Below are 106,993 nucleotides of genomic sequence, written 5' to 3'. Positions count from 1 at the left end.
GGGTTCGCTTCGGGGCGGGAACTGTTGTTGTTCTTTGTCGATTTCGGTGTGTGGGGGCTGGTTGGTGCGCTGGTCAGTGCAGCCTTGTTCACCTTCCTCGGCATGGCCCTGGCGGGGCTGGGCAATCGCCAGCAGGCCACTTCGCACAAGGATGTGATCCAGGCCATCTGCGGCCGTCACCTGGGCCTGTTCGTCGACTGGCTGATCACCTTTTTCATGTTTGCCGTCACCGTGGTCATGCTGGCCGGTGGTGGTGCCTTGCTGGAGCAGCAGTTCGGCATCCCGGCGCTGGCCGGCAGCGTGCTGGTGACGCTGGTGGTGGTGGGCATCGTGTGCCTGGACGTGCGCAAGGTGATCCTCGCCATTGGTGCCATCACGCCGTTGCTGATCCTGGTGGCCTCGGCGATTGCGTTGTACGCCGTGTTCAGCCGGGAGCAGAGCTTCGCCCAGCTCGACCAGCTGGCCAGCCAGCAACAGGCGGGCACCCGTCACTGGCTGCTGGGGGCGTTCCTGTACGTGTCGTACAACATCGTTGCCGGCGCGCCGATCCTGGCCATCCTGGGCGGCTCGGCCAAGGGCGAGAGAACCGCGGTATGGGGTGGGCTGCTTGGTGGTGCAGCACTGGGCGGGCTGATGCTGGTGATGAGTGCCGGGCTGTTGTCGCGCCTGGACAGCGTGGCTGACCTGCCGATGCCGATGCTGTCGATCGCCAACGAAGTATCGCCACTGCTGGGGCTGGTGATGTGCCTGATCATCTTCGGCATGATCGTCAACACCGCGGTGGGTACGTTGTTCTCCTTCCTCTCGCGGCTGATGCCGGCGGGTACGGCGAAGTTTCGCTGGGGCTCGGTGGTGACCGGGGTGGTGGCGTTCGGCTGCAGCCTGGTGGGGTTCATCAGACTGGTGGGTGAGGTGTACCCGCTGTTCGGCTACCTGGGCTTCGTGCTGATGGCGGCGGTGCTGCTGGCCTGGGTCCGGCGGAGCAAAGTGGTTAAAGCGGCGGTGGCGTAGGGGGCTGCTGCGCAGCCCGATCGCGACACAAGGCCGCTCCCACAAGGACCGCATGGCACCTGTGGGAGCGGCCTTGCGTCGCGATTGGGGCGCAGAGCGCCCCCTGGGCCATCAGATCCTGAAGCTGCCTACCAGCTGCTTCAGGCGCCCGGCCTGCTGGGCCAGTTGGTCGCAATGGCGCAGGGTCTCGTTGAGGTTCTCCACCCCTTGCTGGTTCAGGGCGTTGATCTGGGTGATGTCCAGGTTGAGGCTCTCGACCACGGCGGTCTGCTCTTCGGTAGCGGTAGCCACCGATTGGTTCATGCCATCGATCTCGCCAATGCGCTGGGTCACGCTGGCCAGGCGCTCGCCGGCCTGGTTGGCCACCTGCACGGTCTGCTCGCTGGAAACCTGGCTGGTGTTCATGGTGTGCACCGCTTCGCGCGAGCCTACCTGCAGGCTGGTGATCATGCGGTGGATTTCTTCCGCCGATTCCTGGGTGCGGTGCGCCAGGTTGCGTACCTCGTCGGCCACCACGGCAAAGCCACGGCCGGCCTCACCGGCACGGGCCGCTTCGATGGCGGCGTTCAGCGCCAGCAGGTTGGTCTGCTGCGAGATGCCCTTGATCACGTCGAGGATCTTGCCGATTTCGTCAGTGCTGGCGTTGAGCGTTTCGATTTGCGCGCAGGACTCGCTGATGCGCTGCGACAGGGCGGTCATGGCGCTGATCGCTTCTTCGACCACTTCACGGCCACCGTGGGCCTGTTCGCTGGCACCGCTGGCATGCTGCGAGGCATCGGCGGCGTTGCGGGCGATTTCCTGGGTGGCGGCACCCAGTTCGTTGATCGCTGCGGCCACGCTGTTGGTGCGCATGCTTTGCTCTTCGGAACCGGTGATCGACGCATTGGAGGCATTGACCACCTTTTCCGACAGGTCGTGCACCAGGCGGGTTGCCGAGGACACTTCGCTGATCGAGGCATGGATGCGCTCGACGAAGCGGTTGAACGAGGTGGCCAGTTCGCCGAACTCGTCCTTGTTCTGCACGGTCAGGCGGCGGGTGAGGTCACCTTCGCCCTCGGCGATGTCGCGCATGGCGCGGCCCATGGTGGTCAGCGGGCTCATCAGCACCGGGATCAGCAGGCCGAGCAGGCCGGCGATGGCAGCCACGGCGATCAGCATGGCGATGATCGCCGAGGTGCGGAACTGGCTGAGCGCGGCGTAGGCCTTGTCCTTGTCGATCGACAGGCCGATGTACCACTGTGCCGAAGGCAGGCCGGCCACCGGGGCGAAGGAGATGATGCGGTCCTGGCCATTGAGGGTGACATCCTGCATGCCGGCGGCGACTTGCAGATTGCTGCCGGGGTAGATGTCCTTGAGGTTCTTCATCACCTGGTCTTTGTCGGGGCTGACGATCACCTGGCCATTGCTGTCGGCCAGGAAGGCGTGGCCGATGCCGCCGAAATCGACCGAATTGATGATCTCGACCAGGGTGTCGAGGGTGACGTCACCGCCGACCACGCCGATCAGCTCGCCATTGCCCTTGCTTTTCACCGGCGTGGCGATGGTGACCATCAGGCCGCCGACAGCACCCTGGTACGGGGCAGTCAGCACGGTCTGCCCGGCGCTGGCCGCGGCGCCGTACCAAGGGCGCTGACGTGGGTCGTAACCGGCCGGCATCTGTGTATCGGGGCGCTGGGTGAACACACCGTTGGCCTGGCCCAGGTAGGTGAACAGGAAATTGCGCGTGTAGGACGGCTGCTCGATCAGCCCGGCCAGGGTATCGCCGGCACCTTGCTGGGCGATGTCCTGGGCCAGGTTTTCCAGGACCAGGATGCGCCCGCTCATCCAGTTCTGCACACTGCTGGCGGTCAGTGCGCCGGACTGCTGCACCGAAGCTTCGATGTTCTGGCGGATGGTGTTGCGTTGCAGGTAGTCGTTGTAGAGCGTGAACAGGGCAAATGCCAGGACCACGACGCCGCAGGCGCTGAGCAGGATCTTGTGGCGAAATTTCAGGTTCATGTTTCGAGACCTTGAGCCAATGAGGGGAGGGCGCAGCGCGCTCATGACGCATTGCGCAACCTATCGTTCGGGATATCGGCTCAAGGGGTAAAAGATTGAAGTGCTTACAGAAATTTCTTACGGTCATTTCGACGGACGGCATTCACTGGCTACACAACTGCTCGATCAACAGGCGTGCAGCCTGCTGCAACGGTTGTTGCTTGCGCCAGAAGATGTGTACCGGCAACTGCAGCTCGTTGCGGGTGTTGCGAAAATCCAGGCGCACCAGGCGCCCGCTGGCCAGCAGTGGCGCGACCCGCGACAGCGGCAGGTCGCCCCAGCCCAGGCCGGCCTCCACCATCTGCAGGGCGAGGTCGAAGCTGTCGGTTGACCAGTGCGTGGCGCCTATCAACGGGCGTGGGTCGGCCAGTGGCAGGTCACGGCTGCGCACCAGGATCTGGCGCACCCGGGTCAGGTCTTCGAGGTAGTGGATACGCCCCTCGCGCAGGGCCGGGTGGGCGGGCGACAGGGTGGCCACCAGCGACTCCATGCCGATGTGCTGGAAGCCGCGCCGGGCATCGACCTGCAGCCCGGCAAAGGCTACGCAGAGGTCGGCGCGGCCGCTGTCCAGCAGGTGCACGGCCTCTTCCTGCGGGGCGCTGAGCAGGGCGATGTCCAGCAGCGGGTGCCGCTCACCCAGGCGAGCGATGGCCGCCAGCAGCGGGCGGTGGTCGATGTCCGGCACCACCGCCAGGGTCAGGCTGCTCTCCAGCCCCTGAGACAGCTCCAGGGCATGCACCTGCAGCAGCCCCAGCTGCTCGGCGATCAGCCGGGCATGGGGTTCCAGCGCCATGGCCTGGGCAGTCGGGCGGACTTCCCGCGGGCCGCGCTCGAACAGGGTGTAGCCCAGTTCGGCCTCGAGGTTGCCGATGGCCATGCTCACGGCCGAAGGCACCCGCTGCAGGGCGCGCGCGGCGGCGGAAAACGAACCGCGGTCGAGCACGGCGAGAAACAGCTGGATATTGTCGCTGGAAAAGTTCATGGCAGCCTCCTGTCAGTAGATCTGACAGCTGCTGACTTTTGCTGTCAAGCATGATGAAGCATGATCGCGCCCCATCGCTTTTGTCATTGGAGGTAATCCCGGGTGCAGGGACTCAAACGCAAACTGGTCTACGTGACTTTCTATGAACTGATCGGGCTGTGCATGTCGACCCTCGGGCTGGCCTACCTGTCGGACACCCAGGCATCGCATACCGGGCCTCTGGCGGTGATGATCACCACCATCGCCATGCTCTGGAACCTGATCTACAACACCCTGTTCGAGTGGTGGGAGAGTCGCCAGGCCAAGCGCGGGCGCAGTGTGGCTCGGCGGGTGGCGCATGCCATCGGCTTCCAGCTGACTCTGGTGGTGTACCTGATCCCGTTGATTGCCTGGTGGCTGGACATGACATTGCTGGAGGCACTGCTGGTGGACATGGCGTTCATCGTGCTGGTGCCGTGCTACACCTTTGTCTACAACTGGGCGTTCGACCGGATCTTTGGCTTGCCCAGTTCTGCGTTGGCTACGGCCTGACACGTTACCTGTGGCGGCCTCTTCGCGGGTAAACCCGCTCCCACAGGGATATCACAGGCCTTGAAGGCAGTGGGCGACCCTGTGGGAGCGGGTTTACCCGCGAAGAGGCCGGAACAGTCAACCACTAAGGCGGCAAGCGAATGATCAAAGGCTCCTGCTGCTGCTTCACCTGCTGCTCAATCGGTTGTTCCGCCGGCCGCGGCGCACTGGCCAGCAAGCTGTCCTCGACCTGCCCCGACAGGTAGTACACCCCCGACATGGCCCCGCTCTGGCGGTTCTCCATCAGCTCCTGCCATTCCTGGTTCAGCGCCACGTTGAGGATCACCCGCAACTGCTCGACCATCTGCGGGTGTTCGCGGTCATGGGTCATCATCCCGTAACCGGCCGCCGCAATCGAAATCATCGCCCCCGCCACCTTGCCCACCGCCGACGCCACGGCACTGGCGATGCCGCGCGGGGCCAGGGTGGCGCCGAGCTTTTCGCTGGCCTGGTTGGCCACCGAGTTCAGCCCGACATCGGTCTTGCCGGGGCCTTTGCCGGCCTGCTGGTGCAGGTGCTGGCGCATGGCTTGCCAGGCCGGTTGCTGGGCCAGCGACTTGGCCCGCAGCAGTTGGTACAGGCTGGCATTGCGCGCATCCGGCGGCCCCAGGGCGATGGCAGGAATGCGGTTGAGGCGCTGGCTGAACTGCTCGGGGGGCGCGTTGTAGCGGCTGATGATGGCCGGCAGCTGCTGGCCGAGCAGTTGCAGGTACAGCTCGCTGGCACGGTCGCGGATGCCTTCGGGGTTGATCTGCTCGGCCACCGGTTCGATCACCCGCTTGTGGTACTGCTCCTGCAGGTACAGCGCCAGGCGCTTTTCCGCCGGCTCCCGGCCTTCACCACTGTCGATCTTGTACCAGGCCACCTTGAGGGTCAGCCACTGCTGGGTCCAGTAGCCGGTGAACCACGGGACAAAGTCGCTTTCGGTGCGCTGCTGCACCTGTTCCTTCCACACTCGCATGGAGCGCCGGGCATAGTCGTTGGCCGAGCTGGCGGCGCCGACCGAGGCTTCGATCAGTTCCTGGTCGATGCGTTGCCAGGCGGCGGGGGTGAGCACCACCGGTGGTGGCGGGACAGGTGGCGGCTTGCCTGCGCAGCCGGCCAGGGCCAGCAGCAGGCACAGCAGCAGGAGGACTCGAGTGCTCACGCAACCGCCTCCCTGATAGAGGCTGGGGTGGTTCTCGGAGTATAGGGTGGGGAGTGAAGGGCTGCCGTGCAGCCCATCGGCCATCGCCCGGCCAACGCGATCCATGTAGGAGCGGCCTTGTGTCGCGAAAGGGCCGCAAAGCGGCCCCGGCAATTTCTGCTGCACAGCTGAAATCCTGGGGCCGCTTCGCGCCCCATCGCGACACAAGGCCGCTCCTACAAGGGGGCGTCAGCTTGAATCGGTCATTCCAGGTCGAGCTTTTCTTCCAGGCGGTCGAGATGCTTGTGCATCAGCCCCAGCGCCGCCTCGGCATCGCCGTGCTCCACGGCATCGATGATCGCCGCATGTTCCTGCCACGCGCAGTGGTCGCAGCATGGCGACTCGTAGCGGGCGATGATCAGCGAGGTCATCGGCACCAGGCCGTTGAGGAACCGTGCCAGTGGCGCATTGGCGGCCACCTGCGCCAGTTTCAGGTGAAACTCGCCGCCCAGGCGGATCGCCGCACAACGCTCGCCGTTCTCATGGTGCTGGCGCTCGCGCTCCACCAGTTGTCGCAGCTGGCGAATCTGTACCGGCCGGGCGCGTTGCGCGGCCAGGGTGATCAGCGTGGTTTCGGCCAGGCGCCGGGCGCTGAGCACCTGGCGGGCCTGCTCCGGGTCGGGCGCGGCCAGATGCGCAGTGTGGCTGGGGCGCTGCACCACCACCTGCTGGTCGGACAGGCGCCCGAGCACGCGGCGGATCACTGTACGGCTGACGCCAAAGGCATGGCCCAGCGCCTGTTCGGGCAACAGGCTGCCAGGTGGCAGGCGCTGTTCGAGAATGGCATCGAACAGCCGCGGGTAGATCTGCTCGGCCGACAGGCGGGTTTCGCCGGCCGCGAGCAGGGCCGGCAAGTGAGGGGCGGCGTTCATGGTCGCTCTCCTGGGGTCATGGATGCGGGTGTTCGTCCGGGATGTTCAACGGGATGCCCATGCGCAACCCTTCGGCCAGGATGTGCTGGCGCATCTGGGCACTGGCCTGGGCGCTGCTGCGCTCACGTATGGCGCGCACCACCGCTTCGTTTTCCTTCAGCCGCGCGGCCAGGTGCTCTGGCGAATTGCGCAGCATGTCGGCGCTCTGCTTGAGGGCATTGCCGGTCTGTTGCACCACGCTCTGGAAGATCGGGTTGGTGGTCAGGGCGAACAGCGCTTCATGGAAGGCGATGTAGGCCCTGACGCCGGCTTCGCTGTCATCGGCCTCCAGCGCTTCACGCATGTCCATCAGGGTCAGGCGCAGCTGGCCGATGTCCTGGCTGTTGGCCGACTGCGCCACCAGGCCGACGATGAAGGGCTCAAGGGTGTAGCGCAGCTCCAGCACGTCGGCCAGGCTGGCTGCGGCGCTGGTGTCCACGCCCGGTTCCTGGGCGGTGGCATCGGCATCCAGTACCAGCACGCCCTTGCCCGGCAGCGAACGCACCAGGCCCAGGGTTTCCAGCACGGTCACCGCTTCGCGCAGGCTGGGGCGGCTGATACCCAGTTGTTCGGCCAGCTCGCGCTGGCCTGGCAGCATGTCGCCGGTACGCCATTGGCCTCGGGCGAGGGCCTGGCGCAGTTTTTCCACCACTGAGTTGACGACGGTAGATGAGCTGATCACGGTTCGCTCCTGGAAGGGCCGGCATCAGTGCCGGCCACGTTCGCTCAGAATTCCTGTTGATGGGGGTTGGGCTGCTTGCGTGGCGTGGGGGCGAAGCCGGGTTTGCCGTCAAGCACGTTGTGCGCGCGTTCCAGGTCGATGTCCTTCTCCCAGCGGGCGATGGCCACGGTGGCCACGCAGTTGCCGATCAGGTTGGTCAGCGCCCGGCCGATGCCCATGAACCAGTCCACCGCCAGTACCAGTACCAGGCCGACCACCGGGATCGCCGGCACGGCGGTCAGGGTAGCGGCAAGGATCACCAGCGCCGAGCCTGGGATGCCGTGAGCGCCCTTGGAAGTCACCAGCGACACCAGCAGGATGGTCAGCAGGTCGGTCATTGCCAGTGGCGTGCCGGTGGCGTTGGCAATGAACACGATGGCCAGGGTCAGGTAGATGGAGAAACCATCGAGGTTGAACGAATAGCCGGTGGGGATCACCAGGCCGACGGTGGAGCTGCCGATGCCCAGGTGCTCGAGCTTGCGCATGATCTGTGGCAGTACGGCATCGGACGAGGCGGTGCCCAGCACGATGGTGAGCTCTTCACGCAGGTACTTGATCAGTGGCAGCAGCTTCAGGCCCGACAGGCGCATGACCGTGCCCAGCACGATCAGTACGAAGCCGGCACAGGTCAGGTAGAACAGCGCCACCAGCCCGCCCAGGTGTTGCAGCGATTCCAGGCCGTACTTGCTGGTGGTGAAGGCGATGGCGCCGAACACGCCGATCGGTGCCAGGCGCACGATCATGCCCATGATGCGGAAGATCACGTGGCTCAGTTCGTTGATCAGCCGCGAGATGCCGGCTGCCGAGTCACCCACCAGGTTCAGCGCGCTGCCGAACAGTACCGAGAACAGCAGCACCTGGAGGATGTTGTTGTCGGCGAAGGCGCCGATCACCGAGGTGGGGATCAGGTCCATGAAGAATGCCGTGGCACCGTGGATGTGCTGGCCGCGCTCGGCCAGGCTGCTGGCGTCGGCGCTGGACAGTTGGTCCAGGTGGATGTTGGCGCCGCTGCCGATGCCGCTGGTGAAGGCGAACACCAGGCCGATCACCAGCGCCAGGGTAGTCAGCACTTCGAAGTAGATCACCGACTTCAGGCCGATGCGCCCGACCTTTTTCAGGTCTCCGGCGCCCGAGATACCGCTGACCACCACACAGAACACGATCAGGCCGATGAGCATCTTGATCAGCTTGATGAAGCCGTCGCCAAGGGGTTTGAGTTGCAGGGAAAGGTCGGGGAAGCTGAGACCGCAGGCGATGCCGAGGGCAAGGCCGAGCACGACTTGAAGGAAGATCGAACGCGAGCACCATTTGAGCATGGGAGGGATCTCTGATCGGTGTCCTTGCTTCGGTAGCCGCACGGGGCGAAAGAGCGCAGGACTTAATTATTGTGGTCTTACCGGTTTGTTCAGCGCGAAGCCATGAAAGCGCGAAAAATCCGACTTTGCAAGGTTTTTTGGCCTTACCGGTCTGACCAGTTGTGGGGCAATCCAGCCTGCCTCGCTCTAATTCGGTGCGTCTGGTTGATCGGGCCGCAGTGCGGCCGTTCGCAGGTGAATCGCAGCGGCGAACCGCGTGCGCACATGAATCAGATCAGGCTTTGGCCAGTGCCTCGGGTACCGTTGCAATCAGCTTGCCAAGCGCCATGCCGACCTCAGTATTTTCGATAACGCCATGATTCATAAGGGTTATTTGCATTATGCGGGTGACCTCGTAGAGTTCGCGCCCGGCGCAATGGCGCGACTCTTGATAGCGCGTCAGCGAGCCATTGGCTTGACCTCGGCCAGTACCGGGTGCGCGACCAGCTTGTCGATGTGCAGGGTGTCGTCGTTCATCCAGCTTTCGCTGAGCAACCGGTAGTGTTCCATGTCGCGGCAGCGCAGGCGCAGGCTGTAGTCGAAGTGGCCGCTGATCAGCTGGCACTCGTGCACTTCCGGGCAGTTGCGCAGGGTGGCTTCGAAGGCCTTCTGCGCGGCCCGCCCGCTTTGGTTGGACAGGGCGACCAGCACCAGCAGCGACACCCCGGGCGCCACCTTCTGCAGGTCGATGATTGCCCCGTAGCCGCGGATCACGCCACGGCGCTCCAGCTTGCGTACACGCTCCAGGCAGGGGCGGGGGGTGAGGTGGACGAGGCTGGAGAGTTTTTCGAAGGTGATGCGGCCGTCATGGCGCAGGATGTCGATGATCGCTTCGTCGATGCGGTCGAGGGGGTGGGCGTTGGCGTCCTTGGTGTCCATGCGCTTGGGCTTCGTTCGGAAGAGGGCATGGGACAGGTTAGGCGGTAAAGGGGGCCGCTGCGCGGCCCATCGCGACACAAGGCCGCTCCTACAAGGGATACGCGGTCCTTGTGTAGGAGCGGCCTTGTGTCGCGATGGGCTGCGCAGCAGCCCCAGGATCCATCAGGCGCAGACAGAACCAGCCTTGGGCACCGCCCGCAACTCCACCACCCGCGGCTGCAACAACCCATACAAATCCTTCGGATCCTCCAGCACCGGCACCAGCCCGATGTCCGTGCCGATACCCAGTGCCTGCGCCGTATCCAGCACATAGCGCAAGGCCGAGTAATCCTCCAGGGCAAACCCCACCGAGTCGAACAGCGTCACCTGTTCGGCGCGCTCACGCCCCTTGGCTTCCCCGGCAACCACGCGCCAGAACTCGGTCACTGGCGAGTCCGCCGGCATCTGCTGGATCTCGCCTTCCACCCGGCTCTGCGGCTCGTACTCGACGATCACCCGGGCCCGCTCGACAATCGCCCGGTGCAGCTCGGTCTTGCCTGGGCAGTCACCGCCCACGGCGTTCAGGTGCATGCCCGGCTCGATCATCTCCGGGGTGAGGATGGTGGCGCAGGCCTTGTCGGCGGTCACCGTGGTGACGATATCGGCCCCGCGTACCGCTTCGGCCACGGAGCTGGCGATGCTCAGCTTGAGGCCGGGTCGGTTGGCCAGGTTGGCGACCAATTTGGCCGAGGCGGCCGGGTCGATGTCGTACAGGCGGATTTCATCGATGCCCAGCAGGGCATTGAAGGCGATGGCCTGGAACTCGCTTTGCGAGCCATTGCCGATCAACGCCATGCTGCGGCTGTCTTCGCGCGCCAGGTAGCGGGCGGCCAGGGCCGAGGTGGCCGCAGTGCGGATGGCGGTGGTCAGGGTCATTTCGCTGAGCAGCAACGGTGCACCAGTATCGACGCTCGCCAGGGCGCCGAAGGCCATCACCGTGGGCAGGCCATGGCGAGTGTTCTTCGGATGGCCGTTGACGTACTTGAAGGCGTAGCGGCTGGCGTCCGAGATTGGCATCAGCTCGATCACGCCGTCCGCTGAATGGTTGGCCACCCGGGCGCATTTTTCGAAGGCGGGCCAGCGCAGGTAGTCCTGACGGATGTACTCGGCCATTTCCAGCAGGCACGTGGGCAGGCCTTTGCGGTTGACCAGGCGGGCCAGGTCTTGCACATCGATATAGCGGGTCATGAGGGGTCTCCCTGCGGTCGACGCTTCCAGAGTGGGCTCTGGTTTCATTGTGCGGCGGGTGGGGAGGTAAAGCTGGCTGTAATGGGCTGTGGCGGCAGCGGCTTTGGCTGATTTCGCTGCGCTGGCAGCCGAATCGGCTGTGGCTGCCTGGCCCGGCCCTATCGCCGGCAAGCCGGCTCCCACAGGGATATCACAGGCCTTGAGAGCGGCGCTGTACCTGTGGGAGATTGCCCAGTCCTTTGGGCTGCGCTGTCGCACAGGGAACAATGTTCGAGAGCGTGCCACATTCCCTTGTGGGAGCTGGCTTGCCGGCGATGAGGCCAGCACAGGCAAAGGCAATCATCGCTCACGCAACCGTTTGTACAGCGTGGTGCGGCTGATCCCAAGCCCGCGCGCCACCGCCGACAGGTTGCCGTTGGCTTGCTCCACCAGCGCGTGCAGGTCCGCTTCCTCAGTGGCAAGCAGCACGGGGGCCTGCAACTCGGCCAGAAATCCTGCAGGCAGGTGCTCGACGCCAACCGGCCCATTACCCGCCAAGGCCAGCGCCACCTGCAGCACACTCACCAGTTCACGCATATTCCCCGGCCAGGGGTGCCGATCGAGCAGTTCGATAATGGCCGCAGGCAGCCGCGCAGGCTGCCCGGGGTCGCGGTAGCGCGCATGCACCTGCTCGATCAGTTGCCGGCGGTCACTGCGCTCGCGCAGCGGCGGCAACACCACCGCCAGCCCGGCGATGCGGTAATACAAGTCCTGGCGAAAGCGCCCGGCGCGCACTTCTTCGGCCAGGTCGCGGTTGCTCGCCGACACCACGCGGATATCCACCGCCACCGGTTCGCCGCTGCCCAATGGCTGGATGCTGCGCGTCTGCAGCACGCGCAGCAGGCGGGCCTGGGTGGGCAACGGCATGTCGCCGATTTCGTCGAGGAACAAGATGCCGTGGTGGGCCTTGCGGATCAGCCCCGGGTTGCCCTTCTGGTGGGCGCCGGTGAACGCGCCCTTGTCGTAGCCGAACAGTTCCGACTCCACCAGCTCGGCCGGGATCGCCGCGCAGTTGACCGCGATCAGCGGCTGGCTGGCGCGGCTGCTGGCCCGGTGCAGGGTATCGACGAATACCTCCTTGCCTACGCCGGTCTCCCCCTGCACCAGCACCGGGATGTCCTTTTCCAGCAGCAGACCGGCCTGCGCCAGGGCCTTCTCCAGGCGTGGCTCGGCGCTGCTGGCGGCGGGGCGGCCGGGGGCCTCGCGCGGCGGCTGCCACTGGCAATGAAAGCGGTTGCGCCCGGTGGCTTGCAGGGCGAAGGGCTGTTGCCGGGGATGGCTGAGCAGCTGTTGCAGGGGCAACTGGAACAGTTGCGCGATGTTCTGCTGCAGCGGGTTGCCCCCGAGCAGGGTGTCGGCTCGGTGATTGGCGGCCAGCACCTGCCCGTGCTCATCGAACACCAGCAGGCCGGCCCAGGGGCTGTCGAGGTTGTCGGAGGCGCTGTTGAAGATCAGTTGCGCGTGCTGGTCGGCGTGCTTGGCGAGGATCAGGCGGTTCTCCAGGCTCTGGCCCATCATGCGCACCAGGCCCAGGGTCTGGCTGGCGGGCAGGTAGCCGTCGCTGGCCACATCGAGCACCCCGACCAGCTGCCGCTCGGCGTCGAACAGCGGCGTGGCGGCGCTGGACATGTAGCGGTTCTGGCGCAGGAAATGTTCGTCCTGGCCAACGTGAATCGCCTCGGCGCAGACCAGTGCGGTGCCCAGCGCATTGGTGCCGACACCGCGCTCGTGCCAGTGGGCACCGGCGCTGAAGCCATGCTGCTGGCGCGGCTCGATGAACCGCCGCGAGCCCCAGCTGTCGAGCAGGCAGCCACTGGCATCGGCCAGCATCACCAGGTAGCTGGCATTGCCCAGCAGGTGCGCATATTGCGGCAGCACCGCTTCGCGGGTCAGGTGCAGCAGGGCCTGGCGCTGCTCCAGCAGGGCGCTCAGCTCGGCGCGGGTCAGGCAGTCGAAGTCCGGGGCGTGCTGGGGTTGCAGGCCGTGGTCGCGGCAGCGGGCCCAGGAGGCCTGGATCAGTTGGGCATGGGGCGAAGCGGATGCGGCCATGGGCCTGTCCTGTGTGATTGTTGTCATGGGGCCGACCGCTGTTCAGTGTCGTGCACGGTTGTTCAATGTCAAACCGGCAAGTGTTCAGTTGTTCAGTGCTTGTGTTCACTTGTGAACCTGCGATTGGCCGGTGTTGCCAGCAAGGCCCCGGGCCAGACGGTTGCGGTGCAACTGGCACGAAACTGGCTGTACCCGGCAGACAAAAACCACAAGAAGGCCACGCCATGTCCCTGGTGCTGGAACAGGTCAGCCGCAGCGTCGACAACCAGGCCTGGATCGTCGATGCCTCACTGCGTTTCGAACCCGGCTCGTTCAACGTGCTGCTGGGCCGCACCCTGGCCGGCAAGACCAGCCTGATGCGCCTGATGGCCGGGCTCGATCGCCCGGACCGGGGGCGGGTGCTGATGGATGGCCAGGACGTGACTGGCGTGCCGGTGCGCCAGCGCAATGTGTCGATGGTGTATCAGCAGTTCATCAATTACCCGACCCTCAGCGTGTACGAGAACATTGCGTCACCGCTGCGCCAGGCACGCATGGACGAGCCCCAGATTCGCCGACGGGTGCAGGAAACCGCCGAAATGCTGCGCATCGAAGCCTACCTGCAGCGCCTGCCGCTGGAGCTGTCCGGTGGCCAGCAGCAACGCACGGCAATGGCCCGGGCGCTGGTCAAGGATGCCTCGCTGATTTTGTTCGACGAGCCACTGGTCAACCTCGACTACAAGCTGCGCGAGGGCCTGCGCCAGGAACTGCGCGAACTGTTCGCGGCACGCCACTGCATTGCCGTGTATGCCACCACCGAGCCCAACGAGGCGCTGGCTCTGGGCGGCACCACCACCCTGGTGCATGAGGGCCGTATCGTCCAGAGCGGGCCTACCGCCGAGGTCTACCAGCGCCCGGGCAGCGTGCTGGCTGCCGAACTGTTTTCCGAGCCGCCGATCAACCTGGTGCCTGGCCGTATCAGCGGCAACGACGTGAGCCTGGCCCAGGCCGTGCACTTTGCCCGCAATGCCGACCTGCAGCCGCTTGCCGAGGGTGACTACCGCTTTGGCGTGCGGCCCAGCCACATCAGCCTGGTGCCGGCCCACGACGACGACCTGGAATTGTCGGTGCTGGTGGAACTGGCCGAGATCAGTGGTTCAGAGACCTTCCTGCATGTACGCAACGAACACTGGCGCATGATCCTGCACCTGCCAGGGGTGCACGAATACCAGGTGGACACGCCGATCTGCGTGTTCATCCCCACCCACAAGCTGTTCGTGTTCGACAGCGCCGGGGCGCTGGTGCAGGCCCCGGGGCTGCGCCAGGCAAGGAGAGGGTGATGGCCGAGATCCGCCTGCGCCAACTGGCGCACAGCTACAGCCGCCAGCCCGCCAGCGAGGCAGACTATGCCCTGCACGCGCTGGAGCATGTGTGGGAGCAGGGCGGTGCCTACGCCTTGCTCGGGCCGTCGGGCTGCGGCAAGTCGACCTTGCTCAACATCATTTCCGGGCTGCTGACACCGTCCCACGGCGAGGTGCTGTTCGACGGCAAGCCGGTCAACCAGCTGTCACCACAGGCGCGCAACATCGCCCAGGTGTTCCAGTTCCCGGTGGTGTACGACACCATGACGGTGTTCGACAACCTGGCGTTTCCCTTGCGCAACCAGGGGCTGGACGAAGCCCGGGTGCAGGCCCGGGTGGAGGAAATTGCCGAGGTGCTCGACCTCTCGGCCGTACTGCGCAAGAAGGCGCGCAACCTCAGTGCCGACGAAAAGCAGAAGGTCTCCATGGGCCGTGGCCTGGTGCGCGATGACGTGTCGGCGATCCTGTTCGACGAGCCGCTGACGGTGATCGACCCGCACCTGAAGTGGAAGCTGCGGCGCAAGCTCAAGCAGATCCACGAGCAGTTCAACATCACCATGATCTACGTCACCCACGACCAGTTGGAAGCCTCGACGTTCGCCGACAAGATCGCGGTGATGCACGGCGGGCGCATCGTTCAGTTCGGCACCCCGCGCGAACTGTTCGAGCGGCCGCGGCATACCTTCGTCGGTTACTTCATCGGCAGCCCGGGGATGAACCTGATCGAGGTACGCGCCGAAGCGGACGGGGTGGCGTTCGGCGATATTCACCTGGTGCTGCCCGGGCAACTGCGGGAGCACCTGCGAGAGCGCCTGGCGGCCGCGGGCGGTGGACGCCTGCAGGTAGGCATCCGCCCGGAATTCGTGCAGCTGTGGGACAGCCCGTTCGATGACGCCTACCCGGCACGGGTGCTGGACGTCGAGGACCTGGGCACCTACCGCATCGTCACCCTCGAACTGGGCGGTGTCGCGCTCAAGGCGCGCCTGGGCGAGGACCGCCCACTGCCGGTGGCCCAGGCCTGGGTCAGCCTGCCGGCGCAGTGGCTGATGCTGTACGTCGACGATGTGCTGCTGGAGGCCGGGCCATGAACAAGGTGCCGAACAACAAGGCCTGGTGGCTGGTGCTGCCGGTGTTCCTGCTGGTGGCGTTCAGTGCGGTGGTGCCGATGATGACGGTGGTCAACTACTCGGTGCAGGACATCTTCGACCAGTCCAACCGCTACTTCGTCGGCGCCGACTGGTATCGCCAAGTGCTGCGCGACCCGGCGCTGCACGATGCGCTGCTGCGCCAGTTCATCTATTCCGCCTGCGTGCTGCTGATCGAGATCCCGCTGGGCATCGCCATTGCCCTGACCATGCCGACCAAGGGGCGCATGGCCTCGGTGTGCCTGATCGTCATGGCCATTCCGTTGCTGATCCCGTGGAACGTGGTCGGCACCATCTGGCAGATTTTCGGCCGTGCCGACATCGGCCTGCTCGGCGCCACACTGGCCAAGCTCGGGGTCAGCTACAACTACGCCGGCGACCCGTTCGACGCTTGGCTGACCGTGCTGGTGATGGACGTGTGGCACTGGACATCGCTGGTGGCGTTGCTCTGTTATTCGGGGCTGCGCGCCATCCCCGACGTGTACTACCAGGCTGCGCGCATCGACCGCGCCTCGGGCTGGGCGGTGTTCCGCCATATCCAGTTGCCCAAGCTGAAGAACGTGCTGCTGATCGCGGTGATGCTGCGCTTCATGGACAGCTTCATGATCTATACCGAGCCCTTCGTGCTGACCGGTGGCGGGCCCGGCAACGCCACCACCTTCCTCAGCCAGACCCTCACGCGCATGGCCGTGGGGCAGTTCGACCTGGGCCCGGCGGCGGCATTCTCGCTGGTGTACTTCCTGATCATCCTGCTGGTTTCGTGGCTGTTCTACACAGCCATGACCCATGCCGACAAGGACTAGGCCATGAGCACGCGCAAATCGCTGGCCCTGCTGCTGTACTTCTTCTTCCTGCTGGTGCCGATCTACTGGCTGCTGAACATGTCGTTCAAGAGCAACACCGAGATCCTCGGCGGCCTGACCCTGTGGCCACAGGCGTTCACCCTCGACAACTACCGGGTGATCTTCACCGATGCCAGCTGGTACAGCAGCTACATCAATTCGCTGTACTACGTGTGCCTGAACACGCTGATTTCGCTGCTGGTGGCGCTGCCAGCGGCATATGCCTTCTCGCGTTACCGCTTTCTCGGTGACCGGCACCTGTTCTTCTGGCTGCTGACCAACCGCATGGCGCCACCGGCGGTGTTCCTGCTGCCGTTCTTCCAGCTGTATTCGTCGATCGGCCTGTTCGATACCCATATCGCCGTGGCCCTGGCCCACTGCCTGTTCAACGTGCCGCTGGCAGTGTGGATCCTCGAAGGGTTCATGTCTGGTGTGCCGAAGGAAATCGACGAAACAGCCTACATCGACGGCTACAGCTTCCCGCGCTTCTTCGTGAAGATCTTCATCCCGCTGATTGGCTCCGGCATCGGCGTGACGGCGTTTTTCTGTTTCATGTTCTCCTGGGTCGAGCTGCTGCTGGCGCGCACCCTGACCTCGGTGAATGCCAAACCGATCGCCGCGGTGATGACCCGTACCGTGTCGGCCTCGGGCATCGATTGGGGCGTGTTGGCGGCGGCGGGGGTACTGACCATCTTGCCGGGCATGCTGGTGATCTGGTTCGTGCGCAACCATGTGGCCAAGGGCTTCGCCCTGGGCCGGGTGTGAGGAGGGCAAGGCATGGAGTGGATGGCCTGGACCTTGCCGACGGCGCTGTTCTTCGCCGCCGTTGGCGTGCTGCTGCTGGGCATGACCCTGCTCGAACTGCGCCGCCCCTGCGTGGAGCGACGCGGCTTCCTGCCGCTGGTCACCAGCCGTGGCGACCGCTTGTTCATCGGCCTGCTGGCCAGCGCCTACCTGCATTTGCTGGTGGTTGGCGTCAGCGAGTGGCCATTGTGGGTGGCCTCGCTGCTGTCGCTGGCGTGGCTGGTGGTGGTGCTGCGCTGGGGCTGAGCGAGCGGCCCTGTGGGATAACTGAAACGGGAGATCACAATGTTCGACAACAAGTACAACAGGCGACATTTGACCCTGGCCGCGTTGCTGGTACTGGCCAGCGTGCAGGGCACAGCCTGGGCCGACCAGTACGAGGATGCGGCAAGGAAGTGGCTCGGCAGTGAGTTCAAGCCTTCGACCCTTACCCCTGAACAGCAGCTGGCCGAGTTGAAGTGGTTCATCAAGGCAGCCGAGCCGTTCCGCGGCATGAAGATCAACGTGGTGTCGGAAACCATCACCACCCATGAATACGAGTCCAAGGTGCTGGCCAAGGCCTTCAGCGAGATCACCGGTATACAGCTGACCCACGACCTGTTGCAGGAAGGCGACGTGGTGGAAAAGCTGCAGACACAGATGCAGTCGGACAAGAACATCTATGACGGCTGGGTCAACGACTCCGACCTGATCGGTACGCACTTTCGCTACGGCAAGGTGGAATCGATCACCGACCTGATGGCCAACGAAGGCAAGGACTACACTTCGCCGACCCTGGACCTGAAGGACTTCATCGGCATTTCCTTCACCACCGCGCCGGATGGCAAGGTCTACCAACTGCCCGACCAGCAGTTCGCCAACCTCTACTGGTTCCGTGCCGACTGGTTCGAGCGGCCCGAGCTGAAGGCCAGGTTCAAGGAAAAGTACGGCTACGAGCTGGGCGTACCGGTGAACTGGTCGGCCTACGAGGACATTGCCAGGTTCTTCACCGAAGACGTCAAGGAAATCGACGGCAAACGCGTTTATGGCCACATGGACTACGGCAAGAAAGACCCGTCGCTGGGCTGGCGCTTCACCGATGCCTGGTTCTCCATGGCGGGTGGCGGCGACAAAGGCCTGCCCAATGGTTTGCCGGTGGACGAATGGGGCATTCGCGTGGAGGACTGCCACCCGGTGGGGTCCAGCGTGACCCGTGGCGGCGACACCAACGGCCCGGCCGCCGTGTATGCCACGCAGAAGTACGTGGACTGGATGCGTGCCTATGCGCCCAAGGAAGCCCAGGGCATGACCTTCTCCGAAGCCGGCCCGGTGCCGGCCCAGGGCAATATCGCCCAGCAGATCTTCTGGTACACCGCGTTTACCGCCGACATGACCAAGCCCGGTTTGCCGGTGGTGAACGCCGACGGCACGCCGAAGTGGCGCATGGCGCCCTCGCCGAAGGGGCCGTACTGGGAGGAGGGGATGAAGCTGGGCTACCAGGACACCGGTTCGTGGACCTTCTTCAAGTCCACCCCCGAGAAGCAACGCCTGGCTGCGTGGCTGTACGCCCAGTTCGTCACCTCCAAGACCGTGTCGCTGAAAAAGACCATTGTCGGCCTCACTCCGATTCGCGAGTCGGACATCAATTCCCAGGCCATGACCGAACTGGCGCCCAAGCTGGGCGGGCTGGTGGAGTTCTACCGCAGCCCGGCGCGGGTACAGTGGACACCGACCGGCACCAACGTGCCGGATTACCCGCGGTTGGCGCAGTTGTGGTGGAGCCACATCGCCGAAGTGGCCAGTGGCGAGAAGACCCCGCAGGAAGCGCTGGACGGCCTGGCGCGCGACCAGGACCGGATGATGGAGCGCTTGCAGCGGTCCAACGCCCAGGCCACCTGCGCACCGAAGCTGAACCCGGAGAAGGACGCCCAGTACTGGTTCGACCAGCCCGGGGCGCCGAAACCGAAACTGGCCAACGAAAAGCCCAAGGGCGAGACGGTCAGCTACAACGAACTGCTGAAGTCGTGGGAGGCGGCCAGGAAGTGACCGGCTGAATACCGCGCTGGCTTCTTCGCGGGCTTGCCCGCTCCCACAAGTACCCCGCGCAGTACCTGTGGGAGCGGGCAAGCCCGCGAAGAGGCCGGTAAAGCCAGTGCATATTTTACGGGCAAAAAAAACGGCACCTGCCAGAGGTGCCGTTTTCATATCACGCGGTATTACTTGTGCAGCTCTTCCGCCGCATACAGCGTGTTCTCCAGCAGGCATGCGCGGGTCATCGGCCCGACGCCGCCCGGCACCGGCGTGATCCAGCCGGCGCGCGGCAGGGCGGTCTCGTAGACCACGTCGCCGACCAGCTTGCCGTCTTCCTGGCGGTTGATGCCCACGTCAATGACGATGGCACCTTCCTTGATCCACTCACCCTTGACCAGCCCCGGCTTGCCTGCGGCCACTACCACCAGGTCGGCGCGGCCGACATGGCCGGGGAGGTCCTTGGTGAAGCGGTGGCAGACGGTCACGGTGCAGCCGGCCAGCAGCAGCTCCATGGCCATCGGGCGGCCAACGATGTTGGAGGCGCCGACGATGACCGCGTTCATGCCGTACAGGTCCTGGCCGGTGCTTTCCAGCAGGGTCATGATGCCCTTCGGCGTGCACGGGCGCAGCAGCGGGATGCGCTGGGCCAGGCGGCCGATGTTGTACGGGTGGAAGCCGTCCACGTCCTTGTCCGGGCGGATGCGCTCGAGCAGCAGCGAGGCGTCCAGGTGCGCCGGCAGTGGCAACTGCAGCAGGATACCGTCGACGGCCGGGTCGTCATTGAGGCGGTCGATCAGCTTGGTCAGGGCCTGCTGCGTGGTTTCGCTGGGCAGGTCGAACGCCTGCGAAATGAAGCCGACCTCTTCGCAGTCCTTGCGCTTGTGCGAGACATAGACTTGGGAGGCGGGGTCGGTGCCGACCAGGATCACCGCCAGGCCCGGCGTACGCAGGCCTTGCTGGCGACGCTCCACGACACGTTGAGCGATCTGCTGGCGCAGGCTGGCGGCGATCGCCTTGCCATCGATTAGGTGTGCAGTCATAGACGCGTGATTAACCATCGAGAAGGAAACAATTAAAGAGGGCGCATTCTCGCACGACATGGGCCAAGGGCAAAGGCGGGTGGTCGGGCAAATCCCCTAAGCCCTTAAATAATTTAAATTTTTTTGAGAAAGGTGTTGACGACTATCAGGCCCGCCTATAAGATTCGCCGCACTTGTCGGGCACAGCCTAGCACTGGTTGGCTAAGTCGGGCAGAATGAGTGGTTTAGCAGTTACCTGTTAAGGTCTCGTTCGGTTAGGCTTCAAGCTTAAGCGCCCGTAGCTCAGCTGGATAGAGCATCCGCCTTCTAAGCGGATGGTCGCAGGTTCGAGTCCTGCCGGGTGCGCCATTAGGCAGCTTTGGCAAGCAAGTAGGCTGTAATGCAATATGGTGGGCGTAGCTCAGTTGGTAGAGCGCTGGATTGTGATTCCAGTTGTCGTGGGTTCGATTCCCATCGTCCACCCCATATTCTTCAAAGGCGCCTCGATAGCATCTGGCGCCTTTGTTTTAAGCGTTACGCGGACGTGGTGAAATTGGTAGACACACTGGATTTAGGTTCCAGCGGCGCAAGCTGTAAGAGTTCGAGTCTCTTCGTCCGCACCATGCTTCTGTAAGGCTGTACCGCAACATCGCAAGACTGCAATATGGTGGGCGTAGCTCAGTTGGTAGAGCGCTGGATTGTGATTCCAGTTGTCGTGGGTTCGATTCCCATCGTCCACCCCATATTCTTCGAAGGCGCCTTGATCGTGAGATCGGGCGCCTTTTTGTTTTGCGCCCTGATCTGGTGGCGCTGCGCTCAGGCGAGGGCAGGGCTGTTTTCCGGTACCAGGCGCACCTCTACGCGATGCCCGAGGGCTCGCGCTGCGCTGGCCAGGGTTGCCAGTGTCATGCCTGGGTCGTTCTGGTCGAGCGCCCGGTCAACCGCAGTGCGGCTGGTGTGCATGCGCTCGGCCAATGCCTTCTTGCTGATCTTCTGCGCTTTCATGGCCTCAGCGATCTGCCAGGCGATCAAGCGCTTCAGGGCAGCTGCGGATACCTCCTCTGCAAGGCCCTCGCCTGCCAGGAAGTCGTCGAAGTCGGAGCCGATATGTGTGGTCATTGCTTGTGCCTCTTTATGGCGGCTTGGCGCTGCCTGGCGGCGGCCAGGTCTGGCGCTGGTGTTTTCTGGCTCTTCTTGATGAAGCCGTGAAGCAGGACCATGGTGTTTCCATCCACGGTAAAAAGAACCCGGGCGATCGTGTTCTCAAGGTTGACCCTGGCCTCCCATAGGCCTTTCCCGAGCTTCCTGACAATGGGCATGCCTAGCGGCCATCCGATTTGTATTGTCTTGATCTCGGTTCCAATCAGGTGTTTGTGGGTGCGGGGGAGTGAGGTCAACCATTCGCGTACAGGCTCATTGCCGGCTTCGGTGCGAAAGAAGCGGACTTCTAGTGTTGTTGCGTTCCTGTCCATGGAAGTGTACCAAAAAAGGTACTCCATTCAAGCGCAGGGCAATCGCTTGTGCGATAGCGTTTTTCCCGCAGCGCTGTAGGAGTGTTCGCCGGGTTGCAAATCAATCGAGCCCGGCCCTTGCAATCCTCTAGTGACATCCCAATAAAAGCTGTTAGATTTCAGCCGGTTGAAACACCGGCCCATTTGGCCGGCAGAGGAACAGCCCGATGATCGCAAAAGAAGCCCGTCAGGCCCTGGCGCTACAGCGCTTTGCCGAGGCCAATCCGCAGCTGCTCGAAGAGATCCGTGAGCTGGATGCGCGCGAGCAGGCCCAGCAGATCGAGTGGGCGTTCGAGGATGCGGCCGAGGAGCAGGGTATCCAGCCTTGGGAGCTGGCCCTGCAACTGATCGCCGAAACCCCCGAGCAGCTGCAGGCCATGCGCCTGGAGACGCACCGCGAGGTAGCTGAGGCGCTGGGGATGGAGTGGGAGGAGTACTGCCAGTTCAACGAAATCGACCCTGAATAAAGGCAGCGAATTCGTTCCTGGTAGTTGTTTGACAAGGTATTTCGGCTGCAGGTCGCCCCGGGCGTCGTGCGGCCCCCATTGAAACAGGCCCGGCGTTATGTCGTGCGGGCCTTGAAAGTTAATCGACCGGCGTGGTTTCCCGTCGTCCCGAGTGGGGTGACTTCTGCTGCGCGACTCACTAGAATGCTTGCCCTTGATTCTGGAGTCGGGCTAACGCCGGCTAACGTCTGTGCAACGAGGAATATCCATGCAAGTTTCTGTTGAAAACACTTCCGCTCTCGAGCGCCGCATGACCATCGCCGTTCCGGCCGAGCGCGTCGAGAACGAAGTCAACAAGCGTCTGCAACAGACTGCCAAGCGCGCCAAGGTTGCCGGCTTCCGCCCAGGCAAAGTGCCGATGAGCGTGATCCGTCAGCGTTTCGAAGCCGATGCCCGTCAAGAGGCTTTCGGTGACCTGGTCCAGGCTTCCTTCTACGAAGCCATCGTCGAGCAGAAGCTGAACCCGGCTGGCGCCCCTGCGGTAGAGCCGAAGTCCTTCGAAAAGGGCAAGGACCTGGAATTCGTCGCCATCTTCGAAGTGTTCCCGGAGTTCACCGTTGGCGGCCTCGAGTCGATCAACGTTGAGCGCCTGAGCGCCGAAGTGGCTGACGCCGACCTGGACAACATGCTGGAAGTGCTGCGCAAGCAGAACACCCGCTTCGAGGCCGTCGAGCGCGCCGCGCAGAACGACGACCAGGTCAACATCGACTTCGTCGGCAAGGTCGACGGTGAAGTGTTCGCCGGTGGTTCGGCCAAGGGCACCCAGCTGGTACTGGGCTCCGGCCGCATGATCCCAGGCTTCGAAGATGGCCTGGTTGGCGCCAAGGCTGGCGAAGAGCGCGTTGTCAACGTGACCTTCCCTGAGGACTACCAGAACCTGGACCTGGCTGGCAAAGCCGCCGAGTTCACCATCACCGTCAACAGCGTTGCCGCTCCTGTGCTGCCAGAGCTGAACGAAGAGTTCTTCGCCCAGTTCGGCATCAAGGAATCGACCCTGGAAGGCTTCCGCACCGAAGTTCGCAAGAACATGGAGCGTGAACTGCGCCAGGCCATCAAGGCCAAGGTGAAGAACCAGGTCATGGACGGTCTGCTGGCTGCCAACCCGATCGAAGTGCCGAAGGCCCTGCTGGAAAACGAAGTCAACCGTCTGCGCGTGCAGGCTGTTCAGCAGTTCGGTGGCAACATCAAGCCTGAGCAACTGCCGGCCGAGCTGTTCGAAGAACAAGCCAAGCGCCGTGTGGTCCTGGGCCTGATCGTGGCCGAAGTGGTCAAGCAGTTCGAGCTGAAGCCGGACGAAGGCAAGGTTCGCGAAATGATCGAAGAAATGGCTTCGGCTTACCAAGAGCCTGAGCAGGTCATCGCCTGGTACTACAAGAACGACCAGCAACTGAACGAAGTCCGTTCGGTTGTGCTGGAAGAACAAGTTGTAGATACTGTTCTGCAGAAAGCGACTGTGACCGACAAGTCGGTCTCGTACGAAGATGCCGTTAAACCAGCACAGGCTCCAGCCGCCGCTGAGTAACAGGCTTCTCTCGTAGGAAACCCCCACAAGCCAGCCTTCGAGCTGGCTTGTGCGTATTCAAGCCATGACTATTTGGGAGTGAGCGCAGGACATGTCCCGCAATTCTTATATTCAGCAGAGCTCTGACATCCAGGCCGCAGGCGGCCTGGTCCCGATGGTTATCGAGCAGTCCGCCCGTGGCGAACGCGCTTACGACATCTACTCGCGCCTGTTGAAGGAGCGTGTGATCTTCCTGGTTGGCCCGGTAGAGGACTACATGGCCAACCTCGTCGTCGCGCAACTGCTGTTCCTTGAAGCGGAAAACCCGGACAAGGATATCCATCTGTACATCAACTCGCCGGGCGGTTCCGTCACCGCCGGCATGTCGATCTACGACACCATGCAGTTCATCAAGCCGGACGTCTCGACCATCTGCATCGGCCAGGCCTGCAGCATGGGCGCCTTCCTGCTGGCTGCAGGTGCCAAGGGCAAGCGTCACTGCCTGCCGAACTCGCGCGTGATGATCCACCAGCCGCTGGGCGGCTTCCAGGGTCAGGCCACCGATATCGAGATCCACGCCCAGGAAATCCTCAATATCAAGGCCCGCCTGAACGAGCTGCTGGCCTACCACACCGGCCAGGATCTCGAGACCATCAAGCGCGACACCGAACGTGACAACTTCATGAGCGCCTCGCGCGCGGCCGAGTACGGCCTGATCGACTCGGTCTACGACAAGCGGCAACTGGCCTCCTGAACCGGGGTGCCAGAGCAGGTGGGCGCCGAAAGCGCCTACCTGCGGACTTGAAAAAGCCCGCAATTGCCTTCATCTTGTGTTGCAAGCCTACCGGATTGGATCGATCGAATGACTGACACCCGTAACGGCGAGGACAGCGGCAAATTGCTTTATTGCTCCTTCTGCGGCAAAAGCCAGCACGAAGTGCGCAAACTGATTGCCGGGCCCTCGGTATTTATCTGCGACGAGTGCGTCGACCTGTGCAACGACATCATCCGTGAGGAGGTGCAGGAAGCCCAGGCCGAGAGCAGCGCGCACAAATTGCCTTCGCCGAAAGAAATCAGCGGTATCCTGGACCAGTACGTCATTGGTCAGGAACGCGCGAAGAAGGTGCTTGCCGTAGCGGTGTACAACCACTACAAGCGCCTGAACCAGCGTGACAAGAAGGGTGACGAAGTCGAACTCGGCAAGAGCAACATCCTGCTCATCGGGCCAACCGGCTCGGGCAAGACCCTGCTCGCCGAAACCCTTGCACGCCTGTTGAACGTACCGTTCACCATTGCTGACGCCACCACCCTGACCGAAGCCGGTTACGTGGGTGAGGACGTCGAGAACATCATCCAGAAGCTGTTGCAGAAGTGCGACTACGACGTGGAAAAGGCCCAGATGGGCATTGTCTACATCGACGAGATCGACAAGATTTCGCGCAAGTCGGACAACCCGTCCATCACCCGTGACGTCTCGGGCGAGGGCGTGCAACAGGCACTGCTTAAGCTGATCGAAGGCACCGTGGCCTCGGTTCCGCCGCAAGGCGGCCGCAAGCACCCGCAACAGGAATTCCTGCAGGTCGATACCCGCAACATCCTGTTCATCTGCGGTGGCGCCTTCTCGGGCCTGGAAAAGGTCATCCAGAACCGCTCCACCAAGGGTGGCATCGGTTTTGGCGCCGAAGTACGCAGCAAGGAAGAGGGCAAGAAGGTTGGCGAGTCCCTGCGTGAGGTCGAGCCGGACGATCTGGTCAAGTTTGGCCTGATCCCGGAATTCGTCGGTCGCTTGCCGGTACTGGCAACCCTCGACGAGCTGGACGAGGCTGCGCTGATGCAGATCCTCACCGAGCCGAAGAACGCCCTGACCAAGCAGTATGCCAAGCTGTTCGAGATGGAAAGCGTCGACCTCGAGTTCCGCAGCGATGCGCTCAAGGCCGTGGCGCGCAAGGCCCTGGAGCGCAAGACCGGCGCCCGTGGCCTGCGTTCGATCCTCGAAGGCGTGCTGCTCGACACCATGTACGAGATTCCTTCGAAGAAGGATGTCAGCAAGGTGGTGATCGACGAGAGCGTCATCGATGGCACCTCGCAGCCGCTGATGATCTACGAGAACAGCGAGCCGCAAGCCAAGGCCGCACCGGACGCCTGATCCAGGCAATGGCCGGTTGACGGTTGCAAGCAAGAAGGGGCCTACGGGCCCCTTTCTGCTTTTCCTGCGCTAGCGCTTGTAATTTCCCAAGCGTGCCCCCACATTAGGTCCAAGCATCATTTCCACCGGTTTCCGGCCATAAGGCCGCTGTAGAGGCGAAATCATGAAGACCACCCTCGACTTGCCTCTTTTGCCATTGCGCGATGTCGTTGTTTACCCGCACATGGTCATCCCGCTGTTCGTGGGGCGCGAAAAGTCCATCGAAGCCCTTGAGGCGGCGATGACGGGCGAAAAGCAGATCCTCCTGCTGGCCCAGAAAAACCCGGCCGACGATGATCCGGGCGAAGACGCCCTGTACCGCGTCGGTACCGTTGCCACCGTGCTGCAATTGCTGAAACTGCCCGATGGCACCGTCAAGGTGCTGGTCGAGGGCGAGCAGCGCGGCGCCGTGGAGCGTTTCAGCGAAGTAGAAGGGCACATCCGTGCCGAAGTTTCCCTGATCGACGAAGTCGACGCCGCCGAGCGCGAGTCGGAAGTGTTCGTGCGCACGCTGCTGTCGCAGTTCGAGCAGTACGTGCAGCTGGGCAAGAAAGTCCCTGCCGAAGTGCTGTCGTCGCTGAACAGCATCGAAGAGCCAGGGCGCCTGGTCGATACCATGGCCGCACACATGGCCTTGAAGATCGAGCAGAAACAGGAAATTCTCGAAATCGTCGACCTGCCGACCCGTGTCGAGCACGTACTGGCGCTGCTGGATGCCGAAATCGACCTGCTGCAGGTCGAAAAGCGCATTCGCGGTCGGGTCAAGAAGCAGATGGAGCGCAGCCAGCGCGAGTACTACCTGAATGAGCAGATGAAGGCCATTCAGAAAGAGCTCGGCGATGGCGACGAAGGCCACAACGAAGTCGAAGAGCTGAAAAAGCGCATCGAAGCCGCTGGCCTGCCCAAGGACGCACTGGCCAAGGCCCAGGCCGAGCTGAACAAGCTCAAGCAGATGTCGCCGATGTCGGCCGAGGCCACCGTGGTCCGGTCCTACCTCGACTGGCTGGTGCAGGTGCCGTGGAAGGCCCAGAGCAAGGTGCGCCTGGACCTGGCCAAGGCCGAGGAAATCCTCGATGCGGACCACTACGGCCTGGAAGAGGTCAAGGAACGCATCCTCGAGTACCTTGCCGTGCAAAAGCGCGTCAAGAAGATCCGCGGGCCGGTACTGTGCCTGGTCGGCCCACCCGGCGTCGGCAAGACCTCGCTGGCCGAGTCGATCGCCGCTGCCACCAACCGCAAGTTCGTGCGCATGGCCCTGGGTGGTGTGCGTGACGAGGCCGAGATCCGTGGTCACCGCCGTACCTACATCGGTTCCATGCCTGGCCGCCTGATCCAGAAGATGACCAAGGTGGGGGTGCGTAACCCGCTGTTCCTGCTGGACGAAATCGACAAGATGGGCAGCGACATGCGTGGCGATCCGGCCTCGGCACTGCTCGAAGTGCTCGACCCGGAGCAGAACCACAACTTCAACGACCACTACCTGGAGGTCGACTACGACCTCTCGGACGTGATGTTCCTGTGCACCTCGAACTCGATGAACATCCCGCCGGCGCTGCTCGACCGGATGGAAGTCATCCGCCTGCCGGGCTACACCGAGGACGAGAAGATCAACATCGCGGTCAAGTACCTGGTGCCCAAGCAGGTCAAGGCCAACGGCTTGAAGAAGGACGAGCTGGAAGTCGACGTCTCGGCGATCCGCGACATCATCCGCTTCTACACCCGCGAAGCCGGTGTGCGTGGCCTGGAGCGGCAAATCGCCAAGGTCTGCCGCAAGGTGGTCAAGGAACATACCGGGCAGAAGCAGGTCAAGGTCAAGGTGGCCAGCGAGCAGCTGGAACACCTGCTGGGTGTGCGCAAGTTCCGCTACGGCCTGGCCGAGCAGCAGGACCAGATCGGCCAGGTTACCGGCCTGGCCTGGACCCAGGTGGGCGGCGAACTGCTGACCATCGAAGCCGTGGTCATCCCCGGCAAGGGCCAGCTGATCAAGACCGGCTCGCTGGGCGACGTCATGGTCGAGTCGATCACCGCCGCGCAGACCGTGGTGCGCAGCCGTGCCCGCAGCCTGGGTATCGCCGCCGACTTCCACGAGAAGCACGACGTCCATATCCACATGCCGGAAGGCGCCACGCCGAAGGACGGCCCGAGTGCCGGTATCGGCATGTGCACCGCGCTGGTGTCGGCGCTGACGCAGATTCCGGTACGTGCCGATGTGGCCATGACCGGCGAAATCACCCTGCGTGGCCAGGTGCTGGCCATTGGCGGGTTGAAGGAAAAACTGCTGGCGGCACACCGTGGCGGGATCAAGACGGTGATCATTCCCGAGGAGAATGTTCGCGATCTGAAGGAGATTCCGGAAAATATCAAACAGGATCTGCAGATCAAACCGGTCAAATGGATTGACGAAGTCCTGCAAATTGCGCTGCAATACGCCCCGGAGCCCTTGCCAGATGTGGCTCCGGAGATTGTCGCGAAAGATGAAAAGCGCGACGGCGATGCTAAGGAAAGAATTAGCACGCACTAGTAGTTTTTGGCTGGGGGGCTTTCCTTGACAGTTTTTTCGGGGCCTTGCTATAAAGCGGCACGCTATTGTCATCAGGCCACCCAGCGCACGTTTCATAAGCTTTTCATTACATACTTAGAAACAAACTCAATAGAGAAATAAGGGGACTTAGAGTGAACAAGTCGGAACTGATTGACGCTATCGCCGCATCTGCTGACATCCCGAAAGCTGTAGCCGGCCGTGCGCTGGACGCAGTCATCGAATCCGTCACCGGCGCCCTGAAGCAAGGTGACGATGTGGTACTGGTTGGTTTCGGTACCTTCTCGGTCAAGGAGCGTGCAGAGCGCACCGGCCGCAACCCGCAAACCGGTAACGCGATCAAGATCGCTGCCGCCAAGGTTCCAGGCTTCAAGGCTGGCAAAGGCCTGAAAGACGCCGTCAACTAAGTCGTCTCTTTCAGCCGGACCCGGCCTGGCCAGGTCCGAGCACGGTGATGGCGGGGCGCAAACGTTCCCGCCTGACACGTTTGCTAAGAAAAGGCGCATCCTCGGATGCGCCTTTCTTTTATCAGGTTTCTACCCACGCTCCGCGGTTGTCGACGCAGTGGTACAGCCGTTTCTGGGGGACGCATGCTGCAAAATATCAGGGACAATTCACAAGGTTGGATTGCCAAGACCATCATCGGCCTTATCGTCGTGTTGATGGCGTTGACCGGCTTCGAAGCCATTTTCCAGGCCGCCACACATAGCCAGGACGCCGCCAAGGTGAACGGCCAGACCATCAGCCAGAACGAGCTGAGCCAGGCGGCCGACATGCAGCGCCGTCAGCTGATGCAACAGTTGGGCAAGGATTTCGACCCGGCGCTGCTGGACGACAAATTGCTGCGCGAAGAGGCACTGAAAGGCCTGATCAGCCGCAAGCTGCTGCTGCAAGGCGCCGAAGATGCCAAATTCGCCTTCTCCGAGGCCGCGCTGGATCAAGTGATCCTGCAGACACCGGAATTCCAGGTGGACGGCAAGTTCAGTGCCGACCGTTTTGACCAGGTCATTCGCCAGATGGGCTATGGCCGCATGCAGTTCCGCGACATGCTCGCCGAGGAAATGCTTATCGGCCAGCTGCGCACCGGCCTGGCCGGCAGCAGCTTCGTCACCGACCAGCAGGTCGATGCCTTTGCCCGCCTCGAAAAGCAGACCCGTGACTTCGCTTCCCTGACCTTCAAGGCCGACCCGGCCGCGGTCAAGGTCAGCGATGAAGAGATCAAGGCGCACTACGACCAGCACGCCAAGGAGTTCATGTCGCCAGACCAGGTGGTGATCGACTACATCGAGCTGAAGAAGTCGGTGTTCTTCGATCAGGTCAAGGTGACCGACGAAGAGCTCAAGGCCCAGTACGAGAAGGAAATCGCCAACCTCGCCGAGCAGCGCCATGCCGCGCACATCCTCATCGAGGTCAACGACAAGGTCACCGACGCCCAGGCCAAGGCCCGCGCCGACGAGATCGAGCAGCGTCTGGCCAAGGGTGAAGACTTTGCCGCGCTGGCCAAGGAGTTCTCCCAGGACCCGGGTTCGGCCAACAGTGGCGGTGACCTTGGCTTCGCCGGCCCGGGCGTTTACGACCCGGCGTTCGAAGATGCACTGTACAAGTTGCAGGATGGCCAGGTCTCGGCGCCGGTGCGCACAGAGTTCGGCTACCACCTGATCAAGCTGCTGGGCGTACAGGCACCGGAAGTGCCGAGCTTCGCCAGCCTGAAGGACAAGCTGACCCGTGACCTGAAGATCCCGCTGGTCGAGCAGCGTTACGTAGATGCCAGCAAGCAGCTGCAGGATGCCGCCTATGAGGCTTCCGACCTGGCCCAGCCGGCCCAGGACCTGAACCTGAAGGTGCAAACCTCCGCAGCCTTCGGCCGCGAGGGTGGTGAAGGCATCACTGCCAACCGTTCGGTCGTGCAGGCCGCATTCTCCGAAGAAGTGTTAGAGGAGGGTGCCAACAGCACCGCCATCGAGCTCGACCCGGAAACCACCGTGGTACTGCGCGTCAAGGAGCACCGCAAGCCTGAGCAGCTGCCGCTGGAAGCCGTGGCCAAGAACATCAGCGAGCACCTGGCCAAGGAGAAGGCGACTGCCGAGCTCAAGGCCAAGGCGGACAAGCTGATTGCCGGCCTGCGTGACGGTTCCATCGCAGCGGGCAGTGTGCACGAAGGGCAGGGCTGGAAGGCCTATGAAGCAGTTACCCGCGGCGAGGACGGTATCGACCCGGCCGAGCTGCAGGCGCTGTTCCGCCTGGGCAAGCCACAAGCCAAGGACAAGCCGGTTTATGGCAGCGTCGTGCTGCGTGACGGTAGCCTGGTGGTACTGCAGCTCAAGGGTGTCAACGAAGGCGCTACTGCCACCGACGAAGAGAAGCAGCAGATCCGCCGCTACCTCGCGTCGCGTGCTGGCCAGCAAGACTTCGCGGCGTACCGCAAGCAGCTGGAAGCCAAGGCAGACATCACCCGTTACTAAGGTGATGGATGCATGAACGAACAGGCCGCCCAGTGCGGCCTGTTTCGTTTCTGCTGCCTGTTCCGGCCTCATCGCCGGCAAGCCAGCTCCCACAGGTATCACACTTGCCTCAAGCATTGCGGGGTATCTGTGGGAGCTGGCTTGCCGGCGATGAGGCCATTACAGGCAGTACAAGGCCTAGCGTTTCACCCCTTCATGGTTATCCAGCGTATCCCGCGCAATCTCCCGCCCCAGGGCAATCAGCTCCGGCGCCTTGTAGAACTCGAAAAACCGGCACACCCATTTGGGCACGTTGATCAGTACATCCGGTGGATAGCCGGCGATCTACAGGTATCACACTTGCCTCAAGCATTGCGGGGTATCTGTGGGAGCTGGCTTGCCGGCGATGAGGCCATTACAGGCAGTACAAGGCCTAGCGTTTCACCCCTTCATGGTTATCCAGCGTATCCCGCGCAATCTCCCGCCCCAGGGCAATCAGCTCCGGCGCCTTGTAGAACTCGAAAAACCGGCACACCCATTTGGGCACGTTGATCAGTACATCCGGTGGATAGCCGGCGATCTACAGGTATCACACTTGCCTCAAGCATTGCGGGGTATCTGTGGGAGCTGGCTTGCCGGCGATGAGGCCATTACAGGCAGTACAAGGTCTAGCGTTTCACCCCTTCATGGTTATCCAGCGTATCCCGCGCAATCTCCCGCCCCAGGGCAATCAGCTCCGGCGCCTTGTAGAACTCGAAAAACCGGCACACCCGTTTGGGCACGTTGATCAGTACATCCGGTGGATAGCCGGCGATCTTGTACTGCGCCAACGACGTCTGCATGACCTCGAAGCTCTGGTTGATCAAGTCCAGCAGCGAAGCGGGCCCCACGTTGTCGATGATGAACGAGCCGGTCGCCGACTTCGGTGCGCCTTCGCGCTCCGGCGCCGCCGCCGGTTGCTGGCCTTCCGGGTTGGCGGCATCGGCCAGCCATGGATTTGGCGGCGCAAGCCCTTCGGCGACGATTTCCTGCTCGATGCGGATCAGCTCCTCCGCCGGCTTGCGCCGGAACGGCAGGCGCGAGCCCAGCGAACTGAGCAGGGCATCGAAACGCATCTTGAACGCTGCCGGGCGTTCGATCACCGGTAACTGGTACTGCTTCTGGTTGGTGGCGTTGAGGTTGACCGCGATGATCAGGTCGCAGTGGCTGGACACCACCGGCACGATCGGCAGCGGGTTGAGGATGCCACCGTCGACCAGCATGCGGTTGCCTTGCATCACCGGGGTGAACAGGCTGGGGATTGCCGCCGAGGCGCGCATGGCCTGGTGCAGGCAGCCCTCCTGGAACCAGATTTCCTGCTGGTTGGTGAGGTCGGCTGCAACTGCCGTGTAGGGGATGCGCAATTGCTCGATGTTGATCTCGCCGACGATCTTGCGGATTTGCCCGAACACCTTGTCGCCGCGAATTGCGCCGAGGCGAAAGCTGACATCGACCAGGCGCAACACATCCAGGTAGTCGAGGCTCTCGATCCAGTTGCGGTAGTCTTCCAGCTTGCCGGCGGCATAGATGCCGCCGATCACCGCGCCCATGGAGCAGCCGGCGATGCAGGCAATGTCGTAGCCACGGCGCTCGATTTCCTCGATCACCCCGATATGTGCATACCCCCGGGCTCCGCCGGATCCCAGTACCAGTGCCACGCGTTTGCTCATGAACATTCCCCGGCCAGTGCAACCATGGTCCTACAATGCACCCATCGCCACCTGTGCTTCAATGTGCATCGCGCTGAGCTACTGTAATAAAACTGGCTGGGCCAAGCTGGCTGGGCAGGGCACTTTTCAGCTGCCGAGGCGTCAAAAAGCCAACGTTTTTTCTTTTGAGGTATTACCGATGAAAGCCTGGATCTGCCTTCCCTTGATCGCCTTGGCCCTTGCTGGCTGCGCGGGCAAGACGGCCTACCGCGAGAGTTGCGCGACCCAACTGGATGCCGCCTGGAAGGAACTGGACCTGGCCAAGGCCGAAGGCTTTGCCGGTGCCGTGAGCTACTCCAAGGCCTTGTCGCTGTTGACCGGGGCCAAGACCCAGCAGCAGTTCGAAGGTTATGAAAGCTGTACCAGAAAAGCCGAAAAGGCCCGTTTCTACATTCGTGAGTCTCGCGCCGGGCGCTGACCAAGGAGCGTCTTTCGATGTCTGCCATGCTCGATCATGTGGTTGCCCAGATAGTGGCCTTGCAGGTGCGCCTGCTGGCCTGCCGCGAGCGCCTGGCTGCCGATACCGACAGTGAGGCCTTGCATGACCTGCGCACCACCCTGCGGCGCCTGCGCAGCCTGCTGCGGCCGCTGCGTGGGCTGCCGGGGGTGGAGCAACTGGAGGACGCCGCCAAGTCGTTGGGTACACTGACCACGCCGTTGCGTGACCGTGAGGTGCTGGCGGCCGAACTGATCGGGCGTGGTTTTGCCGAGGCCGGGCAGCGGCGCCTGGAAGGGCGTGGCAGGACCTTCGCCAGTGTTGCCGTCAGCCCGCAGCTGACCCGGGTGCTGGCGATTGTCGACGCGTTTCCGCTGTTCCTGCGTGCAGCCGGCCGAGAGGGCTTGGTCAAGGCGCTGGAAAAGAGTGTCGACAAACGCCTGGTCAAACAGTGGCGCAAGTTGCACAAAGCGCTGCAGGGCCCGGCCCATGATCGCCACCGCCTGCGTTTGCTGATCAAGCGTGCGCGCTACGGTGACGAGGCATACCCACAGCTCGACCATGCGGGCAAGCAGTTGCGGCGCTTGCTGAAGCAGGCCCAGGGCGACCTGGGTGACTGGCATGATCGCCTGCAATGGCTGCTGCAGGCGCGCGACCATGCCGACCTGGCACCGTGCAAGGCCGCCTGGGAGCAGGAATTGCACGAGGCCGAGCGGCATTCGGATGTGACGCTGGATGCACTGCAGCAGGCGCTGGCGCGGCGAAAGCCCGAAAAATGACCGATATGCGGGCTGATCGACAAGGGTTTGCTGGCTAGGATGGGCAGACCTATTTCGCTGCAGGCAGGAGCCGGCCAATGAATTTCAACCAACTGCTCGACGCCGTGCGGGCCAACCCCGAAGCGGTGAGCGTCCCGCCAAGCTGGGCCCAGGGTCGCGCCGCCTTTGGCGGGCTGATGGCGGCCATGGTGTATGAAGCCATGCGCCAGAAAATCTCCGACGACCGCCCCGTGCGTTCGCTGGCCATCAGCTTTGTGGCGCCGGCCGCGGCGGATGTGCCAATCCGCTTCGATGTTGAGGTGCTGCGTGAAGGCAAGGCAGTCAGCACCTTGCTGGGCCGTGCCGTTCAAGACGGCCAGGTGGTGACCCTGGTGCAGGGCAATTTCGGTGCGGGGCGGCCATCGGTGGTCGATGTGCCGGCGTTGCCGGCCACGGAAATGAAAGCGCTCGAAGACGCAGCCCCCGAGCTGCCCCATATCAAAGGCGTTACCCCGGAGTTCATGCAGCATGTGGCCTTGCGCTGGGCGGTGGGTGGGTTGCCGTTCAGTGGCAATCAGTCGCGCCAGATGGGCGGCTGGGTACGTTTGCGCGGGGTGGCCGAAGAACCGGTCAACGAGGCGCACCTGCTGGCGTTGGTCGATGCCTGGCCACCGAGCCTGATGCCGTTTCTCAAGCAGCCGGCCGCCGGCAGTACGTTGACCTGGACCATCGAATTCATGCAGCCCACGGCGCAGCTGTCGACCCTGGACTGGTGCCGTTATTGCGTGGAAACCGAGCATGCGCGGGATGGTTACGGGCACGCTGCCGCTGCGTTGAGGACGGCGCAGGGCGAGTTGCTGGCCTTGAGTCGGCAGACGGTTACCGTGTTTGCCTGACCGAACCCGGGAGCGCGTTGCGCTCCAATCGCGACACAAGGCCGCTCCCACAGGATCGCGTAAATTTCAGGACATGCGCGGTTCTTGTGGGAGCGGCCTTGCGTCGCGATTGGGCTGCAGAGCAGCCCCAATGGCATCAGCGCCGATGCTTGTGTCGTTCCCGCCAAGCCTTCCACCAGGCCCCGCTCAGCAAGAAGCGCGGAAAGGTGATGAATTGCTCGGTCAGCAGGCGTTGCACGGCATCCTTGCGGTTGGCGAAGGGCTCGGGTTGCTCGGCTTCCAGGCGATGGCCCTGGCGCTGCAGGCCCAGGCCGGCGATCAAGGCAATGATGCCAACGGCAATCTGGCCCAGATCCAGGCCGAACAGGCCGGACAGAATCAGCAACGCGCCAAGGATGAACAGCGGCACGGCGATCAGGTGCAGCATCAGGTTGGTCGGGTGGCGGTGGTTGTGGTGGTAGCCGCGCCATTGCCAGGCGGGCAGGTTGGGCAGGCGTTTGCTCATGGGCATTTCCTCTCGGTCATGCCCAAAGCTTAGTGCGCCCCCCAGGCGGGGGCCAATCGAGGCTGGCTATGGTGACTATAGCTTGAGCTGGCCAATGGCCTTGTTCAGTTCACCGGCCAGGGTCGCCAGTTCGCTGCTGGTGGTCGCCGAGCCCACGGTCTGTTGCACGGTCTGTTCGGTGACATCGCGAATACTCACCACGGCGCGGTTCATTTCCTCGGCCACCTGGCTTTGCTGCTCGGCTGCCACGGCAATCTGGGTGTTGCTTTCGCGCATCTGCGCCACGGCACCGGTAATCTCGGCCAGTGCTTCGCCGGCCTCCTGGGCCTGCCTGACGCAGTCGTCGGCCTTGTACGAGCTTTCCTGCATGAAATCCACTGCATCGCGGGTGCCCGACTGCAGGGCCGAGACCATGGTGGTGATCTCGTCGGTGGAGTTTTGCACGCGCTTGGCAAGGTTGCGCACTTCATCGGCCACCACGGCAAACCCGCGGCCCAGGTCGCCGGCGCGCGCTGCTTCGATGGCGGCATTGAGCGCCAGCAGGTTGGTCTGCTCGGCGATGCTGTGGATCACACTGACCACGCCATTGATCTTCTGGCTGTCTTCGGCCAGCTGGCGAATCATCTCGGCAGTTTGCTGAACGCCGCTGGACAGCCCGGAAATCGAGTCCTGCACCCGGCTGACCACCTCCTGGCCGCTACCGGCCAGGGTGTCGGCGGTTTGTGACAGGTCACGGGTGGCGCCGGCGTGCTGGGCGATGTGGTGCACCGTCGCCGACATTTCGTTGATGGCGGTAGCGGCCTGGTCGGTCTCACTCTGTTGGCCGAGCATGCCGTGGCGCACGTCGCTCATGCTCGCAGCCAGGCGCGCGGCACCGGAGTCCAGTTGCGCTGCGGTGTGGGCGACGGTACTGACCACGCGGTGGTAGGTCGCCTGCATGGCATTGAAGGCCCCGGCCATCTGGCCGACCTCGTCGCCACAGGCCAGCGGTACGCGGGCCGACAGGTCGCCGGTTTTTTCCACGTGCAGCATCACATCCTTGAGCGTGTTGAGCTGGCTGAGCAGGAAGCGGATCAGCAGCTGCGAGGCGCCGAGCATGGCCAGCATCAGGATCAGCACGCATACCGCGTAGTTGCTGAAGCGGTCGAAGAACACCTGGCGCAGGCTTGGCGACTGGGCCAGCACGGCCATTTGCTGATCGCCGTTGCGCAGCACCTGCGCGCCTTGTAGCGGGTTGTTGCCCAAGAGCCGGGCGGCGGGCAGTTCGACCCAGCCTTGGGCATTGCGCAAGGCCTCGAGGGGTTCATCCGCGAAGGTGGGCGTTTGCCCGGCTGACCAGCTGATGACGTTGGCCGGCCGGGGTAGCGGCTGGCCGGCCGGCCAGGCAGCCAGCAATTGGGCCTGCGCGGCCGCCTGGGCCTGCGCGGCCTCGGCGCGGGCGCGTTGCTCCAGGTGCACGGCATAGAGCACCAGCAGCAAGGTCGTGACAAAGGCCACCGCGTTGACGGCCCAGAACTTGTACTTCAGGGAAACATTGCTAAGCCAGGCACCCATGGGCAGGTCTTCTCTGAGTTGAGCGTGAACAATATTGGCAAGGTGCCATCATTGTGCCTGCGCAAGCCAGGGCCTTTCTTGATGTGCGTCAAGAAAGTTCTGCCGCAAGTTCTGACGCGCTTTTGTAGGAGCGGCCTTGTGTCGCGATAGGGGTGCGAAGCGCCCCCAGGTTTTCAGCTTCGCCGCATAGATTGCCGGGGCCGCGTTGCGGCCCTTTCGCGACACAAGGCCGCTCCTACAGGAGAACGCGACGGGTTCAGGGGAGTCGGAAAAACGCCTGCGCCGTTGCCGTGGTATGCGCCGCCGTCTGTTCGGTCGACTCGCCCCGGTGCAAGGCCACTTCACGCAACACCTCTGGCAGGAACGCTGGTTCGTTGCGCCCGTTCTTCGGCTTGGGCCGCAGGCTGCGCGGCAGCAGGTAAGGCGCATCGCTCTCCAGCATCAGCCGCCCCTCGGCAATGTTGCCTACCAGCGGGTGCAGGTGGGTGCCACGGCGTTCGTCGCAGATCCAGCCGGTAATGCCGATGTGCAGGTCCATGTCCAGGTAGGCGAACAGCGCGTCGCGCTCGCCGGTAAAGCAGTGCACCACTGCGCCGGTCAGGTGGTCGCGGTAATCCTTGAGGATCGCCAGCAGGCGTTCGCTGGCGTCGCGTTCGTGCAGGAACACCGGCAGACGCAGCTCGGCAGCCAGTGCCAACTGTGCCTCCAGGGCTTTTTCCTGCAGCGGGCGAGGGGAGAAGTCGCGGTTGAAGTCCAGGCCGCATTCGCCCACGGCGCGCACGCGTGTTTCATTCAGCAACTGGCGCAACTGGCGCTCGCTGCCGGCATCCCAGGTTTTGGCATCATGAGGGTGTACCCCTGCCGTGGCGAACAGGTGCGCGCCGCTCGCATCCAGTTGCTGGCACAGCTCCAGCGCCTGTTCGCTGACCGCCAGGCTGGTGCCCGTCAGCACCATCTGCGTGACCCCGGCCTCAAGGGCGCGCTCGACGATTGCCGCCTGCTGGTCGTGGAAACTGCTGTTGGTCAGGTTGACGCCGATATCGATCAGTTGCATGGTGCTATCTCGTGCCGCGGGGCGGCCAGCATAGCAAAAACCGTGTTTTTCTGAAAAAACCAAGAACTTCATGCTGTTGCCGTGGTCTTTTACCGTCATTTCTCTCTTGGCGGTGCAACCCCATGGATGCCGCCCACCGACCACGGACACGTTTTCGCATGCAGCGATGCTGGCTCATTTTCCTGCTGACGCTTGGGCTGACCTTGACCGGGCCTGCCCACGCGCGCGTGCCGGGACCGCAGCAGAACATCGCGCCGGCCAAGGTCCGTGACCTGCAACAAATTCGCACCAGCCAGGTGCTGCGGGTGCTGGTCAACCAGAGCCGCAACAGCTCCGGTGAGGTCAAGGGCGAGCCGGTCGGCATCGAATACTATCGCCTGCGTGCCCTGGAACATTACCTCAATGGCCGCGCCGCCGACGGCCAGGAGATCCAGCTCAAGCTGATCCCGCGGGCCAAGGAGCAGTTGCTCGGCGCCCTGGCCCGGGGCGAGGGTGACCTGGCCGCGCCGGGTGAACTGCTCGACCCCGCCGTGGTGCGTGGGGTCAGCAGCAGCGCGCCGGTGCTCGACCAGGTGCCGCTGCTGCTGGTGGGGCGCAAGGGCGAACGCAGCTTCAGCCATGTCGAGCAGTTGTCCGGGCGTACCGTGGCCCTGACCAGCGCCAGCGCCGCTGGCTCGTTGATCCAGCAGGTAAACCAGCAGCTGGCGCTGCGCAAGCGCGCGCCGATCAAGGTGGAGTGGGTCGACTCGACCTTGGCGGTGGAGGATGTGCTGGAAATGGTCCAGGCCGGCATCTATCACCTGACCGTGGTCGAGCAGCCGATCGCCCGGCGCTGGGCCCGGGTGATGCCGCGCCTGCGCCTGGACAGCCGCGTAAAGCTGGGGGCGCCGCAAGCCATGCGTTGGTATGTGAGGCCCGATGCGCCGCAGTTGCAGGCCACGGTCGATCGCTTTCTGCAGGGCTACCGCGCACCGGACAACCAGGACGCCGCGTTCGAGCGCATCTACCGCCGCCAGTACCGGGTGCACGACCCCTTGGCCAGCAAGAATCGCCAGCGCCTGACCGCGCTGCGGGCGGTGCTGCAGAAACACGGTGAGGCGCAGCAGATCGACTGGCTCAACCTGGCCGCGCTGGCCTTCAAGGAGTCGACGCTCAACCCGGCAGCGCGCGGTGCCGGAGGGGCCCATGGCCTGATGCAGATCACCCCTTCGGCGGCGCAGCGCGTGGGGGTGAGCAACACCGCCACGGTGGATGGCAATGTCCAGGCCAGCGCCCGTTACCTGGCGCTGATCCGGCGCAAGTTCTTTGCCAGCGCCAAGATCAACGAGCGCGAGCGCATGGCCTTCGTGCTGGCGGCCTACAACCTGGGCCCCGAGCGCGTCCAGGCCATGCGCGCCGAAGCGCGGCGGCGCGGGCTGAATGGCGACCAGTGGTTTTTCCAGACCGAACGTATCGCCATGGAGCAGGTGGGCATGGGGCCAGTCAACTTCGTCAATAGCGTCAACAAGTACTTTGTAGCGTTCAACCGGGAGCGTGCCGCGCTGGAGCGTGTGGCTAAACGCTGACAAATCTATTTTGTCGATTGTTATGTTGGGTTTTTTGCGATTTTCATATCTATCGAATCGATTATGATGGCGCTCATCCCAACACAACTTCCCCGCTTCAAGGAGTCTTCGACATGAACAACGCTACCCTCAACGCTCTGTTCTCCACCCGCGCCGGCGCTGGCCTGAGCGTTATCCGTATCCTGGTCGGCATCATCTTCATTGCGCATGGCGCGCAAAAACTGTTCGGCATGTTCGGTGGCTATGGCCTGGAAGGCACCGGCCAATGGATGGAGAGCATCGGCCTGGCTCCGGGTTACCTGATGGCCCTGTTGTCTGGTAGTGCCGAGTTCTTCGGCGGCCTGGCCCTGGTGATCGGCCTGCTGGCCCGCCCGGCGGCCCTGGTGCTGGCGGTGACCCTGGTGGTGGCGATCCTCTCGGTGCACATCGGCAACGGCCTGTTCATGTCCAACAACGGCTATGAGTTCGGCCTGGCCCTGCTGGCTGGCACCGTCGCGGTACTGATCGAAGGCGCTGGCCGCTTCTCGCTGGACCGCCTGATCGCCCGCTGATCCACCGCAAATGCCAAGATACAAGCCTCAGGCCGATCACTTTCGGCTTGAGGCTTGTATCTTGCCGCTTGTAGCTCTAGCATACCGTCTGCGCCGATTTAAACAGCTACTTGCGGGGCGCAGGAAAGCCCCTCTCCGGGTCATCCGAAATACCGCTAAAGCGCTGGTTCGGTGACGCCTCCCACCGCTGCCCAGCGGGATTCGCGAGGCGGAGAGAAGCTCCATGAGTTGCCCACGTACCAGTGTCTGTTTGAGCCCCTTGCCTGCCAGCCAGGCGTCCCGCACACCGCGCATCCTGCTCGGCGGCCAGCATCAACCCACTCTTTTACGTCACCTTGAAGGCCTGTCCCGGCGCAAGGGCCAGGCGCGTGCATTTCTGATCCAGTTCGCCGATACCGGCTGCCACCTCGCACAGTATGGCAATGACCGTTTCGACCTGGCCGTGATCCAGGCCCCGGCGCCGGACGAGGCCGCCGAAATCATCGGCCACCTCACCCGTATCGCGCGCCAAGGCCTGATTACCCGCCGCTGAGGAGCGCGCTGTTGAGTACCAACATCATCACCACGGAAGGCCATGAGGCGCTGAAGAAAGAACTGGACCACCTGTGGCGGGTATACCGCCCGGAGATTACCCAGAAGGTTACCTGGGCGGCATCGCTGGGCGACCGCAGCGAGAATGCCGACTACCAGTACAACAAGAAGCTGCTGCGCGAGATCGACCGCCGGGTACGTTACCTGCGCAAGCGTCTTGAAGATGTGAAGGTGGTGGCCTACTCGCCGCAGCAGGAGGGCAAGGTGTTTTTCGGTGCCTGGGTGGAGATCGAGAACGACGAGGGCGAGACCATGAAGTTTCGCATTGTCGGGTATGACGAGATCTATGGGCGCAATGACTACATCTCGATCGACTCGCCCATGGCTCGTGCCTTGCTGAAGAAGGAGGAGGGTGATGAGGTGGTGGTGCACACACCTACCGGTGAAGCGACCTGGTATGTGAACAGCATCAGCTACGGGCAGTGATCTGATGTTGCCTGTTATGGCCCTATCGCCGGCAAGCCAGCTCCCACAGGGATAGCGCATGCCTCGAGGCCGATTCGGTCGAGGTGGGAGCTGGCTTGCCGGCGATAGGGCCCTGACAGGTAAGTCTCACCCTTCCCGCAAGACCGCCAACGGGCTGGCATTCAACGCCCGTCGCGTCCCCAGCACCCCCGCACCACCTACCAGCAGCGCCCCTGCCAGCGGCAACAGCAGCAACCACACATGCGGGCTCCATTGCAGGTCGAAGGCATAGCGGTACAGCACCAGGGTAATCAGCTCGCACCCGACCGCCGCCAGCAAGCCGCTGGCTGCACCCAGCAAGCCGAACTCGATCCGCCGCGCCTTGACCAGTAAGGGCCGCGCCGCGCCCAGCGCGCGCAGCAAGGCGCCCTGGCGGATGCGCTCGTCCAGCGTCGCCTGCAAGCCAGCGAACAGCACCGCCAACCCGGCTGCCAGCACGAACAGCAACACATACTCCACCGCCAGGGTCACCTGGGCGAGGATGCTGCGCAGCTGATCGAGCAAGGCGTCCACCTGCAGGATGGTCACCGCCGGAAATGCCCGTGACAGCGCCACCACATCCAGGTCATGGCCCGGTGCCAGATAGAAGCTGGTCAGGTAGGTGGTCGGCAACCCCTGCAACGTGCCGGGCTGGAAGATCATGTAGAAGTTCGGCTGGAAGCTGTCCCAGTGCACGCTGCGCAGGCTGCTGACCCGGGCCTGGCGCTGCTGGCCGCCGATGTCGAAGGTCAGCAGGTCGCCCAGTTGCAGCTTCAGGCTGCTGGCCAGTTCCGCCTCCACCGACACACCGGGGATTTCATCTTCGGCGGGCAACGCCTGCCACCAGTTGCCGCCCGTCAATGTATTGCCTTCGGGCAGTTCGGCTGCCCAGGTCAGGCTGAGGTCGCGCTGCACGGCGCGCTCGCCTGCCGAGTCCTTGCTGACCACCTGCTGCACCGGTTGCTCGTTGATGCGCACCAGGCGGCCGGGTGTCACCGGGTATAGCGGTGCCGAGGTGGCATTGACCTGCTGCAGGTGTTGGGCGAAGGGCTCACGGTCATCCGGCAGGATGTTCAGGGCGAAATGGTTGGGTGCATCCTTGGGCAGCTGCGCTTGCCAGGTGTCGAGCAGTTCCGCGCGCAGCAGCGCGACCAGGGCCATGGCCAGCAGGATCAGGCCGAAGGCCAGGGCCTGGCCGGCAGCGGCCATGGGGTGGCGCAGCAGTTGGCCCAGCCCCAGGCGCCAGGTCAGCGGGGCCCCGGCCAGCAATTGGCGCAGGCTGCGCAAACCGAGCAGCAGCAGGCCACCGAGCAGCAGCGCGGCGAGCAGGCCGCCCCCGAGCAGGGCGAAGGTGAGCAGCAGGTCGAGGCTCAGGCGCCACATGATCAGGCCCAGGGCGAACAGGGCCGCGCCGTACACCAGCCAGCTGCTGGGCGGTATCGGCAGCAGGTCGCGGCGTAGCACGCGCAGCGGCGGCACCTGGCCCAGCGCGGCAATTGGCGGCAGGGCGAAGCCGGCCAGGGCCACCAGCCCGGTGGCGATGCCAGCCAGGGCCGGGACGATGCCGCCTGCAGGCACCACGCTTGGCAGCAGGCCATGCAGCAGGCGGAACAGGCCCAGCTGGGCCAGCCAGCCGAGCAGGGCGCCGGCCAGCGCGGCGACCAGGCCGAGCATGGCCAATTGCAGGCAGTACAGGCCCAGTGCCTGGCGGCGCGAAAGGCCCAGGCAGCGCAGCAGGGCGCTGGCGTCCAGGCGGCGTGCGGCATAGCGGCTGGCCGACAGGGCAACGGCGACGCCTGCCAGCAGCACCGCCACCAGGCTGGCCATGTTCAGGTAGCGCTCGGCCTTGCCCAGGGCGCCGCCGACCTGCTGGTTGCCATCGCGGGTGTCGCGCAGGCGCTGGTTGGCGGCCAGGTCCTTTTTCAGTGCCCCGCGGTACTGGGCCAACGCTTCGGCATCGCCGCGCCACAGGTCGCGGTAGGTGACCCGGCTGCCCGGTTGGATCACGCCGGTCGCCTGCAGGTCGGCCAGGTTCATCATTACCCGTGGGGTAAGGCTGTAGAAGTTGTTGGCGCGGTCCGGTTCGTAGGTCAGTACGCGGCTCATGCGCAGCGTCTTCATGCCCACGTCGATGCTGTCGCCAACCTTCAGCCCCAGTGCCGCCAACAGGCGTGGCTCGACCCATGCTTCGCCAGGTGCCGGGCCGCCGCCCGGAGTTTCTGCGGCATAGGGCTCCGCGGCACTGCGCACTTGCCCGCGCAACGGGTAGGCACCATCAGTAGCCTTGACGCTGGACAGCTGGATACCGTTGTCGCCGCCGACCACGCTGGTGAACTCGACCACCTGGGCGTGGCGCAAGCCAAGCGCCTTGCCGGCGTCTATCTGCTGGTCGCGGGCCGGGGCACTGCCCTGCAGCACCAGGTCGGCACCGAGGAACTCGCTGGCGCGCAGTTGCATGGCGCCGTTGAGGCGGGCACCGAAATAGCCGATGGCAGTGCTGGCCGCGACCGCTACCAGCAGGGCGAAGAACAGCACGCGCACTTCGCTGGCGCGAATGTCGCGCAGCAACTGGCGCAGGGCCAGGCCGCACAGGCGGGACAGCGGCATGTGGTTCATCAGGCCTCCACCGGGGCCACCAGGCGGCCCGCATCCAGGCGGATCTGGCGGCGGCAGCGCCGGGCCAGGCGTTCGTCATGGGTAACCAGCACCAGGGTGGTGCCGCGTTCCTTGTTCAGTTCGAACAGCAGGTCGCTGATGCGCTCGCCGGTGTGGCTGTCGAGGTTGCCGGTCGGTTCGTCGGCGAACAGCACTGCCGGTTGCGCGGCGAAGGCACGGGCAATGGCCACCCGTTGCTGTTCGCCGCCCGAAAGCTGGCGCGGGGTGTGGCTCAGGCGCTTGCCCAGGCCGACCCGTTCGAGCAGGGTGCGCGCGTGTTCGCGGGCATCGCGGCGGCCGTCCAGCTCCAGCGGCAGCATGACGTTTTCCAGGGCGTTGAGGCTGTCGAGCAGCTGGAACGACTGGAACACGAAGCCCACATGTTCGGCGCGCACCCGCGCGCGCTGGTCTTCATCCAGCGGCCCCAGGTCGTGGCCAGCGAGGATGACCTTGCCGGCGCTGGGCTGGTCGAGGCCGGCGAGCAGGCCGAGCAGGGTCGACTTGCCCGAGCCCGAGGCGCCGACGATGGCCAGGCTGTCGGCCTGGGCCAGGTCGAGGGACAGCGCGTGCAGGATGGTCAGGTCACCTTCCGCGCTGGGGACCACTTTGCTAAGGTTCTGCGCAACGAGAATGCTGGGGCCCATGGAGAATCCGATGCGAGTGTGGTGGTTGAGTGCCGGTCTGGCCCTGTATTGCCTGGCCCAGAGCGCGGCGGCGGGAACACTGCTGGTTGTCGGCGATAGTATCAGCGCCGGTTTTGGCCTGGATACCCGCCAGGGCTGGGTCTCCCTGTTGCAGACCCGCCTGCGGGACGAAGGTTTCGACGACAAAGTGGTCAATGCATCGATCAGCGGCGACACCAGTGCAGGTGGCCAGGCGCGGCTGCCGGCGCTGCTTGCAGCGCACAAGCCGAGCCTGGTGGTGCTGGAGCTGGGTGGCAACGATGGCTTGCGCGGGCAGTCGCCAGCGCAATTGCAACAAAATCTTGCCTCGATGATTGAAAGTTCGCGCAAGGCCGGTGCCAAGGTGGTGCTGCTTGGCATGCGCCTGCCACCCAATTATGGCGTGCGCTACACCACCGCCTTCGCCCAGGCGTATGAACAGCTGGCGGCAGAAAAACAGGTGCCGCTGGTGCCGTTTTTCCTCGAGGGGGTAGGGGGCGTGCCTGAGTTGATGCAGGCGGATGGCATTCACCCGGCCCAGGCTGCCCAGCAGCGCCTGCTGGAAAATGCCTGGCCGGCGATAAAACCCTTGCTGTGACGCTTTAAACGGCGCCGGCTTTCGGCTAATGTTGCGCCCCCCGTTTCGAGTGCCACCGATGCCGCGCCCTGCCTGGTCCCTGTATGCCTACCAACTGATCGAGCCTGATGAGCAGCTCGACCTGTTCGCCTGCCAGGAAATCCGCGTCCACCTCGTGGCCCGCCAGCTCGAGCTGGGCGTACCGGCCGACCGCACTCTGTGCGGTGGCCTGCTGCCGGCGCAACCGCGCTGGTCGGGAGTGGCGCGCTCGATCTACCGCGACGGCCGCCTGTGCGACCTGTGCCGCGCCATCCTCGATGCCCAGCGGCGCGGCATGCGCCCGGTGTGGCCGGAGCTGCAGGGCGCCTGAACACCGCACCTTTCATCATCTGGAACGCTTGCATGGCGCCAATGCCTCCCGCTTGCATCGGTGCAGGTGTACAATCGATTCTCTTGACCCACCTTTCGAAGGATTTACCGGATGTTGCCGCGCTTTCCTGCCGTCACCCGTAGCCTGTCCCTGGCCGCCCTGCTGGTAGCAGGCCCCGCTGCTGCGCTGGAGCTGCCACTGCCACCACCCGGTGAAGACATCATCGGCCAGGTGCATGTGATCAAGGCAAAGTACGAGGACACGTTCGCCGATATCGGCACTGCCAACGACCTCGGCTACCTGGAAATGATCGCCGCCAACCCGGGCGTGGACCCATGGCTGCCAGGTGCCGGCACCGAGATCATCCTGCCGACCCGCTACATCCTGCCGCCGGGCCCGCGTGAGGGCATCGTCATCAACCTGGCCGAGTACCGCCTGTACTACTTCCCGAAAGGGCAGAGCGTGGTGCATACCTTCCCGCTGGGCATTGGCCGTGAAGGCTGGGGCTCGCCGATCGCCAATACCAAGATCACCGCCAAGACGCCGAACCCGACCTGGACTCCGCCAGCGTCGATCCGTGCCGAACACGCGGCTGACGGCGACATCCTGCCGAGCGTGGTGCCGGCTGGCCCGGACAACCCGCTGGGGCCGTTCAAGTTCACCCTCGGCGTGCCGGGCTACCTGATCCATGGTTCGAACAAGAAGTTCGGCATTGGCATGCGTACCAGCCACGGTTGCTTCCGCATGCTCAACAACAACGTGCTGGAACTGTCGAAGATGGTGCCGGTGGGTACGCCGGTGCGCATCATCAACGAGCCCTACAAGTTTGGTATCAGTGGCGGCAAGGTCTATCTGGAGGCGCACACGCCGCTGGACGACCAGGGTAATCCGTCGGTGGTCGATAAACACACTGCTGTTATCAACGCCTTGCTCAAGCGTGAAGACCTGGCCAATAACCTGCGCATGAACTGGGACATGGTGCGTGACGTGGTGGCCGCGGAAGATGGCATGCCGGTGGAAATTGCCGTGCCGACCGAAAACCAGGGTGGCGCACCGATGGTTTCGAGCATTCCGCCCGAACTGCAGTAAGGTAATTGCGACACACCCGGGCCTGCCTTAGTGCAGGCCTTTTCGTTTCTGCGTGGCGCGTTTGCCTTGTGCGCAGGCAATAAAAAAGCCGACCCACAAGTGGGTCGGCTCCATAACAATCCGTGAGGATTATTACTTGCGGCTGGCTTTGTCCAGCATACGCAGAGCGCGCTCGTTGGCTTCGTCAGCGGTCTGCTGAGCCTTCTGAGCGGCTGCCAGTGCGTCGTCAGCCTTACGGTAGGCTTCGTCTGCACGAGCTTGAGCGCGAGCTGCTGCGTCTTCAGTCGCAGTCAGACGAGCTTCGGTTTCTTTGGATACGCTGCTGCAACCGGTAGCCAGAACTGCGGCCAGAGCCAGAGCAGAGAATTTCAGAACGTTGTTCATCGTGTTCCCCTTCAAGGACTTTCTATTAAATAGCCATCTCTCGGAAAAGAGAAACTGGCCGGCGTACATAGTACCCATTACTTGTAGTAAGTAAACTGACTAAGCGCAAGAACTGCAAAAAAAATGTTGCTTGACGCCTTTCCGACAAGATTTGCGACACGCCTGTGAAAAAAACGTACAGGGTTCGCAAGCGACTGTAGTACAGGAACTTTTTTGTTGAACTAAGGGTGACTTTAACTGTCCTTCGGCGTCTTAAGCCCTAGTACATCCGGTGGCTGCCTGGCGCGTTGCCAAGAATGGCATCTGGCTGCATTTTCGCCATTTTTAACCGCCACCACCTTGAGCAATCCCGCCTGCGGCGCCTACTATCTTGTGAGTGCCAGAGGATCCGAACGATTGCAATCGTCCAGTGGTCGAAGGGGGCAACAGGTGGCGTAGAGGATTCTGTGCCGGATAAACCACCATCGGTTAAGGTATGGGTCTGCCGAGAAGACCTGCGAGGAGTAGTGATGAGCGAAGCGCTGACCATCCACCATGACCAGGCCGGTCATCAGTTCGAGACCAACGTGGACGGTCATCGTGCCTATCTGACGTACATGGACCTGGGCAAGCAGACGCTGGACATCTATCGCACCTTCGTACCCAACGCCCTGCGTGGCCGCGGGATTGCTGCCGCCCTGACCGAACGGGCCCTGGAGTACGCTGAACAGATGGGCTACACGGTGATTCCGTCCTGCTCGTACGTGGAGCGCTACATGGAGCGCCAGCAGCGGCATTCGAGCAAGGTCTGATTCTGTAAAAAAAGCGGGGCCGCTTCGCAGCCCATCGCGACACAAGGCCGCTCCTACAGGAAATCGCATAACCCTGTAGGAGCGGCCTTGTGTCGCGATGGGGCGCGAAGCGGCCCCGCTCTTTATCGCATCAGCCGCGCTTGCGCTGCGGCAGCACATCCTTCAGCTTGGTACGCATGCTGCGCAGGGTCTTCTCGGTAGCCGACCAGTCGATGCAGGCATCGGTGATCGACACGCCGTATTGCAGCTCGTCCAGGTTCTTCGGAATCGACTGGCAGCCCCAGTTCAGGTGGCTCTCGACCATCAGGCCGATGATCGACTGGTTGCCTTCGAGGATCTGGTTGGCGACGTTCTCCATCACCAGCGGTTGCAGGGCCGGGTCCTTGTTGGAGTTGGCGTGGCTGCAATCGACCATGATGTTGGCCTTGATCTTGGCCTTGGCCAGGTCCTGCTCGCAGAGGGCGACGCTGACCGAGTCGTAGTTCGGCTTGCCGTTGCCGCCGCGCAGTACCACGTGGCCGTACGGGTTGCCCTTGGTGGTGACGATCGACACGCCGCCTTCCTGGTTGATGCCGAGGAAGCGGTGCGGCTTGGACACCGACTGCAGGGCGTTGATGGCAACGGTCAGGCCGCCGTCGGTGCCGTTCTTGAAGCCGACTGCCGAGGACAGGCCCGAAGCCATCTCGCGGTGGGTCTGCGATTCGGTGGTGCGGGCGCCGATGGCCGACCAGCTGATCAGGTCCTGCAGGTACTGCGGGGAAATCGGGTCGAGCGCTTCGGTGGCGGTCGGCAGGCCCATTTCGGCCAGGTCCAGCAGCAGCTTGCGGCCGATGTGCAGGCCATCCTGGATCTTGAACGAGTCATCCAGGTACGGGTCGTTGATCAGGCCTTTCCAGCCGACGGTGGTGCGCGGTTTTTCGAAGTACACGCGCATGACCAGGTACAGCGTGTCGGACACTTCCTCGGCCAGCACTTTCAGGCGCTCGGCGTACTCGTGGGCGGCCTTGATGTCGTGGATCGAGCAAGGGCCGACCACGACGAACAGGCGATGGTCCTTGCCGTCGAGAATATTGCGCACCACTTCACGGCCAGCAGTAACGGTCTGCAGGGCCTTGGCGCTGAGGGGGATTTCCTTCTTGAGCTGATCGGGGGTGATCAGGGTCTCGTTGGAGGCAACGTTCAAGTCATCGATCGGTAAATCAGCCATCGTGTTACTCGTCAGGTCACGGGTGCCGGCCGCCAACTATCCCCGTGCGGCCCAGCAGCAAGAATAATCGCAGCGGGGAGCCGAACCTTAGCGCGTTACAGGTGGCGCGACAATGGGCTGGGCCCAGTCCGTGTGGGGTTTTTCCGAGATGGCAGGTGTTTGCCGTGCATGGGCTGCCCAGCGCTGCGCAACCTGTGTAAAAAGAGGGCTGACTTTTACCTGGAGATCGGCATGCATCCGCACACACCACGTATCGGCATCATCGGCAGTGGCGCCATCGGCGGCTTCTATGGGTTGATGCTGGTCCGGGCCGGCTTCGATGTGCATTTCCTGTTGCGCAGCGAGTACGAGGTTGTCCGCGAGCAGGGGTTGACCCTGGACAGTGCCGTGCATGGCAACTTGCAGATGAAGGTGCAGGCCTATGCCAGTGCCGCCGACATGCCGCCCTGCGACTGGCTGCTGGTGGGGGCCAAGGCCACCAGCAATGACCAGTTGGCGCCGCTGATCGTGCAGGCGGCCGCACCGGGCGCCAAGGTGGTGCTGCTGCAGAACGGCCTGGGCGTGGAGGAGCAGTTGCGCCCGGCCTTGCGCAGCGACATGCACCTGCTCGGCGGCCTGTGTTTCATCTGCGTGAACCGCCAGGCACCCGGCGTGATCCGCCACCAGGCCTTGGGCGCGGTCAACCTCGGCTACCACAGCGGGCCGGCCAACGATGGTGGTGCCGAGTTGGTCAATGAAGGCGCGGAGCTGTTCCGGGCTGCGGGCATCGACTCGCAGGCCATGCCCGACCTGGCCCAGGCACGCTGGCAGAAGCTGGTGTGGAACGTGCCCTACAACGGCCTGTCGGTGCTGCTCGGCGCCAGCACCACGCCGCTGATGGCCGACAGTCATGGCCGCGCCCTGATCCAGGCCTTGATGGCCGAGGTGGTGCAGGGGGCGGCGGCGTGTGGCCATGTGTTGCCCGAGGGGTATGCCGAGCACCTGTTCCAGGTGACCGAGCGCATGCCCGACTACTGGCCCAGCATGTACCACGACCATGTCCACAAGCGCCCGCTGGAGCTGCAGGCCATCTATGCCGAGCCGTTGGCACAGGCGCGTGCGGCAGGCTGCCACTTGCCGCGCATGGAGATGCTGTACCAGGCGCTGGCGTTCATCGATCGGGGCGAACAGCCCCGCTGAGGGTGGCTCTGGCCCGCCAGGGCCCTCCAGCCCGCATCAGCAGCACGCCGGACGGCAAAGCGTGCGTCCGGCGCGCTGCTAAGCTGAAGCTTGCTCTGCCGCAGCGGCAGTCGAGGAGGTCGAATGATCCACTCCATGCTGTACGCCACCGACCTCGGTGTCTACGCCCCTTTTGTCATGCAACACGCGCTGGCGCTGGCCCGCACATTCGGCGCCGAGTTGTATGTGATCCACGCGGTAGAGCCCATGGGCCAGTTCGCTGAATCTCTTCTGCAAAGCTACCTCGATGAACAGACGCTCGACCAGCTGCACAGCCAGGGGGTGAACACGGTGATGGCCAATATCGAGCAGCGTGTGCTGGAAAACTTTCGCGACGAACTGGGCGAGGAGGCCGACCTGGCGGTGATCAAGGCGGTGCGAGTACGCCAGGGCGACCCGGCGCAGGTGATCCTCGACCAGGCACAGCGGCTGAGCGTCGACCTGCTGATTTTCGGTAGCCACAGTGCTGGCGCCGGCGTGGATGTGCCATTGGGGCGCACGGCGGTACGGCTGCTGCAGCTGTCGCCGGTACCGGTGTACATGGTGCCGCTGGCGCAGCATTTGGGGCGTAGGAAAGCATGAAGATGGCCGTAGGCCATTTCCGGGGGTATGTAACAAAATAGTTCTAGATTTATTTCCAGAACCACTAATATAGTTATATATCGTCGCTGCCTGCTGCCGCGGACTCATCGCTGAACCGAGGGGAACCTATGAAGCTTCAACAACTGCGCTACATCTGGGAAGTGGCGCACCATGACCTCAACGTCTCCGCGACGGCGCAGAGCCTGTATACCTCCCAGCCAGGTATCAGCAAGCAGATCCGCCTGCTCGAGGATGAGCTGGGTGTTGAAGTCTTTGCCCGCAGCGGCAAGCACCTGACCCGCGTTACCCCGGCCGGTGAGCGCATCATCAATACCGCTGGCGAAATCCTGCGCAAGGTCGAAAGCATCAAGCAGATTGCCCAGGAATTCTCCAACGAGAAGAAGGGCACGCTGTCCATCGCCACCACCCACACCCAGGCGCGTTATGCCTTGCCGCCGGTGATCAGCAACTTCATCAAGCAGTACCCGGAAGTGTCCTTGCACATGCACCAGGGTTCGCCCATGCAGATTGCCGAAATGGCCGCGGACGGTACGGTCGACTTCGCCATCGCCACCGAGGCGCTGGAGCTGTTCGGCGACCTGATCATGATGCCGTGCTACAAGTGGAACCGCTGCGTGGTGGTGCCGCAGGGTCATCCGTTGACCAAGCTGCCGAAGCTTACCCTGGAAGCGGTCGCCGAATACCCGATCGTTACCTACGTGTTCGGTTTCACCGGCCGTTCGAAGCTGGACGAAGCGTTCAACCACCGCGGCCTTACGCCGAAAGTGGTGTTTACCGCCGCTGACGCCGACGTGATCAAGACCTATGTGCGGCTGGGGCTGGGCGTGGGGATCGTCGCCAAGATGGCGGTGGACACCAAGCTCGACAGCGACCTGGTGGCCTTGGATGCCAGCGAACTGTTCGAAGCCAGCATCACCAAGATCGGCTTCCGCCGCGGCACCTTCCTGCGTGGCTTCATGTGCGACTTCATCGAGAAGTTCGCCCCGCATCTGACCCGTGAAGTGATGGCCAAGGCCATCCAGTGCCACAACAAGCAAGAGCTGGAAGACCTGTTCGAAGGCGTCGAGCTGCCGGTGCACTGATCTAGAATCGTACGGGGCCGCTTTGCGGCCCAATCGCCGGCAAGCCAGCTCCCACAGGATTACCGTTGCCTGAAGGCTTGTGATGTTCCTGTGGGAGCTGGCTTGCCGGCGATTGGGGCGCGAAGCGGCCCCAGCTGTGTTATGCCTTGCTGATCAGGTTGCCCGCGTGCAACCCGCATTCCTTCTGCGTCGACTCTTCCCACCACCAACGCCCTTCGCGCTCATGCTGGTTTGGCAGCACCGGGCGGGTGCAGGGCTCGCAGCCAATGCTGATGAAGCCGCGCTCATGCAGGCTGTTGTACGGCAGCTCCAGCATGCGGATATAACCCCACACTTCCTCGCTGGTCATCTGCGCCAGTGGGTTGAACTTGTACAGGGTGCGCTCGGGGGTGGAGAAGGCGCTATCGATTTCCACTGCCGCCACCTGGCTGCGGGTACCCGGGCTCTGGTCGCGGCGCTGGCCGGTGGCCCAGGCGCTCACGGTGGCCAGCTTGCGACGCAGCGGCTCGATCTTGCGGATGCCGCAGCACTCGCCATGGCCGTCCTTGTAGAAGCTGAACAGGCCCTTTTCCTTGACGAACGGGTCGAGCTTGGCGCGGTCGGGGCTGAGGATTTCGATCGGCAGGTTGTACTGCTCGCGGACCTGGTCGATGAACCGGTAGGTCTCCGGGTGCAGGCGGCCGGTGTCGAGGCTGAACACCTTGACCTGCTTGTTCAGCTTCCAGGCCATGTCCACCAGCACCACATCCTCGGCGCCGCTGAAGGAGATCCACAGGTCATCACCGAAGTGCTCGAAGGCAAGCTTGAGGATGTCCTGCGGGGACTTGTTGGCATAGGTCGCGGCCAGTGCGGCGACGTCGAAGGGTTGGCTCATCAGGCGGTTTCCATCGTGGCTGTGGCGCTGTGCGCTCGTAGTGAGGTGATGGTAACAAAAAATGGCGGGGTAGGCGGGCTTGGAGTCGGCGGCGCCTGCTTCGCGGGCTCGCCCGCTCCCACAGGTACAGCGCACATCTGCCAGTTGTGGGAGCGGGCGAGCCCGCGAAGCAGGCGCCGCCGATCACAAGCCCTGCAGGGTCTCCATCAATACCCGCACCTTGGCAATCGACTCTTCATATTCGGCCTGCCACTCGGAGTCGGCCACCACCGCGCCGCCGCCCCAGCAGCTGACCTGTCCACCCTTGACCAGCAGGCTGCGAATGGCAATCGAGCTGTCCATCTCGCCGCGCACATCCACGTAGAGCAGTGAGCCGCAGTACAGCGCCCGGCGTGCCGGCTCCAGTTCGTCGATGATCTGCATGGCGCGGATCTTCGGCGCGCCGGTGATCGAGCCGCCGGGGAAGCTGTCGCCGATCAGGTCCAGGGCGTCCTTGTCGCTGGCCAGCTGGCCGGTGATGCTGCTGACCAGGTGGTGCACATTGGGGTAGCTCTCCAGGCTGAACAGCTCCGGCACCTTCACCGAGCCGATCTCGCAGGTACGCCCCAGGTCGTTGCGCAGCAGGTCGACGATCATCAGGTTTTCCGAGCGATCCTTGGGGCTGTGCAGCAGCTCCTCGGCATTGCGCATGTCTTCTGCCGGGTTGCTGGCGCGCGGGCGAGTGCCCTTGATCGGCCGGGTTTCCACCTGGCGCTGGCTGACGCGGATGAAGCGCTCGGGCGAAAAGCTCAGCAGGGCGCTACCGTCGGCCAGTTGCTGGTAGCCGGAGAAGGGGGTGGGGCAGGCTTTGCGCAGGGCCTGGTAAGCGTGCCAAGGGTCGCCCTGGCAGGGCGCGCGGAAGCGCTGGGTAAGGTTGATCTGGTAGCAGTCGCCGGCCTGGATGTAGCGCTGCACCTGGTCAAAGGCGGCCTTGTACTGCTCGGGCTGCAGGTCGCCGGCCATCGGCGCGAGTAGCTGGAAGCTGCCGCTTTCCGCGTTGTCGACACCTTCGAACAGGGCGATCAGGCGTTCCCGTTCGCTGCCGGGCAGGCTCGGGTGGAACACCAGTTGGCTGGTCGCGCACTGGTGGTCGGTCACCAGTGCCCAGGCATACAGCCCCAGTTGCGCGTCCGGCAGGCCAAGGTCGTCCACGGCCAGGCGGGGCAGGTGTTCCAGGCGGCGGCCGAAGTCATAGCTCAGGTAGCCGATCAGGCCGCCAGCGAACGGCAGCTCGCTGCCTGCGGGCAACTGCGCATGGCCCAGTCGTGCCAGGCCGGCGCGCAGGCGCTGGAGGAAGGTGCGGCCATCTTCGTCGGGCTGCGCCTGCAGGTGTTGCAGCGGCCAGGCGCTGAGCAGGTCGAAGCGCCCGCGTTCGGCGCCGGGGCGGGCGCTGTCCAGCAGGATCGCACCGGGGGCCTGGCGCAGGCGGGCGAAATAGGCGGCAGGGTCGGGCTGGTAGGGCAGGGGGTGGAGCGTACAGGTCGGCATCAGTGTGGACGGCGATGTAAAAGCGAGGAGGGCGATTGTAGACCTGTGCAGGAAATGCGCCTAGCTTTGTGGCGACATTCAAGCACTGGGTTTCGCCCTTGCGGCCCCGTCGCGACACAAGGCCGCTCCTACAGGAGATCGCGTGATCCTGCAGGAGCGGCCTTGTGTCGCGATGGGCTGCGCAGCAGCCCCGGCGATTTCAGCGCGGGTGCACGTGCCCGAACAAGCCTTGCGATACCCGCACGCGCTGTTCGGCATCTTCGCTGATGCCATCCTTGGCCAGCGCTTCCAGGTGCGCCTCGATGGCGTGGGTGCGCTGGGTCAGGCCGCAGTCGTTGGCGATCTGGATGTTCAGGCCCGGGCGGGCGTTGAGCTCGAGAATCAGCGGCCCCTTGTCCTGGTCCAGCACCATGTCGACACCGATGTAGCCCAGGCCGCACAGCTCGTAGCAGCCGGCGGCCAGCTTCATGAAGCCGTCCCAGTTCGGCAGTTGCACGCCATCCACCGCGTTGGTGGTGTCCGGGTGCTTGCTGATGATGTTGTTCAGCCAGGTGCCGCGCAGGGTCACGCCGGTGGCCAGGTCGACACCCACGCCGATGGCGCCCTGGTGCAGGTTTGCCTTGCCGCCGGACTGGCGGGTCGGCAGGCGCAGCATGGCCATCACCGGGTAGCCCATCAGCACGATGATGCGGATGTCCGGCACGCCTTCGTAGCTGATGCTCTTGAAGATCTGGTCGGGGGTGACCCGGTACTCGATCAGCGCACGGTCGCGGTGCCCGCCCAGCGAGTACAGGCCGGTGAGGATGCTCGAGATCTGGTGCTCGATCTCCTCGTGGCTGATGATCTTGCCCGACACCGTGCGGTAACGGTCCTCGAAGCGGTCGGCGATCACCAGGATGCCGTCACCACCGGCGCCCTGCGCCGGCTTGATGACGAAATCGCTGCGCCCACCAATGATCTGGTGGAGCTTCTCGATCTCTTTCTCGGTCTCGATGATGCCGTACATTTCCGGCACATGGATGCCGGCCGCCAGGGCGCGCTCCTTGGTGATGATCTTGTCGTCGACGATCGGGTACAGGTGGCGCTTGTTGTACTTCAACACGTAGTCCGCGTTGCGCCGGTTGATACCCATGATGCCCCGGGCCTCCAGGGCTTTCCACGTCTTGATCAGGCCAAACATCAGGCGTCAGCCTTCTTCAGGAATGCCTTGAAGCGCACGAGCTCGGTCAGGCGGTAGCCGCGGTAGCGACCCATCGCCAGCATGAAGCCCACCAGGATCAGCAGCACGGCCGGGAAGGTGAACACGAAGTACACCAGCTCCGGCACCATCATCAACAGGTGCGCCAGGGAAGCGGCGAACAGGGTGCCGATGGCCACTTTCATGGCATGACCGCCGCCACGCTCTTCCCAGGTGATGGACAGGCGCTCGATGGTCATGGTCAGGATCACCATCGGGAACAGCGCTACCGACAGCCCGCGCTCCAGGCCCAGCTTGTGGCTGAACAGGCTGATGGCGGCAATCAGTACCACGACGAAGGTCAGTACCACCGACAGGCGTGGCAGCATCTGCAACTTCAGGTGTTCCAGGTACGAGCGCAGCGACAGGCCCAGGGCGGTGATTACCGTGAACAGCACGATACCGAAGCCAAGCTGGGTCTCGCGGAAGGCCAGGGCGATCAGTACCGGGGTGAAGGTACCCAGGGTCTGCAGGCCGACCAGGTTGCGCAGCACCAGGATCACCAGCACGCCGATCGGGATCATCACCATGATCATGAAGGTTTGCTGGGTCTGCAGCGGCAGGCCGTACAGCGAATATTCGAGGAAGTCGGCGTCGGTGTTCTCGTCGGTCAGCTTGGCCAGGCGGATGGCGTTCATCTCGCTGTTGTTCATGCTGAAGGTAACGTTGGCCTTCTTGCCGCCATCGACGGTGATCAGGTTGTCGTCACCGGTCCACCACAGCAGGCGATCGCTGGGCAGGCCCTGCTCGCCGGTGTCCGGGTTGAAGTACAGCCAGTCGGTGCCGTTGAAGCTGCGCAGCCACAGTTCCGGGGTTTGCGGGGTGTCGGCCACCAGGCGGATGGTGTGCACCTTCTCCATCGGTACGTGGGCGATCGACAGCAGCAGGTCGATGACCTGGGCCTTCTTCATGGCCGTGGTGTCGCCGGCCAGCAGCAGCTTGACGTTGTCGTCGTTCAGGTTGTTGACCCGCTTGATGGTCTCGCTGACGAAGGTCTCGACGTCGGCCGAGTGCTGGCGGATCGGCGCCATCAGGGCCTCGGCGGCGATCTTCTCGGGGCCTTCCACTGCCAGGCTGTCACGGAAGGTCGGGCCTTTGACCGTGGTTTTCTCGTTGCTGTAGCGCTTGGTCAGCACCAGGCGGTAGTAGAGGGTCTGGTTGCCGCTGGCGCGGCGGGCCGACCAGGTGACCTTGCGGTTGCCGTCGGCACGGTTGACGCTCACCCCGTAGTTGTTGGAGATGAAGCTCTCGTTGAGGCTGACGTAGTCGCGGTTCAGCGGTGGCACGAACATCTGCACCTTGACCGGGTCCTTGGTGCTGGCCACGAACTCGACCTTGGCGTCGATGTTCCACAGGTCGTCGGTTTCATCCTCGGTTACCGGGATGCCGAGTACGAAGATCTGATAAGCCGTGACCGCCACGCCCAACAGCACCAGCACGGTGATCAGGACTTTCAGATGGAGGGTAAGAGAGCGCATCGGGATTACTCTGCTTTGGGAGCGTCGGTGGCACAGGCAGGTTTGCCGGCCGCGTATTTAAGGCTTGGGTCGACCAGCGCGTCGAAGTGCTTGAGCGCCTCGGAGCCGATCAGCAGCGGGAACTGGAAGGCGCTGCGGTCGGTGAGGTTGACTTCGATGGTGCGCATGGCCTGGCCCATGCAGATTTCAAGTTCGATGACCGGGCGCGCGGTGTAGGCCTTGCCCGATTCAGCATCATAGTCGCCGGCCCGGCGCTTGATCTTGCTTACGCGTGCCAGCGGGCGTTCGATGGGGTGCGAATGGGCGGCGTCGATGGCCAGGTAGAAGCGCACCCAGCTTTCGCCGTTGCGCTTGAAACGCTTGATGTCGCGGGCGCTGAGCGACGCGGTCTTGGCGCCGGTGTCGAGCTTGGCGGCCACTTCCAGGTCCAGGTCGCCCAGGCGTGCATATTCGTTGAGACCGTACACGGTCTTGCCTGCGGCCTGGCCAAGGGCCGGCAGCAGGGTGAGGCAGAGCAGCAATAATGCGGGTGTAAGTCTCATATTCCTGGCGCGGTGCAGTGCAAGGTTCGGGGCTGTTTTCAAAGCCATGTTCAGAGCCGTGTTCAGGGCAAGGCGACTGGCAGCGACTGCGCAAGCTTCCTCGTTCATCTGTCAACAGCATGAATGGATGACAGACAGGCTATCCATACTCCATCGGAGGCGCGGCATTCTATCACGCCGGCGCCTTGACGCCAGCGGTGCGCGATCTGACAGCACCGCGCTGGCATTAGTTCGTTCTTAGACGATTGTCGACAATATTCATTTTGTCTTTGACTGCCGCGGTCGAATTAGCTAATTTCTGGCAAAGAGATTTGCAAGGTGTCGACAATATGCAGGACCTATCCACCCCCAGCCCGGTGCTGGCAGACGAAACGGAAACCTTGTCCGAAAACGTCTTCCGGCGCATCCAGGCGGCCATCGTCAAGGGCGATATCGCCCCCGGCAGCAAGATTTCCGAGCCGGAGCTGGCGCGTACCTACGGCATCAGCCGCGGGCCGCTACGCGAGGCCATCCACCGCCTCGAAGGCCAGCGCCTGCTGGTGCGCGTGCCGCATGTGGGGGCGCGGGTGGTGTCGCTCAACCACGCCGAACTGATCGAGCTGTACGAAATTCGCGAATCGCTGGAAGGCATGGCCTGCCGCCTTGCCGCCGAACGCATGAGCCAGGCCGACATCGACGAACTGCGCCGGGTGCTCGACACCCACGAGCGCGATGCCGCGTTCCAGGCCGGACTGGGCTATTACCAGCAGGAAGGCGACTACGACTTCCATTACCGGATCATCCAGGGCAGCGGTAACCAGACCCTGGTCAAGATGCTCTGCGGCGAGCTGTACCAGCTGGTGCGCATGTACCGCATCCAGTTTTCCGCCACGCCCAACCGGCCACGCCAGGCCTTTGCCGAACACCACCGCATTCTCGATGCCATCGCCGACCGTGACGGCGAGCTGGCCGAACTCCTGATGCGCCGCCACATCGGCGCGTCCAAGCGCAATATCGAGCGTCATTACCTGGACGCCCACAACAACAGCCCACGAGGTGAGAAATGACTGTGAAGAGCACCCCCGGTCAGCGTTTCCGCGACGCCGTTGCCGCTGAACATCCGCTGCAGGTGGTTGGCGCCATCAACGCCAACCATGCCCTGCTGGCCAAGCGCGCCGGCTTCAAGGCCATCTACCTGTCCGGTGGTGGCGTCGCCGCCGGTTCGCTGGGCCTGCCGGACCTGGGCATCAGCGGCCTGGACGATGTACTCACCGACGTGCGCCGCATCACCGACGTGTGCGACCTGCCGCTGCTGGTGGATGTCGACACCGGTTTCGGCGCCTCTGCCTTCAACGTTGCCCGTACCGTGCGCTCGATGAGCAAGTTCGGCGCTGCCGCCATCCATATCGAGGACCAGGTCGGCGCCAAGCGCTGCGGCCACCGCCCGAACAAGGAAATCGTCAGCCAGCAGGAAATGGTCGACCGCATCAAGGCCGCAGTCGATGCCCGTACCGATGACAGCTTCGTGATCATGGCGCGTACCGATGCCCTGGCCGTCGAGGGCCTTAACGCCGCTCTGGACCGCGCCGCCGCCTGCGTCGAGGCCGGTGCCGACATGATCTTCCCGGAAGCCATCACCGAACTGCAGATGTACAAGACCTTCGCCGACCGGGTGAAGGCTCCGATCCTGGCCAACATCACCGAATTCGGCGCCACGCCGCTGTACACCACTGAAGAGCTGGCCTCGGTCGACGTGTCGCTGGTGCTGTACCCGCTGTCGGCGTTCCGCGCCATGAACAAGGCGGCCGAAAACGTGTACACCGCGCTGCGCCGCGACGGCACGCAGAAGAACGTGATCGACACCATGCAGACCCGCATGGAGCTCTACGATGCCATTGGTTACCACGCCTTCGAGCAGAGCCTCGATGCGCTGTTTGCCCAGAAGAAGGGCTGAAGGCTTTTATTGGAGCGGCTGGCCTCTTCGCGGGCGCGCCCGCTCCCACAGGGACCCCACAGGCCTGGAGTGCCACGCAGTCCCTGTAGGAGCGGGCGTGCCCGCGAAGAGGCCGGCACAGGCAAAACTGATTAGCCAGCTAGATTTCCATAACAAGTTCAAGAAAGGAGAAACACCATGGCCGAAGCAAAAGTACTCAGTGGCGCAGGCCTGCGCGGCCAGGTGGCCGGCCAGACCGCGCTGTCGACCGTGGGCCAGGCCGGTGCCGGGCTGACCTACCGTGGTTACGACGTGCGTGACCTGGCCGCGGGTGCCGAGTTCGAAGAAGTCGCCTACCTGCTGCTGTACGGCGAGCTGCCGAGCAAAGCCGAACTGGCCGACTACAAGCGCAAGCTAAAGGGCCTGCGGGACCTGCCGCAAGCCCTGAAGGAAGTGCTCGAGCGCATCCCGCGTGACGCCCACCCGATGGACGTGATGCGCACAGGTTGCTCGGTGCTGGGTACCCTGGAGCCCGAGCTGACCTTCGAGGCCCAGCGTGACAAGACCGACCGCCTGCTGGCGTTGTTCCCGGCGGTGATGTGCTACTGGTACCGCTTCACCCACAACGGCGTGCGTATCGACTGCACCAGCGACGAAGACACCCTCGGTGGCCACTTCCTGCACCTGCTGCACGGCAAGAAGCCGAGCGAGCTGCACGTCAAGGTCATGAACGTGTCGCTGATCCTCTACGCCGAGCACGAGTTCAACGCCTCGACCTTCACCGCCCGCGTCTGTGCCTCGACCCTCTCCGACCTGTACTCCTGCGTAACCGCTGCCATCGGTTCGCTGCGCGGCCCGCTGCATGGCGGTGCCAACGAGGCGGCGATGGAGCTGATCGAGCGCTTCCAGAGCCCGCAGGAAGCAACTGCCGAGCTGCTGCGCATGCTCGAGCGCAAGGACAAGATCATGGGCTTTGGCCATGCCATCTACAAAGAGTCCGACCCGCGCAACGAGGTGATCAAGGGCTGGTCGAAACAGCTCGCCGACGAAGTGGGTGACAAGGTGCTGTACCCGGTTTCCGAAGCCATCGACAAGACCATGTGGGAGCAGAAGCGCCTGTTCCCCAACGCCGACTTCTACCATGCCTCGGCGTACCACTTCATGGGCATCCCGACCAAGCTGTTCACCCCGATCTTCGTCTGCTCGCGCCTGACCGGCTGGGCTGCGCACGTCTTCGAGCAGCGCGCCAACAACCGCATCATCCGCCCGAGCGCCGAGTATGTCGGCGTCGAGCAGCGCCAGTTCGTGCCGATCGAACAGCGCTGACAGGCCGTACCTGTGGGGGTGGCCTGTTCTGGCCTCATCGCCGGCAAGCCAGCTCCCACAGGTATTGCACTGCTCCTGAGGCTGGTGCAGTCCCTGTGGGAGCCGGCTTGCCGGCGATGAGGCCGGAACAGCTGACACAGGGCTGCAACCAGAAAGCTATCCACGACCGTACCGTGACCGAGCCTGATAACGATATGAACACTGCATTCCGCAAGCACCTGCCAGGCACCGACCTGGACTACTTCGATGCCCGCGCGGCGGTCGAGGCCATCAAGCCCGGCGCCTACGATGGCCTGCCTTACACCTCTCGCGTACTCGCCGAAAACCTGGTGCGCCGCTGCGACCCGGCTACCCTCGACGCCTCGCTGGGCCAGCTGATCGAGCGCAAGCGCGACCTCGACTTCCCGTGGTTCCCGGCCCGCGTGGTGTGCCACGACATTCTCGGCCAGACCGCACTGGTCGACCTCGCCGGCCTGCGTGACGCCATTGCCGACAAAGGCGGCGACCCGGCCCAGGTCAACCCTGTGGTGCCGGTGCAACTGATCGTCGACCACTCGCTGGCCGTCGAGTGCGGCGGTTTCGACCCGCAGGCCTTCGAAAAGAACCGCGCCATCGAAGACCGCCGCAACGAAGACCGCTTCCACTTCATCAACTGGACCAAGAAGGCGTTCAAGAACGTCGACGTGATCCAGCCGGGCAACGGCATCATGCACCAGATCAACCTGGAGAAGATGTCGCCGGTGATCCACAACGACCGTGGCGTGGCCTACCCGGACACCTGCGTCGGCACCGACAGCCACACCCCGCATGTCGACGCCCTGGGCGTGATCGCCATCGGCGTGGGTGGCCTGGAAGCCGAGAACGTGATGCTGGGCCGTGCCTCGTGGATGCGCCTGCCGGAAATCGTCGGCGTCGAGCTGACCGGCAAGCTGGCGCCGAACATCACCGCCACCGACCTGGTGCTGGCCCTGACCGAATTCCTGCGCAAGCAGAAAGTCGTCGGCGCCTACCTGGAGTTCCACGGCGAGGGTGCCCGTGCCCTGACCCTGGGCGACCGCGCCACCATCTCCAACATGGCCCCGGAATATGGCGCCACTGCGGCGATGTTCGCCATCGACCAGCAGACCATCGACTACCTGCGCCTGACCGGCCGCGAAGAGCAGCAGGTCAAGCTGGTGGAAACCTATGCCAAGGCCACCGGCCTGTGGGCCGACAGCCTGGGCGGCGCCGTCTACGAGCGCACCCTGAGCTTCGACCTGTCGAGCGTGGTGCGCAACATGGCCGGCCCGTCCAACCCGCATGCCCGCGTCGCCACCAGCGACCTGGCGGCCAAAGGCATCGCCGGCAGCTGGGAAGAAGTGCCAGGGCAGATGCCAGATGGCGCGGTGATCATTGCCGCCATCACCAGCTGCACCAACACCAGCAACCCGCGCAACGTGATTGCCGCAGGCCTGCTGGCGCGCAATGCCAACAAGCTGGGCCTGGCCCGCAAGCCGTGGGTCAAGTCGTCGCTGGCGCCTGGCTCCAAGGCCGTGCAGTTGTACCTGGAAGAGGCCGGGCTGGAGAAGGAGCTGGAACAGCTCGGTTTTGGCATCGTCGCCTTCGCCTGCACCACCTGCAACGGCATGTCCGGCGCCCTGGACCCGGTGATCCAGCAAGAAATCATCGACCGTGACCTGTACGCCACCGCCGTGCTGTCGGGCAACCGCAACTTCGACGGGCGGATCCACCCGTATGCCAAGCAGGCCTTCCTCGCTTCGCCGCCACTGGTGGTGGCCTACGCCATCGCCGGTACCATCCGCTTCGACATCGAGAAGGATGTGCTGGGCGTGGTCGATGGCAAGGAAATCCGCCTCAAGGACATCTGGCCCAGCGACGAAGAGATCGACGCCGTGGTGCGTGCCGCGGTCAAGCCGGAGCAGTTCCGCAAGGTGTACATCCCGATGTTCGCCATCGAGGAAGACCGTGGGCCGAAGGTGGCGCCGCTGTACGACTGGCGCCCGATGAGCACCTACATCCGCCGCCCGCCATACTGGGAAGGTGCCTTGGCCGGTGAACGTACCCTGCGCGGCATGCGCCCGCTGGCAGTGCTGCCGGACAACATCACCACCGACCACCTGTCGCCGTCCAACGCCATCATGCTCGACAGCGCTGCCGGCGAGTACCTGGCGAAGATGGGCCTGCCGGAGGAGGACTTCAACTCCTACGCTACCCACCGTGGCGACCACCTGACCGCCCAGCGCGCTACCTTTGCCAACCCCAAGCTGTTCAACGAAATGGTGCGCAAGGAAGACGGCAGCGTGAAGCAGGGCTCGCTGGCGCGTATCGAGCCGGAAGGCAAGGTCACCCGCATGTGGGAGGCGATCGAGACCTACATGGATCGCAAGCAGCCGCTGATCATCGTCGCCGGTGCCGACTACGGCCAGGGTTCGTCCCGTGACTGGGCGGCCAAGGGTGTGCGCCTGGCCGGTGTCGAGGCGATCGTCGCCGAAGGCTTCGAGCGTATTCACCGTACCAACCTGGTGGGCATGGGCGTACTGCCGCTGGAGTTCAAGCCGGGCACCGACCGCAAGACCCTCGGCCTGGATGGCAGCGAGACCTATGACGTACTGGGCGCGCGTACGCCGCGGGCGACGCTGACCCTGGTGGTTACCCGCGCCAACGGCGAGCGCCTGGAGGTACCGGTGACCTGCCGCCTGGACACCGCCGAGGAGGTGTCGATCTACGAGGCTGGCGGGGTGCTGCAGCGCTTCGCCCAGGACTTCCTCGAAGCGACCGCCTAATTGCAGGGGGGCCGCTTTGCGGCCCATCGCGACACAAGGCCGCTCCTACAAGCGTTACCAGATCCCTGTAGGAGCGGCCTTGTGTCGCGATGGGCTGCAAAGCAGCCCCAGAGGCCATATGCATCTCAGACAGGACAGCACATCCATGGCTCACGTACCGCAAGTAAAAATCCCCGCCACCTACATCCGTGGCGGCACCAGCAAAGGCGTGTTCTTCCGCCTGCAAGACCTGCCCGAGCAAGCGCAGATCCCCGGCCCGGCCCGCGACGCACTGCTGCTGCGGGTGATCGGCAGCCCCGACCCCTACGGCAAGCAGATCGACGGCATGGGCGGCGCCACTTCGAGCACCAGCAAGACCGTGATCCTGTCGCAAAGCATCAAGCCTGAACACGATGTCGACTACCTGTTCGGCCAGGTCAGCATCGACAAGGCCTTTGTCGACTGGAGCGGCAATTGCGGCAACCTCTCTGCCGCGGTCGGTTCGTTCGCCATCAGCAGCGGCCTGGTCGACCCCGCGCGCATTCCGCGCAACGGCATCGCCACCGTGCGCATCTGGCAGGCCAACATCGGCAAGACCATCATCGCCCATGTGCCGATCACCGAAGGTGAAGTGCAGGAAACCGGCGACTTCGAGCTGGACGGGGTGACCTTCCCGGCCGCCGAGGTGCAGCTTGAGTTCCTCGACCCGGCGGCCGACGAAGATGGCGACGGCGGGGCGATGTTCCCCACCGGCAACCTGGTCGATGATCTCGAGGTGCCAGGTGTCGGTGCGTTCAAGGCGACCCTGATCAATGCCGGCATCCCGACCATCTTCGTCAATGCGGCGGATATCGGCTACACCGGCACCGAACTGCAGGACGCCATCAACGGCGACCCGCAGGCGCTGCTGCGCTTCGAGACGATTCGCGCCTATGGCGCCGTGCGCATGGGCCTGATCGGCAACGTCGACCAGGCTGCCGGGCGTCAGCACACGCCGAAAGTGGCTTTCGTCGCGCCGCCGAGCACCTACACTGCGTCCAGTGGCAAAGCGGTGCAGGCGGGTGATATCGACCTGCTGGTACGGGCCTTGTCGATGGGCAAGCTGCACCATGCAATGATGGGAACGGCCGCGGTGGCCATCGGCACCGCGGCGGCCATTCCGGGCACGCTGGTCAACCTCGCCGCAGGCGGAGGCGAGCGCAGCGCCGTGCGTTTCGGCCACCCCTCGGGCACCCTGCGGGTGGGGGCCGAGGCGCGCCAGGTGAATGGTGAATGGACAGTGACCAAGGCAATCATGAGCCGCAGTGCTCGCGTGCTGATGGAGGGCTGGGTTCGCGTGCCTGGCGATAGCTTCTAACGCACCACTGGCGCTCGGCTTTAGTTCGTTGGGGCCGCTTTGCGCCCCTTCGCGGGCAAGCCCGCTCCTACACGGTTTGCGCGGTACCTGTAGGAGCGGCCTTGTGTCGCGAAGGGCTGCAAAGCAGCCCCGGCAATTCTGAAGGGAGCTGGATATGAGCGCCAACGTAGACCTCAACGCCCGCCCGGACTACGACCGGGTGCTGCAAACCCTCGCCGATTACGCCCTCACGTACCGGGTCGAATCCGCCGAAGCCCTGGACACCGCGCGCAACTGCCTGATGGATACCCTCGGCTGCGGCCTGCTGGCCCTGCGCTTCCCCGAATGCACCAAGCTGCTCGGCCCCCAGGTGGAAGGCACCCTGGTGCCCAACGGCGCCCGCGTGCCCGGCACCGCCTACCGCCTGGACCCGGTCAAGGCCGCCTGGGACATCGGCTGCACGGTACGTTGGCTGGACTACAACGATACCTGGCTGGCCGCCGAATGGGCCCACCCCTCGGATAACCTCGGCGGCATCCTGGCGGTTGCCGATCACCTGTCGCAGAAGCGCGTGGCCGCAGGTGAAACGCCACTGTTGATGCGCGATGTGCTCGAAGCCATGGTCATGGCTCACGAGATCCAGGGCGTGCTGGCGCTGGAAAACGCCTTCAACCGCGTTGGCCTCGACCACGTGATACTGGTCAAGGTGGCCTCCACCGCCGTGTGCGCCAGGCTGATGGGGGCCAGCCGTGAGCAGATGCTGAGTGCCTTGTCCCACGCCTTCGTCGACGGCCAGGCGCTGCGTACCTACCGCCATGCGCCCAACGCCGGTTCGCGCAAATCGTGGGCCGCCGGTGATGCTTCCAGCCGTGGCGTGCGCCTGGCCGATATTGCCCTGCGTGGCGAGATGGGCGTGCCGGGCGTGCTCACTGCGCCGCAGTGGGGCTTCTATGATGTGCTGTTCAGTCACACCAACAAGGACCTTGCGCTCAAGCCGTCCGAGCAGCAAGAGCTGCGCGTGCCGCAAGCCTTGGGTAGCTACGTGATGGAAAACGTGCTGTTCAAGGTCAGTTTCCCTGCCGAGTTCCACGCCCAGACCGCCTGCGAAGCAGCGGTAACCTTGCATCCACTGGTCCGTAACCGCCTGCACGAAATCGACCGTATCGTCATTACCACCCAGGAGTCGGCGATCCGCATCATTTCCAAGAGCGGCCCGCTGGCCAATGCCGCCGACCGCGACCACTGCCTGCAGTACATGGTGGCGGTGCCGCTGATTTTCGGTCATCTGGTGGCCGAGCATTACGAAGACACCTTCCATGCCAACCACCCCAGTATCGACCGCCTGCGCGAGAAGATGGAGGTGGTGGAAGACCCGCGCTTCAGCCGTGAATACCTGGAGCCGGACAAGCGTTCGATCGCCAACGCGCTGCAGGTGTTCTTCAAGGATGGCAGCAGTACCGATCAAGTGGTGGTGGAATACCCGATCGGGCATCGCCGGCGGCGAGGGGAGGGCATACCGTTGCTGGAGGCCAAGTTCAGGGACAACCTGGCGACGCGCTTTGCCCGGCAGCGATGTGGGGAGATCGTGGATGTGTGCAAGGACCAGCAGAAGCTGGAGCAGATGGCGGTGCACAGGTTTGTCGACCTGTTCGTGATCTGAGGTTGCCTGTGCTGGCCTCTTCGCGGCTAAAGCCGCTCCCACAAGGTCCTGCGCAGCCCTCGAAAACTGTGGGGTCCCTGTGGGAGCGGCTTTAGCCGCGAAGAGGCCGGTACAGGTTGAAACAAGAAAGCCCCGGCATTTCTGCCAGGGCTTTCTTTTACATCTTACAACTCAGCTTACGCCTGAACCACCGGGATCTTGGCGTTGGCTGCCGCTTCGCGGAACTCGGCAATCTGGTCGAAGCTCAGGTAGCGGTAAACGTCGGCAGCCATGCTGTCGATGTCCTTCGCGTACTGCATGTACTCTTCAACGGTCGGCAGCTTGCCGATGATCGAAGCGACAGCAGCCAGCTCGGCCGATGCCAGGTACACGTTGGTGGCGTCGCCCAGACGGTTCGGGAAGTTACGGGTCGAGGTGGAGACCACGGTCGAACCGGTCTGCACACGTGCCTGGTTACCCATGCACAGCGAGCAGCCTGGCATTTCCATGCGCGCGCCAGCCTTGCCGTAGATGCCGTAGTAGCCTTCTTCGGTCAGCTGGTGAGCGTCCATCTTGGTTGGCGGAGCCAGCCACAGACGGGTCGGGATACCGCCCTTGACCTTGTCCAGCAGCTTGCCGGCAGCGCGGAAGTGGCCGATGTTGGTCATGCACGAACCGATGAACACTTCGTCGATCTTCTCGCCCTGTACCGAAGACAGCAGGCGGGCATCGTCCGGGTCGTTCGGCGCGCAGAGCACAGGCTCTTTCACGTCGGCCAGGTCGATTTCGATGATTTCGGCGTATTCGGCATCGGCGTCGGCCGACAGCAGCTCAGGCTTGGCCAGCCAGGCTTCCATGGCCTGGGCGCGGCGCTCCAGGGTGCGGGCATCGCCGTAGCCTTCGCCGATCATCCAGCGCAGCAGGGTGATGTTGGACTGCAGGTACTCGGCGATGGCCTTTTCTGGCAGCTTGATGGTGCAACCGGCAGCGGAACGTTCGGCCGAGGCGTCGGACAGCTCGAAGGCTTGCTCGACGGTCAGATCGTTCAGGCCTTCGATCTCGAGGATGCGGCCGGAGAAGGCGTTTTTCTTGCCTTTCTTCTCGACGGTCAGCAGGCCCTTCTGGATGGCGTAGTAAGGGATGGCGTGGACCAGGTCACGCAGGGTGATGCCTGGCTGCAGTTTGCCCTTGAAGCGCACCAGGATCGACTCTGGCATGTCCAGCGGCATTACGCCGGTGGCGGCGGCGAAGGCCACCAGGCCGGAACCTGCCGGGAACGAGATGCCGATCGGGAAGCGGGTGTGCGAGTCGCCACCGGTACCCACGGTGTCAGGCATCAGCATGCGGTTCAGCCAGCTGTGGATGATGCCGTCGCCCGGGCGCAGCGACACGCCGCCACGGGTGCGGATGAAGTCTGGCAGGGTGTGGTGGGTGGTGACGTCGATCGGCTTCGGATAGGCCGCGGTGTGGCAGAACGACTGCATCACCAGGTCAGCGGAGAAGCCCAGGCACGCCAGGTCTTTCAGCTCGTCGCGGGTCATCGGGCCAGTGGTGTCCTGGGAACCGACGGTAGTCATCTTCGGCTCGCAGTAGGCACCTGGGCGCACGCCCTGGCCTTCTGGCAGGCCGCAGGCACGGCCGACCATTTTCTGTGCCAGGGTGAAGCCCTTGCCCGAATCGGCAGGCTGCTCCGGCTTCTTGAACAGGTCGGAAGCACCCAGGCCCAGTTCGGCACGGGCTTTTTCGGTCAGGCCACGGCCGACGATCAGCGGGATACGGCCGCCAGCGCGGACTTCATCCAGCAGCACTTCGGTTTTCAGCTCGAAGTTGGTGACCAGTTCGTCGCTGCCGTGACGGCGCACTTCGCCCTTGAACGGGTAAACGTCGATGACGTCGCCCATGCCCAGGTTGGTGCAGTCGAATTCGATCGGCAGGGCGCCGGCGTCTTCCATGGTGTTGTAGAAGATCGGGGCGATCTTGGTGCCGAAGCAGAAGCCACCGGCGCGCTTGTTCGGCACGTACGGGATGTCGTCGCCGAAGAACCACAGCACCGAGTTGGTGGCGGATTTACGCGAGGAACCGGTACCGACCACGTCACCGACGTAGGCAACCGGGAAGCCCTTGGCCTTGACGGCTTCGATCTGGGCCAGCGGGCCGACCGAACCAGGCTGCTGCGGCTCGATGCCGTCGCGGGCCATTTTCAGCATGGCCAGGGCGTGCAGCGGGATGTCAGGGCGCGACCAGGCGTCCGGGGCAGGGGACAGGTCGTCGGTGTTGGTTTCGCCAGGCACCTTGAACACGGTCAGGGTGTACTTGTCGGCGATGGCCGGACGCGAGGTGAACCACTCGCCGGCAGCCCAGGATTCCAGCACGGCCTTGGCGTGAACGTTGCCGGCCTTGGCTTTTTCGGCCACGTCGTGGAAGGCATCGAACATCAGCAGGGTGTGCTTGAGCTGTTCGGCCGCGACGGCGCCCAGTTCGGCGTCATCCAGCAGTGCGACCAGCGTTTCGATGTTGTAGCCGCCCTGCATGGTGCCCAGCAGTTCGGTGGCGTGCTTGCGGTCGATCAGAGGCGACTTGGCTTCGCCTTTGGCGACGGCGGAGAGGAAAGCGGCCTTGACGTAGGCAGCTTCGTCGACCCCTGGCGGTACGCGGTTGGTGATCAGGTCTACGAGGAAGGCTTCTTCGCCGGCCGGCGGGTTTTTCAGCAGCTCGACCAGGCCTGCAGTTTGTTCGGCGTTCAGCGGCTGGGGCACGATACCCAGGGCGGCACGCTCTTCGATGTGTTTGCGGTAGGCTTCAAGCACAGTTATTTCCCTCATCAGTGGTCCCTAAAGGGGGTCCGGGACGCTCATCCAGCATTCAATGCACCCATGCGCTGCCACGGCTTTGTGGGCCGCCCAGCCAGAGTCGCAAAGAATCCTTACAGAAGCTGCTTTCAAAGTTTTACGCCTGCAGAACGGGGAGCTGATGAGGGCTGGCACGGGCATGCGAGGGATGCATGGCCCGGGCCAACGCCGTTCTACCGGATGAACTGTGCTCGTGACGCTTTGAAAACAGCTTCCAACGGACATTGTTGCCTTTGAAAAGGCGGGATGATTCTACGGCAAAAAAAGCTCGAACGTAAGGCGGCGAAGATGACTTTAACGAGTGACCCTGGTTAGACAAAGGGCTAACATGAGCCCGTGTTCCACCGCCAAGCTGTTGTTTTTCATGTCCAACAAGTCCATCAAGACCCCTTGCGTCGGCCTGTGCTCCACGGTTTACGGAGACACGGTTTGCCGTGGCTGCAAGCGGTTCCACCACGAAGTGATCAACTGGAACGGCTACGACGATGCGCAGAAGCGCGCCGTGTGGCTGCGCCTGGAGCAGCTGCTGGTGCAGGTGATGATGGCCAAGCTGGAGGTGTTCGACAAAGGCCTGCTGCGCCAGCAACTGGAGCAGCGTTCCATCCGCTTTGTCGAGCAGCAGTCGGAATATTGCTGGGCGTACCAGCTGATTGCCCGTGGGGCGCGGATGATCCGTGACCTGGAGGCCTATGGCATGGTGCTGTTGCCGGAATTCCGCGACTGGGAGCTGCCGCAGTTGCGCGACGCCATCGACCGTGAGTTCTTCCTGCTGTCCGAGGCGCATTACCAGCGCTACATCGCCCCGGCGTTCCTGCAACAGGCTTTGGAGTAGGCTGTTTCCCGCTGATTTCGGGCGGCATCGCTCGCGTAGTGTCCGGCGTTTTCCATGTACAGGAAGCGCCCATGAGCGACTATGTCTACCACCCGGAATTTTCCTTTTTGGCTCGCTGCTGGTGGCAGCTGGGCGATGAGCTCCTGCATCCCGATCAGTGGGACGCTTCGACCGCCAGGCTTGCCCCCATGTGGCTGCATTATGGCGGGGCCGGGTTTCACAATGACCACTGGTACCGGTATCTGCGGGCCGAGCCCGAAGGCACCGGGCCATTGCAGCTGGAGCCATGGAGTTACACCTTGCCCAGTCATGTGTATGGCGAGCTGTTCTGGTTCGGAGCCTATGTCAGCGGTACGGACCGGACCGGGGCGACGCTGCGCTATGAAATGCGGCCTTATGACCGGAACTGGAAACCGCTGAACCGGATTGTCTACAGTAAGCCGGGGGCGCTGTCAGGCTTTACAGGCTATGCGGGCGTGAAGGACCAGTACGAGACGGCGGCCGGGCGTCAGCATCTGGCCGACCCGCAGCACCTGTGGAACCTTTCGGGTATCAACCACAACGATATCAAGCGCGGGGCGCGGTTATGCAATGTCGTTCTGGTCGACGCCGCCGGGCAACGGGCCAGGCGCATCGCCAACCGGGAGGCGTGGCTGATAAACACGTTGACTGGCGAGCCAGGCCTGATGGCCCTCGAAGTGCTGGACTACGCCCATGAAGCGCGTGATGTCGCCTGGGGCACGGGCCTGCAGCGGGCGGGCAGCAGTCATGTGTTCAAGGCAGAGCACAGTTTCATCGCCAGTTTGTGCTGGCGGCCCGACGAGACGCCAGCCGGCTCCACGGACGGCGTGCAGGGCTTGGTGGCAGCTCGCTTTGACGAAGGCTGGGAGTGGAACCCACGGGCAAGGTTGAGTGTGGAGCAGGCCGATTCGTTGGGCACGCGCTGGCGCGACAATGAAACCCGACCGGCATGCGAGCGTTTCTGGTTTGCCGCCTACCTCGATAACGGGGTGTATGCGTATGAGATCTGGCCGCTTGACGAGCGTGGTCGGCGCCTGAACTTCACCCTGCGCAAACAGGAGGGCTGGACCATGAGCCTGGCGCAGCGCTGGCAATCGGTTCGTGCGCAGGCGGATTTTCTCTGGCATCTGGACGGGTTGGACCCGGCTGCCCTGCAGGTGGGGGCAATAGTGGCCAACGTGAAGCTCAGGCACAGCAGTGGCCGAGTCGTGAAGCTGGCAGATCGCAGCGAACGCAGGCTGGGTACGGAGGCGCTGGGTGAGGAAGGTTCCCTGACTGTGCAGGTGCTGGAAACCTCGGCCAGGTTCTAGGGGGGCGCAAGGGCGCTGCTACAGCGCCCTTGCCGGGGTCAGTCGCCGCTGTACTCGCAGCCGCTGGTGCAGGTCTCGTGGATGCGGACTTTCGACAGTTCCGGCAGCAGCGGCTTGACCTGGTCCCAGATCCACTTGGCGATCACTTCGCTGGTGGGGTTTTCCAGGCCCGGGATGTCGTTCAGGTAGTTATGGTCCAGTTGCTCGTAGATCGGCTTGAAGATCGCCTTGATCTCGGCGAAGTCGCGGATCCAGCCGGTGTGCGGGTCGAGCGGGCCGGTCAGGTGCAGGCCGACCTTGAACGAGTGACCGTGCAGGCGACCGCATTTGTGCCCGGCAGGGACGTGAGGCAGGCGGTGGGCCGATTCGAATGTGAATTCCTTGAAGATTTCCACGCTGTCATAACTCTATGTGAATCAAGAATGCGCGCAGTCTACCAGCATGGCCGCTACAAGGCTTGCAGGCGTTCATGCAACCGCCCGGTGGCAATCAGCTCCAGCAGCTCGTCGCCCAGCCGCTGGCTCTCGGCAATGGCCTTGTACCAGTAGCGCTTGCGGCCAGGCGCATCGCCCATGAAACGCTTGAAGTCGTTGCGGTCGGGCAGCTTGCCGTAGGGCAGTGCCGCCAGGTACTGCGGCGAGGGTGTCATCAGCAGCACGTTCTGCAGGCGGGTGGCATCGCCCTTGCGCCAGGGCAGGGCCTTGTCGAACCAGCCGGGTACGACCTTGTCGGTGAAGTGCGGGTACAGCACCAGGTCGTCGCCGCGGTAGGGCAGGTCGAGGTGGTAGTCCAGCAGGCCGCCGTCGCGGTAGGTGCCTGCACCTGCGCCTGGGATGTCTTTCACACCTTCCATGACCATGGGGATGGACCCTGAGGCGAGCAAGGCATGGCGCAGGTTGGCCAGGTCCAGCGGCAGGCAGCGCGAGGGGAAGTCAGTCAGTGCGTCGAGCGGCGGCGTGGCGCGGCCGTCGTGCAGGATGATGCGCTCGAAGTGCCGGGCCAGGCGCGAACGGCCGAGCAGGTTGCTGGCGATCACCGAGCCCAGGCCGAGGCCCAGGCGGCCGCGATGGTCGTGGGCGAGCTGGCCATGGCTCTTCACTACCAGGATGTTCAGGCGATAGTGCGGGTTGGCCAGCAGTTGGCCGTCGCGGCCTTGCAGCAGGTTGTCGAGCATGTGTTGGCAGCTGCGGCTGATTTCGGCCGGGGTGACGCCCTTGGCGAAATCCTGCTCGGTGTACAGTTCGCCCAGGCGACGGATGCCTGCGACCGGGTCGTCGAGGCAGGCACTGGCGAAGCGCCAGGCGCCGATTGAGGCGCCGATCAGCGCACGTTGGCGTGGTGCCGACGGCAGCCACTCACCGAACAGCGCCAGGTCCAGGCCCTGGATGCCCAGCGGTTTCGGCCCGCCAGCCGCACCCGGCAACACACCGACATCGGCCGCCTGCAGGCCGCGCTCGCGGACCTGCCGCAGGGCACGTTGGCCGGCCTTGAAGGTGAGGGCGGGGTATTTGATGTGAATGGCGCTCATGGCGGATCTCTTGGGCAGCAGGCGAGTCATTGTAAAGGGTTCAAGGCATGCACAGGGCCTGCAGGAGATTGCCCAACCCATCGGGTTGCGCTGTCGCATAGGGAACAAGGTTCTAAAGCATGTCACATTCCCTGTGGGAGCGGGCGCGCCCGCGAATGGCCCAGCGCGGTTTATGGCACCGGCTCCGCCGGTGTTCGCGGGCATGCCCGCTCCCACAGGGACCGCGCAGGATTCTGTGATGGCGAGACAGCAGCCTGACCTGCGCTATCATGGCGCCAGTTGTTTTCAGGTTGAATTAAGGACCGGTGGTTAATCTTAACCCCGTAGACAACTTGCACAGTTCTCAGGAGAGAAGAACGATGAAACACATGACTGCCCTGTTCACCGTAGCCGCCGCCCTTGCCCTGGGTGCACATTCCGCCATCGCCAAGGACGTGCAGCCCGACGAAGTGGTCAAGCTGGTCAATGCCAAGACCGTCAAGTCGCTGGACGAACTCAAGGCCGCCGCCGTGGCCAAGCACCCGGGTGCCACCGTCACCGACTCCGAGCTTGAAGACGAGTACGGCCGCTACATCTACAAGGTCGAGTTGCGCGACACGCAGAACGTCGAATGGGACGTGGCGCTGGACGCCAAGACCGGTGAAGTGCTGAAGGACGAGCGGGACAACTGATGACCCACCTACTGCGGTCGGCGCGCTACCTCGCGCTGGCCCTGCTGGCCGTGTGTTCCCTGGCCGTTGCCCGCGACCTGGACCAGGACGAAGCCCTGGAACTGCGCCAGAAGGGCATCATCCTGCCACTCGAGCATCTGCTGGAAACCGCCCTGGGGCGTCACCCCGGGGCGCGCCTGCTGGAGGCCGAGCTGGAAGAAGACGACAATCGCTACGAATACGAAGTCGAGTTGCTGACGGCTGAAGGCGTGGTGCGCGAGATCAAGCTCGACGCCAGCAGCGGTGCCCTGCTCAAAGACGAGGAAGACGACTGAATGCGCCTGTTGCTTGTCGAGGACAATGTGCCGCTGGCCGATGAACTGACTGCCGGCCTGCAGCGCCAGGGCTACGCCGTGGACTGGCTGGCCGACGGCCGCGACGCGGTGTACCAGGGCCAGAGCGAACCCTACGATTTGATCATCCTGGACCTTGGCCTGCCGGGCCTGCCGGGCCTGGAAGTGCTGGCCCAGTGGCGTGCCGCCGGCCTGGCCACGCCGGTGTTGATCCTTACTGCCCGTGGCTCGTGGGCCGAGCGTATCGAAGGGCTGAAGGCCGGGGCCGATGACTACCTGAGCAAACCCTTCCACCCCGAAGAACTGCAGCTACGCATCCAGGCGCTGTTGCGCCGTGCCCGTGGCCTGGCCAACCAGCCGACGCTGGAAGCGGCCGGCCTGCACCTGGACGAAAGCCGGCAGTGCGTGAACCGTGACGGCGTGGATATCCAGCTGACCGCCGCCGAGTTCCGCCTGCTGCGCTACTTCATGCTGCATCCGCAGCAGATCCTGTCCAAGAGCCACTTGGCCGAGCACCTCTACGACGGTGAAACCGAGCGCGACTCCAACGTGCTGGAAGTGCACGTCAACCACTTGCGACGCAAGCTGGGCCGCAGCGTCATCGAGACCCGCCGTGGGCAGGGCTACATCTACGCCGGGAGCGCCGCGTGAAGTCGATCCAGGCGCGCCTGAGCCTGGGCCTGGTGGCGGTGCTGGTGGTGGTCGGCCTGGTGCTGGCGCAGCTGACCTTGTGGCTGTTCGAGGTCGGCCTGCAGCGCTACCTGGAGAACGGCCTGCGCAAGGAAAGCGAGAACCTGCTGGTGGCCCTGGTGCGCGGGCCTTCGGGCCTGCAGCTGGATGAGCGGCGTATCTCGGCCGCCTACCAGCGGCCGTTTTCCGGCTATTACTTCCGCATCGATTTCGATAAAGGCACCTGGCGCTCCCGTTCGCTGTGGGATCTGGACATGCCCAAGCCCGCCGCGCCGGGCCTTTCCGACAGCCACGAACTCGGCCCGGAAGGCCAGCAACTGCTTGCCCTGCGTGCCGACTACCGGCGCCTGGGCCAGGACATCTCGATCAGCGTGGCACAGGATTATTCACCGGTACGCGAAGGTTTCCGGCGCCTGCAACAGATCGGTTTGGGCATGGGCCTGGTGGCGCTGATCCTGGTGCTGGTGTTGCAGCGCATCACCGTCACCCGCTCGCTGCGGCCGCTGGAGCGGGCACGCCAGCAGATCGCCCAGTTGCAGCAGGGCCAGCGCTCGCAGCTGGATGCCGAAGTGCCCAGCGAACTGGCGCCGCTGGTGGGGCAGATCAACCACCTGCTGAGCCATACCGAAGACAGCCTGCGCCGCTCGCGCAATGCCTTGGGCAACCTGGGCCATGCACTGAAGACGCCACTGGCGGTGCTGCTGAGCCTGGCCTCCAGCGAGCGCCTGAAGGACCTGCCGGATGTTCGCGCGCAGATGCGTGAGCAGCTGGAGCAGATTCAGCAGCGCCTGGCGCGTGAGCTGAACCGTGCGCGCCTGGCCGGGGATGCGCTGCCTGGCGCGCAGTTCGACTGTGACGTCGAGCTGCCGGGGTTGCTGGGGACGCTGGGCATGATCCATGGCGAGGGCCTGCTGCTGGCCAGGGATGTGCCGCCCGGGCTGCTGCTGCCTTGGGACCGCGAGGACTTCCTGGAGCTGCTCGGCAACCTGCTGGACAACGCCTGCAAGTGGGCCGACAGCGAGGTGCGGCTGGGTATCGTGCCGAATGCCGAGGGCTACCAGGTGTGGGTCGATGATGATGGCCCCGGTATCCCCGAGGGCCAGCGGCAGCAGGTACTGGAGCGCGGTTCGCGGCTGGACGAGCAGGTAGACGGGCACGGGCTGGGGTTGGGCATCGTGCGCGATATCGTCGAGGCCTGGGGCGGGCGCCTGGCGCTGCTGGATAGCCCGTTGGGCGGCTTGCGGGTAAGCATCGACTTGCCGCGCAAGGCTCGGTAATGCCGGGGCCGCTTTGCGGCCCATCGCCGGCAAGCCAGCTCCCACAGGTACAGCGTTGCTCTCGAGGTTGTCGCTGTACCTTTGGGAGCGGCCTTGCGTCGCGAAAGGGCCGCAACGCGGCCCCAGGATTGATGCACAACAGTTGAAATTGCTGGGGCTGCTTTGCAGCCCTTTCGCGACACAAGGCAGCTCCCACAGGGATCGCGCCAACTTTTAGAATTTGAGCAAGACAGTTGCTGCCACGCCGCTCGCATCGACCTCAAGCCATGTGCAGGACCCTGTGGGAGCCGACAAGCATGACCCCATGGGCCATATCACCACTGCAAAAAAATTGCAGTACAGCCGCATTTTTTTGAATTAGCCCAATCTCACCCCACCCGGCAAAATTCCCCCACGAAACCCTGCGGTTTCCATCTCTCCACGGACGGAGCCCCTTGTGCTATTGCAACCGCAATACGAGGCCCAGGCCACCTCGGCTGGGCTTTCTTTTTAACCAGAAAAACTACAGATTCCGATTACCTACATGTCTGCCTCGCGTTCCGAAAGTCGTCTGCAGCGGCTGTTGCCAGCGCCCCTGAATATTCCCCCCAAAGAATGGTTGCGTGCCGGTATCGGCGCGTTGCTCGGCCTGTTCCTCGCCGGCTGGCTGACCAGCATGGCCTATGGCCCCAGCATCGCCTTGCACCTGCTCGGCCCGCTGGCGGCTTCGGCCGTGCTGGTGTTCGCCGTGCACTCGGGCCCGTTGGCCCAGCCCTGGCCGGTGCTGGGCAGCTACGCCCTGGCCGGCGCGGTCGGCCTGGCCATGCGCCAGGGCTTCGGCTCGGAGCTGTGGGTGGCCGCTGCCGCCCTGGGTATCTCGATCCTGGTGATGTGCCTGCTGCGCTGCCTGCACCCGCCAGGTGGCGGGGTGGCGGTGAGCGCGGTGCTGGCCGACCCGGGGCTGACCGCCATGGGCGACCACCTGCTGGAGCCGGTGCTGCTCAACGCGTTGATCCTGGTAGCGGTGGCGATCCTCTACAACCGCCTCACCGGCGTGCGCTACCCGAAAGGCACGGTGCCGCGCAAGGACCTGCACCACACCCATGATCCGCTGCCCAGCGAGCGGGTCGGCATCCGTGGAGAAGACCTGGACCAGGCCCTGGAAGAACTGGGCGAGTTCGTCGACGTCACCCGTGACGAACTGGAACGCATCATCCTGGCCACCGAGCAACACGCCCTGCAGCGCAGCCTCGGCGGTATCACCGCGGCCTCGGTGATGTCCCGCGACGTGCAGTTCGCCACGCCCGACACCACTCTGGAGCAGGCCTGGAAAATGCTGGCCAGCCACCATCTGAAAACCCTGCCGGTGCTGCAACAGGGCAAACTGGTGGGAATCGTCAGCCTCAGCGACCTGGTCGGCCCGGCCATGCAGCGTGGTCGCTTCAGTTGGCGCGGGTTGTTCGGCCGCAAGGCGGTGCGCATGGAGCAGGTGATGAGCCGCCGGGTAATCAGCGTCAGCAGCCAGCACCCGCTGGAGCGCTTGCTGCCATTGCTGTGCGAACAGGGCCTGCATTGCCTGCCGGTGCTCGATGCCGACCAGTTGGTGGGGGTGATCACCCAGACCGACCTGATCGCCGGCCTCAAGCGCCAGCTGCTCAGCAAGGCCGAGGCTTCAGATAACCGGGTCCCAGCGTTGTGACCAGTCGCTGGCGCCGGCGGCCACCAGCCGGCGCAGGATGGCGAAGGCCTGTTGCAGGGCTTCGCTGTCGCGCTTGCGCGGGTACACCAGGAAGGTCGGGTAGGTGAATTCCGGCGCCTGCGGTACCCGCTCGAACACGCCGCTGTCCAGATAGGCCTGCACCACCCGCGTGCGGAAGTAGCCACTGCCGCCCTGGTCGAGTATGAACTGCAAGGCCAGCGGGCCCAGGTTGAAGCTCAGCGCCGGGCGCGCGCAGTCGGGCAGGGCGGCATCGTGCTGGCGACGGAAGGCTTCGCCCCAGTCGATATAGATGTACGGGTCCGGTTGGGCGACCCGGCGCACACGGATCAGCTTTTCCTCCATCAACTGCTCCACCTGCAGGCCCGGGCCGTAGGTCGGCTGGTAGACCAGTGCGGCATCCAGCAGGCCCATCTCGACCTTGCGCAGCAGCGATTCGCCGTCGCTCACCTCGCTGCGGATGGCATGGCTGGGCAGCTCGCGGTGCAGGGCACTGACCCAGTCGAGCAGCATCGGGTTGCCCAGGCTCACCTCAGCGCCCACGTGCAGCACTTGCTGGCAGCCTTCGGGCAGCGGCAGGTCGCGGCGCGCCGCTTCCCAGGTTTGCACCATCTGGTTGGCATAACTGACGAATGCCTCGCCGTCGCTGGTCAGGCTGGCGCCGTTGCGGCTGCGCACGAACAGCTGGCAGCCCAGTTGCTGCTCCAGGCGCTGTACCCGCGCGGTGATCGCCGTCTGTGACACGAACAGGCGTTCGGCGGCGGCGACCAGGCTGCCGCAACGCACGATTTCCAGAAAGGTACGAGCCTGATCGATGTCCATGAGCTGCTCGGTGGCTGAAGGGGTGGCCTATTCTAGAGGCTTTGCACCGTTATGGGGCGTTTTTGCGTTGTCTGCAAATTTGCAGGTCGGTTGTGACTTTAGTCCCATGGCGGTGCGGGTGTAGCGGTCCATACTCAAGTTTCGCCCTTCAATAACAACAAGTACCGGGTTTCTTTCGATATGAGCTACCAGCACAGCTACGCCCATTCCATTTCCGACCCTGCCGCTTTCTGGGCGGAGCAGGCCGCGCACCTGGCCTGGCACCGCAAGCCTGCCCTCACGCTGCAAGACAATGCCGACGGTACCCACCGCTGGTTTGCCGATGGCCGCCTGAACAGCTGCTACCTGGCCCTTGATCACCAGATCGAGCAGGGCCGTGGCGAGCAGCTGGCGCTGATCTACGACTCGCCGGTGACCGGCGTGCAGCAGGCCTACACCTACCACCAACTGCGCGACGAGGTGGCGCGCCTGGCCGGGTTGTTGCGCCAGCTGGGGGTGAACAAGGGCGATGGCGTGATCATCTACATGCCCATGGTGCCGCAGGCGGCCATGGCCATGCTGGCCTGCGCGCGGATTGGCGCAGTGCATTCGGTGGTGTTCGGTGGCTTTGCCGCCAACGAGCTGGCCTTGCGCATCGACGATGCCCGGCCGGCGCTGCTGCTGACGGCCTCCTGCGGGCTGGAGTTCGACCGGGTAATCGAATACAAGCCGCTGGTCGATCGCGCCCTGCAACTGGCCCGCCACCAGCCGCGCAACGTGCTGGTGCTGCAGCGCCCGCAGGCGCGTGCCCAGCTGCAGCCAGGCCGCGACCTGGACTGGCAGGCGGCATTGGCCAACGCCGAGCCGGTGGCACCGGTGGAGCTGGATGCCGGCGACCCGCTCTACATCATGTATACCTCTGGCACCACCGGCAAACCCAAGGGCATCGTGCGGGAAAACGGCGGCAATGCCGTGGCGCTGTGCTACGCCATGCGCCATATCTACGGCATGCAGGCCGGCGATGTGTGGTGGGGCATATCCGACGTGGGCTGGGTGGTTGGCCATTCGCTGATCGTCTATGGGCCGCTGATGAGCGGCTGCACCACGGTGTTCTACGAAGGCAAGCCGATCCGCACCCCGGACGCCTCGGCCTACTGGCGGGTGGTGGAGCAATACAAGGTCAATGCATTGTTCTGCGCGCCCACGGCCATGCGCGCCATCCGCAAGGAAGACCCCGAGGGGGAGCTGATTCGCAAGCACGACCTGAGCTCGCTGCGCCAGCTGTTCCTGGCTGGCGAGAAACTGGATTCCAGCACCCACGAATGGCTGGAACGGGTCAGTGGCAAGCCGGTGCACGACCATTGGTGGCAGACCGAGACCGGCTGGCCGGTCACCGCGCCCTGCGTAGGGCTGGAAGGCAGCGCGGCGAAGCCGGGGTCGAGCAACCGGGCGGTGCCGGGCTATCACGTGCGCGTGCTGGATGACGAGGGCCACCTGCTGGGGCCCAACCACCAGGGCTCGATCGTCATCGCCCTGCCATTGCCGCCCGGGTGCAGCCAGACGCTGTGGGGCGACCACGAGCGTTACCTGCAGGCCTACCTGCGGACCTACCCGGGGTATTACCACACCGGCGATGGTGGCTACCTGGACGATGACGGCTTCGTCTACATCATGGGGCGCACGGATGACGTGATCAACGTATCCGGGCACCGGCTGTCCACCGGCGAGATGGAGGACCTGGTGGCACGCCACCCGGCGGTGGCCGAGTGCGCGGTGATTGGCGTGCATGACGAGATCAAGGGGCAGGTGCCGTTGGCCCTGGTGGTGCTCAAGGACGGCGAGGGCATTGCCGAGGCGCAGTTGCTGGTGGACCTGGTGGGCAGCGTGCGCGAGGAGATTGGCGCGTTGGCGTGCTTCAACCGGGTGCGGTTGGTGAAGCGGCTGCCCAAGACCCGCTCCGGGAAGATTCTGCGGGCGGTGCTGCGCAAGATTGCCGACGGGCAGGACTATGTGCCGCCATCGACCCTGGATGACCCGGCGGTGCTGGGGGAGATCGAGGCGGTGCTGGCGGATTTGCCCAGGGCTGGCTGAGGGTTTGACCTTGCTGGCCTCTTCGCGGGCACGCCCGCTCCTACAGGGATGTCACAGGCCTTGAGAACTGTGCAATACCTGTGGGAGCGGGCGTGCCCGCGAAGAGGCCGGCCCAGGCAATGCAGTTCTAGGGCCCTACCTGATGCAGCTGCCCCAACCGGCTGCGCGTACGCATCAGGTCGGCAAGCGGCCCGCCCAGGCTTTCTTCCAGCGGCCGCTTGCCGATCACCAGCACCTGCCGGTCCTGGTCATACAGCACATCCACCAGGTTGACGAAGCGCTGCTGCGCCGCCAGCGAACATTCAGACAGATCATCCAGCCCATCGATGATCCACTCATCGTACTGCCCGGCCAGCACCAGGTAGTCGATCACTGCCGTGGCCTTTTCGCACAGGTCGTCAAAGCCAAGCACCACCCGCCGGCCATCGACGGCCAGCGCGCGCAGCGGGCGCTTGTTCACTTCCAGCATCACCGGCTGCGGCTCGGGCACCTTCAGCGCCTGGCGCTGCGCTGCATTGCCCGGCCACACATAGTGGCCCCGGGTAAAGCGCTGATGCTCGCGGTTGGCCGGCAGGCTGCGGAAATCGGTATCGCCACCCACTTCCAGCACTTCCATCGCGCTGTTGATCAGGCGGATCACCGGCAGGAAACGTTCGTGGTACAGCGGGTTGGGCAGCAGCCCTTCGGGTGCATAGTTGGACGTCACCAGCAGGAACACGCCGCGGCTGAACAACGCATTGAACAGCCGGGTGAGCAGCATGGCATCGCCAATGTCGTGCACATGGAATTCGTCGAAGCACAGCACCCGGCAATCGCCCACCAGCTCGTCGAGGGTCGCGCCCAATGCATCGTCCAGCGCCCGGTGGCGGTGCATGCCCTGATGCAGGCGGGCGAAGAAGTCATGGAAGTGCAGGCGCAGCTTGGCCTGCACCGGCACCGCCTGGAAAAATCCATCAAGCAGCCAGCTCTTGCCCCGGCCTACCGAACCGTACAGGTACAGGCTGCGCGGCTGGCCTTGTTCGAGCTGCGCCAGTTGTTCGGCCATGCAGTGGATCACCCGGCGTTGGCCGTCGCTGAGCTGGTAACCGCGGCTGTGCGCCTTGTCCTCGAACCAGCCGAGCAGTTCGCTCTGGTTGGCGGCGGCGCCGCGCAGGCGTTGGCCAAGCTGGCGTAGCGGGGTAGGGATCCAGGCAGGCAAAAGCAAAGCTCCTTGGGCGATGGCGGGGCAGCGTGCAGCTTGCCCGAGGGCGGCCATTTTGACCAATACAGAAAGTGCGCGGCAATCATCGCCTGATGAGATAGGTTTGCCATGGCAGGCGTACAGTAGAGGCTGGAGCCGATGCGAGGAGGGGCGAGCATGCACGCCGACTTTGATCTGCAGCGCTTCGTCGAGGCGCAGAACCCTGTGTATGACCAGGTGATGCAGGAGCTGCAGGCCGGGCGCAAGCGCAGCCACTGGATGTGGTACGTGTTCCCGCAGCTCGATGGCCTGGGCCACAGCGCCATGGCCGAACGCTATGCGCTGGCCGGTATCGACGAGGCCCGTGCCTACCTGGCTCATCCGCTGCTTGGCCCACGCCTGGAGGCCTGCGTGACTGCGCTGTTGCAGCACAGCGACAAGAGCGCCCGTGAAATGCTCGGCAGCCCCGACCACCTCAAGCTGCGCTCGTGCCTGACCCTGTTCGCCCGGGCGGCGCCCGACAACCCGTTGTTCCAGCTGGCGCTGGTGCAGTTTTACGGCGGTGATCAGGACGCCCTGACCCTGGCCATGTTGCAGGGTTAGCTCAAGCCTTGTGCTCCAGTTGGCGCTCGATCATGTACTTCACTGCCAGCCGACGTTCTTTCAGGCGGCGCAGGTCTTCATCCTCGAAGTTGCCCGCCGAGATCGACTCGGCGGCCAGCACCTGGTTGTCGATGTCCATGTACTCGTCCAGCAGCCGGTCCAGTGCCTTGTCCTGCTGACGGCGTTGCTGGACGATTTCGCGCGGGTAGTGCAAGTCCTGGTAAAGGTCGTGGGAGACAGGCATGGGGTCCTCCTTGGTCAATGCAGATGGCTCATCTGATTGGAAGGGAGGAAAGCGATTGTGTTGAAGCCAAGCGGGCGGAAAACGACGGATGGTCGCCGCGCCAACCCCGAAAATGACTAACTCGCTGTTTTTTGGTAATTTTTTTTCATCGGGGGGTTCACAGACCGAAAGTTTGTTGTTAAAGTGCCGCGCATTCCAAGACAACAACCCAGTTGTCACTCAGTTGGAATTGTCAGAGCAGCAAACGCTGCATCCGATACAGGGGCGTCGCCAAGCGGTAAGGCAGCAGGTTTTGATCCTGCCATGCGTTGGTTCGAATCCAGCCGCCCCTGCCATTTTCCTGCTTCAAACGTATCTCGGTCCGGTGCTTGGAAAGACAAGCGCTGGGCTTTGTCGTTTCCGCAGGTTTTGTCGCGGGCTGTTCGGTCACCTGGCAGTTCCAAGCATCTCGTTCAGCAAGCGGGCCAGTTCATCGGCCTGTACCGGCTTCTGGATCACCAGGCTGCCCGGCAACTCCAGCCCCTGCAATTCTGCATAACCGGTTAGCAGTACCACCGGCAGGTGCGGGTACCGCTCTCGTGCCGCCAGTGCCAGTTGCGCACCGTTGAACTCGGGCATGGCGAAATCGCTCAGTAGCAGGTCGATCTGCTCATCCAGCAAGGCCAAGGCCTGTTCGCCACTGTGCGCCTGGCGCACCTGGTAGCCGTACTGGCGCAACACATCGCCGAGCATGTCGCGTACCAGATGGTCGTCATCCACCAGCAGCACGGTGCGATTACGGCCGCTTTCGCTTATCGAGTGGCTGAACAGCGACGGCACCGGTTCGTTGACGGCTTCACCCTTGACTGCCGGCAGATACACGGCCACCTGCGTACCACGCCCAGGCGTGGTGTCGATGCGCACGCCACCCCCGGACTGTTTGGCGAAGCCGAATACCTGGGCCAGGCCCAGGCCCGAGCCCTTGCCGATATCCTTGGTGGTGAAGAACGGCTCGAACACCTTGGCCAGCACCTCTTCGCTCATGCCGCAGCCGGTATCGCGGATGCTCATCATCACGTACTCGCCAGGGTCCGGGTCTTCCGGGCGCTGCGGGCGGGCGTCGATCCGGGTGTTGCGGGTCGACAGCGTCAGTTGGCCGCCGTCGGGCATGGCATCGCGGGCATTGATCGCCAGGTTGAGAATGATCATTTCGGTCTGGGTCGGGTCGGTCAGCGCCTGCCACAGGGTTGGTTCCAGGTCCAGGCGCACCGAGACATTGCCGCCCAAGGTGCGGCGCAGCAACTCTTCCAGGCCGGCCAGGGTGCGGTTGAGGTTCAGCGCCACCGGTTCCAGGCGCTGGCGGCGGGAGAAAGCCAGCAACTGCGAGGTCAGCTTGGCGCCGCGCTCGCCGGCTTCGCGGATGTGCGTGAGCCGCGCACGGGCCTTTTCAACGTCGGCTTTGGCCAGGTCGCGCTCGAGGAAGCTGGCACCGGTGAGGATTACCGTCAGCAGGTTGTTGAAGTCGTGAGCCACACCGGCGGTCAGCTGGCCCACCGCTTCAAGCCGCTGCATCTGCTGCAGCGCGGCCTCGATACGTTCGCGTTCGGCGATCTGCTCGCGCAGGCGGGCGTTGGCTTCGGCCAGGCCCAGGGCAGCTTCGCGCTCGCTGGTGATGTCGCGTGCCACCACGTACAGCAGGGTGTCTTCCGGCACCACCACCCACGACAACCAGCGTTGCTGGCCACCGGCATCCAGGATACGCCCGACAAAACGGGCGCTGGTGCGGCCATGGGCGAGGGCGGCCAGTTCGGTGAGCAGCAGCTCCTGGTCGGGCTCGGGCAGCAGGTGCAGCAAGGACGACTGGCTCAGGCGTTCGCGGGACAAGCCCAGGCTGGCTTCCCAGGCGGGGTTCAGCGCGACTGGGGTCAGGTCCTTGTTGAGCACGGCCAGCAAGTCCTGCGACAGCTCCCAGGCACGGTCGCGTTCGCGGGTGCGGCGCTCGACCCTTTCACCCAGCATCTCGTTGAGTTGGTGCAGTGCCTGGTTGGCCAGGCGCTGGGCGTGGATGTCTTGCAGCACCCCGGAAAAACGCACGCACTTTCCGTCGACGAACTGGCTCTGGCCGCTGCTGAGCAGCCAGCGCGGTTCCAGGCCAGCGGGTTGGGCGATGCGGAATTCGACCCGATACAGGCCGCCACTTTCCGGGCACATGGCGTGCTCCACCGCCTCGCGCACCTGCGGCAGGTCGTCGGGGTAGATGCCGGCGTAAAACACCTCGAGGCTCATTTCGGTATCGGCGGGCAGGCCGAACAGGGTCTTGCAGCGGTCATCCCACAACAACAGGCCTTCTTGCGGGCGCATGTCCCAGGTGCCCATGCCGGCAGCGTCGATGGCAATGCGTGCACGTGCCTCGACGTCGGCCAGGGCTTCTTCGGCGCGGCGTCGGCGCTGGCGCTCCTGCACTTCGGTCAGGGCCCGGCGTACGGCCTTGGGCAGCAGCGGCAGGTTCTTCTTGAGTACATAGTCGGTGGCGCCCAGGCGGATCATTTCCACCGCATGTTCTTCGCCATAGATGCCAGACAGGAAGATGAACGGAATGTCCGGTGCCAGGCGCTGGGCGATGGCCAGCACTTCGGTGCCGGACGAGCCCGGCAGCACGCAGTCGCACAGGATCAGGTCGTAGCGGGCCTCGATCAGGGCTTGCTCGACACCGGCATGGTCGAACACCAGTTGCGCCTGCACTTGCAGCCCGCTGCGCTCCAGGCGCATCAGGGTCAGTTCGGCGTCCATCGAGTTGTCTTCGACCATCAGCAGTTTCAGCGGCGTTGGCTGCATCGTCGCGGGCACCTCAGATGCTGCCACGCCGGTTCAGGCGCAGCGAGCCGGGTGGCGGTTCGTTGAGTACCGCCCAGAACACCCCCAGGTCGGAAATGGCGGCGACGAATTCCTTGAACTCCACCGGCTTGACCACGTACGCGTTCACCCCCAGCTCGTAGGCGCGCAGCAGGTCGGGCTCCTCGCGCGAGGACGTCAGCATCACCGTCGGGATGCTGCGCAGTTCGGCGGTGGCGCGTACTTCCTTCAGCACCTCCAGGCCGTCGACCTTTGGCAGTTTCAGGTCCAGCAGCAACACGGCGGGGTTGCCATCGTCACGTTCGGCATAGGCATTGCGCCGAAGCAGGTAGTCGAGTGCCTCGGCACCGTCACGCAGCACGATGACCTCGTTGGCCAACTGGCTGCGCTCCAGCGCCAGGAGCGTCAGCTCCAGGTCCCGTGGGTTGTCTTCGACCAGCAGGATGGGTTTGAGCATGATGGTAGCGGTGCCTCAGGTAGTCGCGGGGTGGCGCGGGAGGGTGAAGTGGAAGGTTGCACCCTGGCCAACCTTGCCATGGGCCCAGACCCGGCCGTCATGGCGTTCGATGATGCGACGCACGCTGGCCAGGCCGATCCCGGTGCCTTCGAAGTCTTCCATGCGGTGCAGGCGCTGGAACACGCCGAACAGTTTGTTGGCGTAGGCCATGTCGAAGCCCACGCCGTTGTCGCGAATGCAGATCTCGGTTTCGCCCGGATGTTGCACGGCGCTGATGCCGATGCGCGCCGGGGTGCGCCCACGTGTGTATTTGATCGCGTTGGCCAGCAGGTTGTGCAAGGCCATGTTGATGAACGCCGGGTCACCGACCACCTTGGGCAGTTGGGCGATGTCCCAGACAATTTCGCGGTTTTGGTAGTCGGGCGCCAGTTCGCTGCGAATGGCCTCGACCAGGGCGTTGAGGTCGACCTCGGACAGGCGCAGGGCAGAGCGGCCCATTTGCGAGAAGTTGAGCAGGTTGTCGACCAGGCTTCCGGCAAAATGCGCGGCTTCCTCGATGTGTTGCAGAAAGCGCCTGCCGCGCTCGCTGAGGCCCTGGCCCTCGATTTCGCCGAGCAGTTCGGAGTAGCCGGCAATATGGCGCAGGGGCGCGCGCAGGTCATGGGACACGCTGTAGGAAAACGCTTCGAGCTCCTTGTTCGAGCGGCGCAGCTCCCCAGCCAGCTGCGCCAGTTCCTCTGCCTTGCGCAGGACAATGCCGAGCACTGCCGTGCGCAGCTCCTGCACGCCTTCGATGACCAGCGGGTGCCAGGGTTCGCAGTAGCCGCGCAGTTTTTCCTGCCAGCTTTCGAAACTGTGCCGCGGGTCGAGGTTGCCCTGCGGCCCGACCTGTTTGTTCGGCTGCCCGGCCCAGTTCACCGTGCGCACCTGCTCGGGGCGGAACCACAGCAGGTAGTGCGAGTGGATCTGCGAAATGGCCACTGCCAGCACACCGCCTGCATGGGCCGCGAGCTCGGGCAGTTCATCGATGTCGCGGCGCAGGTTGTCGCTGTGGAACACGCTCTCTTCGCCACGCTGGGAGAGCCAGTGCACCAGGGCGTTTACCTGCGCGGCCGGAGGGGTCTTGCCGATCAGGTCGCAACGTTCGGCGGATATGACCGCGGCACCTTGGGCGCCGGCGAAGGCCAGCAGTACTTCCGGCAAGTCGCGCAGGCCGTCGCCGACACTGTCATGGTCGGCCATGGACGAGATCATGCGCACGATGTGTTGGCGCAGCTCCAGCAACCGGCGAGTGTTGGCGTGGGACTCGCGCGACTCGATCTGCAGCGACAGCACACTGGCCAGCAGCTCGCAGGCGGTACGGGTGCGCAGGTCCACCGGGCGCGGCTGTTCGTGATGACAGGACACCAGCCCCCAGAGTTGCCCGTCGACCACGATCGACAGCGACATCGATGCCAGGGTACCCATGTTGCGCATGTACTGCAGGTGCACTGGCGACACGCTGCGCAGCGCGGCAAAGCTCAGGTCCAGCGGCTTGCCGGTGCGCGGGTTGGCAGCTGGCAGCAACGGCGAGGCCTGGTAGTTGGCGTCCTCGATCACGCGGATGCGGTTGATTCGGTACAGCTCGCGCGCCTGGCGCGGTATGTCCGAAGCGGGGAAACACAGGCCCAGGTAGCTCGGGTACCCCGGGTCGGCCACCTCGGCCAGCACCTGGCCGTTGCCTTCGGCATCGAAGCGATAGGCCTTGACCCGGCCGAAGCCGGTGATGCGCTTGAGCTGCAGCACGGTTTGCTGCAGCAGTTCCTCGAGGCTGCCGGCCTGGTGCAGGCGGCCTACGAAGCTGCGCACCAGCGGGTAGTAGTCGCCTTGCCCGGCAAGGTCCGCCGGCAGGCGAGGGGGTTCGAATTCGGCGATCAGCACCTGGTCGTGACGATGCACCAGCAGGTGCAGGTTGCCGCGGCAAGGCGCGTCCTGGCGCAGGTACACATCGCTGATGTGGAACGGAAAGACCTCGTCCTGTGGCAGGCGGGCCAGGTGCAGGCGCAGGTCGAAGGCACCGCTGACCAGTTCGGAGAAGTCGCGACCTATCAGTTCACTGGCCGGTATGCCCAGCCAGTGTTCGACATTCTCACTGGCCTGGAGTACCCGCATGTCGGTTTCGTCCAGCACCAGCAGGAAACCGTGGGGCTGGATGCTGCCAGGCAGCTGGATCGGCTCCTGGGCGCAGCGCTCGAGGGCTTGGGTGAGCGTGCTGTCTGCAATCATCTATGAAAACGCTCCTGTCGTGTCCTTCCATGCATGCCGCATGAGTCTAGGCAGGATGAAGGGGATACACCCTAACAGAATATCGGCCCAGATAACGGCCTTTGGCCATTTGAGGAGAATGTCGGCGATGCGTTCTGTGTCGTGCGGCTTTTTTTTCAGGTGGTAGCGCTTTTTGGCTAATACAAAAAAATGGCTCGATGCCAGCAGCGTGATGCCACTCCGCTGCTACGCTCAGGTCAGCAGACATCGACAAGGATAATTAGGTGACGGAGCGCTACCTGGCCGCCCTGTTGGGCCTTATGTTGAGCAGCAGCGCCATGGCGGCGGACTTCCTGGTGGAGGTGCGGGTGCTGGTGCAGCGCGGCTGCATGCTGGTCAACCAGCCCCGCGATGCCGGGGCACAGGCGCTTGGGCGCATCGACCTGGGCGCTGCTGCACGGCTGGATGGCCCTGGGGCGCCGCTCACCGGCGCGCTGTTGAGCCAGCGCCCGCCACGCCTGGAATGCAATCCCCACACCCCCTATCAGGTCCGCGTCGACGGTGGTCAGCATGGCGGCGTCGGCGATTTGCGCTTCCTGGCCAGTGACGATGCCACGGCCCGGCCCATCCCGTATCGCCTTTACCGCGACGCTGCCTGGCGCGAACCGCTGGCGGTGAACGTGGCGCATTCGGCGCGGGTGCCGGACAGCGGTTCGGTCGAGCTGCCGTTGTTTGCTCGGATCGACAAGCTGGCCTGGGTACCGCCTGCAGGCTTGTACGCCGACCTGCTCAAAGTCACCGTCAGCTGGTAGGGATGCCGCCATGCACAAGGACGCGACGCCATGAACCGTACCTCGATCCTGCTGCTTTCCCTGGGCCCGCTGCTGGTGCCCGGTGGTGCCGCGCATGGCACCAGCACCGGTTTCATCCAGGCGCGGCTGGTGATCAACACCGCTTGCCAGATCAGCAGCAACGAGACGCAGCCGGCAACGGTGGGTAACCCCGGCCTGATGGACTTCGGCGAGCGCGGACCGAACTGGGACCAGCCGCTGCGCAGCCGGGTTGATGATGTGAGCGGCGAGGGCAGCCTGCAGATCAGCTGCACGCCCGAGGTGCGGGCGTTCAACGTGCGCATCAACGGCGGCCTGAATGGCAGCGACGGCATACGGCGCCTGAGCAACGGCCGCGAGCTGATCCCCTATCAACTGGCGATCGACCCAGGCGGTAACAGCCGCTACGGCATCGGCCAGGCGCGTGCCTTCACCATCAGCAGTACCCGGCAGATACCGATCCCCATCTACGGTGTGGTAGTGGCGCAACCGCGCGCGCTGCCGGCCGGGCTGTACCGTGACACCCTGAGGGTGACCCTGGACTGGTAACGACACAAGGAGACTTCGATGCGAACGAACCTTCCACGCTGCATCCTTGCCGGCCTGGGGCTGATGCTGGCTTCCCAGGCGCAGGCCGCCACGACCGGAACCATCGACTCGACGCTGACCTTGACCGCGGCGTGCCAGGTCAATGGCAGCTCGGGTACTTCGGGGGTGAACTTCGGCGCCCTGGACTTCGGTACTCGCGATGCCCTGTTCACCAGCGCAGACGCCCAGGTGATCGGCGGCGGAGGAGGGGCGATCAGCATTCTCTGCTCGGCTGGCACGGTACCGGTGATCCGCGTGGGGGCAGGCGTCCACGATGGCCAGTCGACCGGGGGCAGCCGTGCGCTGGCGGATGGCGCCGGCAACTTCGTGCCGTACGACTTCTACACCGATTCCGGCCGCACGCAGGTGTTGGCCATCAACGGCACCATCACCTTGCCGATCAGCAGCGGTACGGCCCAGACCGTCAACCTGTATGGCCAGGCACGCGGCAAGGCCGGCCTGCCGGCGGGGGTGTACACCGACACAGTGTCCGTCGAGCTGTCGTTCTGAACCATGCGCAGCTGGCTGGCGGGCAGCCTGAGCGGCCTCGGCGTGCTGCTGGCCGCGCCTCTGGATGCGGCGACCACCAGCAGCTTCCAGGTGACGGCGCAGATCGTTGCCGGGTGCCTGGTGGTGGGCGGTGTGAGCAGCTTCGGGACGCTCGACTACGGTTCGCAATCGGCGCTGGCCAGCGGAGTCATCGGCACCTCGTTGGGCGGCAGCACGGTGACCTTCCAGTGCACCCCGGGGGTGGCCTTGAGCATGAGCGTGAATGGCGGGCAGAACAGTGCCAGTGGCACACGCAACCTCAAGCGTACGGGCGGCACGCAGGTGCTGGCCTACCAGTTGTACCGGGACGCGGCCTACAGCCAGAGCCTGGGGATCGGCCAGAGCGTGGCCGTGAGCTACACCGACCCGACGGCGATCAAGCTGCCGGTGTACGGGCGGGTCCAGCTGACCGGCACGCAGCCGGCGGGGACCTACACCGATGTGGTGCAAGTGACGGTGACCTGGTGAATGCACCGGCACCAACGACCGGTATTCAAGGAGAGCTTCATGGGGGCAGGCGCGAAGTGGGCGCGTGGATTGATCGGAGCATTGTGGCTGGCGAGCCTGCCGGCCGGGGCGGCCACCTCGGTGCTGATCTGGCCGATCGACCCGGTGCTGGAGGCTGACCAGAAGGCCGGCGCATTGTGGCTGGAAAACCGCGGCACGGCACCGGCCAACCTGCAGGTGCGGGTGTTCGCCTGGCGCCAGGGTGACTACCAGGAACAGTACCAGGCGCAGCGCGAGATCATTGGCAGCCCGCCGGTGGCCAACATCGCCCCCGGGCAGAAGCAACTGATCCGCCTGACCCGCACCGGCCCCTCGCCAGTCGGCCAGGAACAGGCCTACCGCATCATCATCGACGAAATTCCGCCCGCCATCCCCGTCGACAAGGCCGAGCCCGGCACCACCGCGGCGATCCGCCTGCAGATGCGCTATTCGGTACCCCTGTTCGTCTACGGCGAAGGCCTGTGGGGCAAGGCCGATCCCGCTGGCAAGCGCAATGCCGAGGGCGTCGGCAAGCCGCAACTCAGCTGGCGTGCGGTGACCGTGCAGGGCAAGCCGTACGTGGAGCTGCGCAACACCGGCGCGGTGCATGCGCGGCTGACCGATGTGGTGGTGCAGCAGGGCAGCCAGAGCAAGCCACTGGCCGATGGCCTGCTGGGTTATGTGCTGCCGGGGGCCAGCATGCGCTGGCCGGCACCGCTGGCACCGAGTACCGGCAGTGTGCTGAAGGGGAGGGTAAACGGCCAGAGCAGCGCGGACGCCATCCGCCAAAGCCAATGAGCCTGCGCCTGAATGCCGCGCAGGGGCCAGGGAGGACCCGGCAATGGTTGGAAACCGTGTGTGAGGGGGCTGACAGCGAGGACGCACCGCTGGTGCCTGGGGCTGGCCCTGGTCGGCCCTGGCCTGGTGCTGGCCGACGACCTGCCGCCACCACCCACGGAACTGTCCGCGATCGCCGATGCCACGTTGTACCTCGAGCTGCTGGTGAACCAGATGCCCAGGGCTGAACTGGTGCCGGTGCAGCAGCGCGCCGGGCAGTTGTACCTGGACAGCGAGGTGTTGCGGGCGGCCGGCGTCTCGCTGCCAGGCAACCCGCAGGGCGAGGTGGCCCTGGAGGCCATCGCCGGGCTGCACGCCGACTACGACAGCCAGAACCAGCGCCTGCTGCTGCAAGTGCCGCCGGCCTGGCTGCCCGACCAGCAGCTGGGCGACCGCAACCTGTACCCGGCCAGCGATGCGCGCAGCAGTTTCGGCGCCTTGTTCAACTACGACCTGTACCTGAACGACACCGATGACGGCGGCAGCTACCTGGCGGCCTGGAACGAACTGCGTCTGTTCGACAGCTGGGGTACGTTCTCCAGCACCGGGCAATGGCGCCAGTCGTTCAATGGTGCGCCGACCGACGACACGCGCCAGGGCTTCTTGCGTTACGACGCCACCTGGCGCTTTACCGACGAGCAGCGCCTGCTGACCTACGAAGCCGGTGACCTGATAACCGGGGCCTTGCCCTGGACCAGCTCGGTGCGGGTCGGTGGCCTGCAGTTGTCGCGCGATTTCGCTGCGCGCCCCGACCTGGTCACCTATCCGCTGCCGGCGTTCTCCGGTGAAGCGGCGGTACCGACCTCGCTGGACCTGTTCATCAATGGCTACAAGTCCAGCACCAGCGAATTGCAGCCGGGCCCCTACACGTTGACCAACGTGCCGTTCATCAACGGCGCCGGGGAGGCGGTGGTGGTTACCACCGATGCCCTTGGCCGGCAGGTGTCGACCACCTTGCCGTTCTACGTCACCAGCAGCCTGCTGCAGCAGGGCCTGAGCGACTATTCGGTGGCAGCCGGCAGCCTGCGCCGTGACTACGGGGTGCGCGATTTTGCCTACGGCCCAGGGGTTGCTTCGGCCAGCCTGCGCTACGGGGTCAGCGACATCTTCACCCTGGAGACCCATGCCGAAAGCGCCGAATCGCTGATGCTGGGCGGCCTGGGCGGCAACATGCGGCTGGGCAACTTCGGCGTGCTCAACGCGGCCCTGGCGCAGAGCCGGTTCGACGGCGACAAGGGCCACCAGGTCGCCCTCGGTTACCAGTACAACAGCCAGCGAATCGGCTTCAGCTACCAGCGCCTGCAACGCCATGGCGACTATGCCGACCTGACCCGGGTCGACAGCCGGGACATACAGCTGAGCCAGCGCAGCGAACAGGTCACCTTGAGCCTGAACCTGAACGAATACGGCAACATCGGCGCCGGCTATTTCGATGTGCGCGCCGGTGACGGCACACGAACCCGGTTGATCAACCTGAGCTACAGCAGGCCGCTGTGGGGCAACAGCAGCGTGTATCTGTCGGCCAACCGTGAAGTAGGGGACAGCCAGTGGGCGGTGCAGGCGCAACTGGTGATCCCGTTCGACCTGCACGGCACCCTGGCCCTGGGCATGGAGCGCAGCCAGCAAGGCGAAAGCCTGCAGCGGGTCAACTACAGCCGCGCGACGCCGGTGGGTGGTGGTGTCGGTTACAACCTGGGCTACGCCGCCGGTAGCGAGCGCGATGCCTACCGCCAGGCCGATGTCACCTGGCGCCTGCAGTCGGTGCAGTTGCAGGCCGGTGTGTATGGCAGCAGTGGCGAGATGACCCGCTGGGCCGACGCCAGTGGTTCGCTGGTGTGGATGGATGCCGGGCTGTTCGCTGCCAACCGCATCGACGATGCCTTCGTGGTGGTCAGCACCGGTGGTTACGCCGATGTGCCTGTGCGCTATGAAAACCAGGAGGTCGGCCGCACCGATGCCGGTGGCCACCTGCTGGTGCCGTACAGCAGCGGTTACTACCGCGGCAAGTACGAGATCGACCCCATGGACTTGCCGCCGGACATCCTCGCGCCGGAAGTGGAGCAGCGGGTGGCGGTGCGCCGGGGCAGCGGCTACCTGCTGGAGTTCCCGCTCAGGCGCGTGCTGGCGGCCAGTGTCGAACTGGTGGACGCCGACCGGCAGGTGCTCAAGCTGGGCAGCCGTGTCACCCATGCAGAAAGCGGCAGCCAGGCGGTGGTCGGTTGGGATGGCCTGGTGTATCTGGAGAACCTGGCGCCGCATAACCGCCTGCAGGTGGAGCTGGAAGGGGGCGGGCAGTGCCAGGTGGCGTTCGACCTGCCTGAAGCACAAGGTTCGATCCCTTTGATCGGCCCGTTGGTGTGCAAGTGAAGGCCTGCTGGCGTGGTTTGTGGGCATGCGCCTTGTTGTTGTGGGCGGGCTCGGCCTGGGCCAAGTGCACGTCAGTGCTGACTACGCCGGCGGCGTTTGGCTCGCTCAACTCGACCCAGGTACGTGGCGCGGTACAGACAGCTTCCAGTACCAACTCGGGCCTGCAATGCAACGGTTCGGTGATCAGCGTGCTCAGCAGCACCGACTCCTTCAAGATCAAGGTCACCTCTACCACCAGCGGGCTGGTAGGCCCTACCGGGGATGTGATCCCCTACACGCTGTATGCCGACGCCACGACCACATATCCGATTACCCGTGGCACCGCCTTCGAATTCAGGACCACCGGCATCCTCGACTTGCTCGGGTTGCTCAACGGTACACCGAAGAACGTGCCCATCTACATGCGCACGCAGGTAGGCAGCAACGTATCGGCCGGGTTGTATCAGGAAACCCTCACTGTCGAATGGACCTGGGACTATTGCGACGGGATTGGTGTTGGCGGGCTTTGCATAGGGCGAGACCAGGGCACTGGTACCAAGACCCTGCTGGTGAGCATGACGGTGACCAACGACTGCCAGATCACCACACCCAGCATCAATTTCGCCAGCGCGCCGGTGGTGGCGGGGTTCGGCACGGTGAGCCAGAGCCTGAGCGTGTCGTGCACCAAGGGCAGCAACTACACCGTGGGCCTGGATGACGGGCAGAACGTGGCCAATGGGCGGCGGCGGATGAAGTCGGCGGCCAACAACTACCTGGCCTATGACATTTTCAAGGGCGCCGGTGCGGTGCGCTGGGGTTCGACAGGGGCTGCGCGACGGGCCAGTACCGATGCCGATGTGAACCCCGGCACGGGTACCGGCACCGGTAGCCAGGTGTTCAACTACAACGCCAAGGTCTACACCGACCAGGCTACACCCCCGGCTGCGACCTATACCGACAGCGTGCTTCTGGATGTGCAGTTCTGAGCGCAGGGACCTTGTGGCAGCGGCGGTCCGCGTAACCTGTGGGAGCGGCTTTAGCCGCGAAGAATCCAACGCGGTGCATGGCACCGGCTACGCCGGTGTTCGCGGCTAAAGCCGCTCCCACCTCGACCGCATCGGCCTCGAGCCAGGCGCTATCCCTGTGGGAGCTGGCTTGCCGGCGATGAGGCCAGTACAGGCAGCACAAGACAGTTGCTCCCACAGGGCCCCTGCTAATTCCATGAGTCATGTGCAGTCCTGTGAGAGCCGGCTTGTCGGCGATGGGCCGTTTCAGTCAGCGCAAATCGCCAACCATCTTCGCCAATGTCTCCAGCACCGCCCCGGCCAACGCCTTCGAGCGCGCCCCCGACCACCCGGTGACGGCATTCGGAGCGTCGTCATGGTCCTTGAAGGGCATTTCCAGGGTCAGTGACAGGCAGTCATGCGCCATCCCCACCGCATTGCAGGCCAGCGTCGTGTTGGCTTGCCCCGGTTCGTCGCGGGTGTAGCCATGCACGGTCTGGAAGTCGCGGGTCAGGCTGCACAGGGTGCTGCGGAACTGCTCTTCCAGCTTGGCCAGACGCGGCGTGTAGCCGGGGTTGCCCTCGCAGGCCGCGGTGAACACATGGGGAATCTCCTCGTCGCCATGTACGTCGATGAACGCATCCACGCCGTATTGCTTCATCTGCGCCTGGGCGAAGAACACCTCGGGGCTGAGCTCGACGCTGGCGTCCTGCCAGGCACGGTTGAGGTCCTTGCCCTTGAAGTTGGTGCGCAGGTGGCCGAGGAAGGCGCCGTCGGGGTTCATGTTGGGGATCAGGTACAGGTCGGCCTTGGCCAGCAACTGCCGGATCACCGCGTCGTTGGCCTGCAGGCGGTCGATCACGCCTTCCATGAACCATTCGGCCATGTGTTCGCCCGGGTGTTGCTGGGCAATCAGCCACAGCTTGCGCTTGCCTGCGGCGCCATCGCCGGCACGCAGCAGGGGAATGTCGCGGCCCTGTACGCTGCGGCCACTGGCGAGCAATTCGACCCCCGGCAGTTGCCGTGCACGCTCGATCAGCTGGTTGTGGCGCGCGCGCGGGTAGGGCTCGAAGTAGGCGAACCAGATGTGCGGCTGTTCGGCCTTTACCTCGAACGACAGCGCCGTGCCGTCGAACTGGCTGGGGACGCGAAACCAGGTTTGCTGGTCGTAGGAGGCCACGGCGTTGTAGCCGCTCCAGGCGTTCTTGTAGGAGGAACCGGAGGCGTTGTCGAGGCTGAAGCGATGGACCTGGCCCGGCGTCAGCCCGCTGACCTTGAAGTGGAACCACTGGTAGTGGCCGCTGTGGGTGTCCGGGCGGATGGCCAGGTGCACCCGGGCCGGGTTACTGGCATCCAGCACCTGGATGTTGCCGGAGTCGAAATCGCAGTCGATCTGCAGGGGGGACAGCGTCACGGTCATGTACCGGGCTCCTTCTGGGGCTTTGTTGTGAGGGTACTGTACACGGCTTGACAGGGTTGCTGTGCGAGATCAGCAACGCGTGGGCGATATCATACGTTTCCTACAGGCTATTTGAAGAACTGACTCGGCGTGATACCGAACTGGCGCTTGAACATGCTGGCGAAGGCACTTGGGCTGTCATACCCCAGCGTCCCCGCCACATCGATGATCCGCTCGCCCAGGGCAATCCGCTCCAGTGCCTGCATCAGCCGCGCCTGCTGGCGCCACTGGCCGAAGGTCATGCCGGTTTCCTTGCGGAACAGGCGCTGGATGGTCTTTTCGTCCACCCCCAGCTGCTGGCCCCAGTCGGCCACGGTGGCGTTATCGTCAGGCCGCTCGTGCAGCGCGGCGCAGATTGCCTGCAGGCGCTTGTCGCCGGGCTGCGACAGCTTCAGCGGCAAGGTCGGCAGCACGCAGATCTCGTCGAGGATCAGGCGCATCACCCGGGCTTCACGCGAGTCCTCGGCAAACGGCGCGGTAAAACCTACGGAGGCCTTGATCAGTTCGCTGAGCAACGGCGAGATGCTGATAGCCTTGCTCTGCACGGGCAACTGCACCGCCGCGTCGGTGCGCACGAACACACTGCGCATCTTCACATCGCCCACGCAGCGGATCGCGTGCACCTGGCCGCAGGGCATCCATACGCCGCGGCTGGGTGGCACGGTCCAGCGTTCGTTACCGGACTCGACGATCATCAGGCCTTTGATGGCATAGATCAGTTGGTGCTTGGCATGGCTGTGGGGCTCGATGAACCAGTCGGTCGGGTAGTCCGTCGCACGGCTGCCCACCTCCCAGCTCCACTCATCCACCTCCACCAGCAATTCGTGCTGCGGCTTCAGCATTTCGACCTCTTGTACGGGCAGCCTGGCACGCCCACTTTAACAGCAGCGGCTGGGGCGGGCTTGCGAGCGGGTTGCCGGCAGCAGCGCGGTGGCCAACCCCAGCAGCGGCAGGAGCGAGATGACCTGGTACACCCACTCGATGCCATGCCGGTCGGCCAGTTCGCCAAGCCCGGCGGCGCCGATGCCGCTGATACCGAACATCAACCCGAACATCACCCCCGACACCATGCCGACCCGGCCCGGCACGGCCTCCTGGGCATACACCACCAGGGCGGCGAAGGCCGAGGACATCACCAGGCCGATGGCCACCGCCAGTACCGCCGTCCAGGCCAGGTTGGCGTAGGGCAGGGCGAGGGCGAAGGGCGCCACGCCGAGGAACGAGACCCAGATCACCGCCTTGCGCCCGATACGATCACCCACCGGGCCACCGGCGAAGGTGCCCAGGGCCACGGCCGCGAGGAACACGAACAGGTACAGCTGGCTGTGCTGCACGCTCAGGCCGAAATGCTCGATCAGGTAGAAGGTGAAGTAGTTGGTGAACGAGGCGATGTAGACGAACTTGGCGAACATCAGCACGGCGATAACCGCCACGGCGCGCCACATGGCGCCACGCGACAGGCCGGGGGCCTGCTGGCCGGCGAAGGACTTGAGCCGGGTCTGGCCGTGGCGTACGGTCCAGCCGGACACCCGCAGCAGCACGAATACCGCCAGCGCGGCCGCCAGCATGAACCAGGCAATGGCCGGTTGGCCGTGCGGAATGACGATGGCAGCGGTCAGCAGCGGGCCGAGGGCCGAGCCGGTGTTGCCTCCGACCTGGAAGGTCGACTGCGCGGTGCCGAAGCGCCCACCGGAGGCCATCCTGGCCACTCGCGAGGCTTCGGGGTGGAAGGTCGCCGAGCCCACGCCGACCACCGCGGCGGCCACCAGCAGCATTTCATAGCTGCTGGCGAAGGCGAGCAGGGCGATGCCCACCAGCGTCACCAGCATGCCGGCCGGCAGCAGGTAGGGTTGCGGGTGCTTGTCGGTGTACAGGCCGACCCAGGGTTGCAGCAGGGACGCGGTCACCTGGTAGATCAGGGCGATCCAGCCGATCTGGGCAAAGCTCAGCGCGAAATCGCTCTTGAGCATCGGGTAGATGGATGGCAGCACGGCCTGGATCAGGTCGTTGAGCAGATGGGCGAATGCGGCAGCGCCGACGATGCGGACCAGAAAGCCCTGGGGTTGGTCGGCAGGTGTGGTGGCGGCCATGGAGGCGGTGGAGGTCGTCATGGGCGATCTTCTTCTGGCGAAAGGGAACAAGGCATTTGCCGAAGAAGGGTAGCCAGTGCCCGGTTTGCCTGTCTCACGCCGAACAGGCAGCCACTGTCGCGTTTCGGACATATCCATCGAGGCTGCGGCTTTATTGGGGCTGCTTTGCAGCCCTTCGCGGGCACGCCCGCTCCCACCGGAACCGCGTACTTCCTGAGCTCAGCGCGACACCTGTGGGAGCGGGCGTGCCCGCGAAGGGCCGCAAAGCGGCCCCAATTTCACTGACCCTGCCGCGCCACCCAGCGCAGCAATGCTGCAATCGGTACGCTGCGGTGAGCCTCGTGCCGGTAGGGCTTGCCTTCGGCGGTAAAGCGTTCGCGATAGCGGCTCAGCACCAGGCTCCGGCCATCGGCCGAAACCCGGGCCTCCAGTTCATGCAGCAAAAGCGGTTGCCGGGCAGCGCCTTCCAGGCGCCTGAACAGCAGCATGGCGGCTTGGGCATCATTCTTCACGGGCACCCCCTGCACAATCCACTGGCCACTCCCCCGGCTCGCCGGCCTTGCCTTCTGCCACCCGGTTGCTGCGCCGCTGCGCGGTATAGTCACGCAGCGCAAGGTAGTAGTCAGGCCAGGTGCGCAGCAGGTCGGTCAATGGCAGTGCTTCGGCCCGTGCATCGACGATGCCGCCGGCCGTGGCTACGTTGCCCATGGTTTCGACGGTATCGCTGTTGCCGCCAAACGGGTCCAGTGCCAGGCCCAGCAGCGTGCCGCTGGCATCGCGCAGGTTGTGGGTGCCCAGCAGCGGCAGCTCGACGATGGGGCCTGCGGCGATGTTCCACACCCCGAAGGTCTGGCCAAAGTCCGAGCGATGCTGGCTTAGCCCCATCTTGCCAGACACGTCGACCAGCCCCGCCACACCCAGGGTGGTGTTGAAGATGAAGCGGCTGAGGCTGGTCATCGCCCGTTCGCCATTGCCCTGCAGCAGGTCGTTGACGAACACCTTGGGCTCACCGAAGTTGCTGGCAAAGTTGTGCATGCCCTGTTGGGCAAAACCGGGCAGCGCGGTGTAGCCCCGGGCGACGGGGGCCAGCAGATAGTCATCGACCGTGCGGTTGAAGGCGAAAACGGCGCGGTTGGCGGGCTCGGCCGGGTCACTGACCTGATAGGCGACATTGCCGCAGGCCGCCGTGGCCGGTGCACGTTGGCTGCAGCCTCCCGCCGCAAGCAGCGACAAGGCCAGCGCGGCTGAGCGCGCTGAGCGGGAGGCGGATGATGAACGGGACATAGATACATTCCTGGCAAGAACTGGCGGCGATGCTGCGCAGTTTTCTTTGCCTGGGAATGTCCGGATTGTCTCGGCGTCGACACTTTGTTTCCGGGTTGAAATATATGACGGCTGCGTGGGGATGGCCTTAAAGTACGGCTTGGTAACCTTGTTTTGCGGTGCTTTTTTGTGAGCCATTTGCTGATAGTCGACGATGATGTCGAGGTGCTCGACCTGCTGCAGAAATTTCTCTGCCAGCATGGCTACGAGGTTGATGTGGCCAAGGATGGCAAGGCGCTGTGGCAGGCCGTCGAGCGGCGGGTGCCGGACCTGGTCATTCTGGATGTGATGCTGCCTGGCGACAGTGGCCTGGTGCTGTGCCAGCGCCTGCTGGCCGAGCACAAGGTGGCAGTGATCATGCTCACCGCCATGGGCGAGTTGAGTGACCGGGTGGTTGGCCTGGAGCTGGGGGCAGACGACTACCTGACCAAACCGTTCGCCGCCCGTGAACTGCTGGCCCGGGTGAGGGCAGTGCTGCGCCGTGCCGGTGAAACGGCCGGTGGCACGGCGGGCCATGCCTGCGCGACCTTGGAGTTTGCCGGCTGGCGGCTGGATGTGGTGCGGCGCGAGCTGCGTTCGCCGGACAACGTCATGATCCCCTTGTCCAACGGTGAGTTCGAGTTGCTGCTGGTGTTCGCCGAGCATCCGCGGCGGGTGCTCAGCCGCCAGCAGTTGCTGGACATGGCTCGTGGCGATGCCTACGACGCCTATGACCGCAGCATCGACGTCCAGGTGAGCCGGCTGCGCCGCAAGCTTGAAACCGACAACGGCAACGAGCCCTTGATCCGTACCCTGCGCAACGCCGGTTATCTGTTCACGCCCACGGTCGCGAAGCGATGAAGCTGCTGGCCAGGGTTCGCCAGGCCCTGCCACGGCCCAGGATCACCATTGCCCGCTGGATCGCACTGACCACCCTGACGGCGATGCTGTTCCTGCTGCTGCTCAAGGGGCTGTTCAGCCTGTTGCTGAGCGTCTGGGCGCAGCCACCGCTGCTGGAGAGCGGGGTGATCGAGAAGGTTGCAGCGGTCACCCGCATCCTCGATGCCGCGCCCATGGCGCAGCGTGCCAACATCGCCAGTGCGGCGGGCGACGGCTCATATTCCGTGCGCTGGCTGCGCCGCCATGACGAAGCGGGCGTGCCGGTGCTGGTCGATGCCGAGTTCAGCGAGGGCACGCCTATCCTGCGCGCACTGCTAAAGCGCCCGGATGCCAGGGTGGAGGCTTTCGAACCGTCCGACATGCCGGAGTACGCACCTGAACGTGGCTATGCGCTGATGATCGAGCTGAGCGACAAGTCCTGGGTGCTGTTCCGTGCCACCAGCCGTAGCTGGGGCCTGGATGAACTGCCGCGCAACCTGATCATCCTCGGCCTGATGCTGGTTTCCAGCCTTGCCGTCGCGCTGCTGGCCACGCGTTACCTGGCCAAGCCGCTGGAACGCTTTGCCGAAGGTGCGCGGCGTTTTGGCAAGGACTTCAACGCCCCGCCCATTCCGGTGGTCGGCCCGCACGACCTGCGCCAGGCCATTCTTGCGTTCAATGCCACCCAGGCGCAGCTCAAGCATTTTCTCAACGACCGTACCCAGATGCTTGCGGCCATTTCCCATGACTTGCGTGCACCGCTGACCCGTATGCGCTTGCGCGCCGAGTTCATCGACGATGCCCAGCTACAGGCCAAGTTGTTCAAGGACGTCGACGAGATGCAGGCGATGGTCGATGCGGCGTTGGAGTTCTTCCGTGATGACGCACGGCTGGAACAGACGACCGTATTCGACCTGGGCGAGTTGCTGCTGACCGTGGTGGACGACTTCAAGGACGCGGGGGTCGAGGTCGGCCTCAGCGGGCCGCGCCGCTGTGTGTACACGGGGCGGCCCGTGGGTATCAAGCGCGTGCTGGTCAACTTGATCGACAATGCAGCGAAATACGGCTGTGAGCCAACGGTGGTGCTGGCGGTAAGCGCCAGGCAGATCGAGATTACCGTGCTGGATCGCGGGCCGGGCATCGCGCCGGAGCTGCATGAGCAGGTATTCGCGCCGTTCTACCGTATCGAAGGTTCACGCAACCGCAATACCGGTGGCGTTGGCTTGGGCCTGCCCGCAGCACGGGCCATCGTGCTTGAGCAGGGGGGCAGCGTGACCCTGGGCAACCGCCCGGGTGGCGGGCTGGAAGTCAGGGTCATGCTGCCGCAGGGCTGATCAGAGCCCCAGTTCGCTGAGCCCGGGGTGATCATCCGGGCGCCGGCCCAACGGCCAGCGGAACTTGCGCTCGGCTTCGCTGATAGGGTGCTCGTTGATGCTCGAATGACGGTTCTGCATCAGCCCGTCCTCGGCAAAATTGCAGTGCGTGGAACAATTGAGACCGGTCGAGATGGGGCAACTGTCTTGCTCAAATCTGAAAGCTTGCGCAATCCCTGTGGGAGCGGCCTTGTGTCGCGAAAGGGCCGCAACGCGGCCCCGGGATTTCAGCTGTGATGCATAGGTTGCCGGGGCTGCGATGCAGCCCTTTCGCGACACAAGGCCGCTCCCACAGGAGGGGGGCTCTAGCAGGCTGCGTCGGCTGCGGTTTTCCCGGCAGCCTTGCTACGCCCGCCCAGCCACACCAACAGCAGCCCGGCAGCCGCCAGCACGCCACCTGCCATCGGCACTGCCGCATAGCCCAGGTCCAGGCTGATCACCGCACCACCCAGCGCCGCGCCCACGGCATTGCCAAGGTTGAACGCGCCGACGTTGATCGACGAGGCCAGCCCCGGTGCTTCGATGGCGGCGATCATCACCCGCATCTGCAGCGGCGGTACCACGGCAAAGGTGAACATGCCCCACACCAGCAAGGCGATGGCGGCGCCGATGTGGCTGCCCAGCACCAGCGGCATCAGTAGCATGATCACCGCCAGTGCCGCGAGGAAGATCCGCGCCGCCCCATCCAGCGACCAGTCGGCCAGTCGGCCACCCAGGCTGTTGCCCAGGGTGAAGCCCACACCGATCAGCACCAGGCCGAGGGTGACGAAACTGTCCGAGGCGCCGGTCAGTTCGGCCAGTACCGGTGCCACGTAGGTGTACAAGGTGAACATGGCGCCGGCACCGAGCACGGTGGTGGCCATTGCCAGCAGCACACTGGGGCGGGCGATGACCGCCAGCTCCTTGCGCACGTGCGGCACGCTGCCGCGTTCACCCTTGGGCAGGGCATACCACAGCGCGGCCATGGCCAGCAGGCCCAGCACGGCGGTACCGGCAAAGGCCATGCGCCAGCCAACCTGCTGGCCGATCCAGGTGGCGGCCGGCACGCCGCCGATGTTGGCGATGGTCAGGCCCATGAACATGGTGGCCACGGCACTGGCCTGTTTCTCCTTGGGCACCACGCTGGCAGCCACTACCGCGCCAAGGCCGAAGAACGCGCCGTGGTTGAGGCTGGTGACCAGGCGCGAGGCGAGCAGGGTGTAGTAGTCCGGTGACAGCGACGACAGCAGGTTGCCGAGGGTGAAGATGGCCATCAGCGCCATCAGCGCGGCGCGCTTGCCGAAACGGCTGAACAGCAGGGTCATGATCGGCGCACCGACCATCACACCGATGGCATAGGCGGTAATCAACATGCCAGCGCTGGGGATGCTGACATCGACACCTTGGGCGATCACCGGCAGCAGGCCCATCGGGGTGAACTCGGTGGTGCCGATGCCGAAGGCGCCGATGGCCAGGGCAAACAGGACGCGCCCGGCTTTCATTGCGCGTGTTCCTGTCATGGTGTGGCCTCCGTCAGTTGGGCTTTTGTCTCATGGAATTGTGGCAATACGTATTCGGCGATTTCGCGCAGGGTTTCGTCCAGCGGCCGCACGTTACGCCGCAGGTGCAGGCCGATATGGTCGACGCCCGCCGCACGCAGGGCGCCGAGCTCGGCCGCCAGCGCCTTGCGGCCGCCGCGGAAACCGAAGCGCCAGCGTTGCAGCGGTTCGTCGGGGTTGTCCGCCAGGTCCAGGTGGATGAAGCTGCTGTAGGGCTTGTTACCCGCCACCGCGCGCCAGGCGGCGACCCGCTGCCGGTGGTCGTCCGCTGTGCCGGGGTAGGCCAGGCAGCCGTCCAGGTTGCTGCCGATCCATGCCGGGCTCTGCTGGGCCAGGCCGGCTACCAGCAACGGTAGCGGCGAAGCGGTGCTGGGTAGCACGGCCATCCCTTCGGGCAGGTGGCCGTTGGCACCATCACGCAGCAGCGCGACCTGTTCGCGGAAGGTGTTGCCACGCCCCTCGAAATCCCGACCGAACAGTGGGTACTCCACCGGCCGGTCACCACTGGCCACGCCCAGCAGCAGGCGGTTGCCACTGAGGCGCTGCACGCTGTTGGCCGATTTCAGGGTCAGCAGCGGTTCGCGAATCGGCAGTACCACGGCAGCCGTGCCAAGCAGGATGTCGCGGGTTACCCCGGCCAGATAGCCGAGGTAGGCAAACACCTCGAACACCTGGGCGGCGTCGCCGAACGACGGGTCGTACAGCGGCACATCGCGGACCCACAGGGCGCGGTAGCCCAGGCGGTCGGCCAGTTGTGCCAGTTCTGCGTGGCGGGCCAGGTCCGGCTCGCCGAACTGGCGGCCATCGCGGCGCCGCGCCTGGTCGCCGGCGGGCGTCCAGTCGTGGTCCAGCGGTGCTTCCAGGCCGATGCTGAAGCCGCCAGCGGTCAGGCGTTCGAGGGGCGTGGTCATGGTATCAATCCCAGATTGGCGCCAGGCCGTCAGGGCTGACTTCGCGGCCATTGCGCTCGAGCTTGGCGATGCGTGCCATGTCGTCGGCGTCCAGCTTCAGGTCACGGGCGAGCAGGTTGCTGGCCAGGTTTTCGCGCTTGGTCGACGACGGGATCACCGCGTAGCCCAGCTGCAGGGCCCAGGCCAGGGCAACCTGGGCGACGGTGGCCTTGTGCTTGGCGGCGATGTCGGCCAGAACCGGGTCCTTCAGCACCTTGCCGTAGGCCAGGGTCATGTACGAAGTGACGGTGATGCCTTGCTCCTTGAGGAACGCAGTCAGCTTGCTGTTCTGCAGGTACGGGCTGAGTTCGATCTGGTTGGTGGCGATTTCGCCTTTGCCGACCACTTCGATGGCCTGGCGGGTCAGTTCGATGTTGAAGTTGGACACACCGATCTGGCGGGTCAGGCCCAGCTTCTTGGCTTCGGCCAGGGCGCTCATGTACTCGCGCAGCTCAACGCCGTTGCCTGGGGCAGGCCAGTGGATCAGCAGCAGGTCGACGTAGTCGGTGCGCAGTTTCTGCAGGCTGTCGCGCAGGCTCGGGATCAGCTTGTCGGCGGCGTAGTTTTCGACCCAGATCTTGGTGGTGATGAACAGCTCGTCGCGCTTGACGCCGCTTTCGGCGATGGCCTGGCCGACGTCGGCTTCGTTCTGGTAGATCTGCGCGGTGTCGATGACCCGGTAGCCCAGTTCCAGGGCCGACTTGACCGAATCGATGACGGCCTGGCCGGTGAGGCGGAAGGTGCCGAGGCCGAAGGATGGAATGCTCATGGATCTGCTCCTGGTGAGTGAGGGGTGAGCCGAATCGAGCCTGGTCGCTTGGGTTCGATCGCTCTTCGTGTGGGGAGCAGTGTGCGGCTTTGAGGGGGATTGATTAAGGTGGGGCGGGGCCAAGGTCATTTGATTCACAGTCAAGAATCAGCGGCAAAGTCGTGACTGTGTTGCTGGAATAGCAGATTCTTCCTGTACCGGCCTCTTCGCGGGCTTGCCCGCTCCCACAGGAATGCCACAGTCCTTGAAGCCTGTGGTGTACCTGTGGGAGCGGGCAAGCCCGCGAAGAGGCCGGTACAGGAAAACGAAACGGCCCGCCATATAGGCGGGCCGTCTGGCATTGCAAGGTGACGATCAGCGGCGGCGGAACAGCGGCAGCGGCTCGTCGGTGGCGGCCTGGTAGGTCACCGAGAAGTCCTTCAGGCTTTGCAGCGCGTCTTCCGGGTCCTTGTCGGCACGGATGGCGAACGCGTCAAAACCGCAACGGGCCATGAAGAACAGCTGGTCGCGCAGCACGTCGCCAATGGCGCGCAGCTCGCCCTTGAACTTGTAGCGGTCACGCAGCAGGCGCGCATTGGAGTAGCTGCGCCCGTCGGTGAACGCCGGGAAGTTCAGTGCGATGACCTGGAAGTGCTGCACGTCCTCGCCGATTTCTTCCGCTTGCTCGTCGCTGTCCAGCCACACGCCCAGGCCGCCGTCGCGGGCCTTGAGTACGTGGGCATGGTCGCGCCACATCTGCAGCGGGACGATGTAGTCGTCGCAGTTGGTCAGCTCGTCAAAGGACGTTTCCTTGGGCAGCAGATGCCAGGTTTCGTCGACGATCTGGTTGTTCTTAATGATTCGCTGCATAGACGCGTTCCTTGAAGGGGTCGATGCCGATACGCTGGTAGGTGTCGATGAAACGCTCTTCCTCGGTACGTTGCTCGACGTACACGGCGATCAGCTTCTCGATCACATCGGCCATGTCATCCTGTGCGAAGGACGGGCCGAGGATCTTGCCCAGGCTCGCGCCACGCGCGGCATTGCCGCCCAGCGACACCTGGTAGAACTCCTCGCCCTTCTTGTCCACGCCGAGGATGCCGATGTGGCCCACGTGGTGGTGGCCGCAGGCGTTCATGCAGCCGGAGATGTTCAGGTCGATCTCGCCGATGTCGAACAGGTAGTCCAGGTCGTCGAAGCGGCGCTGGATGGATTCGGCGATCGGGATCGACTTGGCGTTGGCCAGCGAGCAGTAGTCACCACCCGGGCAGCAGATGATGTCGGTCAGCAGGCCGATGTTCGGGGTGGCGAAGCCGCTTTCGCGCAGTTCCAGCCACAGGGCGTGCAGCTGGCGCTGCTCGACGTCGGCGAGGATGATGTTCTGCTCGTGCGATGTGCGCAGGAAGCCGAAGCTGTAGCGCTCGGCCAGGTCGGCCACGGCGTCCAGCTGCTTGTCGGTCAGGTCGCCCGGGGCAACGCCGGTGGGCTTCAGCGACAGGGTCACGGCCACGTAGCCAGGGCGCTTGTGGGCGCGGGTGTTGCGCGAGCGCCAGCGGGCGAAGCCTGGGTACTCGGCGTCCTGGGCGGCGTAGTCGACGTTGTCCAGGGCCAGGTAGGCCGGGTCGACGAAGTGGCGCGATACACGCTGCACTTCGGCTTCGGTCAGCGTGGTGCTGCCGCCGCGCAGGTGGACCATTTCGGCCTCGACCTTCTCGGCGAACACTTCCGGGGTAAGGGCCTTGACCAGGATCTTGATCCGCGCCTTGTACTTGTTGTCACGGCGACCGTAACGGTTGTACACGCGCAGGATGGCGTCGAGGTAGCTGATCAGGTCCTGCCACGGCAGGAACTCGTTGATGAACGAGCCCACCACCGGGGTACGGCCCAGGCCGCCACCGACCAGCACACGGAAGCCCAGCTCGCCAGCGGCATTGCGCACCGGCTCCAGGCCGATGTCGTGCACTTCGATGGCGGCGCGGTCTTCCTGCGAGCCGTTGATGGCAATCTTGAACTTGCGCGGCAGGTAGGCGAATTCCGGGTGGAAGGTGGTCCACTGGCGGACGATTTCGCACCACGGGCGCGGGTCGACGATTTCGTCTGCGGCTACACCGGCGAACTGGTCGGTGGTGGTGTTGCGCAGGCAGTTGCCGCTGGTCTGGATCGCGTGCATCTG

The 106,993-nt window shown here is 64.2% G+C and carries 97 protein-coding genes, 5 tRNA genes and 3 pseudogenes (1 of these 105 running past the window's edge); 58 read left to right on the top strand and 47 right to left on the bottom strand.

The genetic code is table 11. The annotated features are described in order from the left end of the window. A partial coding sequence (locus CAG22_RS15825; protein WP_085705755.1) for a hypothetical protein occupies window positions 1–1,011 on the top strand: 1,011 nt, incomplete at its 5' end. A gap of 111 nt (window positions 1,012–1,122) precedes the next feature. Here CAG22_RS15825 and CAG22_RS29000 read toward each other — a convergent pair. The 3 genes and pseudogenes from CAG22_RS29000 to CAG22_RS15815 all read right to left on the bottom strand — a co-directional run bounded on the left by CAG22_RS29000 (window position 1,123) and on the right by CAG22_RS15815 (window position 4,030). Beyond that, a complete protein-coding gene (locus tag CAG22_RS29000; protein WP_370290711.1) occupies window positions 1,123–1,863 on the bottom strand; it encodes a methyl-accepting chemotaxis protein in 741 nt (246 codons plus the stop codon). Window positions 1,864–1,977: 114 nt separating this feature from the next. Further along, window positions 1,978–3,009 (bottom strand): annotated as a pseudogene (gene mcpA, locus CAG22_RS28995) (methyl-accepting chemotaxis protein McpA); the annotation flags it as partial. Window positions 3,010–3,151: 142 nt separating this feature from the next. Then, entirely contained in the window at window positions 3,152–4,030 is an 879-nt protein-coding gene (locus tag CAG22_RS15815) for a LysR family transcriptional regulator (RefSeq protein WP_085705749.1), read from the bottom strand. Between the two features lie 102 nt (window positions 4,031–4,132). Between CAG22_RS15815 and CAG22_RS15810 the strand changes: the two genes are divergently transcribed. Further along, complete coding sequence (locus tag CAG22_RS15810) at window positions 4,133–4,561, top strand: PACE efflux transporter (protein ID WP_085705748.1); 429 nt, start codon at window positions 4,133–4,135, stop codon at window positions 4,559–4,561. A 124-nt stretch (window positions 4,562–4,685) separates the two neighbouring features. Here CAG22_RS15810 and CAG22_RS15800 read toward each other — a convergent pair whose 3' ends face one another. The 7 genes from CAG22_RS15800 to CAG22_RS15765 all read right to left on the bottom strand — a co-directional run bounded on the left by CAG22_RS15800 (window position 4,686) and on the right by CAG22_RS15765 (window position 12,967). Further along, window positions 4,686–5,747, bottom strand: a complete 1,062-nt coding sequence (locus tag CAG22_RS15800) for a hypothetical protein (RefSeq protein WP_085705746.1) — start codon at window positions 5,745–5,747, stop codon at window positions 4,686–4,688. Window positions 5,748–5,989: 242 nt separating this feature from the next. Then, window positions 5,990–6,658 (bottom strand): GntR family transcriptional regulator, encoded by a 669-nt coding sequence (locus CAG22_RS15790; RefSeq protein WP_025338407.1) that lies wholly within the window; start codon window positions 6,656–6,658, stop codon window positions 5,990–5,992. A gap of 16 nt (window positions 6,659–6,674) precedes the next feature. Continuing rightward, window positions 6,675–7,379 carry a FadR/GntR family transcriptional regulator gene (locus CAG22_RS15785; protein ID WP_085705744.1) on the bottom strand — a complete coding sequence of 235 codons (705 nt, stop codon included), beginning with the start codon at window positions 7,377–7,379 and terminating at the stop codon, window positions 6,675–6,677. A 44-nt stretch (window positions 7,380–7,423) separates the two neighbouring features. Continuing rightward, window positions 7,424–8,734, bottom strand: coding sequence for a C4-dicarboxylate transporter DctA (locus CAG22_RS15780; RefSeq protein ID WP_003260726.1), 1,311 nt, complete (start codon window positions 8,732–8,734; stop codon window positions 7,424–7,426). Window positions 8,735–9,172: 438 nt separating this feature from the next. After that, on the bottom strand, window positions 9,173–9,652 hold the full coding sequence (locus CAG22_RS15775) for an Lrp/AsnC family transcriptional regulator (protein ID WP_025338409.1): 480 nt from the start codon (window positions 9,650–9,652) through the stop codon (window positions 9,173–9,175). Between the two features lie 162 nt (window positions 9,653–9,814). Continuing rightward, window positions 9,815–10,879: an ornithine cyclodeaminase gene (locus CAG22_RS15770; RefSeq protein WP_085705743.1), complete on the bottom strand. Its 1,065-nt coding sequence runs from the start codon at window positions 10,877–10,879 to the stop codon at window positions 9,815–9,817. Window positions 10,880–11,218: 339 nt separating this feature from the next. Continuing rightward, the gene (locus CAG22_RS15765) at window positions 11,219–12,967 is read right to left on the bottom strand and encodes a sigma-54-dependent Fis family transcriptional regulator (protein ID WP_085705742.1); all 1,749 of its coding nucleotides are present in this window, start codon (window positions 12,965–12,967) and stop codon (window positions 11,219–11,221) included. Between the two features lie 224 nt (window positions 12,968–13,191). Here CAG22_RS15765 and CAG22_RS15760 point away from each other — a divergent pair, with 224 nt between their 5' ends. From CAG22_RS15760 to CAG22_RS15735, 6 genes are read left to right on the top strand one after another with little or no spacing between them, the layout of a single operon-like run. Further along, a complete protein-coding gene (locus CAG22_RS15760; RefSeq protein ID WP_085705741.1) occupies window positions 13,192–14,286 on the top strand; it encodes an ABC transporter ATP-binding protein in 1,095 nt (364 codons plus the stop codon). Beyond that, window positions 14,286–15,395, top strand: a complete 1,110-nt coding sequence (locus CAG22_RS15755) for an ABC transporter ATP-binding protein (protein WP_085705740.1) — start codon at window positions 14,286–14,288, stop codon at window positions 15,393–15,395. Before CAG22_RS15760 ends, CAG22_RS15755 begins: the two co-directional genes overlap by 1 nt. Beyond that, the gene (locus CAG22_RS15750) at window positions 15,392–16,255 is read left to right on the top strand and encodes a carbohydrate ABC transporter permease (protein ID WP_013971875.1); all 864 of its coding nucleotides are present in this window, start codon (window positions 15,392–15,394) and stop codon (window positions 16,253–16,255) included. The genes CAG22_RS15755 and CAG22_RS15750 overlap by 4 nt, the downstream gene beginning before the upstream one ends. Before the next feature lie 3 nt (window positions 16,256–16,258). Next, window positions 16,259–17,059 (top strand): carbohydrate ABC transporter permease, encoded by an 801-nt coding sequence (locus CAG22_RS15745; RefSeq protein WP_085705739.1) that lies wholly within the window; start codon window positions 16,259–16,261, stop codon window positions 17,057–17,059. Between the two features lie 12 nt (window positions 17,060–17,071). Then, window positions 17,072–17,344, top strand: a complete 273-nt coding sequence (locus CAG22_RS15740; protein WP_013971877.1) for a DUF2160 domain-containing protein — start codon at window positions 17,072–17,074, stop codon at window positions 17,342–17,344. 39 nt (window positions 17,345–17,383) lie between these two features. Continuing rightward, window positions 17,384–19,123, top strand: a complete 1,740-nt coding sequence (locus CAG22_RS15735; RefSeq protein WP_013971878.1) for an ABC transporter substrate-binding protein — start codon at window positions 17,384–17,386, stop codon at window positions 19,121–19,123. 170 nt (window positions 19,124–19,293) lie between these two features. Here the strand turns inward: CAG22_RS15735 and folD are convergent, their stop codons facing one another. Then, complete coding sequence (gene folD, locus CAG22_RS15730; protein WP_085705738.1) at window positions 19,294–20,148, bottom strand: bifunctional methylenetetrahydrofolate dehydrogenase/methenyltetrahydrofolate cyclohydrolase FolD; 855 nt, start codon at window positions 20,146–20,148, stop codon at window positions 19,294–19,296. A gap of 271 nt (window positions 20,149–20,419) precedes the next feature. Here folD and CAG22_RS15725 point away from each other — a divergent pair. The 4 genes from CAG22_RS15725 (at window position 20,420) to CAG22_RS15710 (ending at window position 20,870) form a co-directional block, all read left to right on the top strand. Further along, window positions 20,420–20,496 (top strand) — tRNA-Arg (locus CAG22_RS15725). Window positions 20,497–20,537: 41 nt separating this feature from the next. After that, window positions 20,538–20,613, top strand: a tRNA-His gene (locus CAG22_RS15720). 52 nt (window positions 20,614–20,665) lie between these two features. Continuing rightward, window positions 20,666–20,750, top strand: a tRNA-Leu gene (locus CAG22_RS15715). 44 nt (window positions 20,751–20,794) lie between these two features. Further along, window positions 20,795–20,870, top strand: a tRNA-His gene (locus tag CAG22_RS15710). Between the two features lie 73 nt (window positions 20,871–20,943). On the opposite strand, the gene CAG22_RS15705 is transcribed toward CAG22_RS15710, so the two are convergent. After that, the gene (locus CAG22_RS15705) at window positions 20,944–21,246 is read right to left on the bottom strand and encodes an XRE family transcriptional regulator (RefSeq protein ID WP_025338416.1); all 303 of its coding nucleotides are present in this window, start codon (window positions 21,244–21,246) and stop codon (window positions 20,944–20,946) included. Continuing rightward, window positions 21,243–21,599, bottom strand: a complete 357-nt coding sequence (locus tag CAG22_RS15700) for a type II toxin-antitoxin system RelE/ParE family toxin (RefSeq protein ID WP_085692157.1) — start codon at window positions 21,597–21,599, stop codon at window positions 21,243–21,245. Before CAG22_RS15700 ends, CAG22_RS15705 begins: the two co-directional genes overlap by 4 nt. A 206-nt stretch (window positions 21,600–21,805) precedes the next feature. Between CAG22_RS15700 and CAG22_RS15695 the strand changes: the two genes are divergently transcribed. The 7 genes from CAG22_RS15695 to CAG22_RS15665 all read left to right on the top strand — a co-directional run bounded on the left by CAG22_RS15695 (window position 21,806) and on the right by CAG22_RS15665 (window position 30,831). Beyond that, window positions 21,806–22,105, top strand: a complete 300-nt coding sequence (locus tag CAG22_RS15695; RefSeq protein ID WP_025338418.1) for a DUF6388 family protein — start codon at window positions 21,806–21,808, stop codon at window positions 22,103–22,105. Between the two features lie 247 nt (window positions 22,106–22,352). Further along, the gene (tig, locus tag CAG22_RS15690) at window positions 22,353–23,666 is read left to right on the top strand and encodes a trigger factor (RefSeq protein WP_024086620.1); all 1,314 of its coding nucleotides are present in this window, start codon (window positions 22,353–22,355) and stop codon (window positions 23,664–23,666) included. Between the two features lie 91 nt (window positions 23,667–23,757). Then, entirely contained in the window at window positions 23,758–24,399 is a 642-nt protein-coding gene (gene clpP / locus CAG22_RS15685; protein WP_003259400.1) for an ATP-dependent Clp endopeptidase proteolytic subunit ClpP, read from the top strand. A 108-nt stretch (window positions 24,400–24,507) separates the two neighbouring features. After that, window positions 24,508–25,791, top strand: coding sequence for an ATP-dependent Clp protease ATP-binding subunit ClpX (gene clpX, locus CAG22_RS15680; RefSeq protein ID WP_025338419.1), 1,284 nt, complete (start codon window positions 24,508–24,510; stop codon window positions 25,789–25,791). A gap of 163 nt (window positions 25,792–25,954) precedes the next feature. Next, on the top strand, window positions 25,955–28,351 hold the full coding sequence (gene lon / locus CAG22_RS15675) for an endopeptidase La (protein ID WP_015269697.1): 2,397 nt from the start codon (window positions 25,955–25,957) through the stop codon (window positions 28,349–28,351). A gap of 152 nt (window positions 28,352–28,503) precedes the next feature. Beyond that, complete coding sequence (locus CAG22_RS15670; protein WP_003259401.1) at window positions 28,504–28,776, top strand: HU family DNA-binding protein; 273 nt, start codon at window positions 28,504–28,506, stop codon at window positions 28,774–28,776. Window positions 28,777–28,959: 183 nt separating this feature from the next. Beyond that, complete coding sequence (locus CAG22_RS15665; RefSeq protein WP_025338420.1) at window positions 28,960–30,831, top strand: SurA N-terminal domain-containing protein; 1,872 nt, start codon at window positions 28,960–28,962, stop codon at window positions 30,829–30,831. Between the two features lie 412 nt (window positions 30,832–31,243). Here CAG22_RS15665 and CAG22_RS27795 read toward each other — a convergent pair. Next, window positions 31,244–31,390: pseudogene (locus tag CAG22_RS27795) on the bottom strand (alpha/beta hydrolase); the annotation flags it as partial. Window positions 31,391–31,478: 88 nt separating this feature from the next. Next, window positions 31,479–32,519, bottom strand: coding sequence for a patatin-like phospholipase family protein (locus CAG22_RS15660; protein ID WP_085592959.1), 1,041 nt, complete (start codon window positions 32,517–32,519; stop codon window positions 31,479–31,481). A gap of 178 nt (window positions 32,520–32,697) precedes the next feature. Between CAG22_RS15660 and CAG22_RS15655 the strand changes: the two genes are divergently transcribed. From CAG22_RS15655 to CAG22_RS15645, 3 genes are all read left to right on the top strand, one after another. Next, window positions 32,698–32,976, top strand: a complete 279-nt coding sequence (locus tag CAG22_RS15655) for a hypothetical protein (protein WP_003259403.1) — start codon at window positions 32,698–32,700, stop codon at window positions 32,974–32,976. Between the two features lie 17 nt (window positions 32,977–32,993). Then, window positions 32,994–33,773: a CHAD domain-containing protein gene (locus CAG22_RS15650; protein ID WP_085705737.1), complete on the top strand. Its 780-nt coding sequence runs from the start codon at window positions 32,994–32,996 to the stop codon at window positions 33,771–33,773. Window positions 33,774–33,850: 77 nt separating this feature from the next. Beyond that, window positions 33,851–34,648: an acyl-CoA thioesterase II gene (locus tag CAG22_RS15645; RefSeq protein WP_085592892.1), complete on the top strand. Its 798-nt coding sequence runs from the start codon at window positions 33,851–33,853 to the stop codon at window positions 34,646–34,648. Window positions 34,649–34,784: 136 nt separating this feature from the next. On the opposite strand, the gene CAG22_RS15640 is transcribed toward CAG22_RS15645, so the two are convergent. The 3 genes from CAG22_RS15640 to CAG22_RS15625 form a co-directional block, all read right to left on the bottom strand. After that, window positions 34,785–35,153: an Mpo1-like protein gene (locus CAG22_RS15640; protein WP_085705736.1), complete on the bottom strand. Its 369-nt coding sequence runs from the start codon at window positions 35,151–35,153 to the stop codon at window positions 34,785–34,787. A gap of 75 nt (window positions 35,154–35,228) precedes the next feature. Next, the gene (locus CAG22_RS15635; protein WP_085705735.1) at window positions 35,229–36,707 is read right to left on the bottom strand and encodes a methyl-accepting chemotaxis protein; all 1,479 of its coding nucleotides are present in this window, start codon (window positions 36,705–36,707) and stop codon (window positions 35,229–35,231) included. A 256-nt stretch (window positions 36,708–36,963) separates the two neighbouring features. Next, window positions 36,964–37,761 carry a TatD family hydrolase gene (locus CAG22_RS15625; protein WP_025338426.1) on the bottom strand — a complete coding sequence of 266 codons (798 nt, stop codon included), beginning with the start codon at window positions 37,759–37,761 and terminating at the stop codon, window positions 36,964–36,966. A 158-nt stretch (window positions 37,762–37,919) separates the two neighbouring features. Here CAG22_RS15625 and CAG22_RS15620 point away from each other — a divergent pair, with 158 nt between their 5' ends. From CAG22_RS15620 to greB, 4 genes are all read left to right on the top strand, one after another. After that, complete coding sequence (locus tag CAG22_RS15620) at window positions 37,920–39,326, top strand: transglycosylase SLT domain-containing protein (protein WP_085705733.1); 1,407 nt, start codon at window positions 37,920–37,922, stop codon at window positions 39,324–39,326. A 113-nt stretch (window positions 39,327–39,439) separates the two neighbouring features. Then, a complete protein-coding gene (locus CAG22_RS15615; protein ID WP_015269705.1) occupies window positions 39,440–39,877 on the top strand; it encodes a DoxX family protein in 438 nt (145 codons plus the stop codon). Between the two features lie 223 nt (window positions 39,878–40,100). Then, complete coding sequence (locus CAG22_RS15610) at window positions 40,101–40,409, top strand: hypothetical protein (protein WP_025338428.1); 309 nt, start codon at window positions 40,101–40,103, stop codon at window positions 40,407–40,409. 11 nt (window positions 40,410–40,420) lie between these two features. After that, the gene (gene greB, locus CAG22_RS15605; protein ID WP_013971895.1) at window positions 40,421–40,894 is read left to right on the top strand and encodes a transcription elongation factor GreB; all 474 of its coding nucleotides are present in this window, start codon (window positions 40,421–40,423) and stop codon (window positions 40,892–40,894) included. Window positions 40,895–41,020: 126 nt separating this feature from the next. Here greB and CAG22_RS15600 read toward each other — a convergent pair whose 3' ends face one another. Then, the gene (locus tag CAG22_RS15600) at window positions 41,021–43,528 is read right to left on the bottom strand and encodes an ABC transporter permease (RefSeq protein ID WP_085705732.1); all 2,508 of its coding nucleotides are present in this window, start codon (window positions 43,526–43,528) and stop codon (window positions 41,021–41,023) included. Then, window positions 43,528–44,211 carry an ABC transporter ATP-binding protein gene (locus CAG22_RS15595; protein WP_085705731.1) on the bottom strand — a complete coding sequence of 228 codons (684 nt, stop codon included), beginning with the start codon at window positions 44,209–44,211 and terminating at the stop codon, window positions 43,528–43,530. The genes CAG22_RS15600 and CAG22_RS15595 overlap by 1 nt, the downstream gene beginning before the upstream one ends. 10 nt (window positions 44,212–44,221) lie before the next feature. Here CAG22_RS15595 and CAG22_RS15590 point away from each other — a divergent pair, with 10 nt between their 5' ends. The 3 genes from CAG22_RS15590 (at window position 44,222) to CAG22_RS15580 (ending at window position 46,265) form a co-directional block, all read left to right on the top strand. Beyond that, entirely contained in the window at window positions 44,222–44,827 is a 606-nt protein-coding gene (locus CAG22_RS15590) for an arylesterase (protein ID WP_075044541.1), read from the top strand. Between the two features lie 58 nt (window positions 44,828–44,885). Then, complete coding sequence (locus CAG22_RS15585; RefSeq protein ID WP_025338431.1) at window positions 44,886–45,176, top strand: hypothetical protein; 291 nt, start codon at window positions 44,886–44,888, stop codon at window positions 45,174–45,176. 111 nt (window positions 45,177–45,287) lie between these two features. Next, on the top strand, window positions 45,288–46,265 hold the full coding sequence (locus tag CAG22_RS15580; protein ID WP_085705730.1) for a L,D-transpeptidase family protein: 978 nt from the start codon (window positions 45,288–45,290) through the stop codon (window positions 46,263–46,265). Between the two features lie 132 nt (window positions 46,266–46,397). Here the strand turns inward: CAG22_RS15580 and oprI are convergent, their stop codons facing one another. Further along, window positions 46,398–46,649, bottom strand: a complete 252-nt coding sequence (gene oprI, locus CAG22_RS15575) for an outer membrane lipoprotei OprI (protein WP_003259780.1) — start codon at window positions 46,647–46,649, stop codon at window positions 46,398–46,400. Window positions 46,650–47,158: 509 nt separating this feature from the next. On the opposite strand from oprI, the gene CAG22_RS15570 reads away from it, so the two are divergent. Further along, complete coding sequence (locus tag CAG22_RS15570) at window positions 47,159–47,440, top strand: GNAT family N-acetyltransferase (RefSeq protein WP_025338432.1); 282 nt, start codon at window positions 47,159–47,161, stop codon at window positions 47,438–47,440. A gap of 130 nt (window positions 47,441–47,570) precedes the next feature. On the opposite strand, the gene CAG22_RS15565 is transcribed toward CAG22_RS15570, so the two are convergent. Further along, entirely contained in the window at window positions 47,571–48,647 is a 1,077-nt protein-coding gene (locus CAG22_RS15565; protein ID WP_025338433.1) for a 3-deoxy-7-phosphoheptulonate synthase, read from the bottom strand. 231 nt (window positions 48,648–48,878) lie between these two features. On the opposite strand from CAG22_RS15565, the gene CAG22_RS15560 reads away from it, so the two are divergent. The 3 genes from CAG22_RS15560 (at window position 48,879) to cysB (ending at window position 51,550) form a co-directional block, all read left to right on the top strand. Next, a complete protein-coding gene (locus CAG22_RS15560; protein ID WP_085705754.1) occupies window positions 48,879–49,826 on the top strand; it encodes a putative 2-dehydropantoate 2-reductase in 948 nt (315 codons plus the stop codon). A gap of 123 nt (window positions 49,827–49,949) precedes the next feature. Continuing rightward, window positions 49,950–50,447 carry a universal stress protein gene (locus CAG22_RS15555; RefSeq protein ID WP_015269711.1) on the top strand — a complete coding sequence of 166 codons (498 nt, stop codon included), beginning with the start codon at window positions 49,950–49,952 and terminating at the stop codon, window positions 50,445–50,447. Between the two features lie 128 nt (window positions 50,448–50,575). Then, window positions 50,576–51,550: an HTH-type transcriptional regulator CysB gene (gene cysB, locus CAG22_RS15550; RefSeq protein WP_013971904.1), complete on the top strand. Its 975-nt coding sequence runs from the start codon at window positions 50,576–50,578 to the stop codon at window positions 51,548–51,550. 139 nt (window positions 51,551–51,689) lie between these two features. Here cysB and CAG22_RS15545 read toward each other — a convergent pair whose 3' ends face one another. The 5 genes from CAG22_RS15545 to CAG22_RS15525 form a co-directional block, all read right to left on the bottom strand. Then, window positions 51,690–52,424, bottom strand: a complete 735-nt coding sequence (locus CAG22_RS15545) for a phosphoadenylyl-sulfate reductase (RefSeq protein ID WP_015269712.1) — start codon at window positions 52,422–52,424, stop codon at window positions 51,690–51,692. Between the two features lie 183 nt (window positions 52,425–52,607). Continuing rightward, a complete protein-coding gene (gene pabB, locus CAG22_RS15540) occupies window positions 52,608–53,951 on the bottom strand; it encodes an aminodeoxychorismate synthase component I (protein ID WP_085592911.1) in 1,344 nt (447 codons plus the stop codon). A gap of 199 nt (window positions 53,952–54,150) precedes the next feature. Next, window positions 54,151–55,131, bottom strand: a complete 981-nt coding sequence (locus CAG22_RS15535) for an alpha-L-glutamate ligase-like protein (protein ID WP_025338436.1) — start codon at window positions 55,129–55,131, stop codon at window positions 54,151–54,153. Then, the gene (locus CAG22_RS15530; RefSeq protein WP_025338437.1) at window positions 55,131–56,666 is read right to left on the bottom strand and encodes an inactive transglutaminase family protein; all 1,536 of its coding nucleotides are present in this window, start codon (window positions 56,664–56,666) and stop codon (window positions 55,131–55,133) included. The genes CAG22_RS15535 and CAG22_RS15530 overlap by 1 nt, the downstream gene beginning before the upstream one ends. Before the next feature lie 5 nt (window positions 56,667–56,671). Continuing rightward, entirely contained in the window at window positions 56,672–57,208 is a 537-nt protein-coding gene (locus CAG22_RS15525; RefSeq protein WP_025338438.1) for an ATP-dependent zinc protease, read from the bottom strand. A gap of 329 nt (window positions 57,209–57,537) precedes the next feature. Here CAG22_RS15525 and CAG22_RS15520 point away from each other — a divergent pair, with 329 nt between their 5' ends. The 6 genes from CAG22_RS15520 to prpD all read left to right on the top strand — a co-directional run bounded on the left by CAG22_RS15520 (window position 57,538) and on the right by prpD (window position 66,204). Then, window positions 57,538–58,254: a GntR family transcriptional regulator gene (locus CAG22_RS15520; RefSeq protein WP_025338439.1), complete on the top strand. Its 717-nt coding sequence runs from the start codon at window positions 57,538–57,540 to the stop codon at window positions 58,252–58,254. After that, complete coding sequence (gene prpB / locus CAG22_RS15515) at window positions 58,251–59,141, top strand: methylisocitrate lyase (protein ID WP_003259689.1); 891 nt, start codon at window positions 58,251–58,253, stop codon at window positions 59,139–59,141. Before CAG22_RS15520 ends, prpB begins: the two co-directional genes overlap by 4 nt. 177 nt (window positions 59,142–59,318) lie before the next feature. Beyond that, entirely contained in the window at window positions 59,319–60,446 is a 1,128-nt protein-coding gene (gene prpC / locus CAG22_RS15510) for a 2-methylcitrate synthase (protein WP_085705729.1), read from the top strand. A 194-nt stretch (window positions 60,447–60,640) separates the two neighbouring features. Then, complete coding sequence (gene acnD, locus CAG22_RS15505) at window positions 60,641–63,229, top strand: Fe/S-dependent 2-methylisocitrate dehydratase AcnD (RefSeq protein WP_025338440.1); 2,589 nt, start codon at window positions 60,641–60,643, stop codon at window positions 63,227–63,229. Between the two features lie 145 nt (window positions 63,230–63,374). Next, window positions 63,375–64,565, top strand: a complete 1,191-nt coding sequence (prpF, locus tag CAG22_RS15500; protein ID WP_085705728.1) for a 2-methylaconitate cis-trans isomerase PrpF — start codon at window positions 63,375–63,377, stop codon at window positions 64,563–64,565. A gap of 154 nt (window positions 64,566–64,719) precedes the next feature. After that, complete coding sequence (prpD, locus tag CAG22_RS15495) at window positions 64,720–66,204, top strand: 2-methylcitrate dehydratase (protein ID WP_085705727.1); 1,485 nt, start codon at window positions 64,720–64,722, stop codon at window positions 66,202–66,204. A 176-nt stretch (window positions 66,205–66,380) separates the two neighbouring features. Here prpD and acnB read toward each other — a convergent pair whose 3' ends face one another. Beyond that, window positions 66,381–68,990 (bottom strand): bifunctional aconitate hydratase 2/2-methylisocitrate dehydratase, encoded by a 2,610-nt coding sequence (acnB, locus tag CAG22_RS15490; protein WP_025338443.1) that lies wholly within the window; start codon window positions 68,988–68,990, stop codon window positions 66,381–66,383. A gap of 406 nt (window positions 68,991–69,396) precedes the next feature. On the opposite strand from acnB, the gene CAG22_RS15485 reads away from it, so the two are divergent. Then, window positions 69,397–69,864: a DUF1289 domain-containing protein gene (locus tag CAG22_RS15485; RefSeq protein ID WP_161795747.1), complete on the top strand. Its 468-nt coding sequence runs from the start codon at window positions 69,397–69,399 to the stop codon at window positions 69,862–69,864. 71 nt (window positions 69,865–69,935) lie between these two features. Beyond that, a complete protein-coding gene (locus tag CAG22_RS15480) occupies window positions 69,936–71,195 on the top strand; it encodes a hypothetical protein (RefSeq protein WP_085705726.1) in 1,260 nt (419 codons plus the stop codon). Window positions 71,196–71,233: 38 nt separating this feature from the next. Here CAG22_RS15480 and queD read toward each other — a convergent pair whose 3' ends face one another. Further along, window positions 71,234–71,590, bottom strand: a complete 357-nt coding sequence (gene queD / locus CAG22_RS15475; RefSeq protein WP_025338446.1) for a 6-carboxytetrahydropterin synthase QueD — start codon at window positions 71,588–71,590, stop codon at window positions 71,234–71,236. 53 nt (window positions 71,591–71,643) lie between these two features. Beyond that, window positions 71,644–72,723: a patatin-like phospholipase family protein gene (locus CAG22_RS15470; RefSeq protein WP_025338447.1), complete on the bottom strand. Its 1,080-nt coding sequence runs from the start codon at window positions 72,721–72,723 to the stop codon at window positions 71,644–71,646. 359 nt (window positions 72,724–73,082) lie between these two features. On the opposite strand from CAG22_RS15470, the gene CAG22_RS15460 reads away from it, so the two are divergent. The 5 genes from CAG22_RS15460 (at window position 73,083) to CAG22_RS15440 (ending at window position 77,371) form a co-directional block, all read left to right on the top strand. Next, the gene (locus CAG22_RS15460) at window positions 73,083–73,394 is read left to right on the top strand and encodes a PepSY domain-containing protein (RefSeq protein WP_025338449.1); all 312 of its coding nucleotides are present in this window, start codon (window positions 73,083–73,085) and stop codon (window positions 73,392–73,394) included. Continuing rightward, window positions 73,394–73,708, top strand: coding sequence for a PepSY domain-containing protein (locus CAG22_RS15455; RefSeq protein WP_085705725.1), 315 nt, complete (start codon window positions 73,394–73,396; stop codon window positions 73,706–73,708). The genes CAG22_RS15460 and CAG22_RS15455 overlap by 1 nt, the downstream gene beginning before the upstream one ends. Further along, window positions 73,709–74,377 (top strand): response regulator transcription factor, encoded by a 669-nt coding sequence (locus tag CAG22_RS15450; RefSeq protein ID WP_013971919.1) that lies wholly within the window; start codon window positions 73,709–73,711, stop codon window positions 74,375–74,377. It begins immediately after the preceding gene. Then, window positions 74,374–75,693: a sensor histidine kinase gene (locus CAG22_RS15445; RefSeq protein ID WP_085692142.1), complete on the top strand. Its 1,320-nt coding sequence runs from the start codon at window positions 74,374–74,376 to the stop codon at window positions 75,691–75,693. Before CAG22_RS15450 ends, CAG22_RS15445 begins: the two co-directional genes overlap by 4 nt. Before the next feature lie 523 nt (window positions 75,694–76,216). Beyond that, window positions 76,217–77,371 (top strand): HPP family protein, encoded by a 1,155-nt coding sequence (locus CAG22_RS15440; protein ID WP_085705724.1) that lies wholly within the window; start codon window positions 76,217–76,219, stop codon window positions 77,369–77,371. Here the strand turns inward: CAG22_RS15440 and CAG22_RS15435 are convergent. Further along, window positions 77,345–78,211: a LysR family transcriptional regulator gene (locus tag CAG22_RS15435; protein WP_085592929.1), complete on the bottom strand. Its 867-nt coding sequence runs from the start codon at window positions 78,209–78,211 to the stop codon at window positions 77,345–77,347. The genes CAG22_RS15440 and CAG22_RS15435 overlap by 27 nt on opposite strands. Window positions 78,212–78,391: 180 nt before the next feature. Between CAG22_RS15435 and CAG22_RS15430 the strand changes: the two genes are divergently transcribed. After that, entirely contained in the window at window positions 78,392–80,281 is a 1,890-nt protein-coding gene (locus CAG22_RS15430) for a propionyl-CoA synthetase (RefSeq protein WP_085692140.1), read from the top strand. 127 nt (window positions 80,282–80,408) lie between these two features. Here the strand turns inward: CAG22_RS15430 and zapE are convergent, their stop codons facing one another. Then, window positions 80,409–81,479 (bottom strand): cell division protein ZapE, encoded by a 1,071-nt coding sequence (gene zapE / locus CAG22_RS15425; protein WP_085705723.1) that lies wholly within the window; start codon window positions 81,477–81,479, stop codon window positions 80,409–80,411. A 159-nt stretch (window positions 81,480–81,638) separates the two neighbouring features. Between zapE and CAG22_RS15420 the strand changes: the two genes are divergently transcribed. Beyond that, window positions 81,639–82,064, top strand: a complete 426-nt coding sequence (locus CAG22_RS15420) for a DUF1810 domain-containing protein (RefSeq protein WP_085592935.1) — start codon at window positions 81,639–81,641, stop codon at window positions 82,062–82,064. 1 nt (window position 82,065) lies between these two features. Here CAG22_RS15420 and CAG22_RS15415 read toward each other — a convergent pair whose 3' ends face one another. Then, a complete protein-coding gene (locus CAG22_RS15415) occupies window positions 82,066–82,308 on the bottom strand; it encodes a DUF465 domain-containing protein (RefSeq protein WP_025338457.1) in 243 nt (80 codons plus the stop codon). A 260-nt stretch (window positions 82,309–82,568) separates the two neighbouring features. Between CAG22_RS15415 and CAG22_RS15410 the strand changes: the two genes are divergently transcribed. Beyond that, window positions 82,569–82,643 (top strand) — tRNA-Gln (locus tag CAG22_RS15410). A 91-nt stretch (window positions 82,644–82,734) separates the two neighbouring features. Here CAG22_RS15410 and CAG22_RS15405 read toward each other — a convergent pair. From CAG22_RS15405 to CAG22_RS15395, 3 genes are read right to left on the bottom strand one after another with little or no spacing between them, the layout of a single operon-like run. Beyond that, window positions 82,735–85,122 carry a response regulator gene (locus CAG22_RS15405; protein WP_085705722.1) on the bottom strand — a complete coding sequence of 796 codons (2,388 nt, stop codon included), beginning with the start codon at window positions 85,120–85,122 and terminating at the stop codon, window positions 82,735–82,737. Window positions 85,123–85,135: 13 nt separating this feature from the next. Next, window positions 85,136–85,597, bottom strand: a complete 462-nt coding sequence (locus tag CAG22_RS15400; protein WP_015269730.1) for a response regulator — start codon at window positions 85,595–85,597, stop codon at window positions 85,136–85,138. Window positions 85,598–85,612: 15 nt separating this feature from the next. After that, complete coding sequence (locus tag CAG22_RS15395; RefSeq protein ID WP_085705721.1) at window positions 85,613–87,862, bottom strand: ATP-binding protein; 2,250 nt, start codon at window positions 87,860–87,862, stop codon at window positions 85,613–85,615. 263 nt (window positions 87,863–88,125) lie between these two features. On the opposite strand from CAG22_RS15395, the gene CAG22_RS15390 reads away from it, so the two are divergent. The 7 genes from CAG22_RS15390 (at window position 88,126) to CAG22_RS15360 (ending at window position 94,463) form a co-directional block, all read left to right on the top strand. Continuing rightward, window positions 88,126–88,653 (top strand): spore coat U domain-containing protein, encoded by a 528-nt coding sequence (locus CAG22_RS15390; protein WP_085705720.1) that lies wholly within the window; start codon window positions 88,126–88,128, stop codon window positions 88,651–88,653. Between the two features lie 30 nt (window positions 88,654–88,683). Then, a complete protein-coding gene (locus tag CAG22_RS15385) occupies window positions 88,684–89,220 on the top strand; it encodes a spore coat U domain-containing protein (RefSeq protein WP_085705719.1) in 537 nt (178 codons plus the stop codon). 18 nt (window positions 89,221–89,238) lie between these two features. Further along, window positions 89,239–89,769, top strand: a complete 531-nt coding sequence (locus tag CAG22_RS15380) for a spore coat U domain-containing protein (RefSeq protein WP_085592941.1) — start codon at window positions 89,239–89,241, stop codon at window positions 89,767–89,769. 3 nt (window positions 89,770–89,772) lie between these two features. Then, on the top strand, window positions 89,773–90,276 hold the full coding sequence (locus CAG22_RS15375) for a spore coat U domain-containing protein (RefSeq protein WP_085705718.1): 504 nt from the start codon (window positions 89,773–89,775) through the stop codon (window positions 90,274–90,276). 39 nt (window positions 90,277–90,315) lie between these two features. Then, window positions 90,316–91,092 (top strand): molecular chaperone, encoded by a 777-nt coding sequence (locus CAG22_RS15370; RefSeq protein WP_085705717.1) that lies wholly within the window; start codon window positions 90,316–90,318, stop codon window positions 91,090–91,092. 108 nt (window positions 91,093–91,200) lie between these two features. Further along, on the top strand, window positions 91,201–93,498 hold the full coding sequence (locus CAG22_RS15365) for a fimbria/pilus outer membrane usher protein (protein WP_085705753.1): 2,298 nt from the start codon (window positions 91,201–91,203) through the stop codon (window positions 93,496–93,498). Further along, window positions 93,495–94,463, top strand: coding sequence for a spore coat U domain-containing protein (locus CAG22_RS15360; RefSeq protein ID WP_085617556.1), 969 nt, complete (start codon window positions 93,495–93,497; stop codon window positions 94,461–94,463). Before CAG22_RS15365 ends, CAG22_RS15360 begins: the two co-directional genes overlap by 4 nt. A 289-nt stretch (window positions 94,464–94,752) precedes the next feature. Here the strand turns inward: CAG22_RS15360 and CAG22_RS15355 are convergent, their stop codons facing one another. The 5 genes from CAG22_RS15355 to CAG22_RS15330 form a co-directional block, all read right to left on the bottom strand. After that, window positions 94,753–95,901, bottom strand: a complete 1,149-nt coding sequence (locus CAG22_RS15355) for a M14-type cytosolic carboxypeptidase (protein ID WP_085705716.1) — start codon at window positions 95,899–95,901, stop codon at window positions 94,753–94,755. 107 nt (window positions 95,902–96,008) lie between these two features. Next, the gene (locus CAG22_RS15350) at window positions 96,009–96,782 is read right to left on the bottom strand and encodes a helix-turn-helix domain-containing protein (RefSeq protein WP_025338469.1); all 774 of its coding nucleotides are present in this window, start codon (window positions 96,780–96,782) and stop codon (window positions 96,009–96,011) included. Between the two features lie 36 nt (window positions 96,783–96,818). After that, window positions 96,819–98,051, bottom strand: a complete 1,233-nt coding sequence (locus CAG22_RS15345) for an MFS transporter (protein WP_085705715.1) — start codon at window positions 98,049–98,051, stop codon at window positions 96,819–96,821. A gap of 257 nt (window positions 98,052–98,308) precedes the next feature. Next, complete coding sequence (locus CAG22_RS15335) at window positions 98,309–98,518, bottom strand: hypothetical protein (protein WP_038408308.1); 210 nt, start codon at window positions 98,516–98,518, stop codon at window positions 98,309–98,311. A 13-nt stretch (window positions 98,519–98,531) separates the two neighbouring features. Next, window positions 98,532–99,314: a VacJ family lipoprotein gene (locus CAG22_RS15330; protein WP_085692129.1), complete on the bottom strand. Its 783-nt coding sequence runs from the start codon at window positions 99,312–99,314 to the stop codon at window positions 98,532–98,534. A 168-nt stretch (window positions 99,315–99,482) separates the two neighbouring features. On the opposite strand from CAG22_RS15330, the gene CAG22_RS15325 reads away from it, so the two are divergent. Next, window positions 99,483–100,193, top strand: coding sequence for a response regulator (locus tag CAG22_RS15325; RefSeq protein WP_085705714.1), 711 nt, complete (start codon window positions 99,483–99,485; stop codon window positions 100,191–100,193). Further along, a complete protein-coding gene (locus CAG22_RS15320; RefSeq protein WP_085592955.1) occupies window positions 100,190–101,545 on the top strand; it encodes an ATP-binding protein in 1,356 nt (451 codons plus the stop codon). Before CAG22_RS15325 ends, CAG22_RS15320 begins: the two co-directional genes overlap by 4 nt. Here the strand turns inward: CAG22_RS15320 and CAG22_RS27770 are convergent. From CAG22_RS27770 to CAG22_RS15290, 6 genes and pseudogenes are all read right to left on the bottom strand, one after another. Beyond that, window positions 101,546–101,683: pseudogene (locus tag CAG22_RS27770) on the bottom strand (DUF1348 family protein); the annotation flags it as partial. A gap of 206 nt (window positions 101,684–101,889) precedes the next feature. Next, window positions 101,890–103,065 carry an MFS transporter gene (locus tag CAG22_RS15310; protein WP_085705712.1) on the bottom strand — a complete coding sequence of 392 codons (1,176 nt, stop codon included), beginning with the start codon at window positions 103,063–103,065 and terminating at the stop codon, window positions 101,890–101,892. Between the two features lie 14 nt (window positions 103,066–103,079). Further along, window positions 103,080–104,033, bottom strand: coding sequence for a TIGR03571 family LLM class oxidoreductase (locus tag CAG22_RS15305; RefSeq protein WP_085692126.1), 954 nt, complete (start codon window positions 104,031–104,033; stop codon window positions 103,080–103,082). A 4-nt stretch (window positions 104,034–104,037) separates the two neighbouring features. Beyond that, the gene (dkgB, locus tag CAG22_RS15300; RefSeq protein ID WP_085617581.1) at window positions 104,038–104,841 is read right to left on the bottom strand and encodes a 2,5-didehydrogluconate reductase DkgB; all 804 of its coding nucleotides are present in this window, start codon (window positions 104,839–104,841) and stop codon (window positions 104,038–104,040) included. Window positions 104,842–105,195: 354 nt separating this feature from the next. Beyond that, window positions 105,196–105,690, bottom strand: coding sequence for a DUF934 domain-containing protein (locus tag CAG22_RS15295; RefSeq protein ID WP_025338480.1), 495 nt, complete (start codon window positions 105,688–105,690; stop codon window positions 105,196–105,198). Then, window positions 105,674–106,993, bottom strand: the 3' portion of a protein-coding gene (locus CAG22_RS15290) for a nitrite/sulfite reductase (protein WP_025338481.1). It continues 333 nt past the right edge of the window; 1,320 of the gene's 1,653 nt are visible here — the last part of the coding sequence; its start codon lies off the right edge, out of view; its stop codon occupies window positions 105,674–105,676. The genes CAG22_RS15295 and CAG22_RS15290 overlap by 17 nt, the downstream gene beginning before the upstream one ends.

Source organism: Pseudomonas sp. B8(2017) (assembly GCF_002113575.1).
Lineage (GTDB): Bacteria > Pseudomonadota > Gammaproteobacteria > Pseudomonadales > Pseudomonadaceae > Aquipseudomonas > Aquipseudomonas putida_Z.
The sequence above is the reverse complement of the archived record's forward strand: the minus strand, read 5'-3'. Positions and strand labels throughout refer to the sequence as shown.

Coding starts and splice junctions, on each gene's coding strand:
- CAG22_RS29000 (WP_370290711.1), bottom strand. CDS start 1,863: ATGCGCACCAACAGCGTGGCCGCAGCGATCAACGAACTGGGTGCCGCC.
- CAG22_RS15815 (WP_085705749.1), bottom strand. CDS start 4,030: ATGAACTTTTCCAGCGACAATATCCAGCTGTTTCTCGCCGTGCTCGAC.
- CAG22_RS15790 (WP_025338407.1), bottom strand. CDS start 6,658: ATGAACGCCGCCCCTCACTTGCCGGCCCTGCTCGCGGCCGGCGAAACC.
- CAG22_RS15780 (WP_003260726.1), bottom strand. CDS start 8,734: ATGCTCAAATGGTGCTCGCGTTCGATCTTCCTTCAAGTCGTGCTCGGC.
- CAG22_RS15775 (WP_025338409.1), bottom strand. CDS start 9,652: ATGGACACCAAGGACGCCAACGCCCACCCCCTCGACCGCATCGACGAA.
- CAG22_RS15770 (WP_085705743.1), bottom strand. CDS start 10,879: ATGACCCGCTATATCGATGTGCAAGACCTGGCCCGCCTGGTCAACCGC.
- CAG22_RS15765 (WP_085705742.1), bottom strand. CDS start 12,967: ATGGCCGCATCCGCTTCGCCCCATGCCCAACTGATCCAGGCCTCCTGG.
- CAG22_RS15760 (WP_085705741.1), top strand. CDS start 13,192: ATGTCCCTGGTGCTGGAACAGGTCAGCCGCAGCGTCGACAACCAGGCC.
- CAG22_RS15755 (WP_085705740.1), top strand. CDS start 14,286: ATGGCCGAGATCCGCCTGCGCCAACTGGCGCACAGCTACAGCCGCCAG.
- CAG22_RS15750 (WP_013971875.1), top strand. CDS start 15,392: ATGAACAAGGTGCCGAACAACAAGGCCTGGTGGCTGGTGCTGCCGGTG.
- CAG22_RS15745 (WP_085705739.1), top strand. CDS start 16,259: ATGAGCACGCGCAAATCGCTGGCCCTGCTGCTGTACTTCTTCTTCCTG.
- CAG22_RS15740 (WP_013971877.1), top strand. CDS start 17,072: ATGGAGTGGATGGCCTGGACCTTGCCGACGGCGCTGTTCTTCGCCGCC.
- CAG22_RS15735 (WP_013971878.1), top strand. CDS start 17,384: ATGTTCGACAACAAGTACAACAGGCGACATTTGACCCTGGCCGCGTTG.
- folD (WP_085705738.1), bottom strand. CDS start 20,148: ATGACTGCACACCTAATCGATGGCAAGGCGATCGCCGCCAGCCTGCGC.
- CAG22_RS15705 (WP_025338416.1), bottom strand. CDS start 21,246: ATGACCACACATATCGGCTCCGACTTCGACGACTTCCTGGCAGGCGAG.
- CAG22_RS15700 (WP_085692157.1), bottom strand. CDS start 21,599: ATGGACAGGAACGCAACAACACTAGAAGTCCGCTTCTTTCGCACCGAA.
- CAG22_RS15695 (WP_025338418.1), top strand. CDS start 21,806: ATGATCGCAAAAGAAGCCCGTCAGGCCCTGGCGCTACAGCGCTTTGCC.
- tig (WP_024086620.1), top strand. CDS start 22,353: ATGCAAGTTTCTGTTGAAAACACTTCCGCTCTCGAGCGCCGCATGACC.
- clpP (WP_003259400.1), top strand. CDS start 23,758: ATGTCCCGCAATTCTTATATTCAGCAGAGCTCTGACATCCAGGCCGCA.
- clpX (WP_025338419.1), top strand. CDS start 24,508: ATGACTGACACCCGTAACGGCGAGGACAGCGGCAAATTGCTTTATTGC.
- lon (WP_015269697.1), top strand. CDS start 25,955: ATGAAGACCACCCTCGACTTGCCTCTTTTGCCATTGCGCGATGTCGTT.
- CAG22_RS15665 (WP_025338420.1), top strand. CDS start 28,960: ATGCTGCAAAATATCAGGGACAATTCACAAGGTTGGATTGCCAAGACC.
- CAG22_RS15660 (WP_085592959.1), bottom strand. CDS start 32,519: ATGAGCAAACGCGTGGCACTGGTACTGGGATCCGGCGGAGCCCGGGGG.
- CAG22_RS15655 (WP_003259403.1), top strand. CDS start 32,698: ATGAAAGCCTGGATCTGCCTTCCCTTGATCGCCTTGGCCCTTGCTGGC.
- CAG22_RS15650 (WP_085705737.1), top strand. CDS start 32,994: ATGTCTGCCATGCTCGATCATGTGGTTGCCCAGATAGTGGCCTTGCAG.
- CAG22_RS15645 (WP_085592892.1), top strand. CDS start 33,851: ATGAATTTCAACCAACTGCTCGACGCCGTGCGGGCCAACCCCGAAGCG.
- CAG22_RS15640 (WP_085705736.1), bottom strand. CDS start 35,153: ATGAGCAAACGCCTGCCCAACCTGCCCGCCTGGCAATGGCGCGGCTAC.
- CAG22_RS15635 (WP_085705735.1), bottom strand. CDS start 36,707: ATGGGTGCCTGGCTTAGCAATGTTTCCCTGAAGTACAAGTTCTGGGCC.
- CAG22_RS15625 (WP_025338426.1), bottom strand. CDS start 37,761: ATGCAACTGATCGATATCGGCGTCAACCTGACCAACAGCAGTTTCCAC.
- CAG22_RS15620 (WP_085705733.1), top strand. CDS start 37,920: ATGCAGCGATGCTGGCTCATTTTCCTGCTGACGCTTGGGCTGACCTTG.
- CAG22_RS15615 (WP_015269705.1), top strand. CDS start 39,440: ATGAACAACGCTACCCTCAACGCTCTGTTCTCCACCCGCGCCGGCGCT.
- CAG22_RS15610 (WP_025338428.1), top strand. CDS start 40,101: ATGAGTTGCCCACGTACCAGTGTCTGTTTGAGCCCCTTGCCTGCCAGC.
- CAG22_RS15600 (WP_085705732.1), bottom strand. CDS start 43,528: ATGAACCACATGCCGCTGTCCCGCCTGTGCGGCCTGGCCCTGCGCCAG.
- CAG22_RS15595 (WP_085705731.1), bottom strand. CDS start 44,211: ATGGGCCCCAGCATTCTCGTTGCGCAGAACCTTAGCAAAGTGGTCCCC.
- CAG22_RS15590 (WP_075044541.1), top strand. CDS start 44,222: ATGCGAGTGTGGTGGTTGAGTGCCGGTCTGGCCCTGTATTGCCTGGCC.
- CAG22_RS15585 (WP_025338431.1), top strand. CDS start 44,886: ATGCCGCGCCCTGCCTGGTCCCTGTATGCCTACCAACTGATCGAGCCT.
- CAG22_RS15580 (WP_085705730.1), top strand. CDS start 45,288: ATGTTGCCGCGCTTTCCTGCCGTCACCCGTAGCCTGTCCCTGGCCGCC.
- oprI (WP_003259780.1), bottom strand. CDS start 46,649: ATGAACAACGTTCTGAAATTCTCTGCTCTGGCTCTGGCCGCAGTTCTG.
- CAG22_RS15570 (WP_025338432.1), top strand. CDS start 47,159: ATGAGCGAAGCGCTGACCATCCACCATGACCAGGCCGGTCATCAGTTC.
- CAG22_RS15565 (WP_025338433.1), bottom strand. CDS start 48,647: ATGGCTGATTTACCGATCGATGACTTGAACGTTGCCTCCAACGAGACC.
- CAG22_RS15560 (WP_085705754.1), top strand. CDS start 48,879: ATGCATCCGCACACACCACGTATCGGCATCATCGGCAGTGGCGCCATC.
- CAG22_RS15555 (WP_015269711.1), top strand. CDS start 49,950: ATGATCCACTCCATGCTGTACGCCACCGACCTCGGTGTCTACGCCCCT.
- cysB (WP_013971904.1), top strand. CDS start 50,576: ATGAAGCTTCAACAACTGCGCTACATCTGGGAAGTGGCGCACCATGAC.
- CAG22_RS15545 (WP_015269712.1), bottom strand. CDS start 52,424: ATGAGCCAACCCTTCGACGTCGCCGCACTGGCCGCGACCTATGCCAAC.
- pabB (WP_085592911.1), bottom strand. CDS start 53,951: ATGCCGACCTGTACGCTCCACCCCCTGCCCTACCAGCCCGACCCTGCC.
- CAG22_RS15535 (WP_025338436.1), bottom strand. CDS start 55,131: ATGTTTGGCCTGATCAAGACGTGGAAAGCCCTGGAGGCCCGGGGCATC.
- CAG22_RS15530 (WP_025338437.1), bottom strand. CDS start 56,666: ATGCGCTCTCTTACCCTCCATCTGAAAGTCCTGATCACCGTGCTGGTG.
- CAG22_RS15525 (WP_025338438.1), bottom strand. CDS start 57,208: ATGAGACTTACACCCGCATTATTGCTGCTCTGCCTCACCCTGCTGCCG.
- CAG22_RS15520 (WP_025338439.1), top strand. CDS start 57,538: ATGCAGGACCTATCCACCCCCAGCCCGGTGCTGGCAGACGAAACGGAA.
- prpB (WP_003259689.1), top strand. CDS start 58,251: ATGACTGTGAAGAGCACCCCCGGTCAGCGTTTCCGCGACGCCGTTGCC.
- prpC (WP_085705729.1), top strand. CDS start 59,319: ATGGCCGAAGCAAAAGTACTCAGTGGCGCAGGCCTGCGCGGCCAGGTG.
- acnD (WP_025338440.1), top strand. CDS start 60,641: ATGAACACTGCATTCCGCAAGCACCTGCCAGGCACCGACCTGGACTAC.
- prpF (WP_085705728.1), top strand. CDS start 63,375: ATGGCTCACGTACCGCAAGTAAAAATCCCCGCCACCTACATCCGTGGC.
- prpD (WP_085705727.1), top strand. CDS start 64,720: ATGAGCGCCAACGTAGACCTCAACGCCCGCCCGGACTACGACCGGGTG.
- CAG22_RS15485 (WP_161795747.1), top strand. CDS start 69,397: ATGTCCAACAAGTCCATCAAGACCCCTTGCGTCGGCCTGTGCTCCACG.
- CAG22_RS15480 (WP_085705726.1), top strand. CDS start 69,936: ATGAGCGACTATGTCTACCACCCGGAATTTTCCTTTTTGGCTCGCTGC.
- CAG22_RS15470 (WP_025338447.1), bottom strand. CDS start 72,723: ATGAGCGCCATTCACATCAAATACCCCGCCCTCACCTTCAAGGCCGGC.
- CAG22_RS15460 (WP_025338449.1), top strand. CDS start 73,083: ATGAAACACATGACTGCCCTGTTCACCGTAGCCGCCGCCCTTGCCCTG.
- CAG22_RS15455 (WP_085705725.1), top strand. CDS start 73,394: ATGACCCACCTACTGCGGTCGGCGCGCTACCTCGCGCTGGCCCTGCTG.
- CAG22_RS15450 (WP_013971919.1), top strand. CDS start 73,709: ATGCGCCTGTTGCTTGTCGAGGACAATGTGCCGCTGGCCGATGAACTG.
- CAG22_RS15440 (WP_085705724.1), top strand. CDS start 76,217: ATGTCTGCCTCGCGTTCCGAAAGTCGTCTGCAGCGGCTGTTGCCAGCG.
- CAG22_RS15435 (WP_085592929.1), bottom strand. CDS start 78,211: ATGGACATCGATCAGGCTCGTACCTTTCTGGAAATCGTGCGTTGCGGC.
- CAG22_RS15430 (WP_085692140.1), top strand. CDS start 78,392: ATGAGCTACCAGCACAGCTACGCCCATTCCATTTCCGACCCTGCCGCT.
- CAG22_RS15420 (WP_085592935.1), top strand. CDS start 81,639: ATGCACGCCGACTTTGATCTGCAGCGCTTCGTCGAGGCGCAGAACCCT.
- CAG22_RS15415 (WP_025338457.1), bottom strand. CDS start 82,308: ATGCCTGTCTCCCACGACCTTTACCAGGACTTGCACTACCCGCGCGAA.
- CAG22_RS15405 (WP_085705722.1), bottom strand. CDS start 85,122: ATGCAGCCAACGCCGCTGAAACTGCTGATGGTCGAAGACAACTCGATG.
- CAG22_RS15400 (WP_015269730.1), bottom strand. CDS start 85,597: ATGCTCAAACCCATCCTGCTGGTCGAAGACAACCCACGGGACCTGGAG.
- CAG22_RS15395 (WP_085705721.1), bottom strand. CDS start 87,862: ATGATTGCAGACAGCACGCTCACCCAAGCCCTCGAGCGCTGCGCCCAG.
- CAG22_RS15385 (WP_085705719.1), top strand. CDS start 88,684: ATGAACCGTACCTCGATCCTGCTGCTTTCCCTGGGCCCGCTGCTGGTG.
- CAG22_RS15380 (WP_085592941.1), top strand. CDS start 89,239: ATGCGAACGAACCTTCCACGCTGCATCCTTGCCGGCCTGGGGCTGATG.
- CAG22_RS15375 (WP_085705718.1), top strand. CDS start 89,773: ATGCGCAGCTGGCTGGCGGGCAGCCTGAGCGGCCTCGGCGTGCTGCTG.
- CAG22_RS15370 (WP_085705717.1), top strand. CDS start 90,316: ATGGGGGCAGGCGCGAAGTGGGCGCGTGGATTGATCGGAGCATTGTGG.
- CAG22_RS15355 (WP_085705716.1), bottom strand. CDS start 95,901: ATGACCGTGACGCTGTCCCCCCTGCAGATCGACTGCGATTTCGACTCC.
- CAG22_RS15350 (WP_025338469.1), bottom strand. CDS start 96,782: ATGCTGAAGCCGCAGCACGAATTGCTGGTGGAGGTGGATGAGTGGAGC.
- CAG22_RS15345 (WP_085705715.1), bottom strand. CDS start 98,051: ATGACGACCTCCACCGCCTCCATGGCCGCCACCACACCTGCCGACCAA.
- CAG22_RS15335 (WP_038408308.1), bottom strand. CDS start 98,518: ATGCTGCTGTTCAGGCGCCTGGAAGGCGCTGCCCGGCAACCGCTTTTG.
- CAG22_RS15330 (WP_085692129.1), bottom strand. CDS start 99,314: ATGTCCCGTTCATCATCCGCCTCCCGCTCAGCGCGCTCAGCCGCGCTG.
- CAG22_RS15320 (WP_085592955.1), top strand. CDS start 100,190: ATGAAGCTGCTGGCCAGGGTTCGCCAGGCCCTGCCACGGCCCAGGATC.
- CAG22_RS15310 (WP_085705712.1), bottom strand. CDS start 103,065: ATGAAAGCCGGGCGCGTCCTGTTTGCCCTGGCCATCGGCGCCTTCGGC.
- CAG22_RS15305 (WP_085692126.1), bottom strand. CDS start 104,033: ATGACCACGCCCCTCGAACGCCTGACCGCTGGCGGCTTCAGCATCGGC.
- dkgB (WP_085617581.1), bottom strand. CDS start 104,841: ATGAGCATTCCATCCTTCGGCCTCGGCACCTTCCGCCTCACCGGCCAG.
- CAG22_RS15295 (WP_025338480.1), bottom strand. CDS start 105,690: ATGCAGCGAATCATTAAGAACAACCAGATCGTCGACGAAACCTGGCAT.